Origin of the sequence: Buttiauxella agrestis (assembly GCF_900446255.1) — a bacterium.
GTDB classification, from domain to species: domain Bacteria; phylum Pseudomonadota; class Gammaproteobacteria; order Enterobacterales; family Enterobacteriaceae; genus Buttiauxella; species Buttiauxella agrestis.
Map to the genome: position 1 here is coordinate 3,906,715 of NZ_UIGI01000001.1, position 115,343 is coordinate 4,022,057.

The window sequence follows — 115,343 nt, forward strand, 5'->3', positions numbered from 1 at the left end:
CGAGTGCTCATTTGCATCAACCTGCGTTTATGTTCCGAAAGTTTGAGCGCGGTGCGGTAACTGACGAGGCCAAAGTAAACCGGATAAACAAGCAGAAACGGCAGGCAAATCCATACCTGTGATGGCATGGTTTCCAGATTCAGAGGAATGTGTGCCAACCCTAGTGTTAACAGGCAACTCAGCAGGATCACCCCAAGCCCCATCCCAAACAATTTTACCCCGCCACAGCCCACGTTATTCATGCACAGCATGGTGAAAATCAATGCCGAAGGAAGCGCATTCAGCCCCATGACGGCAATCCACACGCCACCCATCAATGAATCAACCATTAAATTGCGGATTTCTGCCCGGGCAGGGTCGCTTGAGCGATCGGCCGTTTGCCAGGCAAAATGCGGCCAGATAAAGCCATAAGCGACCAGTAACAGCCACCACCAACCGGACACTGGTTGTAAAACTAATACCGAAGAGACACAGAAAAAACCTGTCGCTAAGCCAATGATTCTTGGGATGTACAGGCGGCGGGCGAACCGTCGACCCGAGCGGTGCCTGTCTTCGTCAAGGTACGTTGAGCTTTCCATAATTCCCCCAGGAAGCCATCTACCAGAGCTGAATTCATCATTCATGATATTTAGGAATATTCTGAAACATTTGCCGTAATTATAGAAACTCAGACCTGGGGGGAAGTATGATTTTTCGGGTGAGTCAGCGAACCGACTCACCCATTTAGGCTATTTGATTTGTTTTTTCAGGCAATTACTCATGAAAGTTTTTCGCGCATCGCCGGATAATGTCTGTTTTCCCGCCTGAGCATTACAATCTTTCATTTTCTGCTGCTGCGGAGTCAGACTCTTATCTGCTGGCTCTGACTGGCTGTTCTTCAGGCAGTTGCTCATGTAAGTTTTGCGTTCATCACCTTTCAGGGTTTGTGATGTGGCTTGTTGGTTACATGTAGTCATGCGTTGCTGTTGCGGGGTCATTGCTTTATCTGCCGCGGTTGCAGCCCCAACAACACCTGCCAGTAACACCATCATTAATACTGTTTTCATAGCACCATCCTTTTTATTGTGGTGCTTTAATTTTGGGTCGAGGTTTACGAAAAGGCGAATATCCCAACGCTATAAGGGAAATTAAACGGGTTTAGTTAAGGAATAAAATCATGAACTGTCGTTTTACTTTAACTTCCCTTATTAATAAAAATTTTCAGAGATAGTGACGCAGGCAATCAATTACGCGGTTGGGTTAACAGCTTATCTAAATATTGCTTTAGAAGATCAGTATCACGCTCCGTTACCGCTTCGGTAGGTCGGACTTCATTTAGCGCACTTTGAATATGGGTAACCATGGCCTGCCGATCATTCTTATCCATTCGACAAAGCATGGCGGTAACCACTATTTCCAGGGCTTCAATTTGCGCGACAAACTCTTTTGACTCTTCTTCTTTTTCGGCGAGTTTAGACAGTAACTCAGAGATGAGATTCTTCATATTTATTGCCCAATGGGATACGAAGCATGACGTTAACATTCTGATTTCATGTTGCATAGAGGGGAGCAACACTATTTTTAAACGGCTCTGCGAATATGTGTCAGAGAGCAAAAAAAATAGTATTACCCGTTATTTAGCATCTAAAAATAACTCTGAAATTATGGTGCGCTCTCATTTCTTTTTGCATCCTGTTGCTTTTTACGCTGCAACATTACGGCTAATTGCCAAACGTTAAGCAATACCACCACTGCCGTTGCAATAAATACCCAACGAAAACCAGCCATCGCAGAAACGCCGGCCCCTATTAATGGCCCGACAACATTACCAAGATACATAAATGATTGATTGTAACCAAATATCCGGCCTGTCACCTGATCGCTTGAATATTTCACTAACAAGGTTTGCACTGCCGGTAACATCGCCCCATCAGCAAAGCCGAGTAAAAAGCGTAATACGGCTAGCTGCATCGGGGATGTTACCCATGACATAGTAAAAAATAATATCACTGCAAAAATTAGCGTCGCCATTAATACTCGGGCTGTACCGATTCTGTCACCTAACTTTCCGAGTCGAGGGGCAGAAATAAGCGCAGATATACCCGGCACGGCGGCAATAAATCCGCTAATAAATGCGATATTGTTACTTTCTGGAGACAGATGTTTGATAAAAAGTGCGAGTATCGGGCCAATAGAGCCATTACAAAGTTGTATGACCATGGTGGTGACAAACAGGCTAATCATTAATTTGGGATAGGGTAAGGAGGCGAATACAGCTTTGCCGGATAAACGGTTTGCTTTGCTGATATTAGGACGCCCCCCTTCTTTGATCATAAATAATGTCACTAAAAAGCTGACCATCAACAATGCCGCGGTGACGTAAAACACCATCCGCAAACCAAGGGTGTCGGCCATATAGCCCCCCAAAAGTGGGCCGACAATCACCCCACTGATTTGCGCCGTAGAAAGCGTGCTCAAAGCCCAGCCGCTGCGCTCACGCGGAACCTGAGAAGCCACTAATGCCATGGCATTGGGAATATAGCCGGAAGTCAGCCCCATCACGGCGCGTAAAATAAACAATTGCCAGACGTTGGTCGCAAACGCCTGTAATAAAATAGCCACCGCCATACCCAGCGAGGCTCGCAGTAACATCAGTTTTCGACCTTTACGATCCGCAAGGCTGCCCCACATTGGCGACACTATCGCCGAGACCAGAAAGGTTACGCTGAATGTAAGCCCGGACCACATGGATAACGCTTCGTGGGAAGTCACGCCGAGCTGCTCAACATAGAGCGGTAAAAAAGGAAGAATTTGGCTAATGGCGAGGCCGGTAAAAAAACAACCAAACCACACCGAGATAATATTGACCTTCCAGGATTCCATACGGGGCACGCTTAATTAGTGGGGTAAAAAAAGGCAGGCAGAATACTGTGAAGTTTATCATACAAATCTAATTTATCGACAAAGGCCATTCCCACGCATACCCAGATGGAAATGGTCAGCATGTGCCGCGTTGTATTCTGGGCCGAGTGAATTACCAAAAAATGGGCAGCCGTTTTCAAACACGGTGTGAAGATATCCCTGCTCTTTCCCACCCGCACGCCAGCCTTTCAGAATGCTGATTTGTTGCTGGTTAGCAAAGCCAAATCCGCTGATATCGAGCGCATCCGCCGTGGCATGCTCGCTCAAACGCGCGCCTTCACGATTGTAAATGTTGCGGCAGGCGAAACTCCCTAAATGATTGATACGAGTGAGTCTGCTGCCAAATTCACTCTGCGCTAACGGTGCGGCGCGTTGATGAACAAACATCGTGCTGCTCAGTGCTAGCAGGCAACTGGCCAGAAAACTACTACTGAGCGCAATACGGCCAAAATCCTGCACGCGTACGGTATCGGTCAGCGGGCAATTCCCTGTGGTATCGGACACGCTACGGAAATTGAGTTGCCCGCGTTGTTTCGCCTGTTGTAACAGGGCGAGACAAGCCTGCGGATGGTTAGCCAAAGCCCGGAGTTTGTAGCGCGTGACGAGCGTCGGCGGATCGTCAATAGAAAGTGGAGCAAAGGGATTGTATTGCGCGGGCAAACGCTCATAGAGCCAAAAGCCTGTCGCGGCCACAATGACCATGCCAATGACAATCGTCACTCCTTTCGCCATCCCATCACCTGATATTGTTTACGGAATAATCATTATAGAAGTTAAGCCGTTTTAAGCGTCAGGAAGCACATGAATCCTCGTAATGAGCGTGGTATGTTGTCCGCCTTTGTACTGTTTAAGGATGGGTTTGGGCATGGCAAAACTGCGGGTTGGGATCGTATTTGGAGGCAAGTCAGCTGAACACGAAGTATCGCTACAGTCGGCGAAGAATATTGTCGACGCCATTGATAAATCAAAGTTTGAGGTGGTGTTACTGGGCATTGATAAAAAAGGCCAGTGGCATGTCAATGATGCGTCCAACTATCTGTTAAATGCAGAAAACCCAGCATTGATTGCCCTGAATCGCTCAGGAACCAATGTTGCCGTGGTGCCAGGCCAAACAGAGAATCAGCTGATTGAGTCCTCCTCCGCACAGTTTTTAGCGCCTGTAGACGTTATTTTCCCGATAGTTCACGGCACGTTGGGCGAAGATGGCTCCCTGCAAGGGATGCTACGCATGGCGAATCTTCCGTTTGTCGGTTCTGGCGTGTTAGGTTCAGCCGTTAGCATGGATAAAGACGTGACCAAGCGTCTGCTACGCGATGCCGGGCTGAATATCGCTCCATTTATTACGCTGACTCGTGCCAACCGCAACAAGATTAGCTTCGCAGAAATTGAAGCGAAACTGGGCCTGCCACTGTTTATCAAACCTGCCAACCAGGGTTCATCCGTCGGCGTCAGCAAAGTGAATAACGCGGCGCAATATGAAATAGCTGTCGCGTTAGCTTTCGAGTTCGACCATAAAGTTGTGGTTGAAACCGGGATTAAAGGCCGTGAAATTGAATGCGCGGTATTAGGCAATGACGAACCGCAAGCAAGTACCTGCGGCGAAGTCGTGGTAAGCAGCGATTTTTATTCGTATGACACTAAATATATTGATGATAAAGGCGCACAAGTTGTTGTGCCGGCGGCGATTTCAGCCGACATCAACGATAAAATTCGTGACATTGCGGTGCGTGCTTATCAGGCGCTGGAATGCAGTGGAATGGCGCGTGTTGACGTATTCCTGACTGACGATAATGAAGTTATTATCAATGAGATCAATACGCTGCCAGGGTTTACGAATATCAGTATGTATCCAAAGCTCTGGCAGGCAAGTGGCTTAGATTATCAAACGCTGATTACACGTTTGATTGAACTGGCTCTCGAGCGAAACCTGCAAGATTGCGCGCTGAAAAGTTCAATTACCGCCTAAGACTTACTCTTTCGCCGTCGTCGGTTCTTCAGGTTCCGGGCGGCGGCGAATAATAAATCCCGCCAACCAGAAACAAATCACCCAGGTTACCAACCCGACGGCATAATTCTGCCAGCCTTCGGTTTTAAACCCCAACAAGCCAATCACACCGTTCAAAATAAAGATGAGACCAATCGCCACGGCATAGTAGTGCCAGTCACGGCGCATTTTTGAAGACAATGTTTTAGCAGACATGATGCAACCCGTCAGGATAAAGAGAGGGCTTATTGTGGCATAGGCCACGGCGAGAAACCGCACGTAAATGCGGGCTAAACAGGATTTTGTTACGTGAATTTCACATAAGTTACAGATATGTGATCTCAGACATACATTCACAAACCAGGAGCATTCCGCCCGTTAAATTACCAACAATCTGATATTGACAAACCATATGACCTGCCAAACTCAACGCAATTGAAGTATCAGGCCGCAGCCTGAATCGTTTTACTGTTACATGGGAGGTCGTGATGGCTGATATGAGTTTGTCGAAGCAGGTTGTTCCTGTAATAACCACGATTTCAACAACCAAAACAGAGAGATCTACCCGGAGTAATCTGGCATACGCTGCGTTCATTTTGCTGTGCTTTTGGGTTGGAATGCAGATTCTGAGTCTGATGGCTCACGCCCCGGGTGTGCTTGAGCACCTTGCCCAGGGTAATGATACTACCCGCCCGCGCATTGAAATGGGGTTCATCGTCAGCACTGTATTTGGTGTGGTGCCGTTTCTCGCCGGTTGTGCACTACTGGGTGTGGTGAGCCTGGTGCTGAAGTTCCACCATCGTTTTCACTTTTAAATCAATCCACTTTTAAATCAATCCATAGTTAAATCAATGAATATACGCAGGGCTATCTACCCTGCGCAGTCAAATATCAACGTTTCATGCAAGCCGCCCGCCGCTCATCGACCCGCTTTGCAAACCATGCTGTCGTCAGATTACGGGTGATTTTCGGACTTTCCAGCGTAATTCCCGGCAACATTTCTCGCGGCAATTTCTTACCCGATTTCTTCTCTGCTATCGCATAAACCTGCTGATATAAATCCGTTTTTTCAAAGTCTATGCTGTCGCCTTTTTGCAAAGCCCGGTGAATCTGGCTTTCACTCATATCAAGCTTTCCTGCCAGCTTTCTGACCGCCAGTTCCGTGCTACCCGCTTTGTCGGTGTTATACAAAATTAAATCGCCATCTAACGCCAGTTTTACACCGGTTGCCTTGCTGACGGCATTCTGGAACGCCGCGTTGCGACTGGCGTACCATCCCGCATTGAAATCTGCAAAGCGGTATAGTGGCTGAGTGTAATTCGCCGGGTAGTTCAGGAGATGGTAAGTGCCGAACCACAACCCGCCGCGACGGGTAAACACTTCCTGCCGCACGGTTCCTTCCATTTTCCACGGGTAGCCGCTGGTGTGTTGTTCTGCAAACGCGATGCTGACTTGCATAGGGCCACCGGTATGCACCGGATTGAGATTACCAAACAGTTTTTGCCCCATCGGCACCATATCGATGAAATCATCAAAAATCGCGCTCAGTTGCCCCTCGGTTTTAACGTTATCCAGTCGTTCGCTGTAGCTCTTGCCGTTGGGTGATTTGATGAGTAACGCGGTGTGAACCAGAAACGCTGGGATATGCATTTTTTCAGCACGGCGGTCAATTTCCTTCCAGGCAATTTTACTCAAGTTGGGGACTGCCGGGTCAGCCACGAGATTAGACTCCTGCTGCGCCACCGCCAGCACAGAGCAGATATTCTCTTCGCTTGGGGCGATATCCTGGCTCTTAAACGTGGTTGCTAAATCTTTCGCCCAGCTATTTCTGTCTTTTACGCTGGCAGGGATTTTTTGCTTTACCACCGTTTCGACATCAACCGGTTTAGTGGTTTCCGAAACGGAAGGCGCAGTTTTAGTGGTACAACCCGCCAGCACGAAAAGCGCGCCAAGGCTTAAAGCAAAAAAACCATGTTGCCTGTTTAACATACTCATATTGTTCCATTTTGATTGTTTTTATCGAGTCAGACGAAACAATAACAGTTATGCGGCCAGGCGTTTATCAGAGTTTGGCTTATAGTTAATGAAGCTCCTGGCACTGACAAAATGTGCGCTTTTCTTGACACAAACTTGACAATTAGTTGCCTGGTCAGTAATTTCAGATGTAATTACTGACCAGGCAACTAATTCATGAGCAACAATCTGAATTTAAGCGACGATAAAATCGACAACAAATTCCACCTCGGTTTACTCATTCATCTCGTAAATCAATTTAAAGATCAGCTTATCAGCCAGTATTTCTCCGGCATGGATATTACTGCGGCGCAATTTAAGGTGCTGATTAGTATCTATAAAGGCGTAACCAGCCCCGTTATTATCAGCAAAAACCTGGTGATGGACGCTGGCGCAATGAGCCGCATGATTGAGCGTATGGTCAAGCGTGAACTGATTGTTCGTCACCCAAATCCGCAGGATAAGCGCCAGGTGATTCTGGCTCTAACCGATAAAGGCCAGCTGATCTGTGATCGTTTTCAAAATGAAGCGCTTGCCTCAATCATCAGTGACCTCACCGCACGCCTGACGCAGGATGAATCCCAGCAACTGGTCGCATTGATTACAAAAATGCTGCCGGATGACATTACTGCGCCACATCGATAACACCGTATAAAGGCCAAAAGATGGAAACCAATCCAGAAGTGCACGTTGAGCGTTCCAGTAAGCGCAAACGTAATTTTATTATTTTTATCCTGATTCTAGTGCTGGCAGCCGCGGGTTGTCTGGCCTGGTATCTGTTATATGCGCGTTACTACGAGTCGACAGACGATGCCTATGTCAACGGCAATCAGGTCATGCTCACCCCGCAAATTAACGGCACAGTTACGCAAGTGACGGCTGACGAAGGGGATTACGTTGAGAAAGGCCAACCGCTCGTATTGCTTGATCCCAGCGATACCAAAATAGCGCTGCAACAAGCGGAAGCCAGTCTGGCAAATACCGTGCGGCAGGTTCGCGGTTTATACAGCACCGCGGATAATTACCGGGCGCAAGTTGCCGCGAAACAGGTGGCCCTGCAAACCGCTCAAAATGACTATGCGCGTCGTCAGAAAATTTTCTCAACGGGCGCTATTGCTGCAGAAGATCTTTCACATTACCGCGATGCAGTTACCAGTGCACAAAGTGATTTAGCTGCCGCGCAACAGGCATTGCGCACCAACCTTGCGATGGTCGACGATACCGTGATTGATACCCACCCAGAAATCAAAACCGCCGTTGCAACGCTTCGCCAGCGTTACCTTGATAATGCACGTACCACGATTGTGGCCCCCGTTAGCGGTTACGTCGCTAAACGCGCGGTGCAACTGGGTATGCGCGTCACTTCGGGAACCACACTTTTGGCCATCGTGCCGCTTAATGAAGTCTGGGTAGACGCCAACTTCAAAGAAAGTCAGATGAACACGATGCGTCTGGGGCAAAAAGTCACGATCAATGCCGATTTGTACGGTGATGACGTGGAATATCACGGCACCATTGAGAGCCTGGGCATTGGTACCGGCAGCGCGTTTTCCCTGCTGCCAGCTCAGAACGCCAGCGGCAACTGGATCAAGATTGTTCAGCGTTTACCGGTGCGTATCACGCTAGATCCGCATGATATGCAGAAGCATCCACTGCGTGTGGGTTTGTCGATGAATGTCCGCGTAGATATTCGCAATAATGAAGAGGGTCATTTGCTGCCACAGCAAACGGTTAGCACGCCTCGTTTCACCACTGATGTCTATCAAAATTCGCTGGAAGCGGCTGACAAACTGGTGACGAAAATCCTTCATGACAACAGTAATGCGGTAGCGTCAAGCGCCCATTAAGAGAGACGTTATGCAAGATAAGGCTGCATTTACGCCTCCCAATATGTGGCTGGCGGTGCTCGCGCTATCGCTGGCAACATTTATGCAGGTGCTGGACTCCACCATCGCAAACGTGGCGCTGCCCACTATCGCCGGTAATCTCGGCGTGAGTGCAGATCAAGGCACATGGGTCATTACCTCGTTTGCGGTATGTAACGCCATCGCTCTACCGCTCACCGGCTGGTTTACCCGTCGCTTCGGGCAACTGAAGCTGTTTATCGGCTCGGTGGTGATGTTCACCCTCACCTCGTTCCTGTGTGGCTTTGCCCACAGTATGACCGAGCTGATTTTCTTTCGCGCCCTGCAAGGTTTCTTCGCCGGGCCGATGTTCCCAATGTGCCAGACGTTATTGCTGGTGATCTTCCCTTCCAGCAAACGCAGTATGGCACTGGCGCTGCTGTCGATGGTGACGGTCGTTGCGCCTATTGTCGGCCCGATTACCGGTGGCTGGATTACCGATAACTACTCGTGGCCATGGATTTTCTATATCAACGTACCGATTGGGATATTTGCTTCGATTGTGGTCTGGACGCAGATGCGTGCTCGCGAAGAAACCACGACTCACGCGCCCATCGACTATATCGGTATCGCGCTGCTGGTTCTTGGCGTAGGGCTGTTGCAGGTGGTGCTGGATAAAGGCAACGATCTGGACTGGTTCGCCTCGACGCACATCATTATTATGTCGGTGATTTCGGCGATTTCGCTGGTTTCATTTGTTATGTGGGAGTTGGGCGAGCGCCACCCAATTGTGAATTTGCGCCTGTTCAAAGACCGAAACTTTGCTATCGGTACGCTTTCACTGACGTTGGGCTATGCGGCGTTCTTCGCCATCAACATTATTCTGCCGCAGTGGTTACAAACGCAGATGGGTTACACAGCGATTTGGGCTGGTCTAGCCGCAGCACCAATGGGCGTACTACCGCTTATCATGACGCCGATCATCGGACGTTACGCAACCAAGTTCGACCTGCGTATTCTGGCCTCGCTGTCATTCCTGACCATGGGGGCTTCGTGCCTGATTCGTGCGCAGTTTAATACCGACGTGGATTTTCGCACCATCGCTGAAGTGCAGCTGTTTATGGGGATTGGCGTAGCGTTCTTCTTTATGCCGATTACCACCATTGTGCTGTCGAATCTGAACGGTGCAGAAGTCGCGGAAGGTTCAGGTCTTGCAACGTTCTTCCGCGTGCTGGGCGGTTCTTTCGCTTCGTCATTGACCACCTGGATTTGGTCGCGCCGTGAAGTCTTCCACCATGCGAACCTTACTGAGAGCGTGTCCAACTACAACCCGGCAGCCGTGGATTATCTGGATAAAATGGGTGGTGCAACGCAGCAACACATGGCGTTTATCGATAAAACCATTGAGCAGCAGGCCTACATGATGTCGACCATCGACTACTTCTGGATTTTAGGTTGGGGGTTTATGGCGCTGATTATCGTGATTTGGTTTGCCCGGCCGCCGTTTGTTCGTTCGGGCGCACCAAGCGCACCATCTGCGGGGCATTAAATCAAACGGGCGGAATTTTTCCGCCCGTTTTCGTTTAGACTATCTCACCCGCTTCTTCGACAGGTATATCCTGCAAAGTGCGCTCGAAACTGCGCAGACGCTTGTAGATGGACATCAATTCCACCAGCGTAGTCCACGAGTTGATTAGATACTGGAATGCACTGCGCACGCGGTCGAACACATTGGTTATCTGCGTCATTAGACCCAGGGTAATCGTTCCGGCCACAATAGACGGGAACAGCAAAATGAGTCCGAAAATGTTATCGACTTGCAGATAGAGAATACGGGCAATATTAAAGTAGGTGTAATGGAAATAAAGACGGAAATAATTCTGTCTCACCGCATTAAAGAGAGCTTTAATTGTCGGAGGCGCTGCGCGTGATGGATCGTCTTCGCCATAAACCAGCTCTTTACGATAAGCAGCCTCAACACGCTGATTATTAAACTGCAATCCAGGTAATTTAATCCCCACGACCGCCAATAAGCCGGTTCCCATCACAGACCAGACAATCGCCGCAATCACCAGCCCATACGGTAAATGCCCTACAAGCGGCAGTTCTGGCACGTGCGGAGAAAGCGCGACAAGCACAGGAAGAAAGGCTATCAGGGTCATGATCGACTGCAATAGGCTGACACCCATATCTTCGAGCGTAGAAGCAAAGCGCATGGTGTCTTCCTGCACACGCTGCGCAGCACCTTCTATATGTCGAAGGCGTTGCCAATGCTCCATATAATATTCGTTCATTGCCGTACGCCAGCGGAAAATATAGTGGCTAATAAAGAAGTTATTTAACACGGCAACGGTCACTGAAATTAACGCAATGCCGAGAAAAATACCTAGCTCACTGTAAAACTGGCCGATGGTGACTTTATGAGGAGCACTGAGCGCCTGCTGAATCAGATCGTAAAATGGCGCATACCAGGCGTTAATGGCAACGCTCACTTCAACTAAAAACCAGGTGACGAACACAATGAGTGCTGAACCAAGTATCGACCAGCTCTGCCAACGGTGCGGGGAATAAACAGACCAAAATAGATAAAACAAGCCCACGCTAACAGCATAGAAACCGTAGAAAACCAGCGATTTTAATGACCAAAAACGCGCAGCACTAATAGGATCCTCATTTGAGGCTCCAGCCAAACGTTGAAGCCAATTGCCTCCGCCAACTTGCCAGAAAACAACGGCGATCATCGCCCAAATAAAAGCCGACAGAAAAAAGGCTGTCGGACGAGGGAAAAACGATTTAAACATCTACAACACTCCTGAAAACAAACTCTTATTGTTATGACCACCCGGGGGCGATAAGGCTCGCTCAATGTTGTATCAAGAGATGTCAGGCTAAGGGTGCTTTACCAGTCGGTGAGGATATCTGCGGTCGTTTTTACTCGCAGAGTGTTTCCCGGAATCGTAAAGTTGCGCCAGACATCGTTGTAATGCTCGATCAACACTTCGGCAAGAGCCGCCGGACGATTTGCTGTGGTATGGGCATCAAGGGCGACAGTCATAGCATAACCACGACTAGCTCCGTTTTTAATAGTAGCGTCAACGCAATAATCCGTTGCACAACCACACACCACAAATTCGTTTATTTGATGACGGGTGAGAACATCTTCAAGGTCTGTGCGATAAAACGCATCGCATGCAGTTTTGGTGACATAAAGCGCATCAACAGGTTGATGAAGTTCGGGCAACAAAGCAAATGCCGCAGTCTCTTGCTCCAGCCCTTGTTCAGTATGCTGGATAAAAATGACTTTATCGGCGGCGTTGATCAGCTGGTTAATACGTTTCGTACAAATTTCCCGATTAAAACGGGGGGCATCAAACACCCCATTTTGCATATCAATAACCATTAGTACACGTTGGGCTGCCATGATTTCGCTCTCTTCATCTCAGAAGGAAAGAGCGTAGCACAACCCGGTTTGAGCATTAAACGGTATAAAGTTTAGGTGCACCAGGTGGCCGGGTTTTGAAACGACGATGCAGCCACAGGTACTGTTCAGGTGCACGCATAATTTCGTGTTCAATTTTGCGGTTCATGTACTCAGCGGCAGCTTGTTCATCATCAAGCGGGTAATCACTAAATTCAGGCCCGATAACCAGTTGATACCCCGTGCCATCCTGCTTGCGGATGAGCACGATAGTCAGAATCGCAGGTTTGGCCAGACGGGCAATGGTGTAAGTTCCGTTGGTTGTTGCAGCCTGTGGCACAGCAAAGAATGAAGCAAAAGAACTGCCTTTTGGACCGTAATCCTGATCGGGCGCGAACCAGACAGCTTCGCCAGCTTTAAGCGCCTTCACCATACCTTTCAAATTACGCCGATCCAGCATGGCTTTATTGGAACGCGAACGCCCCCGAGTTTGAACAAATTCCATCGCTTTGTTGTTGTGCGGGCGGTACATCGCCATCATCGGACGGCAAAGCCCCATCACGCGGCCCCCTAGTTCCAGCGACATAAAATGCACGCCGATAGCCATCACGCCCTGCCCTTTCTCACACGCATTTGTAATATGTTCAAGCCCGCTGACTTCGAACCACTTACGCACTCGCGCATCCGACCAGAACCAGGCCATCCCGGTTTCAATTAAGCCCATCCCAAGCGACGAGAAATTTTGCACCACGATGGCGTCAATCTGCGCATCAGTGTAATGCGGGAAACACAGTTTAAGGTTCTGGCGGGCAATGGAAACGCGGCGTTTGAGAAAACGCATCGATGCGCGACCAATGAAGCCGCCCATTTTCAGTAGCACTGGGTAAGGCAATTGCACCCACAGCCACAAAATTGCCAGACCAAACCAGGTCAGCCAATAGCGAGGGTGAAGGAGTTCTTTACGAAACAACGGTTTACTAGACATTATCAACTTCTGTATGCGTGATTAGTGCGTATCGCATAAGGAACTATACCCAAAATAATTCGAGTTGCAGGTAGGCGGCCAGAGAGCAAATCCCCAGGAGCTTACTTGAGTAAGTGACTGGGTTTGTGAGTGCAGCCAACACCCCTGCAACTTGAAGTATGACGGGTATAAATCTTTAGCGATACAGTGATTGCAATGACTAAGACGCCACCCGGCAGTAATAGTTGCAGCACGGTCATTATAGTGGCTCTGATGATACGCATTTTCTAATCAAGCCATGTATAGATGTTGTCAGTTTTTTTGCGTATTTCTTCCCATTACGTCAGGAATAGGAGTTATACGCACTTTGCTGCTCATAAAAAAACCTAAAAAGCTGATTTTGTCTTTTACTTTGTTGGGAGCGCAGGCGAATTAACGCACAAAAAACTCGCTGAAATGCCGCGTTACGTTTTTTCTCATCACATTCCTCATTTTCCACGTTTGCGCAGCGCTGTAGAGTAGTATAAATACGATCAATCAATATCGCTCCACTTCGTCTAATGGGTTACCTGCGTTGAAAATTCGTCTCCCGCGCCTAGCTGCGCTCGTTATTGCTGCGCTGCCAATTTTGAGCTTTGCGCAAACTTCACCCGATCCTGTTTTTGCTTCAGATATTACAGACCGTTATGCCAATCATATTTATTACGGCACCGGTGCGACTGGCATGGCAATGGTGGTGATTGATGGTAATCAGCGCGTTTTCAGAAGCTTTGGTGAAACCAGGCCTGGTAATAACGTTCGCCCGCAACTGGACTCGGTAATCCGCATTGCTTCCCTGAGCAAGCTAATGACCAGCGAAATGTTGGTCAAGATGTTAGATCAGGGCAAAGTTCAGCTGAATGATCCTTTGAGCAAATACGCTCCCGCAGGCGCCAGAGTGCCCACATACAACGGAAAACCTATCACTCTGGTGAATCTGGCAACACATACCAGTGCTTTACCTCGCGAACAGCCCGGTGGTGCCGCTCATCGTACTGTGTTTACCTGGCCCACGCGTGACCAACGTTGGAATTGGCTTGCCACTGCGAGTTTAAAAAGTGCTCCGGGGACTATCGCCTCTTATTCAAATTTAGCTTTTGATTTGCTTGCGGATGCGTTGGCACGTGCAGCTGGAAAGCCTTATCCCGCTTTATTCGAAGAGCAAATCACCCGTCCCCTCGGCATGAAGGACACGACATTCACGCCTTCGCCCGATCAGTGCAAACGCTTGATGGTGGCGGAAAAAGGAGCCAGCCCTTGTGATAACACACTCGCAGCCATTGGTAGCGGCGGGGTTTATTCCACGCCAGACGATATGATGCGTTGGATGCAACAATTCCTGACTTCTGACTTCCACCGTCGCAATACACAAGCCGACAGAATGCAGACACTTATTTATCAACGTACGCAACTGACTAAAGTTATTGGAATGGATGTACCTGGAAAAGCAGATGCTTTAGGTCTGGGATGGGTATATATGGCCCCTAAAAAGGGTCGGCCGGGTATTGTGCAAAAAACTGGCGGCGGTGGCGGTTTCATTACCTATATGGCAATGGTTCCGGAAAGTAATGTAGGTGTTTTTGTCGTTGTAACTCGCTCACCATTAACTCGTTTTGTGAATATGAGTGACGGTGTGAATGATTTAGTTTCAGAATTAAGCGGTTTCACACCACCAGCGATCCCAGCATCTTAATAACAGAGCAGGTCGATAAGTCGACCTGCATTTTTAATAACTGGTTGGCAAACGACCCACCGACTTCAGCTTACCTTTCTCCATCTCAATATAGTTTCCTTTGCGTAGCGCAGATAATATTTCCGCAATGACTGACCGTGATATTTTTGTTCTTTTTTGTATAAAGTTAATCACGCCTGTACGGGCTCGAAGATCGGAACTCCATGAATTCATCAAGAGTAAAGTGGCTCGAATTTGTGAATAAGTAGTCGCTCCGACGAAGTTAGCGTCACGCTGCTCAAGGCTGCGTAAAAGATATGTTGTCCAGTGACATGCTTGTTGCCATAATTTATTTTTTTCTATTGCCTCAAAAGCCTGAGTTACTGGAAGGGAAAAACCCTGACAATCAGTTTGAGTTGTTATGCGATATTCAATATGAGACTTATGAAATACATTCGCTAAACCGATTAATGTTGGTGCAGAAACAAGCTCCATCAAAACATCATCTTTTTCTCTATGTAATATAATACTCCCCTCACTAAAAAACCAAATTAATGGTTCGCCTTTTTCATTGAACATACTAAATTCACTGTCCGCTGGCACGGTAAACTTCTTGCCAACCCCCACCAACCTGCTGCGAATAATTTCGCAGCTGGGTTAATGGTTTTGTATACATAATAGATATTCCTTTATTCTGGGAAGGGGTTAATAAAATGCCTGTCACTATTAGAGACAGGCATTTATTATAAACATTTAACTCAGATTAGATATAATATTAATGAGGCGCAAGAAATTATATCTTTAGAACTAAGCTATTTCTATATTATTACCAGGTATACTTCACACCCATATTTGCAGACCAGTCTTGATCAACATCACCACCACCCAGGTAGTTAGCATCTGCATAAGCGGCGAAGTTTTTGGTGAAGCTAAACTGAGTACCCAAACCTACACGAACGGCAGAACCTTCCACGCCATTGTCTATATTGTCACCATTCACATCAGCACTATTGCTGTTTGAATCGTCATAGACGTAAGCCAGTTTGAAGTACGGAGTCAGAGCCTGATCACCATAGTCGAAGGTATAACCAGCATCCATACCTACCTCGTAACGCATGCTATCGTAAGACTGGCTACCCACTTTCATATCATTGCTAAGTTGGTAGTTGTCACCATCCTGGAACAGGCCAGAGATAGAAGCATATGGCGTCAAATAGCCGTGCTGATCAAGTTGCAGATCGTATCCCAGCTTCATACCAAAGCCCCAGGCATCAGAAGAAGTATCCCCGCTAACCGCAGCACCATTGCTCATGGTAGCCGATAAATCATTGCTGTAATGACTATAGCTCAACGTTGAATCAAGGAAGATGTTGTTCTGGAAGCGAGCAGAAGAGTAGATACGGGCAGACTGGCTGTCCTGATCAACCTGGCCGCTGTTATCACTGATATCACCTTTAGCAAAGCCAGCCGCAGCACCAACCGTCCACTTAGCACTGTTACCTTCAACCACAGTATCCAGGCCCACCATGATGCCATTAACATCCTGGTCATAGTTCAAGACGTCAGTATCGCCGGAGAAACTACCACCGATGTAAGTGACCCATGCGCCGCCAGCATCAGCGGTTGGCGTATGGCGACCATTTGCCAGACGTGTTGCCAGAGCATCTTGCTCCAGGTTCCAGATATTGGTGTTCGCAGAAGGAATGCTTAACGCCATGTTGGCGTAATCAGTCAGTCGATCCTGCTTCAGAACAACGCTGTTACCGTTCTGCTCAGCTTGATAGGTATAGGCACCCAAGTCAGCTTTGTTGGCAGCAGAGAAGGTCGCAGTACTGTTCACGTCGTTAACATAGATAATCTCTTTATCTTTATAGTTAGTAACTGAACCTGCACCTGTTGAGTTATTGATACGAACTTTGTAGTTACCGGCGGCAGCTACCGTTCCATCATTAGCATCATCAATGCTGAATTCTTCATCTGTATTGTTAGTATTGCTATTGCCATTCACAGTCAGATGACCGTCAGAATTCATGGCGATTACGCCATAGCCGTAAGTGGCATCCTGAGTATTTCCGGTATTGGTGTGACCGTTAACCAAATCAGCATCTAAAACATAATCACTGCTATTGATGTTGAATACACCACCGTTGGTCAATTCCATCGTATCTGCGCTAAACAAGTTAGCATCGAAATCACCCGCGCCAATGCTGAATTCACCACCATTCGAAACGGTAATAGTGTTAGCACGCAGGTAAGTAGTTTCATCGGTCAGATCAACTTTACTATAGCTATCCACGGTCAGATGATCGGTACCCACAGCCCCATACGAGCTGAGATTCATCGTTGAACCATTGGTCAGAGTAATAGAATCTGCCAACAAAGAAGAACTTTGAGCTACGTTAACCTGAGAACCATTATTCACACTCAGAGTATCAACGTTGGAATCGTTTACTGTATCCCATTCTGAACCGTTGTTCAGCGCAACGTTGAATACCCCGCTCTGGAAGGTCCTGTCATCAACTACATTCCCCCAATGATTATAGGTAGAGTTTGGTTCCAGACTGTTAACCGCAACATCATACATCTCTGCAGGAGCAATATATTGGTATGAGAATTCAGCTGCCCCCACCCACTTACTACCGTTATCCAGAGTAATATTTAACTCGTCAACGTTCAGGCTATCGTCAGCCCAACCACCATTGGTATCAGGAAGATCATCAGAGTTGGAATTGTGACCGGTTGGATAGAAATTAGCGTTCCAGTTGCTGCCAAATACAACATCACCCATCAGCGTAGAGTGGTCTAATTTTACGTTGTTTTTCATCGCATAATCAGATGTTGAACTATCAACAAATGACATGGCGATGTCATTCATTCCAGCGTCTCCATTGTAATCTCCAGGTTCTTCAGAATTTCCATAGAAACCTTCGCCCTCCAAAGGAGTGTAGGCGCCTGAGGTTACGGTAGAATTAACAACGGAAATGTTGTTATCCCAGGTATGAGATTCTGTCGTGTAATCTGCATTGCCCGAGTTCCCTTGAGAAAGAGCAATACCAGCAACGCGAGAGTTATCACTGATGTTGATATTACTTTCAACATCTAAAGTGACTGCTGTGCCTAGATCATAAAAAGACATTTGGTTATTATCTGAAGCAGCTTTACCGTCAGCATTCAGATAGCTGTCTGTAAAGTACAAATATTCATAATCATCATCAATAGTAGAGTTTGCGATATTCAGAGTGAATACGTCACCGTCAACCCATTTATAATCAACGTCTGTACCATTCGTCCAACCATGGCCTTGATTGTCAAATACTTGTTGAGACGTCACCATTCCGTGAATAGCTGAGTTAGATATATTCAGCGTGTTAGCCGAACCATCAGCGTAATCATTATCCAGATAATAGGTGGAGATAACGCCATTGACTACATCGTTGTTGAAGCTTTGATCATAAGCACCATCGGCTGCATTATTATAGATATAACCATCATAAGTAATGTAGTTAAGCTTATCGGCAACGGTCCAGTCGCTCCAACTAAAAGCAGTGCTCGCGTCGTCATGATATCCGAAGGTGTTATAAGTAGCAGCACTTGCCTGAGAAGAAATTGCCAACGTACAGGCCAATGCTAGTTGAGATACAACGAGTTTCTTTTTCCAAGAATGCATTTGTCATCCCTCCTAAGGGATTTAATCTTATGTTGGTCCATCAATAATCAATGCAGTAAGCAGTAGTCACTAATACAAGTAGCTGTATTAGCGGGTAGGATTATTATGTGGCAAGGGCAAATCGTTCAATTAATTTATTAATTAAGTACGAAAACAGACTAATAACCCAATGCAAGTGACAAAATGAAAATAGACAACCTCATAAATAACTGCACTTATTTTCCTGAAATCTAGAAACATATAAATAATCTATTATTTATATGTGGCAATTAAATTAATTGGAATAAATGAAACGACAATTGAGATGTATATTTTTATAAAATACATTAATTTCAAGAAGGATGGGTAGCAAACGTAATTATTGAAATAAAAACAGGTAATACATCATCTTATAATTTCCAGATTTAGATGCATTACCTGTATATAAATTAAGCGCGGATAGTATCGTCGCCGAAACCGATCCATTTGTATGTCGTCAAAGCTTCAAGTCCCATCGGGCCACGAGCATGAAGTTTCTGTGTACTCACAGCCACTTCCGCACCCAGTCCAAACTGGCCGCCATCGGTGAAACGAGTTGAAGCGTTCACATACACTGCTGAAGAATCAACTTCATTCACAAAACGATTTGCATGGCTTAACGTACGCGTCAGGATCGCATCGGAATGCTGTGTGCCATGCTCGCGAATATGTTCAATCGCGCCATCTATATCTGCAACGACTTTCACATTCAGATGCAACGACAACCATTCGTCGTCATAATTTTCTGCTTTCACCGGAACCACTTCTACAGGGCCATTTTGCAAAACAGGCAAAGATTTTTCATCCGCATGTAGTGTGACACCGGATTTTGCCATTTGCTGACTTAATACCGGCAAGAACGCCCCGGCAATGCCCTGATGTACCAACAACGTTTCAACCGTATTACAGGTGCTCGGGCGCTGTGTTTTCGCATTAACGATGATATTGAGTGCTGGAGTAAATTCAGCGCTTTCATCAACAAAAATATGGCAAACACCTATACCGCCAGTGATGACTGGAATAGTGGATTGTTCGCGGCAAAGTTTATGCAGACCCGCCCCACCGCGTGGAATCAGCATATCGATGTACTTATCCATACGCAGCAATTCGTTCACCAAAGCACGATCCGGGCTTTCAATTGCCTGCACCGCAGCTGCGGGTAATCCACATTCTGTCAGCGCTTGCTGAATCACTTTTACCGTTGCGGCATTTGTGCGCCACGTTTCTTTCCCGCCACGCAGAATCGCCGCATTACCTGTTTTCAGGCACAACGAGGCAACATCAACAGTCACGTTAGGGCGAGCTTCATAAATCACGCCAACCACGCCTAAGGGCACGCGACGACGCTCGAGGCGCAGGCCGCTGTCCAGTAGACCGCCATCAATAACCTGGCCTACAGGATCGGCTAAATTGCATACCTGGCGGACATCATCAGCAATGCTTTTTAATCGCGCCGGTGTCAGTTGCAGGCGATCAAGCATCGCTTCGCTTAAGCCGTTTGCTTTTGCTTCCACCAAATCCTGCTCATTGGCAGTTAAAATGCTTTCTGCTTGTTCCTCTAAATAATCTGCGATTTTTTCCAGCGCGCGGTTTTTTTCGCGGCTAGAGAGCAGTGCCATCTGATAAGAGGCGGCTTTGGCTGCTTTGCCCATTTGTTCCAGCATTGCCAGCTCCTTAGTTAACAATCATGTCATCACGATGAACGGCGACCGGGCCATATTCATAACCCAGGATTTCATCGATTTGTTGAGAGTGGTGGCCCGCAATACGACGCAAAGCATCGCTATTATAGCGGCATACACCGTGGGCAATATCACGCCCTTCCAGGCTGCGGATACGGATAACTTCCCCACGTGAAAAGTTGCCTTTTACACTCTTAATACCTTTTGGCAGCAAAGAACTACCGCGTTCAAGAATCGCGGCCAGTGCTCCGTCATCAACGGTAATTTCACCCGCAGGAGGCGCACCAAAAATCCAACGCTTACGGTTCTCAAGCGGTGATTGCTGCGCATGGAAACGGGTTCCGACAGGAACGCCTGCCATCACATCACCAATAACACCGGGTTTACTACCTGCTGCAATCACAACATCGATACCGGCACGGCAAGCAACATCCGCAGCTTGCAGTTTCGTACCCATTCCGCCAGTTCCGAGGCCGGAAACACTGTCGCCAGCGATGGCACGCAATGCGTCATCAATACCGTGGACTTCTTTGATTAATTCAGCAGTTGGATTATTGCGCGGGTCAGCAGTAAACAGGCCTTGTTGATCCGTCAGCAACAACAGCTTATCAGCCCCCGCCAGGATCGCGGCCAGCGCGGAAAGGTTATCGTTATCACCGACTTTTATTTCTGCTGTTGCGACAGCGTCGTTTTCGTTGATTACCGGCACGATATTGTTATCAAGCAGCGCACGAAGGGTGTCACGAGCGTTCAGGAAGCGTTCGCGATCTTCCATATCAGCACGTGTCAGGAGCATTTGCCCGACATGAATGCCGTAGATAGAAAAAAGCTGTTCCCAAAGTTGAATCAGCCTGCTTTGCCCTACCGCCGCAAGCAGTTGCTTAGAGGCGATGGTTGCAGGGAGTTCGGGGTATCCCAAATGCTCGCGCCCCGCGGCAATCGCCCCGGAGGTGACAATAACAATACGATGCCCTGAGGCATGGAGTTGTGCGCACTGACGCACCAGCTCAACGATATGAGCCCGATTCAGGCGGCGTGAGCCACCGGTTAATACGCTAGTGCCTAGTTTAACCACCAGCGTCTGGCTGTCACTCATGATTCTCTGCCGTTTAAACGAAATTGGAAAAATTATACTCTAAATACTTCGAGTTACAGGTAGGCGGCAAGAGATTGAATCCCCTGGAGCTTACTTAAGTAAGTGACGGGGGTGAAAGAATGCAGCCAACGACCCTGTAGCTTGAAGCATGACGAGTAAAATGTCAGATGACGTTGTAACAGGAGTCATGCGGCTTGCCAACTGTCCCGGCAAGGAAAACAGCGAAGTTTGCGTAAAGGACTGAGTAACGTAGCGGCAAAATTTGACATATTTATGACAATTAAAATTTATTACTTTTATTTAAACTTTATCTTACTCTGTCATAAATCTTTCATCTCAAAACGATAAAACTCTCTGCGTTTTTTAACGGGATATTTCCCGATTAAATTTAGCGCGTAAACACTATTGGGATGAAAAATGAAAAAGACCACTCTGGCATTAATGGTATTGGGCATTGTTGCATCAGCATCTTCTCAGGCTGCGGAAATATATAATAAAGATGGCAACAAGCTTAATGTCTATGGAAAAGTCAAAGCGATGCATTATTTAAGCGCTGACAACACTAAGGATGGCGACCAGACCTATGTTCGCTTCGGTTTTAAAGGGGAAACTCAGATCAATGATCAATTAACTGGTTATGGTCAATGGGAAGCTGAGTTTTCAGGAAATAAAGACGAAGGCAGTTCCACCACGAAAACGCGTTATGCTTTTGCTGGTGTGAAATATGCTAATTTCGGTTCATTTGATTATGGCCGTAGTCTTGGTGCGTTGTATGACGTAGAAGCCTGGACCGATATGTTCCCGGAATTTGGCGGTGACTCTTCGGCCAGAACAGATAACTTTATGACTAAACGTGCATCAGGCCTGGCAACGTTCCGCAGCACAGATTTCTTTGGTGCGGTAGATGGCCTGAACATGACTCTGCAATATCAGGGCAAAAACGAAAACCGTGACGTCTCTAAGCAGAATGGCGATGGTTTCGGCACCGCTCTGACATACGATTTTGGCGGCAGTGATTTCCAACTGGGCGGCGCATATACCACGTCAGACCGAACTGACGCACAACAGGCTATGGCACGTGGTCAAGGCAATAAAGCTGATTCCTGGGCCACTGGCGTTAAATATGACGCGAATAATATTTACGTCGCATCAATGTATTCTGAAACACGTAACATGACGCCAATTTCAGGCGGCTTTGCAAATAAAACGCAAAGTTTTGAAGCTGTAATTCAATATCAATTTGATTTTGGTCTACGTCCATCATTGGGATACGTGCAGCAGAAAGGCAAAGAAATCGAAGGAATTGGCGATGCTGATTTAGTTAAATACATTGATGTTGGCGCAACCTATTACTTCAATAAAAATATGTCTGCTTTCGTCGATTATAAAATCAACCAACTGGATGATAATAACCCGCTGGGTATTAGCAGCGATGATATCGTCGCATTAGGCATGGTTTATCAGTTCTAGTCTGTAAATAAAAAGCCCTTCTCATTCGAGAAGGGCTTTTTTTGTTTATGCAGAAAGCTTAACCGGCTTTTCTGCAAAATTTTCCGCTGGCACCAAATTAAGACCTAGCGTGCCGAGTAACTCTCGTAAACGTTCGTGGAAACCACGCAGTGTTAGCTCAAGTCTTTCATCCACTTCTTTGTCTTTTGCTGCCGTCTGGGTCCACTTCCCCTCTTTATCGAACAGACCAAAGTGGTAGGTGTAGGTAAATTGCTTTTCCTGCGCTTCTAATTCCATCCACCAGCCCCAGAACTCACGCTTCTCTGGTGCAGGCTTCACATTGACACACACAGCCAGGCAATCGAAGAAGAAACGGTTATCTTCACATTGCTCTTCCCTGATATATGGGCCAAGCGAGGCGAATTTTTTAATCAATCTACTTTTCGGGTGTCCACTCGGTAACGTCATTGCGATCTCCTGTTGTGAAGCAACTGTTTTACCAAACCAATGAAATTTAGCAAATCATTAACGTAATCTCTGCTTGATCCAACTGGTAATTTCTTTCAACGCTTTGTCAAAGTTGCGATACACCGGATTAAACGGGATCGCCAATAACTTACCATCCGATGATGACGAAGTAATTAATCGCGAATCAATCTCTGGACTGAATGGATCGTTTTCCCAGTAACCGGATAACATCGGCGTTGGACAATGACGCCCTAATAGCCCCTGAGTTTTAAGCGAATAGCGGTTCAATTCCACGCGCAATGCGCTGTCAGACGCATCATTCATTCCCAATCGGCTTGCCAGCACATCAATATACATCTCCGGCACCTGCGCCTGGCGTGATGCATCGCTCAATAAGCTATGAACGACAGGACCTAAACACGCAACCGCCTTCAAACGAGGCGCTTCGATATACCCTAATCGCACCGCAACATTCGCGCCAAAGCGGAAACCAAACGCCGCGACACGAGTGTGATCGACCCAGGGAATGTTGGGTAATGCTTTGAGAACATGCTGGTGTAAAAGACTGGAGTCCTGAGTCAATTTCCATTTTGATGAAAACCCGACCGATGGCATATCGATGGTCAGCATTGCTATGCCCTGAGGTGCAAAATATTTCTCAAACAAGGTGTAGTAATCGCTTTGTAATGCGTCCAGGCCCCCACAAATGAGTACCGTCGGGAATGGCCCTTGCCCTTCTTTTGGAACATGGAGGAAGCCGGTAATCGCCCCACCACCAGGAATGGTAAACTCCAGCTCACGTAAACCACCAGAAAGCCGCGGAGCCGCTTCTTCGTATGCGCGATTTGCCAGAACTTGAGCCTGTTCCGCGAGCATATCGCCTTTCAGATGCGGGTACGCCGCGATGCTATAAAGATTGGCGGCCTGTAACCAGTATTTGCCGCTTTTGACTTTATCCGTTTCCTGATTGGCGCGCTGTTGCCACATCATGGCCTGCTTCGACCATTCATAGATCCAGTTGCCGCCGCGATAGCCGATCACCGTATCATACAAATCATCATTGGTTCGCTCACCCGAGTTGGCTGCAATTCTGGCCTGCACTTCAAGAATTTCACGCGCATCGACGCCACGCCAGACCCAAAGCAGGCGGTTAATCATGCGATACCAATGAGGCACTGTTGCGCCATCCAGCGCAGACTGGATAACTGGGGCAGTTTGATGATGAGCGCGACGAACTAGAGTCGACGTCTCGGGATGCTTAAATCGGGGTTTAAATAGCGTTTCGCTAAGATTGGCCTGCGACATCGTTTCTGCCTCCATACAAACGTCAGGAATGGGGCTATTGTACTCTGTCGGTGGCTAAATAACACAAACGCCCGGCAATGCCGGGCGTAAATCAGTGCAAATTCTCAGGCTATTAACGACCTGCTAAAGGCGGAATAAATGCAACGCCCATATCCCATGGCTGCTCAATCCAGGTATCCTGCGGGATATCGATAACATAATCGTCAACCAAAGGCTGGCCAGCAGGCTTGGCGAAGATAGTCACGAAATGCGCTTTTGGATACATTTCACGGATGGCCACCGCGGTACCGCCAGTGTCTACCAGGTCATCAATCACGATGAAGCCTTCGCCATCACCTTCAGCACGTTTCAGGACGGTCAGCTCGCGCTGGTTGTCGTGGTCATAGCTGGAGATACAAACGGTATCAACATGACGAATCCCCAGTTCACGTGCCAGCAATGCGCCAGGAACCAGGCCGCCACGGCTAACAGCAATAATGCCTTTCCACTGTTCAGCAGGAAGCAGACGGCTTGCAAGCTTACGTGCGTGAATCTGCAACATGTCCCAGGTGACGATGTATTTTTCGCTCATGTGAAATTATCCCAGCCAGTTATTAACGGCTTAAAAATGTTCAAAGGGGTTTTGGTTGCGCGAGATTATAGAGATCTGGCGCACTAAAAACCAGTGTTGCAGGCCTGTCCTTCTGGTTTTTACGTGCTTTAGGTCGTCACAACCTCAGTTATAGTGGTATTCTCAAGCCAGCGCACAATGCTTACTTGTGTTGTATTTCATTAAGTTCAATCCCGCTCTGCACGAATAAAAAATGTCAGCAGAGTCGATGTCAAGGAGACTTATCGTGTCTGAATTGTCTCAATTATCTCCGCAACCACTGTGGGATATTTTTGCCAAAATCTGTTCTATTCCGCACCCTTCTTATCATGAAGAGCAACTTGCGGAACATATTCTGTCCTGGGCAAAAGAAAAAGGCCTGCATGTTGAGCGCGACCAGGTTGGCAATATCCTGATCCGTAAACCTGCAACAGCGGGTATGGAAAACCGTAAAGCGGTTGTCCTGCAAGCTCACCTTGATATGGTGCCGCAGAAAAACAACGACACTGTCCATGATTTCACCAAAGACCCGATTCAGCCATATGTTGATGGTGAGTGGGTTAAAGCACGCGGTACGACACTGGGTGCTGATAACGGCATCGGTATGGCCTCTGCACTCGCGGTGCTGGCTGATGAGACTGTCGCTCATGGTCCATTAGAAGTTCTGCTGACCATGACCGAGGAAGCCGGTATGGATGGCGCATTTGGCCTGCAAGCGGGCTGGCTGCAAGCTGATATTCTGATCAACACCGATTCAGAAGAAGAAGGTGAGATCTATATGGGTTGCGCAGGCGGGATTGATTTTATCTCCACGCTGCCACTGCAACGCGAAGCGGTTCCTGCGGGTTACGAAACCTACAAGCTGACCATCAAAGGCCTGAAAGGCGGCCACTCAGGTGCAGAAATTCACCTGGGTCTGGGCAATGCCAACAAATTGCTGGCGCGTTTCTTGTTCGCACATGCGGCAGAACTGGATGCACGTCTGATTGATTTGAACGGCGGCACGCTGCGTAACGCTATTCCGCGTGAAGGCTCTGCAATTGTCGCAGTCCCTGCCGATAAAGCAGCACAATTCAAAGAGCTGGCAGCTAAGTTCCTGTCAATTCTGCAAAATGAATTGGGTGCCGTTGAGAAAAACACCACCGTCCTGGTTGAAGCAATCACCACCGACAAAGCTGCGCTAACAGCAAAAAGTCGTGATGCTTTCATTAACCTGCTCAATGCCATGCCAAACGGTGTTATCCGTAATTCAGACGCGGTGAAAGGTGTAGTGGAAACCTCCCTGAACGTGGGTGTGGTCTCAATGACTGATGAAAGCGCAGAAATTATCTGCCTGATTCGCTCCCTGATTGATAGCGGCAAAGACTATGTGGTCGGCATGCTCGAGGCATTAGGTCAGTTGGCTGGCGCACAAAGTGTTGCCAAAGGCAGCTACCCAGGCTGGCAGCCAGACGCTGACTCCCCAGTGATGGGGCTGGTACGTGAAACTTACCAGAAGCTGTTCAACAAAACGCCAAACATCATGGTCATCCATGCCGGTCTGGAATGTGGGCTGTTCAAAAAACCTTATCCTGAGATGGACATGGTTTCTATTGGGCCGACCATTACGGGTCCACACTCCCCGGATGAACAAGTTCATATCGCAAGCGTAGGCCAGTACTGGATCCTGCTGACGGAATTGCTGAAAGCTATTCCAGTCAAATAAGCGGAATAAAGATGCTTTCAAACCCTCTCAATGAGAGGGTTTTTTATAGCCCCAGAACCAGTTGGCGCTCCATCTGCGGGTCCAGCAAAGTCACATGCAGCCCCACCAACCTGACTCCCCGCCCTCCCCGCCGCTCTTCCCAAGTTTGCTTCGCGGTAGCGATTAAATCGGCTTTATTCAACTGAGGCCAGACATGTTCCTGAGTGGTTTGCTGGAAATCATTAAACTTGAGTTTGATACCCTGCCGGGCAATCAATAAATCAGGCTTCACCTTTATCAGCCGCCGCTCCAGCTCCGAATAAAGTTGTTCAATAATGGCCTCACACTCACGCCATTCATGAATATCTTCGGCCAGCGTTTTCTCAACACCTACCGATTTGCGCTGGCGATCATTGTTAATTTCACGCTCATCAATACCCTGGCTTCGCTCCCAAAGTACCCGCCCGAACTTACCAAAGCGTTTGAGCAAAGACGCTAAATCCGTTTTCTGTACATCGGCACACGTCCGCAAGCCCAGGCTTTCCAGTTTTCCCGCAGTCACTTTGCCAACACCTGGAATTTTGCCAAGCGGCAAAGTTTGCAAAAACGCAGGGATTTCTTCTGGAGTGATGACGTATTGCCCGTCGGGCTTATTAAGATCTGATGCTATTTTCGCGAGAAATTTAACCGGAGCGATCCCCGCTGAAGCGGTGAGATTAAGTTCATCTGAAATGGTCTGGCGAATTTCTTTCGCCATAAGAGTGGCCGAACCGTGACAGTTCAGGCTATCGGTCACATCCAGATAGGCTTCATCCAGAGACAGAGGTTCAATAAGCGTGGTGTAGCGGCTAAATATTTCACGGATATGGTTGGATGCTTCTTTGTAGGCGTCAAAGCGCCCAGGCAAAAGCGTCAGATGCGGGCACAATTTGAGTGCCATGGCGGTCGACATTGCGCTGTGCACGCCAAATTTACGTGCTGGATAATTTGCTGTGCTGATAACCCCGCGCCGCTGCGCACTGCCACCGATAGCCAATGGAATATCCCGCAAGCTCGGGTTATCACGCATCTCAACGGCTGCAAAAAAGCAGTCCATATCAACATGAATGATTTTACGCATACTTTTTCACACCAGTTTCGATACTGGATAAGTATACAGTTAAACTATAATTGAGGGAAGTCAGAAAGAAAACCTCCCGCAGATGCAGGAGGTTTCAGAAGGCTTAAATAATGCGGTTTTGCTGAAGTTTTGCCTGCCGCTCCGCTTTTGCGATTCGTTTCTTACGTGCATCGCAAGGTTCAGGGCAATTGCAGACTTTCTCCATGCCTAGCGCGGCAATACCACCACAGCTACCCTGAAGCGTTTTGCGCTTCACGATAACGCCCAGTGACATACCAAATATCACCAGAATAAAAATGGCAAAAGTGGCTAAAAATACAGTCAGCATAACGACTCCCGTCAGCCGCCGAAGTCATCAAGCATGATGTTCTCATCCTCGACACCCAGGTCTTTGAGCATTTTGATAACCGCAGCATTCATCATTGGCGGCCCACACATATAGAATTCGCAGTCTTCTGGAGCTGGATGGCTACGAAGATAGTTTTCCAGTAATACGTTGTGGATGAAGCCAGTGTAGCCCGTCCAGTTATCTTCTGGTTGCGGATCAGAAAGCGCCACATTGAAGGTAAAGTTCGGGTTTTCCTGCGCCAGTTTTTCAAACTCATCTTCGTAGAACATTTCTCGCAGAGAACGAGCGCCGTACCAGAAGCTGATTTTGCGGGTGCTATGAAGGCGTTTAAGCTGATCAAAGATGTGTGAACGCATTGGCGCCATACCGGCCCCACCGCCAATAAACACCATTTCCGCATCCGTTTCCTTGGCGAAGAACTCACCAAACGGCCCGGAAATTGTCACTTTATCGCCCGCTTTCAGCGACCAGATGTACGAGGACATTATGCCTGGAGGAGCATCTGGCACATTCGGTGGAGGCGTAGCAATACGCACGTTCAGCATGATGATGCCAGCTTCATCCGGGTAGTTCGCCATCGAGTAAGCGCGGACACACGGCTCTTTCACCACTGATTTGAAACGGAAAAGGTTAAACTTATCCCAGTCACCGCGATATTCCTGCGGAACATCGAAGTCCTGGTAGTTAACTTCATGAGGCGGGCTTTCAATCTGGATATACCCACCGGCACGGAACGGCACAACTTCGCCATCAGGAATACGCAGCTTGAGCTCTTTGATGAAAGTCGCTTTGTTATCGTTGGAGATAACTTCGCATTCCCATTTTTTAACGCCAAAGATTTCCTCTGGCAGCTCAATTTTCATGTCCTGTTTAACGGCAACCTGACAGGCAAGACGGCAACCCTCTTTCGCTTCACGCTTGGTGATGTGCGAAAGCTCGGTCGGCAGAATATCACCGCCCCCCTCTTTAATGGTCACACGACATTGCCCACACGAACCGCCGCCGCCACAAGCCGAAGAGATGAAAATCCCTTGGTTTGAAAGCGTATTCAGCAGCTTGTCGCCAGCCGGAGCATGGAACTGTTTGTCTGCTTCGTTGTTAATTTCGATCAGCACGTCGCCTGAGTTCACAAGCTTTGACTTGGCAAACAAAATCAACAACGCCAGAGCCAAAACAATTAGCGTGAACATCACCACGCCAAGAATAATTTCCATACGTTTATGCCCTTATAGCTGCACACCGGAGAATGACATAAAGCCCAGCGCCATCAATCCAGTGGTGATAAAGGTAATTCCTAAGCCACGCAATCCTGCGGGCACATTGGCATATTTCATCTTTTCGCGGATCCCCGCCATCGCGACAATGGCCAGCATCCAGCCCACTCCGGAACCCACGCCGTAGACAATGGATTCACCGAAGCTGTAATCACGCTGCACCATAAACGACACGCCACCGAAGATGGCGCAGTTAACGGTAATGAGCGGCAGGAAGATACCCAACGCGTTATAAAGTGCCGGGAAGAAACGATCGAGGATCATCTCAAGAATCTGAACTAACGCCGCAATCACACCGATAAAGGTGATGAAGTTCAGGAAGCTGAGATCAACGCCTTCAACCAGTGCGCCGTCACGAAGCACCAGGTTATAAACCAGGTTGTTCGCAGGCACGGCAATCCCTAACACCACGGTCACTGCGATACCCAATCCAAATGCAGTGGAAACCTTTTTGGAAACTGCAAGGAAGGTACACATACCAAGGAAGAACGCGAGCGCCATGTTTTCAATAAACACTGCGCGCACAAACAGACTAATCATATGTTCCATAGTCAGTTAGTCCTTTTCCTGCTGCGCAGGCTTAAGCGTACGCAAGGCCCAAATCAGCAGGCCGATTATAAAGAACGCACTCGGCGCTAACAGGAACATCCCGTTTGGCTGATACCAGCCACCGTTCTGAACCGTTTCCAGCACCGTGATACCAAAGAGTTTACCGCTGCCGATAAGCTCACGCAGGAAGCCAACCAGCAAAAGAATCACGCCATAGCCCAGGCCGTTACCAATACCATCCATAAAGCTCGCCAGCGGCGGTGACTTCATGGCGTAGGCTTCAGCACGTCCCATCACGATACAGTTAGTGATGATCAGGCCGACGAAGACGGAAAGCTGTTTGGAAATCTCGTAAGCATAAGCACGCAGGATCTGATCCACGACGATAACTAACGAAGCAATGATCGCCATCTGCACAATGATTCGCACACTATTAGGGATCAGGTTACGGATCATTGAGATGAACATGCTGGAAAACGCCGTCACCACTGTTACCGCGATGGTCATTACGAATGCCGTTTCCAGCTTAGTCGTGACCGCCAGCGCCGAACAGACACCGAGTATTTGCAAGGCAATCGGGTTGTTATCCACCAGCGGACTAACCAGAACCCGTTTGACCTCTTTCATGTCTGAAATATCAGCCATTATTGAGCGCTCCTTCACGTACTTGTTTCAGGAAAGGACCAAAACCAAGTTCACCCATCCAGAAATCAAAAGTATGTTGTACCCCGTTTGCTGTCAGCGTCGCGCCAGACAAACCATCCACACTATATTCATCGCCCTGACGCGCTCCGCCTTTCACCACGCGTAGTGCAGGCTTGCCGTTGTCATCCAGCAATTTCTTACCAATCCATTGCGCACGCCAGTTCGGGTTTTCAACCTCACCACCCAACCCAGGGGTTTCGCCCTGGTCGTAGTAAGTGATGCCTTTCACCGTCCGGCCATCAGTTTGCAGCGAAACAAAGGCATACATCATCGACCACAAGCCTTTGCCATAAACTGGCAACACGACTTCCTTCACTTTGTTTTGCTCATCACGCACCAGATAAATTTCGACAATATTGCTGCGATGTTTTATCCCGGCACGGTCTTCGCCTGAAGAGAGCGTGACGCTTTGTTCAGGGTCACGCAGCGCCGCAGCCTGGTCAAATTTAGACGAGTCTTTATCCAGCAGCTCACCACTTTTCAGATCGAGTAAACGCGGTGTAATACGTGATTCGTAGATTGTTTTGACATCTTCGCCGGTCATTTTTGGCGTTGCTAAGCCAGCAACATCCAGGATGTTACGCTGCTTATCGAGCGCTTTTTGCTCCTGCTGGCGAGCTTTCAGCCCCACAGCAGAGCCAGCCACCACAACGGAACACACCAGGCAAAGCACCAGCACCACCAGCAACGTTCTGCCAATGCTATCGTTACTTTTTACTTCAGCCACGCGACTTCCTCCGCTTGATATTGGCTTGCACCACCAGATAATCGAACAGCGGTGCAAAGAGGTTGGCGAACAGAATCGCCAGCATCATCCCTTCTGGATAGGCCGGGTTTACAACTCGAATCAGGACACACATCACACCGATAAGCGCCCCATACCACCATTTACCTTTATTGGTAAACGAGGCTGAAACCGGATCGGTTGCCATGAACATCATGCCGAAAGCAAAACCACCCAGCACGAGGTGCCAGTACCACGGCATGGCAAATAGAGGGTTTGTCGCAGAACCAATGAAGTTAAACAAAGTGGCAGTGGCAATCATGCCAAGCAGAACACCCGCCACGATGCGCCAGGAAGCGACGCGGCCAAACAGGATTATCGCGCCACCAATCAGGATCATCAGCGTGGAAACTTCACCAATGGAACCCGGTATGTTACCGAGGAAAGCATCCATCCAGGTGACAGGTTGGCCGGTGACAACATTGACTAATGCTTCACCGCCGCCATGGGACCACTGCGAAAGTGGTGTTGCCCCAGAGAAACCGTCAGCCGCAGTCCACACCAGGTCACCCGAGATTTGCGCCGGGTAGGCAAAGAACAGGAACGCACGACCCGCCAGTGCAGGGTTCAGGAAGTTACGGCCAGTTCCACCAAAGATCTCTTTAGCAATGACCACACCGAAACTAATCCCCAATGCCGCTTGCCAGAGAGGTAACGTCGGTGGAACCACCAGCGCAAACAGGATGGAGGTCACGAAGAAACCTTCGTTAACTTCATGTTTACGGATGATGGCAAATAGCACTTCCCAGAAACCGCCTACCAGGAATACCGTGATGTAAATTGGCAGGAAGAACACGGCCCCAAGGGTCATCATGCTTAACCAGCCAGCATCCGGCGTGAAGTTCACCCCCAGCCACTGCGCGACAACGTAATGCCAGTCAGATGAAATCACCTGCTGGAGTTGTTCCGCGCCGTACATTTTGTTCAGGGCCGGAATCGTTTGTAGCCCAACGTTGTACATACCCCAGAACATGGCCGGGAACACCGCAAACCACACCAGGATCATCATGCGTTTCAGATCGATTGCATCACGAACGTGGGAAGCGCCAGGCGTAACGATACCGGGTGTATAAAATAGTGTCGCCGTCGCTTCAAAGAGCGGGTAGTACTTTTCTAGCTTTCCGCCTTGCGTGAAGTGCGGCTCTAGTTTTTCAAATAAATGCTTCAAGCCCATGACTTATCCTTCCTGCTCGATGCGGGTTAATACCTCGCGTAGTACCGGGCCGTACTCATATTTACCCGGGCACACATAGGTACAAAGCGCCAAATCTTCTTCATCCAGCTCAAGACACCCCAGCGCCTGTGCGCTGTCTGTATCTCCTGCCAGCAAATCACGCAACAGCATCGTCGGCAGGATATCCAGCGGCATAACACGTTCATAGTTGCCAATGGGCACCATGGAACGTTCCCCGCCATTAGTATCTGTCGAGAAGCTAAACAGTTTACGCTTCAGGAAGTGGCCAACAGTGGTGCGGGTAATCGAATATTTATCGGCACCCGGCATCACCCATCCAAATAGCTCTTTTTCACGGCCTTCTTTAAGAACCGTAACTTGCAGATGGAAACGACCCAGCCAGGCGCGAGGCCCCACCCCGATAGTTCCGCTTAAAACAGAGCCTGAAATAATGCGGTTTTCACCTTCAGCAAGTTCATCCACCGTCAGCACTTCCAGTGAAGCACCAAGGCGTGTGCGAATCAGACGTGGCTTTTCCACTTGTGGCCCGGCAAGTGCAATAACACGCTCGGTCCACAAATCGCCTTCCACGAACAATTTGCCAATGGCGATGACATCCTGGTAGTTAAGATGCCAGACTATTTTTTGCAGGCTGACCGGCTCCAGGAAATGAATGTGTGTACCCACTAACCCTGCCGGATGCGGGCCTGCGAATTCATTAAAAGTCACCTGCCCAGCAGGATGACCGCCCAGCTTACCGCCGCCTGCCTGGCAGACATGGACTTTGCCATCGGTCAGTCGGGACAATACGGTTAAGCCTGCATCAAACATTTCGCGATGCGCGCGAATAATGGGCTGCGGGTCCGCTGCCAGCGGGTTGGTATCTATCGCCGTGACAAAAATGGCCGCAGGAACGCTGGCGGGTGGTGGTGTTTTGCTAAATGGACGAGTGCGCAACGCAGTCCATAAACCAGACGACAACAATTGCGTCTGGACGGTTTCACGCGGCAGTTTGGCAAGGCTTTCAGGAGCAAAACGCTCAAAAACAACCTGCTCGTCACCCTGGACATCAATAACCAGAGATTGCAGTACTCGACGCTCACCACGATTAATCGCTGATACCGTTCCACTCGCAGGAGCGGTAAAGAGAACGCCAGGGTTCTTTTTATCTTCGAAGAGAGGCTGGCCTTTCAATACCTTATCGCCTTCCTGCACCAGCATGGAGGGACGCATGCCGACATACTCTTCACCGAGCAAGGCCACGAAAGGTATCGCTGGGCCGTCATGGATTTGCTGTTCCGGCAAACCGGCAATAGGCAAATCCAGACCTTTTTTGATTTTTATCATAAGGTTATCACGTTTAAAATTGGCTTAAACATACCGACAAAAAACTGTAGCCGACAACGGATGGGTTGAATTAACGTTCAACCGATGCGACACATAAAGCGGTGAAAACAGGAAACGCATCCATTCACTATTGCGAGAGGGAGGTATAAGCCGCCCGGACAACCGGGACAACTGACTTATGGATAGTTTCCGTTCATATCCGCAGGTCAACATTCGGCGGGGATTTTAGCATCATTAGAGGCTGGAAGGGGCACAAAACAACACACAGATATGCAGCTATGGGAGCTGTTACGCAAAAAGCTAATCCTTTCCCTTTCCAAAAGTATTGTATAAAGTCCAAATTTATAACTTTGCATCCCCTGCTTTGGGCTTGCGAAAAATCATAACGATGATAATGTGAGCGCTCCTAATCCAGAGTAATCTGATTTCGGGTCCCTATTTTGCCGTCCTGGCATTCGTTATAAGTTTTATCAAGGAATAAAGCAGTATGCGTAAGATCGCACTCGTTATTGCGATGCTTCTGATCCCGTGCTTTTCGTTTGCCAGCTTGTTAAGCAGCAATTCGTCAACCACGCCTGTCAGCAAAGAATTCAAGCAACAACTCATGGGCTCTCCTGTTTATATTCAAATATTTAAGGAAGAGCGCACGCTAGAGCTATACGTCAAGATGGGCGAAAAGTTCCAACTGCTCGACAGCTATAGCATCTGTAACTATTCCGGTGGATTAGGTCCCAAACAGCGTCAGGGTGATTTTAAGAGTCCTGAAGGCTTCTACAATGTGACCCGTAGCCAGCTAAAACCCGATAGCCGTTTCTATAAAGCCATTAATATTGGCTTCCCGAACGAGTTTGATCGCCAACACGGTTATCAAGGCCAGTATTTGATGATTCACGGTGCTTGCGTGTCTGTTGGCTGCTATGCCATGACTGACACCAACATTGATGAGATTTTCCAGTTTGTAACCGGCGCGTTGGTATTTGGCCAGCCAAGTGTACAAGTCAGTATCTATCCGTTCCGGATGACAGACGCGAACATGCAACGCCACAAATACTCTTACTACATCAATTTCTGGAAACAACTGAAGCCGGGTTATGACTACTTCATGGCGAATCATCAGCCACCGGGCGTTTCGGTCATTAGCGGTAATTATGTGATTAGTAAGCCGGTTGTGCCAACGACACAACCGCAACTGGCGTCAAACTACACGCTCTCCGAGACAAAATAATTCCGACTCACCTGGCGCAATTTTGTGCCAGGTTTCATTTCCGGTCAGGGGTTGTGTCGCAATGACCGTGACCACATCGTTCAGTGTAGTCTCTTCCTGAAAATCAATTTCCACATCCTGGTCCAACAGTTTTGCCACACCAAACGGTGCCCGTCGGGTAATCCAGTATAAATTAGTGGAACAGAACGCCATCACGTAACGCCCATCTGACAGCAACATATTGAACACGCCCTTTTCACGTAATTGCACTGCAAGCTCGGTGATGTAGCGAAACACCGCCTGCATATTGCCCGGTGTGCGTGGATAACGTTGCGTCAATTTATGCAGTAGCCAGCAAAATGCTTGTTCGCTGTCGGTTTCACCAATCGGGCGAAACGGGCCGGTATCTAATGAACGATGGCCTTTAAGCTGCCCGTTGTGAGCATAAGTCCAGTTGCGCCCCCACAACTCACGGGTAAACGGATGCGTATTTTCAAGTGCGACTTTTCCGCGGTTCGCCTGGCGAATATGGGCGACCACAGAGCAAGATTTGATGGGGTAATCCTGCACTAATTTAGCGATAGGAGAGTTAAAGCTGGGTTGCGGATCTTTGAACGTACGACAGCCCTTACCTTCATAAAAGGTAATGCCCCAGCCGTCTTTATGCGGCCCCGTTCCCCCGCCACGCTGCACCAAACCGGTAAAACTAAAGCAAATATCCGTTGGTACGTTGGCGCTCATCCCGAGCAGTTCGCACATATTAACCTCCCACCACTTTTAACCACCCTCACCCTAATCCTCTCCCCGAGGGAGAGGATACAAGTTCAGGCAAAACTTAAGCTTTAACCATCTCTTTTTCGATAAGCTGGATCAGGATGTGAATCACTTTGATGTGAATTTCCTGAATGCGGTCAGCATAACCAAAGTGCGGCACACGAATTTCAACATCGGCGCTACCGTCCATTTTGCCGCCGTCTTTCCCGGTCAGAGTGATGACTTTCATACCTTTCGCGCGAGCGGCTTCAATTGCTTTGATCACGTTGCCGGAATTACCCGAAGTGGAGATGCCCAGTAACACGTCGCCTTCACGGCCAACCGCTTCAACGTAACGAGAAAAAATGTGGTCGTAACCAAAATCATTGCCGACGCAAGAGATATGGCTCACGTCAGAAATCGCAATCGCCGGGTAGCCCGGACGGTTTTCGCGATAACGACCTGTCAGTTCTTCAGCAAAGTGCATGGCATCGCAATGTGAGCCACCGTTGCCGCAAGAAAGCACTTTACCGCCTGCTTTGAAGCTATCAGCCAACAGCACCGCTGCACGCTGGATTGCGTGAATGTTAGCGTCATCTTTCAGGAAGTTAGCCAGCGTTTCTGCCGCTTCATTCAATTCGTTACGAATAAGATCCTGGTACATGAGGATGTCCTTCAGCATTTTTTGATTGATTAACCCAAGCAGTTTACCGGATAGCGCGAGAAGCGCCATATCCTCCTGCTTTTGCTGTTCTGTGCGGTAACAATGTGAGCTGAGTTGTAATTATTTTGTGAATATATTGCTAAAAAAAACCACATGAACTAAAACCAATACATCCAAGTGGTCAGACCTCCTACAAGCAAGGGAGTTTTCTATATGTTGATTTTGAGTATTGTTGCAACCGTTGTTCTCCTCGGTGTGCTTTTCTATCACCAGGTCAATTTACTGCTCAGTAGCGCGATTCTGCTGGCGTGGACGGCAGCGCTTGGTTTCGCTGGTATCTGGTCAATCTGGGTATTGGTTCCGCTGGCGATTATTCTGGTCCCGTTTGTCTTCACCCCGATTCGTAAATCTTTGATTTCCGCGCCGGTATTCCGCAGCTTCCGCAAAGTCATGCCGCCGATGTCGCGTACTGAAAAAGAAGCTATCGACGCGGGTACAACGTGGTGGGAAGGGGATTTGTTCCGCGGTAAACCAGACTGGGAAAAGCTGCACAACTATCCGCAGCCAAAACTGACTGAAGAAGAACAAGCCTTTATCGACGGCCCGGTTGAAGAAGCTTGCCGCCTGGCAAATGACTTCCAAATCACACATGAAATGGCAGATTTGCCGCCAGAGCTGTGGGCCTATTTAAAAGAGCATCGCTTCTTCGCGATGATCATCAAGAAAGAGTACGGCGGCCTGGAATTCTCTGCGTATGCTCAGGCTCGCGTGTTGCAAAAACTGTCAGGCGTTTCCGGGATTCTGGCCATTACCGTCGGTGTGCCTAACTCGTTAGGCCCAGGCGAATTGCTGCAACATTACGGTACGGAAGAACAGAAAGATCATTACCTGCCGCGCCTGGCTCGTGGGCAAGAGATCCCATGCTTTGCTCTGACAAGCCCTGAAGCAGGTTCCGATGCGGGTGCAATTCCTGATACCGGCGTCGTGTGTATGGGCGAATGGCAAGGCCAGCAAGTTCTTGGGATGCGTCTGACGTGGAACAAGCGCTACATTACGCTGGCACCAATCGCTACCGTTTTAGGTCTGGCATTCAAACTGTCTGACCCGGATAAACTGCTGGGCGATGAAGAAGATCTTGGCATTACCTGTGCGTTGATCCCAACACACACGCCAGGTGTGGAAATCGGCAAGCGCCACTTCCCACTTAACGTACCATTCCAGAATGGCCCAACTCGCGGTAAAGATATTTTCGTCCCGATTGATTACATCATCGGTGGCCCGAAAATGGCCGGTCAGGGCTGGCGTATGCTGGTGGAATGTCTGTCCGTTGGTCGTGGCATTACCCTGCCATCCAACGCAACCGGCGGTCTGAAATCAGTCGCAATGGCTACGGGCGCATATGCTCATATCCGTCGTCAGTTCAGAATCTCTATCGGTAAGATGGAAGGGATTGAAGAACCACTGGCGCGTATTGCCGGTAACGCTTACGTAATGGACGCAGCTGCATCGCTGGTGACTTACGGGATTATGCTCGGCGAAAAACCCGCTGTTCTGTCAGCCATCGTGAAGTACCACTGTACCCACCGCGGCCAGCGCGCCATTCTGGATGCGATGGATATTGTCGGCGGTAAAGGCATTATGCTGGGTAATTCTAACTTTGTGGCGCGAGCGTATCAGGGTGCACCCATTGCTATCACCGTTGAAGGCGCAAATATCCTGACCCGCAGCATGATTATCTTCGGCCAGGGCGCTATTCGTTGCCATCCGTATGTTCTCGACGAGATGACGGCGGCGCAAAACAATGACGTTAACGCCTTTGATAAGCTGCTGTTCAAGCATATCGGCCACGTCGGCAGCAACAAAATGCGCAGCCTGTGGCTCGGTCTGACCAACGGTTTGACCAGCGCCACACCGACCAAAGATTCGACCAAACGCTACTACCAGTATATGAACCGCCTGAGCGCCAACCTGGCATTGCTGTCAGACGTTTCCATGGCGGTTCTGGGTGGCAGTCTCAAGCGTCGCGAACGTATCTCTGCGCGTCTGGGTGACATTCTGAGCCAGCTGTACCTGGCGTCTTCGGTGCTGAAACGCTACGACGACGAAGGCCGTAACGAAGCTGATTTACCCCTGGTTCACTGGGGCGTTCAGGATGCGCTGTATCAGGCTGAACAAGCGATGGACGACCTGCTGCGTAACTTCCCGAATGCGTTTGTGGCTGGCATGTTGCGTGTGGTGATCTTCCCGCTGGGCCGTCGTTACGATGCCCCATCAGACAAGCTGGATCATAAACTGGCGAAGATCATGCAGATCCCATCAGCGACTCGTTCACGCATTGGTCGTGGTCAGTACCTGACGCCAAGCGAGTTCAACCCTGCGGGTCTGTTGGAGGAAGCATTGATGGATGTTATGGCCGCCGAGCCAATTCATCTGCGCATCTGCAAAGAAACCGGGCGTAACCTGTCGTTCACTCGACTTGATGAGCAAGCGAAACAGTGGCTGGCTGAAGGGAAAATCAACGCAGAAGAAGCGGCGATTTTGACCAAAGCTGAAGCAAGCCGTCTGCGCAGTATCAATGTCGATGAGTTTGAACCGGAGGAGCTGGCAACCATGCCGGTAAAGGTGCCGGAAAAGCATCGTAAGATTGAAGCTGCATAAGCAAGTTATGCTCTAAAAACCCCGCTCGCGGGGTTTTTTATTGCCCAACAAAAGCCAGCGAACTCATGCTAAAGTGAATGAAACACTGCTTATCACGAGGCTTCCGATTGTGTCTGGTTTGAAAATTACCGTTCTACAACAACCGCTGGTCTGGATGGACGGCGCGGTAAACTTGCGCCATTTCGATGTACAGTTGGACGCTATTCATGGCCGCGATCTGATTGTCTTGCCGGAAATGTTCACCACCGGTTTCGCGATGGAAGCCGCCATTCAATCGCTTGCTGAAGAAGAAGTGATTGACTGGATGCAGTTTAAAGCCCAGCAAACGCAAGCCATGATCGCCGGAAGTGCCGCACTCCAGACCGATCGCGGGCCGGTAAATCGGTTCTTGCTGGTACAGCCTGATGGCAAAGTTCATTTCTACGATAAACGTCATCTGTTCCGCATGGCGGATGAACATCATCATTATCAGGCAGGCAATGAACGAGTGATCGTTGAATGGCGGGGCTGGCGCATTTTACCGCAGGTGTGTTACGACCTGCGTTTCCCGGTGTTTTCGCGCAACCGCAACGATTACGATCTGGCGCTATACGTCGCGAACTGGCCTGCACCGCGTTCCTTGCACTGGCAAAGCCTGCTGGTCGCTCGAGCCATTGAAAACCAGGCGTATGTCGCAGGCTGCAACCGCGTCGGCACCGACGGTAACGGGCATCATTACCGTGGCGACAGCAAAATTATTAACCCACAGGGTGAAATCCTGGCAAATGGCGAAGCCCATCAGGCGATGCGCCTCGATGCCGATTTGTCATTGATTGCATTACAGGAATATCGCGAGAAATTCCCCGCCTGGCAGGATGCCGATCCCTTCAGTTTGTAATCAACTTCCCCGATAAGTCGACCACGACCACGGGGAAATCAAAAACGGCAGGTGATAGTGCCCGCCGTTTTGCGGTATCACGAAATCAATTTGCGCAGTGGGATACAGTGTTTCTCTGTGTGTTGCGGCAAAATAAAGCCCGATTTCTGCCGTCAGACGATAACGCCCCGCCGCCAATGCCGCCGGGGTGAAATCTTTTAGCCTCCCATCGGTATCCGTGACCCCCTGCGCCACCGTTTCCCAGGTATCACCAAGCTGGTGTTCAAGACAAATCGCCACACCTGTCGCCGGTTTCCCGAGCGCAGTATCAAGAACATGTGTACTCAACTGGCTCATGATGCAAACACTCCTTCCAGGCGTAACAACGTGATTTGACGTAATTGCTCCAGCGCTTCAGCTTCTTCCTCGGCTGGCGAATTATTCAGGCGACGCTTAAGCTCCCCGAGAATGTCTTCGCCACTGCGCCCTTTGGCTCGAATAAGAAATACTCGCCCAAACCGCGCTTCATAATCAGCATTCCCCTGCACCAGCGCGAGCGTTAACGCGCTGTTTTGCGTATCGACAGCAGACTGTTCGCCTTTTGACAACGCTGCCTCTTTGCTAGTGCCCTGCGCTGTTTCACCAATCCGCGGATGCGCGCTAAGCGCCTGGTTCAGCTCATTGCGCCCCCAATCCAGTGTCAGTTGCGAGGCATAATGCTGCAACACATCAACGGTCGAATAAGGCCGAGCGGCAACCAGGTTTTCAGCCCATGCTGGTATCGCAACACAGGGTGTTATCAGGCTTAGCGCTTCGCTTTCCGTTGCATGGTTAAACTCGGTGAGCGGATTCATTGAAGCCAAATTCACCACCGTTTGTGTATATGCCTGCACCGCCTGCATCACATCAGCCTCAGCGACCGACTCTGCCGGATGGTGGCTAATCCCACGATCGCAACGGACAAATATCATGCCCACCGGCCAGTGTTCAGCGATGGCAATCGCATCATGCCCTGCGCCACTTGGCAGCGATAAACTACGCCCCTGCACCGAAGTGATGGCTGATGTTAACTGGCGCTGCAAACTCGCGTCGCATGGCGTGGCGGGAATTGAATAATAGATTTCAGAGTCGAACGCCACACCTCGCTGAGCGGCGATTTGCTGCGCTTCGCTTAACAGTTTTTCAAGCAGCGCTTCGATATCTGAATCTCGCGGGCTACGGATATCCAGCGTGAGCAGGACTTCACCCGGAATCACATTGGCAGCGCCCGGCAAGCATTGCAGCGAGCCGACAGTCGCAACAATATCTGGGGCATAAGTGGCAGTCGTGCTTTCGATGTAAGTCATCCAGTTAGCGGCGGCGGCTAGCGCATCTTTACGAATGGTCATCGGCACCGTACCCGCATGCCCTGCTTCGCCAACAAAGCGGCATCTCAGACGACGAGCGCCGTTTATGGCAGTCACCACGCCGAGCGCCAGATTTTCGCGCTCCAGCACCGGCCCTTGTTCGATATGCAGTTCCAGATACGCACTAAACTCTTCCGGGCCGCGCGCCGCACTCTGAATACGCGAAGGGTCAAAACCGGCATTCACCAGCGCTTGCCCAACGCTGATTCCCGCGGCATCTTCACACGCCAGCCAGCTATCCGGCCACGTCCCGGTCACGCCACGACTGCCTAATAAGGTGATGCCAAAACGCGTACCTTCTTCATCCCCAAAGCCAACGATTTCAATCGCCTGCTCTAATTGAAGATTGTGTTCATGGAGAAAGGCGACAACTTCCAGCGCGGTTAAGACGCCCAACATGCCATCGTAACGCCCGGCATTGCGTACGGTATCAAGATGTGAGCCAAGCAAAACAGCCTGAGCGCCTTCTCTTGCGCCTTCATAGCGTCCGCAAATGTTACCCACCGCATCTTGCCAGGTGGTCATTCCCACCTGTTCCATCCAGCTTGCCACCAGATAATTGGCGCGCAGATGCTCGGGTGAAAGATAGACTCGAGTAAGTTGTTCCGGCGTTTCGCTAACCTGCGCCAGTTCATCTGCTCGCTGCATAATTCGGCGTGCGGCAACACTCGCCTGCATGGCGTTCATGACATGTTTAACCATCAGCGACTTTCCTGCGCATAAACATCCCACGCGGCCTGCATTGCAGCCCCTTGCGTCGATTTAAAACCGAGACGGTTCAGCACCGCTTCAAGCGCCGTCAGGGTTTGCAGTACGCAATCTTTACGCGCGTTATAGCCCATGGTGCCGATGCGCCAGATTTTGCCTTGTAGCGGACCAAATGAGGTGCCGATTTCGATATGGAAATCTTCCAGCAGCATTTTGCGCACCTCTTCGCCATGAACCGCTGACGGGATCACCACGCCAAGCACGTTATTCATTTTGTGTTGCAGGTTGCCGAACGTTTCCAGCCCCATGCCTTGAATTCCGGCTACCAGCGCGCGGCCATGCAATTCGTGACGCGCGATGCCCACGTCCAGCCCCTCTTCGAGAATAATGCGCGCGCACTCACGGGCGGCGAACAACATGCTGGTGGCTTCAGTGTGGTGGTTCAGGCGCTCCGGTCCCCAGTAATCCATCACCATGCCGAGATCGAAATAATTCGAGTAGATCATTTCGTCATCGCCGTCCTGATGGGCTGTGGTTCGGATCCCTTCCTCCACACATTTACGGCGGCGAATAACCTCTTCCATTTGCGCACTCAAGGTTATCGGCGAGCTGCCCGACGGGCCGCCGAGGCATTTTTGCAAACCGGCAGAAACCGCATCTAAACCCCAGGCGTCGGTTTCCAGTTTGTTGCCGCCAAATGAAGCTGTGGCATCGGTATAAAACAACACGCCGTGGCGACGGCAGATGTCACCCAATTCTTCCAGCGGTTGTAGCATGGTGGTAGACGTGTCGCCCTGAACGGTTAGCAGCAAACGCGGTTTCACCGTTTTAATGGCATCTTCGATTTGGTCGGGCGTGAAAACCTCACCCCACGGCACTTCTATGGTGTGAACTTCTGCGCGACAACGACGGGCAATTTCACACAGCAGATGACCGAAACGCCCAAACACCGGGACCAGGACTTTGTCGCCGGGGCGAATGGCCGACAGCAAAATCGCTTCGATACCGGAGCGGGAAGTCCCATCCACCAGCATCGTCCAGCGGTTTTGCGTGCGGAAAAGTTCGCGATACAGCACCATCACTTCGTTCATATACCCCGTCATGACCGGGTCATACTGCCCAATCAACTGACTCGCCATCGCACGTAATACGCGGGGATCTGCATTGATTGGCCCCGGCCCCATTAACAAGCGATGCGGTGGATTGATTTGTGAGAAGTGCTGAATATCGAACATGGTATTTCCTTTTATTCTGCGTGAAACAAAAGATTCTTAACTAAAATATTCTGCAACTAATGTGCCACCAATTTTCGCGAAAGACAAAGAAGAAAGGAGACTGATGACAATCCCTTATCCGACCTACAAACTCAGAATCTTCAGCGTCATTACCTTGAACCAGAATGGTTCCCATGATGCGTGCAAACGCACCACTAAAGTGCATTAGCGTTGTTCCAGTTCATCAAACTCAGAATACAATTCGGCAATATGATGGATACGCTGACGGCCTGTGGTTAACGCTTCGTGGAGTACAGCGTTGGATAATAGATTCACCAGACTCATCGCACTGCTGTAGCTATCAAAGGCAGAAACACTGTCGAGCGGCGCGGCAAAATGCCAGCGGCAATAAGGAGTGAGGCCTGATCCCTGCGCTTCGCTCATCACCAGCAGCGGCACCTGACGTTGATGCAAATTTGCCAGCAGCGGTTTGATAATCCGCGGGCGTCGACGAAAAGCGATGGCGATAACACAATCTTGTTCACTGATATCCACCACCTCTTCGGCCAGCGTCTGCCCTGGCTGCGGCAATAGCCAGACGTCACTACGAACCTGCAATAGCTGCTGGCGCAAATGCATCGCAACCGGCCATGAGTTTCTTAACCCAATAATAAAAATACGTTTTGCCGCTGCGAGAGTTGCCACCACGTCGGCAAATTGCTGCGTATCGAGCAGGCTAACCCACTGCGTCAGATTGGCCATTTCCTGCTTGTAATGACGCGCAAGTAAAGTGTTCCCCTGTACCGCATCGCGATTTTCGGTAAGCGGCATCCCGCTCTGGCGCAGGTTACGCAACTCTTCGCGCATATCTTTATAACGGTCATAGCCGAGACGTTTGAATAAGCGGCTCACCGTCGCTTTGGACACCCCTGAAAGGCGGGCTAACTCGGCGCTGTTGTAGCTAATCAGGTCATCAAAATGATCGACAATAAATGCAGCGACTCGCTGTTCTTGTGGTGAAAGCTGTTCATATGTCGCCCTTAAGCGCTCATCTAATTGTTTCATTATGGCCTCTGTAACTTTTGTTTCACTCGAGCCTGGCACAGTGAAACGAACAGAGTCAACCTGGAACATCTCTTGCTAGAGAGATCCCTGAGCTTCCATTCTGAGAGATAAAACGATGATGCAAAGCAATATGGCGCCTTCCGGTATGGCGGTTACTCCACATCATTTAGCCAGTGAAACGGCGTTATCCGTCCTGCGCCATGGTGGTGACGCTATCGAAGCGATGGTGGCCGCAGCGGCAACCATTGCCGTGGTTTATCCCCATATGAATGGTATTGGTGGTGACGGTTTCTGGCTGATTGTTCCGCCAGAGGGCGAACCGATTGCTATTGATGCCAGCGGTGCTGCGGGTTCTCTCGCATCTCTAGAATTTTATGCAGGCGCTTGCTCAATCCCACATCGTGGCCCCAAAGCGGCGCTGACCGTTCCTGGAACCCTTAGCGGGTGGGATGAAGCACTGAAGATTGCGGCGCAACTTGGGGGCGGGCAATTACCGCTTTCGCGTTTACTGGCCGACGCCATTCGCTATGCGGCAGATGGTATTCCGGTCACGCAATCCCAGGCGCAGGCGACGCACAGCAAATATGACGAACTGGTCAATATTGCGGGGTTTGCCGAGACGTTTTTGGACCGCGGTGAAATTCCGCGCGCAGGTAGCCGTTTCACTCAACCCCGCCTGGCTGAAACATTGACGCGCCTGACCGTTGAAGGACTCGATAGTTTTTATCGCGGCCCGTTAGCCGCCCTGATTACCGAAGAACTTGCTGATTTAGGTATGCCCATCACGTTGCAGGATCTCGCCGCCCAACGTGCGAAACGCCGCATTCCGCTGCATCTGAGCCACCAGCTTGGCGATGTTTATAATATGACGCCGCCGACTCAGGGCCTGGTGTCGTTGGCAATCCTCGGGATCACCGAGAATCTGGACATGGCGCAAGCCAATGAAACTCAAACCGTTCATCGCATCGTTGAAGCAACCAAAAAGGCCTTTGCACTGCGCGACAAATACATCACCGATCCTCGCCACATTACCACCTCAATCCAAAGTCTGTTGGAGCCAGAACCCCTTGCCGCACTGGCCGCAGAAATTGATGACACCAAAGCCGCTGACTGGGGGACCGGCAAAGGCCCTGGCGACACGGTATGGATGGGCGTGATTGATAGCAGCGGACTGGCGGTGTCATTTATTCAGAGCATTTATCACGAGTTTGGCAGCGGCGTTGTGCTGCCAAAAAGCGGCATTTTGTGGCAAAACCGCGGCGCGGCATTCAGCCTCCAGCCTGATAGCTTGCTAAGTCTGGCTCCCGGGAAACAACCGTTCCACACGCTGAACCCAGCCGCCGCACGGCTGGCTGACGGGCGCACGATGGTTTACGGCTCGATGGGCGGCGATGGGCAACCGCAGACTCAGGCCGCCATTTTTACGCGCCACGTTATTCAGGGGATGCCATTACAAGAAGCCGTGACCGCGCCACGCTGGTTATTAGGCAGAACCTGGGGGCAAGCCTCCGACAGCCTGAAATTAGAAGGCCGATTTAGCCCGGAAACGTTCAAAGCACTACGTGAATGGGGGCATGACGTGGAAGCGTTGCCTGATTTTAGTGAAGCCGTCGGCCATGCCGGAGCCATTGTGCGCCACATCAACGGCATGCTCGAAGGCGCATATGACCCGCGCAGTAATGGCAGCGCCGCAGGATTCTAAGGATAAACAGATGAAATCAGAAAGTTTTGACTGGCCCGCTTATATCCAGTTAATGGAACAACTGCTTAATGTCCCACTGGATGACATGCGCAGAAAGGAGATTGAAATCCAACTGACGCGCATGGCGGCATTAGCGGAGCCGCTGATGGAATTTCCATTACCTCAACGCCAGGAAGTCGCGGGGGTTTATAAACTATGAACGCACTTTCCATTCGCGATATTCAGCAAGGATTAGCCAGCGGTGAGTTTTCAGCCCAGGAACTGGCGCGCCTTACTCTCGCTAAAATAGAGCAATCGAACCCTGATATTAATGCTTTCACCGAAATAACCGCCCCGCGTTTGCTGCAAGAAGCAGCGAGCATTGACGAGCGTCGCGCCCGCGGGGAAACGCTGCCACCGTTAGCTGGAGTACCTTATGCGGTAAAAAACCTTTTTGATATTAAAGGTGTGACAACACTTGCCGGTGCCGAGCTTTTTAGCACACAACCTCCTGCCAGTGCGGATGCGTTCGCCATCAAACAATTAAGCGCTGCCGGAGCCATGCTTTCAGGCGCGCTGAATATGGATGCCTACGCCTACGGTTTTACCACGGAAAATAGCCATTACGGCGCGACCCGAAATCCACATGATTTTGCACGCATTGCGGGAGGTTCATCCGGAGGATCTGCCGCGGCCGTCGCGGCTGGGATGGTAAACTTTACGCTTGGAACCGACACCAACGGCTCGATTCGCGTTCCGGCTTCGCTATGTGGCGTCTTTGGCCTGAAGCCAACTTTCGGGCGTCTTTCACGCAGCGGCAGCCAGCCTTTTGTTGCCAGTCTCGATCATATCGGCCCCCTTGCACGCAGCGTGGACGATCTGGCACGGGTTTATGATGCGCTCCAGGGTATTGATCCTGCAGATCATTTCCAGTCTGCACGAAGCATTGAACCGGTCGCCAGTCAACCAGAGCCAGCCACACATTTACGTTGCGCGGTGCTCGGCGGCTTTTTCGAGGAGTGGTGCGATGAAGATGCGAAAAATGCCGTGGCGCGTGTGGCCCATACGCTGGAGGCACTTGAGCGCGTGACATTACCGCAAGCCGGGTTAGCGCGATCGGCGGCATTTTTACTGTCTGCCGCTGAAGGAGGAAATCATTATCTGCCCGCATTGCGCGAACAGGCCGAACGTTTTGAGATTAATTCTCGCGAACGTTTATTGGCAGGCGCAATGACGCCATCCGCCTGGTACACGCAGGCGCAGCGTTTCCGCACGTGGTTGCGCGATAAGACGCTGCCGCTGTTTGACGATTTTGACGTGTTGATTGCCCCGGCTACACCATGCGGCGCAACACTTATCGGCCAGCAAACCATGCGAATCAACGGCACAGACCTTCCTGTAAAAGCCAGCATGGGGATGCTGACTCAGCCAATTTCTTTCCTCGGCTTACCGGTGGTGACGGTGCCGTTAATGACCGCAAGTGGCAATCCTATTGGCGTGCAGCTCATTGCGCCGCCCTGGCGAGAAGATATCTGCCTGAGAGCCGCCCATCGGCTTGAAATACAGGGTATGCTGGCAGGGAAAATCACCAGGTAAGGTAAATACTATGATGCGAGATAATATTGATCGCCCGGCAATCGTCAATGAGGTGAGTGCCGCTTTTTACCGCTACGAACAGGCGTTGATCAGCAACGATGTTGCAGTGTTGGATGAGTTATTCTGGTCCGATCCGCGCACCGTGCGCTACGGAGCCAGTGAAAACCTGTACGGGATCGATGAGATCAGAGCGTTCAGAAATACCCGTTCATCACAGGGGTTAGAACGGCTTTTACAGAACACGACGATCACCACCTACGGCGATGATATGGCCGTTGCCAGTACCGAATTTACTCGGGAAGGTTGTGATAAAATTGGCCGCCAGATGCAGACCTGGGTCAAATTCCCTTATGGCTGGCGCATTGTAGCAGCCCATGTCAGCTTGATGAGTTAAAGAGAATGGCGGGTCAATGCACCCGCCACTCAAATCATCCCTTAAATGGATGCGTCTTGACCCAATGCTCGGCAATATCCTGGCGACGGCAAATCCACACATCGTCATGTTGCTGCACATAATCCAGAAAACGTTGTAGTGCTTTGAAGCGACCAGGGCGCCCAAGCAAGCGGCAATGCATGCCAATCGACATCATTTTCGGCGCGATTTCCCCTTCTTCATATAGCACATCAAAACTGTCTTTGAGATAGGTATAAAACTGCTCGGCGGTGTTAAAACCCTGCGCGGTGGCAAAGCGCATGTCGTTGGCATCGAGAGTATACGGCACCACCAGATGAGGTTTTACGCTGCCGTCGCTACAGGTGACTTTGCTCCAGAATGGCAAATCATCGCCGTAATAATCGCTGTCATAAAGAAAACCGCCATTCTCCGCCACCAGACGACGCGTATTAGGGCTGTCGCGCCCGGTGTACCAACCCAGCGGTTTGTTGCCGAACAAATCTTCGAGGATTTCTATCGCCTGGTGCATATGCTGACGCTCTGTGGCTTCGTCGAGGTTTTGATAGTGGATCCAGCGCCAGCCATGGCTCACCACGTCGTAATCAGCGGCTTTTATTGCTGCCACGATTTCAGGGTTTCGTGCCAGAGCCATTGCGACACCAAAAATGCTCATGGTGAGGCCGCGTTTCTGGAATTCATTGTGGATACGCCAGAACCCGGCGCGCGAGCCATATTCATAGAGTGAGTCCATCGACATATGGCGGTCGGGAAAACTCGCGGCGCCGATAATATCCGAAAGAAATTGCTCGGAACCGGCATCGCCGTGCAGTACGTGGTTTTCACCCCCCTCTTCAAAATTGAGGACAAATTGCACGGCAACTCGAGCGTTATTCGGCCACTGCGCGTGTGGTGGCATACCCGCATAACCTTTCATGTCGCGCGGGTAGTTCTCGGTAAAATGATAGTTTTTATTTTTTGGTGCTTCATTCATGGTTCGGTCCTTATGAGCCGAGCCAGAAAATCAACTCAGCATGTCAAAACAGCCGGATAATGGCTTTTTATTCGGATACGCGAGATCACCGTGTTTACTGGTTCCAAGGCCAAGTGCGATGAGGGATTCCACCATTTTCACCGCAGCCGTGACGCCATCGATAACCGGAATGCCTAATTCAGAAGTCAGTTCTCGGGCAAGATTGGCCATCCCACCGCAACCGAGCACAATGGCTCCGCTGTTATCTTCTTTCATGGCTTGTATACAACGCTCGCGTACCTTCATCTGAGCAAGACCCGTGCCATCTTCCAAAGCCAGCACCGGGAGATCAATCGCATGCAATGCCGCGCAATGGTGCTCAAAACCATATTGTTGTAATAAATGGCGCGCAATAATCACGGTGCGCGGCAAAGTAGTCACAATGGAGAAACGTGTCGCAACCATCGTTGCAGCGTGCATTGCCGCTTCGGCGATCCCGATAACCGGCCCACTGGCGAGTTCACGCGCGGCCAGCAAACCCGGATCGCCAAAACAGGCAATAACATGGCCGCTCACTCCCTGCTCCTTGCCGCGCTTGATTTGCTCAAGCACACCAATGGCGGCAATGGCTTCATCAAAATGCCCTTCAATAGATTCCACACCTTGCGTTGGGCAAACGGCAATAATTTCGCTGGTAGGTGCAGCAACGCTTCGCGCCGCCTGCGCGATGGTGTGTGTCATCGCAACATTAGTATTTGGGTTGATCACCTGGATCAAATGTTTCGTCATATTGAGTCCTCTGTATTTTTTCCCGGGGTTTAGCACCAGATTCGGGCAACAAAATGTTCAATTGCACCATGGTAAAGCGCAACGATTAACCGCACGGGTTTATTAATGCACCAAAAAGCCTGAATAATCCATTTGTTCCACAAAACATGAAACCTGGCCTGGTTAATGCAACGAAAGTTGCAGACATTCCGTCAGCATCTGTTTTTAAAGGAGCAGATTTCATGCCAAACAATGAAAATACGTCATCAGCTTTGACCGATAGCGCCAATGCCGGGTACAGCCCGCGCCTGTGTAATGATGATCTGGCGCCGACACGCAACCAGACATGGTCCTGGTACAATATTTTTTCTTTCTGGATGTCCGACGTGCACAGTATGGGTGGCTATGTGGTGGCAGCCAGTTTCTTCACGTTAGGGCTGGCGAGTTGGCAGGTTTTGCTTTGCCTGTTGGTCGGAATTTGCATCGTGCAACTGTGTGCAAACCTGGTCGCTAAACCAAGCCAGATGGCGGGAGTACCTTATGCCGTAATTTGCCGCCAGGCATTTGGCGTATTTGGAGCCAATATTCCGGCTGTGATTCGCGGACTCATCGCATTCGCCTGGTACGGTATCCAGACCTGGCTGGCAACCAACGCCCTGATGCTCGTTATGCTGAAGTTCTGGCCGTCACTTGCGCCAATGACCACCGGGCACTTTCTCGGTCTTTCGCATCTCGGGTGGGTCTGCTTTGGCATCATGTGGGTGCTACAGGCGATGGTGTTCTGGCACGGCATGAATGCGATTAAACGCTTTATTGATATCGCCGGACCTGCGGTTTATGTGGTGATGATGGCCCTGGCGGGCTGGATTTTGTATCAAACAGGATTTGATGGAATTTCGTTTACTCTTGCCAGTAAACAACTCACTTCTGGCGAACAAGCATGGCAAATGCTGACCGCAACTGCACTGGTGGTTTCATACTTCTCCGGCCCGTTACTGAACTTCGGTGACTTCTCGCGCTACGGTAAAAGCATGAAAGAGATCCGCCGTGGCAACCGCTGGGGACTTCCGTTCAACTTCCTGCTGTTCTCGATTGTGACCGTGGTTATCGTATCCGGCACCCAATCGTTGTTTGGAAAAATGATTACAGACCCAATCGAAACTGTCAGTCATGTTGGCAACAGCCTCGCGATGGCAATTGGTTTGCTGACCATGATTACCGCCACTATCGGCATTAATATCGTCGCGAACTTCGTGTCACCCGCTTTCGACTTCTCGAACTGCTCACCGCAGAAGATTAGCTTCCGCACTGGCGGGATGATTGCGGCCGTGGGCTCTGTATTACTGACACCGTGGAACCTGTTCCAGTCCCCTGAACTTATTCACTACACGCTGGACGTGCTGGGATCGTTTATTGGGCCGCTGTTCGGGATTTTGCTGACTGATTTCTACATCATCAAACGCAGCAAAATTTATGTCGACGATCTGTTTGATGCCACTCCTAAAGGACGCTACTGGTACAAAGGGGGCTTCAACCCAAAAGCGATTCTTGCTCTGGTGCCATCCGTCGCAGTTTGTCTGACCATCAGCTTTACTCCTTCACTTCATGAAGTGGCAAACTTTAGCTGGTTTATCGGCGCATTCATGAGCGCAGGTTGCTACCGCTGGCTGGCTCGTGCCGAGAAAGTGAATGAAGTTGCTGACTTTAACGGGCAGGTTGCGGTTTCAAAAGAGTAATCTTGCGCACGATAAAGGCCTGAGTTGTTGCAGACTCAGGCCTTTTCAAATTAATTAGTACGAAATCCGACACGTTATCAAAGAGCCATTTCCCCTTCTGTACCTTATTATTTTCAGTTAGCCGGAACCATTGCAAGCTGCTGATAAGGTGCATGATTAGAATGGAAACTAAAAAGATCATTGTTGGAATCACATCTGCTATTTTTTGCCTGTCACTAACTGGATGCGGTCAACAAGGAAAATTTATTGATGCTCAAAAATCGACATATAAACCGCGCCCAGTGGTATCACCTCAATTAACTGAGCAAGAACTTTTCGGTTGGGATCCTTCTGCGGAGATCACAGAAGAGGATATCCAGGACGCTATTGCCCAGGCAGAAGATGAAATAAGCATCCCACGCAATGCTTCAATTATTTTGGTGCAGTCAGGAGAGAAAACCCCTGATACTGACATGCAAAAAGAGCTGGAAAAACACTACAAAGTCGCGACATTCTCCGGGATTTCACCTTCCAAAAAAATCACTGCAAATAAAGAACCCTCCACTACCACCAATAGTTATATGTTGACTCTCCGTTATTTCGGAGCAAGGGGTAGACAAAGCACAGTGATTGTTTACTGGCCAACATTGCAGATGGGAATATTTGATAAACAAGCTAACTCTGTTGTGTGGCAGGACTTTCAACCGGTTAATAATAACAATCAAATTAGTTCGCTACGTTACTTGACGCGCTATGCCGTTATTGATGTCAAAACGGGTAACTGGGAAATGTATTCACCAGCGAGTATTGAGACAGCGATACCCATTCCTCCCGTCAATACAACTAAAGTAAAAGATTTGGAAAATGTAATTAAAAAATCAAAACAACAGACCTATCAGGTTAATGCTCAGGAGATTTATTCACGGTTTACTAGTGGGAAGAACAGAGGGTAATTGGGATTGGCCAGGGTGGACTGGCCAATCGGTGTATACTGTCGCCGAAGATTACACGTATCAGTGTATCCACAACGACCAAATTACCGGATTCTGAACCTTCGTCGATCTGCTTACCTTCGCTTTATTGAACTGACAATGTGCTCTGCAATTTTTTCTAGTTCATCTTTGTCCATCGGCAACTGGTCTTTGGCCTGACGACTGTCACGAATGACATAAAATAATAAACCCGGCTCGGTGTTTTCTGCATTACCTTTCACATATGCCATATAACCAAAATCCACTTCTTTACTGCGTCGGGTGAATTTTGCAAAAGCAGCGGCACCATCACGATGGTCAATTTTGGGAGAGCTAAATCCCTTTCCATACAATTTTATTTCCCTAAAGGAATGTCCATATCTCCTATTCCAGAAATAAGTGACATAATCTTTAGCACTCATTTTCTCATCAGGGCGTCGCTCATAAGGACGTTGCTCCCCAGGCCCTGGATTTGGTCCTAAATCTTGGAAAAATATGCTGACATCAGGATGGTCTTTCAGGCGGTATGTAACCCCCATATTACGCTTTTCGTGCCCGGAGTCTCCGGCAATAAAACCATAAGGTAAGCAGAATCCTTGTTCTGTGGGAACTTCATAGAGTTTACGGGGACGGAACCGGTTTAGTAGTGAGAGAACTTCGGGTTCACTGTCGTGTAACTGTTTTTCGGCCGTCTGCGATTTATCGCCAGTGTTTTTTTGGTAATCTCCCCAGAAATGATACAGACGACGTTCTTTATTGATATAAATGGTATACCCCCTGCTTTCATAAATTGTGAAAGCATCTGGATAATCCTTTATCAAATAACCATACCTCTGGTTGAACTCAGCCTCCGGCATGATGGATTCCTTAAACATCCTGAAATTAAGGGCTTCATACTGTTTCCTGACATTATTCCAGAAAATTATATTGTCTTTTGCTCTCTCTTTATATGCAGAAAAACCTATTAACTCTGGGCTTTCCGATGAAATCCCCAACTCATATTTACCATATTTCAATTCAGTGAATTGTGCCTGTACCACCCCTCGTTTTTGTTTGTAGTAGGTTTTATCAAACGTGATTCCGGGACTTGCATATAATCTGGTCTTAATATCACCGTCACTTTCCGGCTGTTTCTTGGGGTTAACAAAATCCTCAACCGGATATAAAGCCACTTCCAGATTGTCCGGCAACTGCAACTGATAATAGCCAATGCATTCATTTTTCCATTCCTGAGCCGTGACGCAATATGGAAAGGCCAGACAGCTAAATAATACAGATAATGGTAGTGTCTTCATGACAAACCTCCCTGCTCATCATTTCCATCGCTATTATCAGCAACCTGAACATCCTTACCATCCGGTTCAGCATTACTGGCAATCAGCCTCATATTATACGGGATCAGGTTATTTTCGCCTTCAGTCCAGTGCACTGGCAGCGCGGTAAAATATCCTTTTATCGCCTGTAAAATTCCATTATCCCGGTATTGATAATACTGCCAGAAAGTTTCTGAGAAGGTCATATTGCTGGTATCTGAAAAAGTTGCCGACATATTTGCAGCTATAACTGGCCAGATTGATGCTGTAACACTTGTTTTCCGGGCGGCATTCTCACTGTCTTTGCTGTTAGTTACATTATCGCTATCAGCCCCTATATTGTTATAATTATCTCTCGGGATAAAGCTGAATACTTTTTCATAATTTTTTGCATTTTCCCGCGCCACCTCCTGAATTTTACCCCATCCTGTTGCCGGTTTATCCAGTGCTTCTGCAAACTCTCCCGCCGTACTGCCCAGCCATTTACGCCAGGCACTTTGCCGCAACTCCCGCGCAAAATTCCGGTACGGTGACGTTTTCCCTGTACCGTCCAGGTCGGTATAACCGTGAGCGGTGTCTGATATCAGTACCGCCAGCTCAGAGTCCCTGTCGCCCAGCAGACTACGGTCATTAATATTGGCACTGCCCACCAGCACATAACGGTCACCAAAGATGTGACCTACAGTGCCGCCGATCGTGAAGAGATTCAGCGGCATATTACTGAGCAATATATCAGCGACTATACTGCGACCTGGCAGGCAGCTCTGAACAATCTCGATCTTCGGGAATATGAAGATATGCAACAGGTGATTGATGCGCTCGAGCAGATAATTAGTGGCGATCAGCCTTTTTACCGCGCTCTGCAAACGCTACGCGACAATACTCAATCACCACCTCCCTCAGCCAATCTTCCGGATAAAACTCGCGAAGCGATGATGTCTGCGCTGGACTTCCAGTTGCTTACGCGTCTTGGGCGCGAATTTGCTCCAGAAAACAGCGTGCTAGCTGAGGGGAAAGACAAAGACAGCACATTGCAGACGGTGTACCAGCAATTGACCGAGTTGCATCGCTATCTGCTTGCCATCCATAACTCGCCGGTACCGGGTAAATCAGCACTTAAAGCTGTGCAGCTTCGCCTTGATCAAAACAGCAGCGATCCTATCTTTGCAACACGCCAGTTGGCAAAAACGCTTCCTGCCCCATTGAACAGATGGGTGGGCAAACTTGCCGATCAGGCCTGGCATGTTGTGATGATAGAAGCGGTTCATTACATGGAGGTTGAGTGGAACGAAAAAGTGGTGAAAGCCTGGCAGCAGACTTTAGCTAATCGCTATCCATTTGATCCACAGGCCGAACAAGATGCATCGCTGGATGCTTTCGATCGTTTCTTCAAACCCGCCGGGATCCTCGATAACTTCTACCAGGAAAACCTCAAACTGTTTATTGAAAGCAAACTAACGTTGGGCGAAGACGGACAGGTCCTGATCCGCCAGGACGTACAGCAACAACTTGAGACTGCACAAAAAATTCGCGACACCTTCTTCACGCAACAAAGTGGTTTAGGGACGCAATATGCCGCAGAAACCGTTGAGTTGTCCGCCAATAAGCGCCGCAGCGTTCTGAATATGGATGGTCAGTTACTGGACTACAGCCACGGGCGCAATTTCACGGCTCATCTGGTATGGCCAAACACCATGCGGGAAGGGTCTGAAAGTAAGCTCACGCTCATTGGAACGGGCGGCGGCGCACCTCGTAGCATCAGCTTTAGCGGTCCATGGGCACAGTTCCGCCTGATAGATGCAGGCCAACTGACCAACGTTGAAGATGGCTCGTTTGATGTTCGGTTTAATGTCGACGGCGGCCATATGATCTATCGGATTCACGTAGACACTCAGGACAATCCATTCACCGGCGGGCTTTTCAGCGATTTCACCCTTCCGGATACTTTGTATTAATGGTTATTCCCCGGTGGCAGCGCCGGGGATATTCAGGGAATGACAGTATGAGCGACACAAAATTGATCATCAAACTGGGTGAAGATCCACGTAGCTTGCCCGAGTTTAGCGCTATTCGGGAAGAGGTGAATAAAGCCAATCATCCCACTCACCCGGAAGTAAACTGGCGGCTCGTCGAATCTCTGGCCCTGACACTTTTTAAAAGCAATGGCGTTGACCTGCACAGCGCCACCTATTACACCCTGGCACGTACGAGGATTAACGGACTGGCGGGTTTTTGCGAAGGATGCGAATTACTGGCAGGGTTAATTACTGCGGAATGGGAACACTTTTGGCCTCAGAACTATCAGGCTCGCTCAGATATGCTGGAATGGTTTAATAGCCGTGTCGGTAGTATCTTGCGCCAGAACCCTTCCCTTCTCACCGCCGATACAAACCTTTTGCTGCGTACTGAAAGAACTCTGCAACTGATCTGCGATAAGCTTCAGCAGGTAGAATTAAAACGTATTCCTCGCGTCGAAAACCTGCTTTATTTCGTGCAGAACATCCGTAAGCGTGTGGAGAGTGATCAACTTACATTATCTACGCCAGCGTACTCATCACCTACATTGGTTTATATGCCCGCGCAGTCGGACTTTACGGATGCGATGAATTACGCACCACCCATGACAGATTCAAACCCTCAGTCACCGAAAATTGAAGTACATTTTCCAGGATCAGAAAATACACCCCGCCCATGTCCACCATTAACCTGGCGCGGTTTTCTATCAGGGGCCATCTGTAGCGCAATGATTGCAACCGGGCTGTGGTGGTGGCATGTGCTTCCTATGCAGCAACAAATAACTCAGGTAAATGACACCCCTCAAGGCAGTGCAACACTTTGGCTTGCCTCACCTGGTCTGGAAGATTATTCCACCCGACTGAACCAGTTACTTGCTGCCTCACCTCTACAACCCCTCGATACCGGTGAGCACCTCATACGTACCGCGCAGGCCACCTGGCCGGAAAGTACGCAACAACAGTTAGCCAGTGCGAAATGGCAAGCAACCCTAAAATCGCGCTCTGAAAATAGCCCATCCCTAAGAAGCTATACGCAGGCACAACAGGATGTGCATACATTTGCAGCCCTGCTCGTGGAGCGTGAAAAAAATAAAGAAGGTATGACTCTTTCGTATCTCAAAACAGTGGCTTACCAGGTTGAGACTTTATTGAAGCAGGAAACACCACTGGAGATTTTAATCACCCAATTAGAGGATGCGAAGAGACAACACCTGGACACACAAACACTAGAAAAGCAGATTGATGAACGAATAAGTGCCTTGTCGAGCCGTTACCAGTTAATTCGTAATTTAAATGCAGAAAATGAACCTACATTGCCTGTCTATAATAAACACCAGTAAGGGAAAATCACCATGGCAAATTTAATCTATTTAAGTCTGACCGGACAAAAACAGGGAAACATCTCAGCAGGCTGCTGCTCTCTGGATTCAATAGGGAATAAGGCACAGATTGCGCATCTGGACCAGATAATGGTTTATGAGCTTTCACATGCTATTACGCGACAACAGAATGCAAACCATAATCCAGTAATAATCACAAAACCTATTGACAAATCATCACCTTTATTAGGGAAGGATATTTCTGAGAATGAGATATTGACTTGTGACTTTGATGTTCACCAGACTAACAGATTTTGGATAAATGAACTTTATTATAAAATAAAGCTCACCAAAGCAAGGCTGGTGGATATCCATCTTATGCTGCCTCATTCAGTTCACAATAACAAAGGCCTACCACAAGAAAAAATGTCACTGGTGTATGAAACAATAACCTGGGAGCATATTACTGCTGGAACGAGTGCTTATAGCTTGTGGACTGATCGAGTTTACTAACTAACAAGGAAATTATAGCATTAAAATGCTGGTTAATATTTATCGATTAATCAGCACTGACCACTTTAGATAGGAAATTATATCCATTTATTATCGGTTATAGTATTTTTACTGTACTATATAAAAAGGTATGGCATAAGATTATGCACATGCAAAAGGAATTAATACATATCCCATACTACCACCCCCACTAATACCGACCTTAAACAGAGGGATTATCCCCGTTCGAAAAACCACAAAGTGAAATAGCGCACATAAAACTAATATAATAACCGTAAGGAAATTAACATAAACATTTATGGAGTACAGAAGATGACTAACAATATAATAAAAAGGAAATAATGTAAGCGTTGTACATAATACATATAAAGTAATTACTGTTATTAAACTCATCTAGTATGCCCTATATTGTCCAAAAACTGTGTTTGCATCTCCTAACACTTCTAATATCAGTTCCTTTTTTGACATTATTTTCATACCCATTTGTTTCATCCCCCAAAGCAAGTCAGCATTTATATAGCGATATAGCCGTGTTGCTTCCTCTGTAAGTTTGTATGCAAGTAATCCATTCAAGGAAATACCAATATCAACAAATGTATAAATAACATCAGATGCTTGTTTATTCAGACCAATTATCTCCCCAATGCCTTCGTAGACAAACCTGATAGGACCTGTACAACTCTCGCGAAAAAGTAAAAAGCAACCACTCTCTATGACATTATTTACTCCATTAGCAAGTAATAATGTACCTGGAATTATCCCGACGCCACTACCAATCAGTGCAGCACCAGATGCTATTTGCAAGCCACCAGCAACAAAACCAATGCCAGCAACCACTAAATCAATATTTTCTTGCTTTCGCCTCTGTTTCGAATCATCTAAAATTGGCTTAACAATAATGACTTGCCTGCGATCATTTCTGCTCAGCTCATCACCTTGTTTCTTCAAAGATAATATTTCATTATTAATAGCGACTATTGCTTCAGTGACAGTCATATCACCATTATTAATTTTCGCATTTATCTCTGATGAATAAGCAATGTTTTCGCTAACAAAATGATCTTTTGCTATACTCCATTGTATAAACTTACGAGCAACGTCATTCATCACCTGAATGAGTTCATTTTGCTTTTTTAAAAATGTTTCTATATTCGTACGTTCAACATCAGAATCTATATCAAGATGGTATTTGATATCAGGGTTTCTCTCTAGGTATTCTTTCCATGCTTCCATTAGAGCCTCAATAATTTTAAAAATCAGAGTCACCGAGCACTATATATATAATTACACGAAGTTTATTTATATTTCTATTTGTTGTATTGATCCATGCCAAAGTTTGATAATGGATATTTAAGTGCAAGTAAAACACTCATACATTAAGAATTATGAATGTCTGCTATTTATTATATTTTTGTATGTTTTTAGTATATTGACGCAGAAATGATTAACAGGTTCAAGCCGAGCGAAGAGAGATGTAGGAATGGGTTTGGTTAGAGTGGTAATTTTTCATTCTGTAGAAACGACGAAAGCCTGAATCATTTCTGATTCAGGCTTTCTGATTGTGGCGGAACGGACGGGACTCGAACCCGCGACCCCCTGCGTGACAGGCAGGTATTCTAACCGACTGAACTACCGCTCCGCGTTTTGTTCCCCGTCGGGAACGAGGCAGATATTACGTATTGGGCCGGTAAGCGTCAACGTTTTTTCTAAAAAATCTAATCGGTTGCCGTTAATTTAACCCAACCGGTGATTTTTAATCCATTGATGCTGCTTTTATACCCGCCACAGGCAACTTCCGCCTTTCTTTTCCACAAGATCAAGCCGCGATTCATGCGCTTCCAGTTCCACATCACTGGCTCGAATGACACGTATACCTGAACCATGGCGCACAACGCGCTGAATACCGCTATCTCCGGTACGCTGCTGAACGTCCCCTTCCATGGCAAATTTCAAAGAGGTTTGGCCGCCCGTCATCATCAAATAGACGTCAGCCAGAATCTGGGCATCGAGCAATGCGCCGTGTAGTGTTCGTTTGCTGTTATCTATTTCATAACGATTGCAAAGTGCATCGAGGCTATTACGCTTGCCCGGGAACATTTTACGAGCAAGTGCCAGGCTATCGGTAACTTTGCAGAAGGTATTGGTTTTCGGGATATCGCGTTTAAGCTTCCCGAACTCATAGTCCATAAACCCAATATCAAACGACGCGTTATGGATAACCAGCTCTGCGCCGCGGATATAATCCATGAACGAATCAGCAACCTGATCAAAAGTGGGTTTGTCGGCCAGAAACTCATCGGCAATTCCGTGAACGCCAAAGGCTTCCGGGTCCACCAGCCTGTCAGGCTTCAGGTAAACGTGGAAGTTATTACCCGTCAGCCGGCGGTTAATCACTTCAACCGCACCGATTTCAATAATGCGATGCCCTTCGTAGTGAGCACCGATTTGGTTCATACCGGTGGTTTCAGTATCAAGGACTATCTGTCGTGTAATTGGTGTGCTCATGTCGCTCGTTTATGTCAGACTTGGTTCTTTAATCACAGGAAGTCTACCAGAGATGCGCAAACAGGTAGAAATTTTCACCGATGGCTCTTGCCTCGGTAATCCAGGCCCGGGCGGTTATGGCGCCATTTTACGATACAAACAACACGAAAAGATTTTCAGCGTTGGCTTTCGTTTAACGACAAATAATCGCATGGAAATGATGGCTGCGATCGTCGCACTTGAAGCGTTAGTCGAACCTTGCGACGTGGTGCTTAGCACTGATAGCCAATATGTTCGCCAGGGCATTACCCAATGGATTCATAACTGGAAAAAACGTGGCTGGAAAACCGCCGATAAAAAACCAGTAAAGAATGTCGATTTGTGGAAACGACTGGATGCCGCATTAAGCGAGCATAAAATCAGTTGGGAGTGGGTGAAGGGCCATGCCGGTCACCCCGAGAACGAACGTTGCGATGAACTTGCGCGTGAGGCGGCTTCTAATCCAACTCTTGAGGACGTGGGTTATCAACCAGAGACGAAGCTTTAGTTGTCTCCCGAAACTGCCTTGTCGCCCCGACCGCTGACCGAATTTGTGTTTTCGCTTTCCGACTTTTCATTGGATTGAGCGTCAGCGGTAATGTGCGCTTACGTGCCACAATGACATGCATACATCCCAACGCAGGAAGGTGGGTGCTGAGCATCTTCCCACCTTGTTTACTCCAGGGTAAAACCTGGAAACTGCGTTGGTGCATCACTTCAAAATTCAGTAACGCTAACCAGTCAAACATCCTCATTGGTGTGAACATTCGGCAATGATACGGTGTGCGTTTGCGTAAAAACGGTACAGTTTTACCCAAGCCGAGCAAACTCACCGGGTTGAAGCTACTCAAAATCAGCCAACCGTCATCAATCAATACTCGATCCGCTTCTCGGAGTAATCCGTGCGGATCCTGGCTCCAGGGTAATGTATGAGCCAACATACAGGCATCGACCGATTTAGCAGCAAAGGGTAAATACAGCGGATCGGCATTAACCTGAAGCCGCTCGCCTTGTAGTGCGACATTCACCTGGTGTGAAATAGCGCATGCTTCGGTGTTAATTTCTGTGCTTAAGTTACCAATCTTCAGAAGATGAAAACCGAACATCTTAGCAAGCCAGGGCTGAAGTTGGACTTCCAGAGCTTCGCGATAATACTCGCCCCAGGGCAGCTCTCCCCAATGATGCGGTGAAATGAAATTATCAGGTATCCTTGCCGGTTTCATCACTACCTTCTTAACGCAATTCAGAGAGGTTGAATTATGAATCTTAACAGTATTTCTGCATTCCAGGATAACTACATCTGGGTTCTGAACGACGAACAGGGTAAATGTATCATCGTCGATCCTGGTGAAGCTGAGCCTGTGCTTAAAGCGCTTGAAACCAATCAATGGAAACCAGAGGCAATTTTACTGACTCACCATCACAACGATCACGTTGGCGGCGTAAAAGAACTTCTGAAAAAGTATCCAGGCCTTGTGGTATATGGTCCCGAAGAGACACAAGATAAGGGAACGAACCGGGTAGTCAGAGAGGGTGATAAGGTCAATATTTTGGAGTATGAATTTAGCGTTATTGCTACTCCCGGTCACACTTTAGGACATATCTGTTTCTACTGTGCACCTTATCTATTTTGCGGCGACACTCTATTTTCTGGCGGCTGCGGCAGGCTTTTTGAAGGCACCGCTAACAATATGTTTGATTCTTTTCAAAAGCTTAACAAACTACCCGCAGAAACGTTAATTTGTTGTGCTCACGAGTACACACTTTCGAATATGCAGTTTTCCTTATCTATCCTTCCCAACGATGATGAGTTAAACCGTTACTGTCGAAAAGTTAAGGAGTTACGTGCAAAAAACCAATCAACGTTACCTGGTTCTTTGGAAAATGAACGCAAAATAAATTTATTCCTTAGAACTCATGATGTTGATTTAATTGATAAAATAAAAGAAGAAACAAACTTGCAACAACCACACCAGGTTTTCGCATGGTTACGGACAAAGAAAGATACATTCTGAATTTTCTGGTTGTGTTGTTTGGAAGTGGAAGGTATTCTTGCTCGTCTTTTAAGCAACTATTGACACACACATGAAGGCAAAAGCGATATTACTCGCCTCTGTCCTGCTAGTGGGGTGCCAGGCGTCGAAGCATGACGGCAACATCCAACAGCACGCACAGAGTCTGTCTGCAGCTGGTCAAGGTGAAGCAGGAAAGTACACAGGTAAGCGATGGATGGACGATGGGACATACCTCGCAGATAATCAAAACTTGTGGAACTTCATTGGCGACGAGCTAAAGATGGGGATACCGGAGAATACCCGGATCCGCGAACAGAAACAGAAGTACCTGAAGAATAAGAGCTATCTCCACGATGTAACATTACGGGCAGAGCCGTATATGTACTGGATTGCCGGGCAAGTTAAGAAACGCAACATGCCAATGGAACTAGTACTACTACCCATAGTGGAGAGCGCTTTTGACCCCCACGCTACCTCTTCTGCGAATGCCGCTGGCATCTGGCAGATTGTACCGAGTACGGGTCGAAATTATGGTTTAAAACAGACCAAAGCATACGATGCACGTCGTGATGTAGTGGCTTCGACCACTGCTGCTCTCGATATGATGCAGCGTCTGAACAAGATGTTTGACGGCGACTGGTTGTTAACCGTGGCGGCGTACAACAGCGGCGAAGGTCGTGTACTGAAGGCAATGAAAGCGAATAAAGCTCGTGGCTTACCTACGGATTTTTGGTCGCTTTCACTGCCACGGGAAACCAAGATTTACGTGCCAAAAATGCTGGCGTTGAGTGACATTCTCAAAAACAGCCAAAAATACGGTGTACGCCTGCCGACGACTGACGAAAGTCGTGCTTTAGCGCGAGTTGAAGTGAGTGATCCGGTGGAATTGACACAAGTGGCTGAAATGGCGGGAATACCATTAAGTACGCTTAAAACGTTCAACGCTGGGGTTAAAACCTCGACGGTTGGCAAAAATCAGCGTTATGTGATGGTGCCTAAAAAGCATGCCGATCAGCTGAAAGCCTCTTTGGCTTCCGGTGAAATTGCAGCAGTGCAGCCAACGCTTGTCGCGGATAACCGTATCAGCGCAGGTGGCAGCAAATCTTATCGTGTTCGCTCAGGTGATACCCTGTCGGGCATCGCTTCACGCTTAGGCGTTAGCTCAAAAGATTTGCAAAGCTGGAACGGCATACGTGGCGCGCATATCAAAGTTGGCCAAACACTCAGTGTCAAAAATGGCGCTCAGAGCTTAGCTAAGAACGATAGCATCACGTATAAGGTGCGCAAGGGTGACTCTTTGTCGAGTATCGCGAAACGTCACGGTGTAAATATCAAAGATGTTCTACGCTGGAACGATGATACGGACAATCTGAAACCTGGCGATCAGTTGACGCTGTTCGTGAGCAACAACTCTACACCTGATACATGATTGTTTATTCGAAGAAAAGGCACCTATTTAGGTGCCTTTTTTATTCCTGCTTCGCAATGTCAGACTTTCCTGGCTTCGACCATCACAATGTCGCTGGTAAACGTCCCGTCAGCCTGCAGATCAAAATAGCGTTGTACTTCGTCTGATGCGCTTTGTTGATAAGCGCGAATAGCATCAGCCATTACCGCAGGTGTTCGCATACGTGCAATCCAACTTGAAAATTCCAGAACCAATCGGTCGCACAATAAGTTCTGTGTCACTAAACCTGCGTCGTTAAACATGCTCAGCAACTCCCCACTGGAATAGTTATGAACATGCGAAGTATCCCTCAAAGCTTCAACGGTCTGTAACCAGATATCCAGAACAGGATGACCTGGTGACATAACATCCATAAACACCACCACGCCGCCAGGTTTCAATACGCGTCTTACTTCCCGTAACGCTTTGCCAACGTCATGCCAGTGATGAGCCGAATAACGGCTGATCACAACATCAAATGATTCATCCGCAAATGGTAAGGCTTCCGCATAACCCTGCTGCGTCTTTATATTGGAGATATTACGAGTTTTAGCGGCCTCACTGACCACCGACAGCATTTGTTCAGAGAGATCGTAAGCAACAACATCTTTCACCTGTGACGCGGCAATAAAACTCGCATGCCCTGCCCCACATCCCATATCAAGCAGTTGGGCCTCAGGGAAATCGGCCAGACGCGCGTTCAAGCGCTCCAGGTCTCTTCCTGAAGCGTGTACAGCGCTACTCAGATATGCCCCTGCCTGAGAGCTAAATTGTTGGCTGACTTTGTCATGGTGAGTTTGTGTTGTCATTGTATTGTCCTTGCAGTTGATTATAAGTAAGGGCAGCACACAGGTCTGCCCAGTGGCAGACCTGACTAACCTTACTTCAATCAGGTTTGCCGGGACGGAATTCGACTAGTAGAGGGTTGTGGTCAGACGCGCGAGTCACCAGAACAGAGGCTTCCGTAACATTTAAGCCACGATAAAACACGAAATCGAGAGGGCGACCAAAAGCCCGACGGCGATGATCGTCAGTAAAGCGCACCTCACGCAGAGTCATCTCGCGAGCAAAGCGGTAGAGTGCATTCATGCGAGGGCGACTCCAGGCATTAAAATCGCCTGCCATAATAATCGGCCCATTATGATGGCCAATTTGATCACCAATTGGCCCAAGTTGCTTACTGTAAACATCCACACCCAGGCTGAAATTCACGGCATGAATATTCACGACCATTAATAAACGGCCATCAGGCAGCGGGTAAACTGTTACTAACGCGGATTTAGACAAACGTAGAATCGGTTCACGTTCGCGCAGTGGGCAACAGTAGACAGGATGTGCGGCAGACAACGTCATCACGCCAGAGGGGTGTTGAGGCAATACAAACGCCGGAACCTGATCTGCGGCCAGATAATTACTGGTCGCAAATTTTACCAGTTCAGGAGTGGCTTGCGCTTCCTGCAACAAGACGAGGTGAGCATCTTTACCAAAATTTTGCAGCACCGAAAGCCACTCAGCCCGTTGCTGCTTGAAAATATTCCATACCAATACTTTTAAGGAAGCCTCGCTCGGCAAAGGTTCCCCGGGTGGCAATGCCTGACCAATAGTTGCAAAGGAGCCAGGAGGCAGAATGCGTTCTGCTGGCTGACCGGCAACATATCTCATGGCATAAGTATTTTTGCGCACTTTTTTACTAATGACCTCTGTAACCAAAGAAGCCTCCATATCGAAGGCTGTCTTTCAGTTATAGGGACTTTAGTGCAGAGTTTCAACGACCAATTCAAACCATTGATGAACAAGACCGTAAGCAATTGCTAACGATCTTGTTTAAATGTGTTACCCGACAGCAATTTCTCGGCGGGAATCAAGTCTGCCACTGAACGTAATTAAAAGTAATGCACCAACAACAATCACCGCGCCAATCCAGGGTGTTTGTGCCAAACCAAAGCTTTGAACTGTTTGACCGCCAATAACAGAACCTAATGCGATCCCAACGTTAAAAGCCGCGATATTCAAACCAGAAGCAACATCTACCGCATTTGGCGTGTAAAGCTCGGCCTTCTGCACAACATACACCTGCAAACCAGGTACATTACCGAAGGCGAAAATCCCCATGATTAACACCGTCACTAAGGCACCAATATGCGAACTAGCCGTAAACTGGAATACCAGGAGTAATGCGGCAAGTGCTGCAAAAATGAATTTCAAGGCTGGCACTGCGCCATGACGGTCAGCAAGTTTTCCACCCCAGATATTCCCTATCGCTACGGAGACGCCATAACCTAATAAAATCCAGCTCACTGCTGCTGGCGAATAACCTGCAAGATCCTGCATCATCGGAGCCAGGAAGGTAAATGCCGTAAACACGCCACCGTAACCTAACGCCGTGATCGCATAAATGATCACCAGACGCGGGTGAATCATCACTTTCAGTTGATCTTTGATGCTGGCAACCGCTCGAGTTGGAATATCTTTAGGTACCAAAATTGTGCTGCTAATTAATGCAATTACACCGATAGCCGACACTGCGAGGAACGTTTCGCGCCAACCAAAATGCTGGCCAATGAACGTCCCGAGAGGTACGCCAGTAACCAATGCAACGGTTAAACCACCAAACATAATAGCAATGGCAGATGCCGCTTTTTCTTTGGGAACCAGACTGGTTGCGATAGTTGAGCCAATTGAGAAAAACACGCCATGCGCAAGTCCTGTCAGAAGACGAGCAATAACGAGGGTTTCATAGTTTGGCGAAAGCCAGGCTAACAGATTACCCGCGGTAAATAATGCCATCAGGCCAATCAGCAATTGCTTACGAGGCAATCTCCCGGTTAATGCCGTTAAAACAGGCGCGCCCACAGCGACGCCCAACGCGTAAATAGAGACTAACAATCCAGCAGAAGGTAATGAAATTGAAAGTTGGTCAGCGATTGTTGGTACCAGTCCAACAATGACAAACTCTGTAGTACCGATTGCAAATGCACTGATAGTCAGCGCCCATAGTGCCAGAGGCATAATTTACTCCATAGCAGGTGTCTTTTGATGACACGTAGTATGGCGTGATGGTTAAATAACAAAAATATACAAAATCTCAATACAATTTTGTCTCAGGAGCAATAATGAAGGCCACCTCTGAAGAACTGACGATCTTTGTCGCCGTTGTGGAAAGCGGAAGTTTTAGTCGTGCAGCCATACAGCTCGAACTGGCTAATTCAGCTGTGAGCCGCTCGGTGAAAAAATTAGAGATGAAGCTAGGGGTAACACTTCTAAATCGCACAACGCGCCAGCTAAGCCTTACAGAGGAAGGTGAGCGTTATTTCCGCCGCGTACAACAGATCTTGCAAGAGATGGCAGCGGCTGAAAATGAGCTAATGGAAACGCGACAAAAACCTCGAGGTTTACTGCGCATTGACGCCGCGACCCCTGTGATGCTCCACCTCTTGATGCCGCTGATTAAGCCCTTTCGTGAACGCTATCCCGAGATAACGCTTTCGCTTATTTCCTCAGAGACATTTATTAACCTGATTGAACGTAAAGTCGATGTAGCCATTCGCGCAGGAACGTTGACGGATTCAACACTTCGGGCCAGACCCCTTTTCACCAGCCAGCGTAAAATTATTGCTTCCCCTGAATATTTGGCACAAAACGGAATACCGCAAAGCGCAGAGGATCTTGAGGATCATATCTGCCTGGGTTTCTCTGAAACAGAAAGTTTGAACAAATGGCCGGTCGCCCAAGCTGATGGATTACAGTATGACATTACACCGGGACTAACATCCAATAGCGGTGAAACACTCAAGCAGCTATGCCTGACCGGGAATGGGATTGCGTGCCTGTCTGACTACATGATTAATAAAGAAATAGCTGAAGGGAAGTTTGTGGAATTACTTGCAGACAGACTGCTGCCCGTAGAAATGCCATTCAGTGCGGTGTATTACAGCGATCGCGCTGTCAGTAGCCGGATTAGAGCATTTATTGATTTTCTAAGTGAGCATGTGCAACAGCCCCCACAGGGGCTGTAATGAAAGATTAATCCCAGAGTGGAGCCAGACCTTCCGGGCTAACCAGTCGATCGTTACAGTCCAGTTCATTAATAGCCATCATATCTTCCTCATCGAGTATGAGAGTCTGCGATCGTAGATTACTTTGCAGATTCTCACGTTTTGTTGAAGAAGGAATAACCGCATAACCCAACTTCATTGCCCATGCCAAAATAACCTGAGCCGGAGTTGCATTATATTGCTGTGCAATTCGTCCAATGACTTCATCATTCAGTGCCTTACCATAGGCAAGAGTCATATATGAGGTGATATGGATATTATGTTCATGTGCCCAATCAACGACTTTGTGGTTGTGTAAATACGGTGAAAGCTCAATTTGGTTGGTCGCTATATTTTCAATCCCCACAGCATCAATTGCCTGCTGCATCAGGTCGATAGTGAAGTTAGAAACACCAATATTGCGCGTTAGTCCTTCTTTTTTCGCTTCAAGTAACGCCTGCATAAACTCTGCAACTGGCACAGCATCATTTGGCGATGGCCAGTGAATTAAAGTCAAATCAACATAACCTGTGCGTAATTTGCGTAAGCTTTCTTTCAGGCTTGGAATCAATTTATCTTTGCTTAGATTCTCAATCCAGATTTTAGTGGTGATAAACAGATCATCACGCGCGATTCCACTCTCTTCAATGGCTTGCCCTACAGCCTCTTCATTGTCATAAATCTGTGCGGTGTCTACTGCGCGATAACCCAATTCAAGCGCTGTTTTTACTGATGCGATCACTACATCGTCTTTTAAACGAAATGTACCTAAACCAAATGCAGGAATTGTCATTTTTTACCTCGTTGGGGATATATGTTTGTTATACGAGGATTATGCAGCGGATAACTGTGCTAAAAAAGTCAGATAAATGCAGAAGATATTTGCGTTAAAAGCAATAATAGAGAGATATGCTGAATTTTATACATGAAAAAAGCCCTGAGTCTATTAGACTCAGGGCTTAATAAGTGGCGGAACGGACGGGACTCGAACCCGCGACCCCCTGCGTGACAGGCAGGTATTCTAACCGACTGAACTACCGCTCCACCGAATTTCTTTCTTACTACCACCAGATGTCACATTCTGGCTTTTACTGCTTTGAATTTGGAGCCTGGCAGTTCCCTACTCTCGCATGGGGAGACCCCACACTACCATCGGCGCTACGGCGTTTCACTTCTGAGTTCGGCATGGGGTCAGGTGGGACCACCGCGCTGTTGCCGCCAGGCATATTCTGTTTCATCAACCGTTGTATTATTCACACAACCATCGACTTAAAATCTCGGTTCAAGCTGAAAATCAAATGCTTAGTCTCTCAACCAAAACACCTTCGGTGTTGTAAGGTTAAGCCTCACGGATCATTAGTACTGGTTAGCTCAACGTATCGCTACGCTTACACACCCAGCCTATCAACGTCGTAGTCTTCAACGTTCCTTCAGGGGAATCAAGTTCCCAGGGAGAATTCATCTCGGGGCAAGTTTCGCGCTTAGATGCTTTCAGCGCTTATCTTTTCCGCATTTAGCTACCGGGCAATGCCATTGGCATGACAACCCGAACACCAGTGATGCGTCCACTCCGGTCCTCTCGTACTAGGAGCAGCCCCCCTCAATTCTCCAGCGCCCACGGCAGATAGGGACCGAACTGTCTCACGACGTTCTAAACCCAGCTCGCGTACCACTTTAAATGGCGAACAGCCATACCCTTGGGACCTACTTCAGCCCCAGGATGTGATGAGCCGACATCGAGGTGCCAAACACCGCCGTCGATATGAACTCTTGGGCGGTATCAGCCTGTTATCCCCGGAGTACCTTTTATCCGTTGAGCGATGGCCCTTCCATTCAGAACCACCGGATCACTAAGACCTGCTTTCGCACCTGCTCGAGCCGTCACTCTCGCAGTCAAGCTAGCTTATGCCTTTGCACTAACCTCACGATGTCCGACCGTGATTAGCTAACCTTCGTGCTCCTCCGTTACGCTTTAGGAGGAGACCGCCCCAGTCAAACTACCCACCAGACACTGTCCGCAACCCGGATTACGGGTCTACGTTAGAACATCAAACATTAAAGGGTGGTATTTCAAGGTTGGCTCCATGCAGACTGGCGTCCACACTTCAAAGCCTCCCACCTATCCTACACATCAAGGCTCAATGTTCAGTGTCAAGCTATAGTAAAGGTTCACGGGGTCTTTCCGTCTTGCCGCGGGTACACTGCATCTTCACAGCGATTTCAATTTCACTGAGTCTCGGGTGGAGACAGCCTGGCCATCATTACGCCATTCGTGCAGGTCGGAACTTACCCGACAAGGAATTTCGCTACCTTAGGACCGTTATAGTTACGGCCGCCGTTTACCGGGGCTTCGATCAAGAGCTTCAGCTTGCGCTTAACCCCATCAATTAACCTTCCGGCACCGGGCAGGCGTCACACCGTATACGTCCACTTTCGTGTTTGCACAGTGCTGTGTTTTTAATAAACAGTTGCAGCCAGCTGGTATCTTCGACTGCCTTCAGCTCCATCCGCGAGGGACTTCACCTACCGACAGCGTGCCTTCTCCCGAAGTTACGGCACCATTTTGCCTAGTTCCTTCACCCGAGTTCTCTCAAGCGCCTTGGTATTCTCTACCTGACCACCTGTGTCGGTTTGGGGTACGATTCGTTGTTACCTGATGCTTAGAGGCTTTTCCTGGAAGTGCGGCATTTGTTACTTCAGCACCGTAGTGCCTCGTCATCACACCTCAGCGTTAGATAAGAGTCCGGATTTACCTAAACTCTCCGCCTACATGCTTAAACCGGGACAACCGTCGCCCGGCTAACATAGCCCTCTCCGTCCCCCCTTCGCAGTAACACCGAGTACAGGAATATTAACCTGTTTCCCATCGACTACGCCTTTCGGCCTCGCCTTAGGGGTCGACTCACCCTGCCCCGATTAACGTTGGACAGGAACCCTTGGTCTTCCGGCGAGCGGGTTTTTCACCCGCTTTATCGTTACTTATGTCAGCATTCGCACTTCTGATACCTCCACCAGACCTCACAGTCCAGCTTCAACGGCTTACAGAACGCTCCCCTACCCAACAACACCTAAGTGTCGCTGCCGCAGCTTCGGTGCATGGTTTAGCCCCGTTACATCTTCCGCGCAGGCCGACTCGACCAGTGAGCTATTACGCTTTCTTTAAATGATGGCTGCTTCTAAGCCAACATCCTGGCTGTCTGTGCCTTCCCACATCGTTTCCCACTTAACCATGACTTTGGGACCTTAGCTGGCGGTCTGGGTTGTTTCCCTCTTCACGACGGACGTTAGCACCCGCCGTGTGTCTCCCGTGATAACATTCTTCGGTATTCGTAGTTTGCATCGGGTTGGTAAGCCGGGATGGCCCCCTAGCCGAAACAGTGCTCTACCCCCGAAGATGAGTTCACGAGGCGCTACCTAAATAGCTTTCGGGGAGAACCAGCTATCTCCCGGTTTGATTGGCCTTTCACCCCCAGCCACAAGTCATCCGCTAATTTTTCAACATTAGTCGGTTCGGTCCTCCAGTTAGTGTTACCCAACCTTCAACCTGCCCATGGCTAGATCACCGGGTTTCGGGTCTATACCCTGCAACTTAACGCCCAGTTAAGACTCGGTTTCCCTGCGGCTCCCCTATACGGTTAACCTTGCTACAGAATATAAGTCGCTGACCCATTATACAAAAGGTACGCAGTCACCCCATAAAAGAGGCTCCCACTGCTTGTACGTACACGGTTTCAGGTTCTGTTTCACTCCCCTCGCCGGGGTTCTTTTCGCCTTTCCCTCACGGTACTGGTTCACTATCGGTCAGTCAGGAGTATTTAGCCTTGGAGGATGGTCCCCCCATATTCAGACAGGATACCACGTGTCCCGCCCTACTCTTCGAGTTCACAGTATGTGCATTTTTGTGTACGGGAGTATCACCCTGTACCCTGCGACTTTCCAGACGCTTCCACTAATACACAAACTGATTCAGACTCTGGGCTGCTCCCCGTTCGCTCGCCGCTACTGGGGGAATCTCGGTTGATTTCTTTTCCTCGGGGTACTTAGATGTTTCAGTTCCCCCGGTTCGCTTCGTTAAGCTATGTATTCACTTAACGATAGTGCAACGAATTGCACTGGGTTTCCCCATTCGGAAATCGTCGGTTATAACGGTTCATATCACCTTACCGACGCTTATCGCAGATTAGCACGTCCTTCATCGCCTCTGACTGCCAGGGCATCCACCGTGTACGCTTAGTCGCTTAACCTCACAACCCGAAGATGTCTCGTAAGACACAATCGTATGTTGTGAAAATTTGAGAGACTCGAACACACCGCATTTTCCTTTCTTATTACGGAGAAAGAAAACAGTGTGTCGTTTCAATTTTCAGCTTGTTCCGGATTTTTAAAGAGCAATATCTCAAACGTGACTCGAAAGTCAGTTTTGAGATATGTGTGATAATGTCTTTCACATCATTATCTTAAGATGGCGTCCCCAAGGGGATTCGAACCCCTGTTACAGCCGTGAAAGGGCAGTGTCCTGGGCCTCTAGACGATGGGGACACGATATCCCGTTTAAGGGATCGCTTGCTCATTTACTTCTATCAGACAATCTGTGTGAGCACTACGCGGGTTTGTATCTATTAGGTAAGGAGGTGATCCAACCGCAGGTTCCCCTACGGTTACCTTGTTACGACTTCACCCCAGTCATGAATCACAAAGTGGTAAGCGCCCTCCCGAAGGTTAAGCTACCTACTTCTTTTGCAACCCACTCCCATGGTGTGACGGGCGGTGTGTACAAGGCCCGGGAACGTATTCACCGTAGCATTCTGATCTACGATTACTAGCGATTCCGACTTCACGGAGTCGAGTTGCAGACTCCGATCCGGACTACGACGCACTTTATGAGGTCCGCTTGCTCTCGCGAGGTCGCTTCTCTTTGTATGCGCCATTGTAGCACGTGTGTAGCCCTACTCGTAAGGGCCATGATGACTTGACGTCATCCCCACCTTCCTCCAGTTTATCACTGGCAGTCTCCTTTGAGTTCCCGGCCGAACCGCTGGCAACAAAGGATAAGGGTTGCGCTCGTTGCGGGACTTAACCCAACATTTCACAACACGAGCTGACGACAGCCATGCAGCACCTGTCTCAGAGTTCCCGAAGGCACTAAGCTATCTCTAGCGAATTCTCTGGATGTCAAGAGTAGGTAAGGTTCTTCGCGTTGCATCGAATTAAACCACATGCTCCACCGCTTGTGCGGGCCCCCGTCAATTCATTTGAGTTTTAACCTTGCGGCCGTACTCCCCAGGCGGTCGACTTAACGCGTTAGCTCCGGAAGCCACTCCTCAAGGGAACAACCTCCAAGTCGACATCGTTTACGGCGTGGACTACCAGGGTATCTAATCCTGTTTGCTCCCCACGCTTTCGCACCTGAGCGTCAGTCTTTGTCCAGGGGGCCGCCTTCGCCACCGGTATTCCTCCAGATCTCTACGCATTTCACCGCTACACCTGGAATTCTACCCCCCTCTACAAGACTCTAGCCTGCCAGTTTCGAATGCAGTTCCCAGGTTGAGCCCGGGGATTTCACATCCGACTTGACAGACCGCCTGCGTGCGCTTTACGCCCAGTAATTCCGATTAACGCTTGCACCCTCCGTATTACCGCGGCTGCTGGCACGGAGTTAGCCGGTGCTTCTTCTGCGAGTAACGTCAATCACTGCGGTTATTAACCACAATGCCTTCCTCCTCGCTGAAAGTACTTTACAACCCGAAGGCCTTCTTCATACACGCGGCATGGCTGCATCAGGCTTGCGCCCATTGTGCAATATTCCCCACTGCTGCCTCCCGTAGGAGTCTGGACCGTGTCTCAGTTCCAGTGTGGCTGGTCATCCTCTCAGACCAGCTAGGGATCGTCGCCTAGGTGAGCCATTACCTCACCTACTAGCTAATCCCATCTGGGCACATCTGATGGCAAGAGGCCCGAAGGTCCCCCTCTTTGGTCCGAAGACGTTATGCGGTATTAGCTACCGTTTCCAGTAGTTATCCCCCTCCATCAGGCAGTTTCCCAGACATTACTCACCCGTCCGCCGCTCGTCACCCAGAGAGCAAGCTCTCTTGTGCTACCGCTCGACTTGCATGTGTTAGGCCTGCCGCCAGCGTTCAATCTGAGCCATGATCAAACTCTTCAATTAAAAGCTTGATTTGCTTCAACTCGTGAAGCGGTGCTCAAAAATTAACTTTCGTAATAATTCAACTAAATGAATTACTGCTTGGTCACTCTTCAAGACTTGATATTTTTTTGATACCCGAAGGTATCTGAGATATCAATCCTGCGAGTGCCCACACAGATTGTCTGATAAATTGTTAAAGAGCAGTGAGTCAGGCGCTTTCTCTTGCTAACTCGAGGTGGCGTATATTACGCTTTCCTCTTTCAGAGTCAAGCGTTTATTTTCGCTTTTCATCTGGCTGACGGGCCGGTTTGTAAGCCGTTGTGCCGTGTCAGTGGAGGCGCAGTATAGGGATTTTCCGGAGGCTGACAACCCCTAATTTCAAAATTATGACCAAGCGATGTTTTTTTGAGCGCAACGTCTATTTTTGACGCGCTTTAATCGCTTTTGGCAGGTCGCTGAGGCTATTAATCACCAAATCTGCCGCCGCTTCGCTTTCTTCAGTCACTGGCTTACCGCTGCGAACCAGCACTTTTGTCCCTACTTGTGCCGCTGACGCCGCCTGCATGTCTTCTAGTTTGTCGCCAACCATATAAGAAGAGGCCATATCTATATGTAGAAACTCTTGAGCGGAAAGCAACATACCCGGTTGAGGTTTGCGGCAATCACAGGTTTGACGAAACTCTTCTACTATTGCCTCGGGATGATGCGGACAATAATAGATGCCATCGAGATCAACGCCACGGTCTGCTAAAGACCAGTCCATCCATTCTGTGAGATTTTCAAAATCCGCTTCAGTAAACATGCCACGGGCGATACCTGACTGATTGGTGACAAGCACTAACGCATAGCCCATTGCTTTTAACTCACGCATTGCATCAATTACACCATCAATGAACTCAAACTGATCAACTTCATGGACATAGCCATGATCAACATTAATGGTGCCATCACGATCGAGAAAAATAGCGGGAACAGACTGTGCCACTTGGAAACTCCTGAAACTGGGATTATTAGCGGTAGTATCGCATGATTTCTTATCCTGGCGGGAATAGACAATCATTCGCAGATTGATTTAGACGTCTGGATGCCTTAACATCCATATCGATAACGGTCATCGCCCGTTGTCGGCAGCAGAAAATGCCACGGCTTACACTCATACGATAATAAATAACCTAATGATTAAACTTTCAAACATCACCAAAGTGTTCCAGCAAGGGAATCGCAGCATCCAGGCATTGAATAATGTCAGTTTGCATGTTCCTGCCGGGCAAATTTATGGCGTGATCGGCGCATCAGGTGCTGGGAAAAGCACACTTATCCGTTGCGTAAACCTACTTGAGCGTCCAACGCAAGGTTCAGTCCAGGTCGATGGCCAGGAACTGACCACGCTTTCTGAAAGCCAGCTGACCAAAGCACGCCGTCAGATTGGCATGATTTTTCAGCATTTTAACTTACTATCTTCCCGCACAGTTTACGGCAACGTTGCATTACCGTTGGAGCTGGATAATACGCCGCGCGAAGAAATCAAACGCCGGGTATCAGAGTTGCTCGACCTGGTTGGGCTGAGCGAAAAGCACGATGCTTATCCAGCAAACCTGTCCGGCGGGCAAAAACAGCGCGTAGCGATTGCGCGTGCGCTGGCAAGCAACCCTAAAGTGCTTTTGTGTGATGAAGCCACCAGCGCACTGGATCCAGCAACAACACGTTCAATTCTGGAATTGCTGAAAGATATCAACCGCCGCCTTGGCCTGACGATTCTCTTAATCACTCATGAAATGGATGTTGTGAAGCGCATCTGTGATTGCGTCGCAGTCATTAGTGACGGTGAATTAATAGAACAAGACACCGTAAGCGAAGTGTTCTCTCATCCGAAAACACCTCTTGCGCAGCAATTTATTCAATCAACGTTGCATCTGGATATTCCGGAAGATTACGCCCAGCGTTTAAGTACAGAGAAAAGCGAGACTACCGTTCCGCTGCTTCGCCTGGAATTTACCGGCCAGTCTGTTGATGCGCCGCTTCTTTCCGAAACCGCCCGCCGCTTTAATGTGAACAGCAATATCATCAGCGCGCAGATGGATTACGCCGGTGGTGTGAAGTTCGGCATTATGCTGTGCGAGTTGCATGGTGAACATCAGGATATGGACGCTGCTATCGCATACCTGCAGCAGCAACATGTAAAAGTAGAGGTGCTGGGTTATGTCTGAGCCAATGATGTGGTTACTCCTTAAAGGAGTGTATGAAACGCTGGCGATGACGTTCGTGTCCGGCTTCTTTGGTTTTGTTCTGGGACTTCCTGTGGGCGTGCTTCTTTATATTACCCGCCCAAGCCAAATCAGCGCGAACGCGAAGCTTTATAACAGCCTGTCAGCGCTGGTAAATATCTTCCGTTCCATTCCGTTCATTATATTACTGGTATGGATGATTCCATTTACCCGGATGATTGTCGGAACCTCGATTGGTCTACAAGCTGCAATCGTGCCGTTAACAGTAGGTGCAGCACCGTTTATCGCTCGTATGGTAGAAAACGCCCTGTTGGAAATCCCATCAGGCCTGATTGAAGCCTCACGTGCGATGGGCGCAACGCCAATGCAAATTATCCACAAAGTATTGCTGCCAGAAGCGCTGCCAGGGCTGGTGAATGCCGCCACTATTACGCTGATTACGCTGGTTGGCTATTCCGCAATGGGTGGTGCCGTGGGTGCTGGCGGTTTAGGTCAGATTGGTTATCAGTATGGTTATATCGGTTATAACGCTACCGTGATGAATACGGTATTAGTGTTATTGGTGGTATTAGTGTATTTAATTCAATTCTCAGGCGATCGTATCGTCCGTGCTGTAACTCACAAATAATACGTTCAACACAACATCGTTTTTTACACATAGTAAGGAAGGGATATGTCTTTTAAATTTAAAACCTTTGCGGCAGTTGGTGCTCTGATTGGTTCTCTGGCACTCGTGGGTTGTGGTCAAGACGAGAAAGATCCAAACCACATTAAAGTTGGCGTCATCGTTGGTGCTGAACAACAGGTTGCAGAAGTTGCGGTGAAAGTCGCAAAAGAAAAATATGGCCTGGATGTTGAGCTGGTGACTTTCAACGATTACGTTCTGCCTAACGAAGCGCTGAGCAAAGGCGACATCGACGCTAACGCCTTCCAGCATAAACCATACCTGGACCAGCAGATCAAAGATCGTGGCTATAAATTGGTTGGTGTGGGTAATACCTTTGTTTACCCAATCGCTGGCTACTCTAAAAAGATCAAATCTATCGATGAGCTGCAAACTGGCGCGCAGATTGCTCTGCCAAACGACCCAACTAACCTTGGCCGTTCCCTGCTGCTGCTGCAAAAACAAGGTCTGATCAAACTGAAAGATGGTGTCGGTCTGCTGCCAACTGTTCTGGATGTGACTGAGAACCCTAAAAATCTGAAACTGGTTGAGCTGGAAGCACCACAGTTGCCACGTTCTTTGGACGATGCTCAGATTGCACTCGCTATCATCAACACTACTTACGCAAGCCAGATTGGCCTGACTCCAGCGAAAGACGGTATCTTCGTTGAAGATAAAGACTCTCCATACGTAAACCTGATCGTTTCCCGCGAAGACAACAAAGACGCTGAAAACGTGAAGAAATTCGTTCAGGCTTATCAGTCTGATGAAGTTTACGAAGCAGCAAACAAAGTCTTCAACGGCGGCGCAGTAAAAGGCTGGTAAGTTTCCATTCTTCTATTTTTGCGTAAATAATCTAAGACGGGCTTATGCCCGTCTTGTTATTTGTACGAGAGCTTGGTTCAATAATCGCGTTTTATCATTCATTGAGGAAAAATTATGCGTGCTTTACCGATCTGTTTATTAGCAGTCATGCTCAGCGGCTGTACAATGCTAAGCAGATCCCCCGTTGAACCTATCAAAAGCACTGCTACGCCGCCGAAAGCCGAGCCTGCGAAACCAAAGGTCGTTAAACCAGCACCCGTAAAAATCTATACCAATGCTGAAGAGTTGATAGGCAAACCATTCCGCGATCTCGGTGAAGTCAGTGGCGATTCATGCCAGGTTAGCAATCAGGATTCTCCTCCTAATATCCCGACAGCTCGTAAACGCTTGCAAATTAACGCATCAAAAATGAAAGCAAACGCGGTGCTGTTGCATAGTTGTGATGTGACTAGCGGCACGCCAGGTTGCTACCGTCAGGCCGTTTGTGTTGGGTCTGCGTTAAACGTATCAGCAAAATGACAGCCTTTAGTTTTGAGCAAATTGGCGTTATTCACTCTCCTTATAAAGAGAAGTTTGCCGTTCCCCGCCAACCCGGTTTAGTCACTGATGGCGGTGGCGAATTGCATTTACTGCCCCCGTATAATGTGGCAGATGCCGTTCGCGGCCTCGAAGGCTTTAGCCATCTATGGCTGCTTTTTGTCTTCCACCAAACGATGGAAGGTGGCTGGCGGCCCACGGTACGTCCGCCGCGGCTCGGTGGGAACGCGAGGATGGGCGTATTTGCTACGCGTTCAACCTTTCGCCCGAATCCTATCGGCATGTCTTTGGTCGAGCTGAAAGGGATTCGTTGCCAAAAAGATCAGGTCATTTTGCAGTTGGGCAGTCTGGATTTAGTCGATGGTACGCCGGTCGTTGATATCAAACCTTATTTACCATTTGCCGAAGCGATACCAGAAGCCGTTGCGGGTTACGCGCAAAATGCTCCCGCTGCCGATATGCCGGTTTATTTCACGCCAGAAGTACAACAGCAATTATCGTTACTCGATAAACCCTATCCGTACATTGAGCGTTTTATCCGCCAGGTGCTGGCACAAGACCCACGCCCGGCCTATCGTAAAGATGAAGACCCAGGGAAAAGCTACGCCGTTTCATTGCTAGATTTTAATGTTCGCTGGCGTGTAACCGAGCACGGCTCAGAAGTGTTTGCCGTTGAGAACCGTTAATTTATCGCCCTTCTCTTTTGACATTCCTGCCACACTGGTAAACTAAAACACTTATTTTGCATCAGGCTACTCAGGTAGCCAGTTATCTGCCGTTCAAATGGAACCGTAACAACATGCGTACTAGCCAATATCTGCTCTCCACATTGAAGGAGACACCAGCCGACGCCGAGGTCATCAGTCATCAACTGATGCTTCGCGCCGGGATGATCCGCAAACTCGCTTCCGGTTTATATACCTGGTTGCCGACCGGTTTGCGTGTTCTGAAAAAAGTCGAAAACATCGTGCGTGAAGAAATGAACAACGCCGGTGCAATCGAGGTGTGTATGCCTGTGGTTCAGCCCGCTGACTTATGGCAAGAAAGTGGTCGTTGGGAACAATATGGCCCAGAGCTGCTGCGTTTTGTTGACCGTGGCGATCGTCCATTTGTCCTCGGCCCAACTCACGAAGAAGTCATCACTGACTTGATTCGTAATGAACTCAGTTCGTACAAACAACTGCCACTGAACTTCTTCCAGATTCAGACTAAGTTCCGTGACGAAGTTCGCCCACGTTTCGGTGTGATGCGTTCCCGTGAATTCCTGATGAAAGACGCTTACTCTTTCCATACCTCTCAGGAATCCTTGCAGGAAACTTACGATGCGATGTATCAGGCCTACAGCAAAATCTTCACCCGTATGGGTCTGGATTTCCGCGCAGTAGAAGCTGATACCGGTTCTATTGGTGGCAGCGCTTCTCATGAATTCCAGGTGCTGGCACAAAGCGGCGAAGATGATGTCATCTTCTCGACCGAATCTGATTACGCAGCGAATATCGAGTTTGCAGAAGCAGTTGCTCCGGCTGGCGGCCGTGCAGCACCAGCCGTTGAAATGACACAGATTGATACTCCGAATGCGAAAACCATCGCTGAGTTGGTTGAGCAGTTCAACCTGCCAGTTGAAAAAACAGTCAAAACGCTGATGGTTAAAGCGGCTGAAGGTAGCGCTTACCCACTGGTTGCTTTGCTGGTTCGCGGCGATCATGAGCTGAACGAAGTTAAAGCCGAAAAACTGCCGCAAGTTGCTGCCCCGCTGACTTTCGCAACCGAAGAAGAAATTCGTGCGGTAGTTAAAGCAGGTCCAGGTTCCCTTGGTCCAGTTAATCTGCCAATCCCTGTGGTTGTTGACCGTACCGTTGCTGCAATGAGCGATTTCGCGGCTGGCGCAAACATCGATGGCAAACACTTCGTTGGTATTAACTGGGAACGTGACGTTGCGCTGCCAGAAGTTGCTGATATCCGTAATGTTGTCGAAGGCGATCCAAGCCCGGACGGTAAAGGCACTCTGCTGATTAAGCGCGGTATCGAAGTCGGCCACATCTTCCAGCTCGGCACGAAATATTCAGAAGCGATGAAAGCCTCTGTTCAGGGTGAAGATGGTCGTAACCAGACACTGACCATGGGTTGCTACGGTATCGGTGTGACTCGCGTAGTGGCAGCAGCCATTGAGCAGAACAACGACGAGCGCGGCATCCTGTGGCCAGATGCTATTGCACCTTTCCAGGTTGCTATTCTGCCGATGAATATGCACAAGTCTTTCCGCGTGAAAGAACTGGCTGAAGAGCTGTACTCCACTCTGCGTGCTAAAGGCATTGAAGTGCTGATGGACGACCGTAAAGAGCGTCCAGGCGTGATGTTTGCTGACATGGAACTGATTGGTATTCCACACACTGTTGTTATCGGCGATCGCAATCTCGATAGCGAAGAAGTTGAATACAAAAATCGCCGTGAAGGTGAGAAGCAGATGATCAAAACCAGCGAAATCATTGATTTCCTGTTGGCCCAGATCCAGCGCTAAAATTTAAGCAGTACAAAATAAAAAGCCCCGCTCATCACCTGGCGGGGCTTTTTTTATGAAGATTTTATCAGTCGTGGCAGGTTTTCTTCGGCTCGAACTTTGCAGCCCGGTCAGCAATAACTGTTTTTCTCAGTTCGCCACTATCTGGCGAGGCCTGCAAAGTAAAGTGCGCTTCTACCACCAGCAACACCGGCTGGTAATCTTCACCGCGAGCGGCTGCGTAACCACGCTCAAGTTCCGCATTGCTGGCCACATCAAACGTTTTACCCGTGGCACAATCCTGGAAAATCGCCGCATCAGCCATGTATTTATACATGCCTTTCATGGCCATTGGGGTTGTAGGCAACGCCGCTTTCATTGGCTTCAAGGTGTAATTGAGTTGGGACTCAATAGAATTGCCGGTACGATCCAACATTTCCAGATCATCACCTTTCGGACGGAAGTAGAGCTTTTCACCGTTGCTTTCGGTCAACACTAATTTATCCGCCGTACGCGCCCAACTGCCATATGAGGCAAATACCGCTGGCTCTTTCGCGCCCTCGTAGCGCTGATTCATGACCCACGAGCCATCTTTTTCTAAAAACAGCGACGTTTCAATTCCTGAACAGTCCGCACAAGGGAGTACACCTCGATAGCTTTGCTGCATCGGTTGTAGTTCTGCGGCTTGTGTTGGCTGCAAAGTTTGAACTTCAGCCCGGTTATTACAGCCAAAAAGCGCGAACAAGCTGCACACGGCTATAGCTGACAATAGAATCTTTTTCACCATCTCTTCCTTCTGCTGGTCAATTTCTTTGTCGATAATTATTCGGGACGACGAACTTTTCCACGAAGCGATTTCGTCGTGGATTTTTGGGATTTAGAGGCCAGGCGGCGCTCTTTTGACGCTCGTGTAGGGCGCGTCGCTCGTCGGCTTTTCTGCTCAACGGTTAATTCCTGAACCAACGAAACTAATCTCGCGACAGCAGCTTCACGATTCATTTCCTGGCTGCGATATTCCTGAGCCTTAATCACCACCACGCCATCAGGCGTAATCAGGTGATGACTCGCTGCCAGCAAGCGCTCTTTATAATACTCTGGCAGGCTGGAGGCACGAATGTCAAAACGTAAATGGATAGCCGTTGAGGTTTTATTCACATGCTGGCCGCCCGCTCCTTGCGCGCGGATTGCCGTAATAGTGACTTCATTGTCCGGTATTGCTACCGCCCGGGAGACTTCTATCATCAATGATGCTGCCAGGCCGTAAAGTGAATTTCGAGATTATTCTCAGCATCAGACAACCAGATAGCGCCATCCTGGATGGTGGCCTGCAAGTTCATCGAACGCGTACCGAACTCACACAATTTCGCCAGTTGTTCATCATCGAGATACCAGATTGAAAGGTTCTGATATTGTTTGAGTTTATTTTGATGCTGCTGCCACCAGATTTCAGCCGCACGGCTGTTATAGGTAAACAACGCGACTTCACCTGACTGGCTACAGGCTTTTTTCAGGCGTTTTTCATCTGGCAGACCAAGCTCAATCCACAGGTCGATACCCATGTGATCGTTACGCTGCCAGATTTCAGGCTCGTCTTCTGCACTTAAACCCCGGCTGAATTGCAGACGCTCGTTGGCATATTTAATCCACGCCAGTAAACGCAGCATCATACGTTCCTGAGTTTCCGAAGGATGGCGCGCAAGCGTCAGGTTGCTATCCAGGAATTGATTGCGATCGAGATCGGCAATATTCACCATCGCTTTATAAATTGTCGCTTTTAACGCCATCACACTTCTCCGAACTCAATTAGGCGATCATTGTAACGAAAACCTCGCTAAAACGCTGTTATCTATTCACTCAACCAGAGAGTTGCACTGCTGATATCGGTTTCATCCCTGTGGTATAGTCACCTTGCTAAACAGAGTTTATCTTCGTAGGCTTAACTGCATCCCACAGTTAAGTCTGAGGTCGGGACTCTGAAAGGAGGGCGTGTGGAAAAGTATTGTGAATTAGTACGGCGGCGCTATGCGGAAATAGCCAGCGGAGATTTGGGTTACATTCCCGATGCACTGGGTTGCGTCCTGAAGGTGCTGAACGAAGTGGCTTCCAACGAAGCACAACCAGAATCTATTAGGGAACAGGCGGCGTATGCTGCCGCGAACTTACTGGTGAGCGATTATGTCAATGAATGATGCCTATCAACCCATCAATTGTGATGATTATGACAATCTCGAGCTCGCCTGCCAGCATCACTTATTATTGACGCTGGAGTTAAAGAGCGGAGAAGTTTTCAAGGCGAAAGCCAGTGACCTGGTGTCTCGTAAAAACATCGAATATTTGATTCTCGATGATGCCGGAGCCACACGCGAAGTTCGCCTCGATAAAATAGCCAGCTTCAGCCATCCTGAAATTGGCACTGTCGTCGTTAGCGAGTCTTGATACGCAAAGTATCCGCATAAGTGGGCAGCCCTGGGCTGCCCTTTTTTATGGCTTCATTGAAGCGTAATAAGCGGCAAGATTGCTGATGTCTTCATCTGACAAACCGCTAACGTAGGCTTTCATGATTTCCGCCTGGCCCCCACTGCGCTCACCCTTTTTATAGGCGTGCAAAGAGTGCTCCAGATACGCCTCGTTTTGTCCCGCAAGATTCGGGTACATTGGCACTGAAACTTTTCCCGCTACACCGTGACATGCCACACACATCATGGCCTTTTGCTCACCCGCGGTGGCATCACCCTTAGCCAGTACAGGTTGGGCACACAATAAAACGCCCGCTAAAATAATAATCCTCTTCATTGCTTATTCTCCTTTTGCCAGTCGATACGCCAGCATGATTTTTCCGTTGCTTTTCCATCCTGAGTGACAAAAACACCCAAGGCGGTAATCAATTTATCGCCATAAAATAACAGCGGTGTTCTTTCTCGCGCCCAGGGTGGAATGCCTGATTCTTGCCAGATTTTTTTCAGACTTCGGCCACGATCACGTCCCACAATATGAAACTGACCGGATGCTTTAAAGCGCACACTTACCGGTTCGTTTTCAAGGGGTGCTCGCACTGCAATCCCATCAGCACCTAATTGCAGAATGCCTAAACCTTCTGGCAACGTTAATGGATTAAAAGGCACAGGCCACGGGAGAATTTCATCCCCTAAGCCCTGCATGACAGGTAGCCAGTATAATGCGCCCTGGTAACGACGAACTTCATACTTACCAAATTTCAGGCGCGGATTTGCATCTTCTCGGCTCGTTGCCACTTCATCCCACAAACGAAGCAATGCGCCCCGAGAGGGCATAAGCGCATTTTGCCGGGCAAACCAGCGGCGCAGTAGAGCTGCACGCCGAATGTCACTGAGCGCCTGCATAGGTTCAATGAGTAATGCTCCGTCAGCCCGAACCAGGTCATTGAGTTGCTCCGCCAATAGCTCATCGAGAAGTTGCTCTTGCTCACCACACAACTGCGCGCTGCGGGCAACGCTTTGCGGGAAATGAGGCCAGCGCTGTTGGATTTCAGGGAGGATTTGCAGGCGCAAGAAATTGCGATCGTAGCTGTCGTCCTGGTTACTTTCGTCTTCAATCCACGTTAACTGATGTTCTTGTGCCCACACTTCCAGCTCTTTGCGAGTTTGTCCCAACAAAGGCCGAATCAATTCCGTCTCACCAAAAGGCAAGCGCTCTGGCATGGCCGCTAAACCGGCTGGCCCACTGCCCCGTTTCAGGGCAAGCAAAAATGTTTCGCACTGATCGTCCAGATGCTGTGCAGTGAGCAATACTTCATGCGGGCTTATGGTGTCGGCCAGTGCCAGGTAACGCGCAGCCCGTGCATGAGCTTCAATACCTAATCCGTCATCAGCCAGCTTTACGCGTTTTACCTCAAGCGGCACGTTCCATTGCGTGCAAACGTTCTGACAATGCACTGCCCATTCATCGGCATTTTGGCTTAAACCGTGATGAATATGCATGGCGCGAATATGAAAATTCGCACCATGAGTATCGCGAAGCGTGACCAGTTGATGAAGCAAAACCGTGGAGTCCAGGCCACCACTAAACGCCACCAGCAAATGTGTGTGCGGTTGCAGTAATTTGATGAGAATAGGAAGTGGCATAGTCAGTAATTAAAATAAGGATTTGCCCGGAACGTTACCGGGCAACATGAAGTGAGGCAAGCGTTACTGTTGGTAAAGTTCCAACGGCAGCCCATCGGGGTCATTAAAGAAAGTAAAACGCTTATCCGTGAAAGGATCGATACGCACTGGCTCACATTTCACACCATGCTTTTCCAGATGCGCGATGGCACTGTCGATATCATCAACACTAAACGCCAGGTGGCGCAGCCCGCAAGCTTCCGGGCGACTTGGCCGCGCAGGCGGGAAAGGAAATGAGAACAGCTCAATGACGTATTGACCATTTAACGCCAAATCCCCTTTCCACGAGTCTCGTTCCTCACGGTAAGCTTCCGCTTGCAGCGTAAAACCGAGAACATCACAGTAAAAATGCTTACTGGTTGGGTAGTCCGACGCGATGATTGCGATATGGTGAACTTGCTTTAAACCCAGCATAAATGCTCCTTAATCTTTTCTGCACGGTAACTATCAGAATTCGCTAAATCAAGACGTTAAACCGTTTTTAAGACTCGTACACGGTAAACCCCATCCTCACCCAGCTTGGCTCCGTGAATGTCAGTTTCAAAGCCAGGGTAATGCTCACCCACCGAACACAGCATTAACAAGAAATCGAGTACTGCGCGGCTTTCATTGGTGATCATCTCACCCGGCATGACCACCGGCACGCCTGGTGGATACGGCAGAATCATGTTGGCTGACACTCGATTCAACAACTGTTCAATTTCAACGGTTTCAACATTACCTTTCACTTGCTGCTGATAGGCTTGATGCGGCGTCATTTTCATTTCCGGCAGCACATCAAAAGCACGCAACATTAGATCAGAAAGATTGTGCTGCTTGATCAGCTTGTGAATACCCTGAGCTAAATCCTGAATACGCATATTACGATAAAAATCAGGGTCTTCAGCGTATAAATCCGGCAGCATATTTTTCACTCGCAGGTTGAGATCGTAGGAGCGTTTAAACTCTGTCAAACCACGAAGTAAGCTCAATGCTTTGGTTTTATCGATACCAATACTAAACAGGAACAGCAGGTTATATGGTCCCGTTTTTTCGACAACGACACCACGCTCATCGAGGAATTTTGCTACCAGCGCCGCCGGTATCCCCTCTTCTGCCATGCTACCCAGCTCATCCATCCCTGGAGTCAGAATGGTGACTTTAATCGGGTCGAGATACATATGATCGGCGTCAGCATCTTTGAATCCATGCCAGTCTTCTTCGCCAGGAGAAATCGGCCAGCAGGCCGCTTCGTCGATATATTCCGGCTGCCAGATATCAAAAAACCAATCCTCAGATTCTTCACGCAAGCGTTGAACTTCCCGGCGGAAATGCAGCGCTCGCTCCACAGAGCGGTTTATCAAACGCTTTCCCGGATTTCCCCGAAGCATGGCGGCAGCTGTTTCGATAGATGCCACTAGCGGATAGCTAGGCGAAGTGGTGGTATGCATCATGTAGGCTTCGTTGAACGTCTCCTCGTCGTAATCCCCTTTGATATGGATTAGAGAGGCTTGCGACAGCGCCGCCAGAAGTTTGTGTGTGGACTGAGTTTCATAGATGACTTTACCCGGCACGCGATCGCCGCTCATGCCACTTTTCCCCTGATAAATAGGATGGAAGTTGGTATAGGGCACCCAGGCAGAATCGAAGTGAATCGAAGGCACATCGAGGGTTTGTTTGATGAACTCGGTGTTATAGAGCAAACCATCATAAGTCGAGTTAGTGATCACCGCATGCACCGGCCACTGCGCATTTTCAGTCGCGGCGACTTTAGCCTCGATACTCGCGCGCATAAATTCACGCTTCGGAATGCCGCCTAAAATCCCCAATGCGTTGCGCGTTGGCTTGAGCCAGATTGGAACCAGATCCGTCATCATTAACAAATGGGTCAGCGATTTATGGCAGTTACGATCGATAATGACTGTGCTACCGGAGGGAGCCGCGTACATGCCAACAATCTTGTTCGACGTGGATGTCCCGTTAGTCACCATGTAACTCTGTTCTGCACCGAACGTGCGGGCGATATATTCCTCAGCTTCCAGATGTGGGCCGGTATGATCAAGCAACGATCCTAGCTCAGTGACCGAAATAGAAACATCCGCTTTAAGCGTGTTCGCGCCAAAGAAGTCATAGAACAGGCAGCCTACCGGGCTTTTCAGGTAAGCAGTGCCCGCCATATGACCCGGCGTGCAGAAGGTATATTTCCCTTCGTTGACATAATTGAACAACGCTTTAGTCAGCGGCGGCGTGATGTTATCCAGATATTCATTGGTGTATTGACGGATGCGCAGGGCGATATCGTCGGCGGCACTCAGTGCGTATTCAAAGAACCACAGCGCCATGCGCATTTCGTTGACACTGACATCCAGGGAGGAATGCGCATTGATAAACGCATACAGCGGCAAATATTCATTCAGGGCGTTAATTTCGCTGCATAAATCCAGGCTGTACTCATCCCAGTCAAAAATGACGCCACAAATACGCGGATTATGTTCGATGAGTTTGAGCAGGTCGGTGCTGTTGGTAGGATAAATGAGCCGGAAACCTTGTACTTCCAACGCCTGATGAAGCTCTTTGATTGGCTCATCTTTATAGAAAACGCCATGCGCTCCCATGATTGCAATAATATTCAACACTCACCTCCTGGCAAAAAACCTTCAGGTAAGCATAGTTTATTGAAATGGGGTGGAGAACAAGCACGGAGGTGTAAGGTTTCTTAAAGTGCGCTATTCAGGCAATAAAAAAGGCCAGAATCTCTTCTGACCTTTCTTCGTAATGCATCACGCTATCACGCGTAGCCGTAACTCATCAGACGATGATAACGACGAGCCAGCAACTCTTCGGTATTCAACACGTCCAGATCAGCCAAATCAGCCAGCAGTTGCGCTTTCAGAGAAGCAGCCATTGCTTCCACGTTACGGTGTGCACCGCCCAGTGGTTCAGGGATCACGGAATCAATCAGCTTCAGCTCTTTCAGGCGTGGTGCAATGATACCCATCGCTTCTGCAGCGATTGGTGCCTTATCAGCACTTTTCCACAGAATCGAAGCACAGCCTTCCGGAGAGATAACGGAATAAGTGCTGTATTGCAGCATATTCACTTTATCGCCCACACCAATTGCCAGTGCGCCGCCAGAGCCACCTTCGCCAATGACGGTACAGATGACTGGCACTTTCAGACCAGACATTTCACGCAAGTTGCGCGCGATGGCTTCTGACTGACCGCGTTCTTCCGCGCCCACACCAGGATAAGCACCTGGGGTATCGATGAAGGTAATGATTGGCATATTGAAACGCTCAGCCATTTCCATCAGACGCAGTGCTTTACGATAGCCTTCTGGTGCTGGCATACCGAAGTTACGGCGAATCTTCTCTTTGGTTTCACGACCTTTCTGATGGCCAATAACCATCACCGGACGACCATCGAGACGCGCAATCCCACCAACAATAGCTTTATCGTCAGCATACGCACGGTCACCCGCAAGTTCATCGAACTCATCAAAAGCGAGACGCAGGTAATCAAGCGTATACGGGCGCTGCGGGTGACGCGCCAGTTGAGCAATTTGCCATGCTCCTAAATCGGAGAAGATCTTACGTGTGAGTTCTACGCTTTTTTCACGCAGACGCTGCACTTCTTCGTCCAGATTAATATCTAACTTTTCGTCCTGACGGCTAACTGCAGTCAGGGAATCAATTTTCGCTTCCAGCTCTGCAATCGGCTGTTCAAAATCGAGGAAATTCAGACTCATAATATTCCTGTATTAGTCAAACTCCAGTTCCACCTGCTCCGGGCCTATCAGCGAGCGAAGCTCATTGAGCAAACGATCGCTAGGAGATACACGCCACGCTGCGCCAAAACGCAAACGTGCTCGTGCATCCGCTCTCTGATAGTAGAGATGTACTGGAATGGTCCCCGAACGATGGGGTTCCAGAGACTGACGGAGACGGTTCAAAAGCTGGTCATCAATTTGCCTGTCCGTCAGCGAGATAGCAAGCCCACGCGCATACTTTTCGCGGGCCTCGTCTATGTCCATAACTTCGCGAGCGGTCATTTTAAGGCCACCGCTGAAGTCATCAAAGCTGACCTGTCCGCTGACGATCAGGATACGGTCTTTTTCCAACAGATGCTGGTACTTTTCTAACGCATCTGTGAATAGCATCACTTCCAGGCGACCAGAACGGTCATCCAGAGTGCAGATGCCAATGCGATTGCCACGTTTGGTAACCATCACCCGCGAAGCAATCACCAGACCCGCAGCCGTGGTCATTTTACCACGTTCTGTCGGGTGCATCTCTTTCAGGCGCATGCCACCGACATAGCGCTCGATTTCTTTTAGATACTGAGTGATTGGGTGGCCGGTCAGGTATAAACCTAACGTTTCACGCTCACCATCCAGCACCACTTGTTCAGGCCACGGAGTCACGCTGGCGTAGGATTGTTCAACCTGTTCCGGCTCATCAGCCAGCACACCGAACATATCCACCTGGCCGATAGCTTCGGCTTTCGCGTGCTGATCGGCAGCTTTCAGCGCATCGGGCAGCGCATTCATCAATGCTGCCCGATGCGGCCCAAGGCGGTCAAACGCCCCGGACATCACTAATTTTTCAAGGATGCGTTTATTGAGTTTTTTAACGTCAGCACGCGCACAGAGGTCGAACAATTCGCGGAAATAACCGCCTTCGTTACGCGCCTCAATTATCGCTTCAATCGGGCCTTCACCAACACCTTTAATCGCACCAATGCCGTAAACAATTTCCCCATCGTCATTGACGTGGAAATGATAAAGCCCGGAGTTAATATCCGGTGGCAAGATTTTCAGGCCCATGCGCCAGCATTCATCCACCAGGCCGACGATTTTCTCAGTGTTATCCATATCCGCAGTCATCACCGCGGCCATGAATTCTGCCGGGTAGTGCGCTTTTAACCATAGTGTCTGGTAAGAAACCAGCGCATACGCAGCGGAGTGAGATTTGTTAAATCCGTAACCGGCAAATTTTTCTACCAGGTCGAAGATTTTAATCGCCAGCTCACCGTCAATGCCACGAGACTTCGCGCCATCTTCAAAACCGCCACGCTGCTTCGCCATCTCGACCGGGTTCTTTTTACCCATCGCACGACGCAACATGTCCGCACCGCCCAGCGAGTATCCCGCCAGCACCTGCGCAATCTGCATAACCTGTTCTTGATACAGGATAATGCCGTAGGTCGGTTCCAGCACCGGTTTCAGGCTTTCATGCTGCCATTGAATATCCGGATAGGAGATAGCTTCGCGCCCGTGCTTACGGTCGATAAAGTTATCAACCATGCCGGATTGCAGCGGTCCAGGGCGGAACAGCGCCACCAATGCAATCATATCTTCGAAGCAGTCGGGTTGCAGGCGCTTGATCAAATCTTTCATGCCGCGGGATTCGAGCTGGAACACCGCAGTGGTTTCCGAGCGTTGCAGCATGTCGAAGCTTTTCTTGTCCTCGAGCGGGATAGCGGCGATATCTATCGGCTCTAAACCCTGCTTCGCCCGACGCGGGTTGATCATCTTCAGCGCCCAGTCGATGATGGTGAGCGTACGCAGGCCAAGGAAGTCAAACTTCACCAGCCCCGCATATTCCACATCGTTTTTATCAAACTGGGTGACCGGGTTTTGCCCCTGATCATCACAATAAAGCGGCGCAAAATCGGTAATTTTTGTTGGGGCGATAACCACACCACCGGCATGCTTACCGGCGTTGCGCGTGACACCTTCGAGCTTACGCGCCATATCAATAAGCGCTTTTACTTCTTCGTCAGCTTCGTAAATTTCAGGAAGCTGCGGCTCGGCTTCAAACGCTTTTGCCAGGGTCATGCCCGGATCGGGCGGGATAAGCTTAGAAATACGATCGACGAAGCCGTACGGGTGCCCCAGTACGCGGCCTACATCGCGGATAACCGCTTTTGCCGCCATCGTACCAAAGGTAATAATCTGAGATACCGCTTCGCGCCCGTACATTTCTGCCACGTGATCGATAACCCGATCTCGTTTTTCCATACAGAAATCGATATCGAAGTCCGGCATCGAAACACGTTCCGGGTTAAGGAAACGTTCGAAAAGTAGATCAAACTCCAGAGGATCAAGGTCGGTGATCTTCAGGGCGTAAGCCACCAAAGAACCAGCACCAGAACCACGGCCAGGGCCAACAGGCACGCCGTTGTCTTTCGACCACTGGATAAATTCCATCACGATCAGGAAGTAGCCAGGGAAGCCCATCTGGTTGATAACTTTAAGCTCAATATCCAGACGCTCATCGTAAGGCACTCTTTTTTCCGCACGCTCTGCAGGATCTTTGAACAAGAACTCCAGACGATCTTCCAGTCCTTCCTTAGATTTCATGACCAGGAAGTCTTCAGTAGACATTTCACCCGTCGGGAATTGCGGCAGGAAGTACTCGCCCAGACGCACCGTGACGTTACAACGCTTGGCGATTTCTACACTGTTTTCCAGCGCTTCCGGAATATCGGAGAAAAGCTCGCACATCTCCTCTTCGGTACGCAGATACTGCTGCGAAGAGTAATTGCGGGGGCGTTTAGGGTCATCCAGCGTAAACCCATCGTGGATAGCCACGCGGATTTCATGGGCGTCAAAGTCTGTGGACTCAATGAATCTTACGTCGTTGGTTGCAACAACCGGTAAGCCGCGTTCATCCGCGAGAGCAACGGCCGCGTGCAAATAAGTTTCTTCATCAGGACGACCGGTACGAATCAGTTCCAGATAGAAGCGATCGGCAAAATACTGCTGATAGAATTCCAGACACAAATCAAGCTGTGCCGTATTCCCACGCAACAAGTTTTTGCCAATATCCCCCATGCGCCCGCCAGAAAGCAGGATCAGCCCTTCGTTTAACTCGGCAAGCCAGGTGCGATCGATAACCGGCCCCGCGGCACCATAACCGCGTTGATAGGCTTTCGAGATGAGCAAAGTCAGATTTTGATAACCGACATTATTAACAGCGAGCACGGTTAAATGGCTGAGTTCATCACCCAGCAATTCGTTTGCCACGTTAAAGTCAGCACCAATAATGGGCTTGAGGCCTACGCCATGCGCAGCACCATAGAACTTCACCAGCCCGCAAAGGTTGGTGAAATCGGTGATAGCAATAGCTGGCATCCCCATTTCCGCGGCTTTCTTTACCAGCGGAGCGGTTTTCGCCAGGCCATCAACCATGGAATAGTCACTGTGCACCCTAAGGTGTACGAAACGTGGTTCAGCCATTTCTCATTCCGTTTAGATGTATATCGTACGTCCGCAAATCAGGACGCCAGTCCGAGAGCGCGTTTGACCGGAGCAAAACTACGGCGATGGTGCTCAGTCGCACCATGCTCTGCCAGCTTTTCCAGATGGAAAGCGGTAGGGTAGCCCTTATGTTGGGCAAAACCATATTGCGGGAAGGAGAGATCAAGCTCTGCCATTTCACGATCGCGCGTCACTTTGGCAATTATTGATGCCGCGCTAATTTCTGCAACCCGGCTATCGCCTTTTACCACAGCCAGCGAAGGCATAGGTAATGCAGGACAGCGGTTGCCATCAATCAATACATACTCAGGAACCACATGAAGGCCCGCAACGGCACGCTGCATCGCTAACATAGTGGCATGAAGAATGTTTAATTGGTCAATCTCTTCCGGCTCCGCACGGCCAAGACTCCAGGACAGTGCTTTTTCGATGATTTCTTCGTAAAGCGCGTTGCGGCGTTTTTCAGAGAGCTTCTTTGAGTCCGCAAGACCGATAATAGGTTTTGTAGGATCAAGAATCACAGCAGCAGTGACCACCGCGCCAACCAGAGGGCCGCGCCCAACTTCATCAACACCAGCCACCAGGTGCGTGTGAGGATAAATAAATTCAATCATTGGGCAAGCTCCAACACAGCATCCGCCGCTTGTTCATCAGCATTACAACGAATCTGCTGATGCAGGTCGCGGAATGTATTGTGCATTTGATGGCTCTGCGCACCGTCTTCAAGCAGCGGCTCCAGAGCCTTCGCCAACGCGTTTGGCTCACACTCTTCTTGCAACAATTCTTTGACCAACTCACGGCCTGCCAACAAGTTAGGCAGTGACACGTAATCAGTTTTTACCAGGCGCTTCGCCAGCCAGAAGGTAAACGGCTTCATGCGATAGCCCACGACCATTGGGCATTTTGCCAACATGCACTCAAGTGCGGCAGTGCCAGAAGCCAGCAATGCAGCATCACTCGCAACCATCGCTTCGCGCCCTTGCCCATTGAGCAGGTGCATCGTCAGATCGGGAGCCACTTCTGCTTTAATACGCTCAAACTGTTCACGCCGTTTGGCATTGACCAGCGGCACCACAATCTCAAGCCCCGGAAAACGCTCGCGTAGCAATAGCGCTGTTTTAAGGAAATCGCCACTCAGCATTTCAACTTCTGCGCCACGGCTACCAGGCAACAATGCCAGGCATTTAGCATCAGGCGAAATACCGAGTGTCATGCGTGCAGCATTTTTATCGGGATCAAGCGGCATGGCATCAGCCATGGTATGACCGATAAAGCGGCACGGGACATTAAATCTATCGTAAAACGCTTTTTCGAAAGGCAGAAATGCGAGCACCAGATCCGTTGCTCTGCCAATTTTGAAAACGCGTTTTTGGCGCCATGCCCAGACTGAAGGGCTGACGTAATGAATAGTGCGAATACCCTGTTTTTTGAGATTACCTTCCAGGGTGATATTGAAATCAGGGGCATCAATACCGACAAAAACGTCTGGCTGCAATGCAGTGAAGCGGCGGGTGAGATCCGCACGAATGTGGAGTAAACGACGCAGACGACCGAGCACTTCAACAATGCCCATCACTGCCAGTTCTTCCATTTCGTACCAGGCTTCGCAACCTTCAGCCTGCATCAAAGGCCCAGCCACACCCACGAAGCGAGCATCAGGAATGCGGGCTTTGAGAGCACGAATCAGACCTGCACCAAGAATATCGCCGGAGGTTTCTCCGGCGACCAGGGCAATCGTAAGCGGGCGACCTGATTTCATCTAGCGAATCAAACCACGCGTTGAACGAGCGAAGAATTCAACAAATGCTTTCACTTCCGGATGTTGCTCGGCAATTTGAGCAATCTCAGGTTTGGCTTCTTCGAAGGTTTTACCGCTGCGGTAGAGAATCTTATACGCATTACGCACTGCGTGGATGGCTTCTCTACTGAAACCACGGCGCTTCAGACCTTCGATGTTCACGCCAAACGGCGTTGCGTGGTTGCCCTGCGCAATAACATATGGCGGGACATCTTGCGCCACACCGGAACAACCGCCCACCATAACGTGTGCACCAATAATGCAGAACTGGTGTACCGCAGTCATGCCCCCGATGATGGCAAAATCATCAACAGAAACGTGACCAGCAAGCGTAGCGTTATTTGCGAGGATACAGCGATTACCTACTGTGCAGTCGTGCGCCACATGCGCATTAACCATCAGCAAGTTGTCACTACCCACCTTCGTCAAACCACCGCCCTGCTCTGTTCCGCGATGGATGGTAACGCTTTCGCGAATGCGGTTGCGATCGCCAATTTCCACACGGGTCGGTTCACCAGCATATTTAAGATCCTGGTTAACTTCACCAATGGACGCGAACTGGTAAATCTCGTTGTCACGGCCAATAGTCGTGTGACCATTTACCACAACATGAGACTTCAGAACGGTACCTTCACCGATCTCAACATGCGGACCAACAATACAAAACGGGCCAATATGGACGTTAGCACCAATGACGGCACCGTCTTCCACAATGGCAGATGGATGAATAAAGGCGGATTTATCAATCACGTATTAGCTCTCCCGGCTGCGGGCACACATCATAGTTGCTTCGCAGACAATTTTACCGTCAACGGTCGCCACGCCTTTGAAGCGCGTCAGACCACGGCGGGTTTTCTCGAAAGTCACTTCCATAATCATCTGGTCGCCTGGCACGACTGGACGTTTGAAACGAGCTTCATCAATACCAGCAAAGTAGTAAAGCTCACCAGGTTCCAGTTTGCCCACGCTTTTAAACGCAAGAATACCAGTGGCTTGCGCCATCGCTTCAAGAATCAGCACACCTGGGAAAATCGGTTTACCAGGGAAGTGGCCCTGGAAAAACGGCTCATTTACTGTGACATTTTTTACTGCACGTAAAAAACGCCCTTCTTCAAAATCCAGCACGCGATCAACCAGTAAGAACGGGTAACGGTGCGGCAGAAGTTCTAAAATCTCTTCGATGTGCAGAGTATGAGTGTCGGTAGTCAAGATACTCTTCCTGTCTAAATGTACCAAATGACAATAATAACACGGCCTGCGACTATCTCGGGATAGCTAGCAGGCCGCAAATCAGTAAGCACTAACGCGTCTTGGGCGGGTGACTTTTAGTCTTGTTGATTGATTTTTTTCTCGACGGATTTCAAGCGTTTGCTGATCTCGTCGATATTCATCACCAACGCGGCTGTTTTACGCCACACTTTGTTCGGCTGTAACGGAATACCTGAAGAGTAAACCCCCGGCTCTGTGATTGGGCGCATGACCATGCCCATTCCCGTCACGGTGACTTTATCGCAGATTTCCATGTGACCATTGATAACACTGGCACCACCAATCATACAGTAGCGACCAATTTTCAGGCTACCAGCCATAATCACACCACCAGCAACGGCAGTATTGTCGCCAATCACAACGTTATGTGCAATCTGGCATTGATTATCAATGATAACACCATTACCGATAATCGTGTCGTCTAGCGCACCACGGTCGATAGTGGTACAGGCACCGATTTCAACACGATCGCCAATGATCACGCGGCCAAGCTGGGGGATCTTCACCCAATTACCGCGATCGTTGGCATAACCAAATCCGTCAGAACCAATGACGGTGCCGGATTGAACCAGGCACTGTTCACCCATCTGGATTTCGTGGTAAATCGACACATTCGCCCACAAGCGAGTGCCAGAACCAATTTTGGTGTTTTTACCAACGAAGCAGCCTGCACCAATGACGACGTTATCACCCAGCACGACACCAGATTCAATAACCGCATTGGCACCAATAGCCACGTTAGTACCCAACGTCGCAGTCGCATCAACTACCGCACTTGGTGCGATGTTTTGAGCGGGTTGCGGCGTGGAATCAAGAATTTGCGCCATGCGAGCGTAAGTCAGGTAGGGATTCTTCACTACCAATGCTGCGCTATGTGCGAAAGGGAGATCGGCTTCAGTCATTACGACGGCAGAAGCCTGGCAAACAGCCAATTGCTCACGGTAACGAGGGTTAACCATAAACGTAATTTGGCCAGCCTGGGCCGTTTGCATAGATGCAACGCCGGTGATGACGAGTTCGCCATCACCGTGCAATTCTGCATCCAACTGCTGGGCTAAATCAGCCAGTCGAATTGAAGACATTACTTATTTAACCTGTTTCAGAACATCTGAAGTGATGTCTTTAACACTGCTGCCAGCATAAGCAACGGTGTTAGCATCCAGAACTACATCGTAGCCTTTGTCGTCAGCAACTTTCTTCACAGCACTCTGAATACGAGTAACCAGTTTGGCACGTTCTTCGTTAGAACGACGACCACGGTCTTGTTCGAATGCCTGAGCTTTGGTCTGGAACTGTTGACGCTGAGCCATCAGGTCTTTTTCCATTTTGCTACGGTCAGCAGCTTTCATGGTAGAACCATCACGTTGCAGCTTTTGCATTTTGGACTGCAGATCGCCTTCCATATTCTGCAATTCGCTCGCGCGGCCTTTAAACTCATTTTCCAGAGTTTTGGACACACCGGTGCTCTGCGCAACCTGTTGGAACAGATTACCCATGTTTACTACAGCAATGCTGTCAGCTGCTTGAACGCTGGCTGATGCAGCCATAGCGAGGCCAAGACCTGCGGCAAATAACCACTTTTTCACAATAAACTCCTTACCATCCCGTATGTGTCCTGAGACACTCTTTTTTACGTGCGCCAGTTCTGCATATTGCGAACTGGCGTCAACGTTTACTGCTTTATGCAGTCCTTTGCACAGAACAATTACCAGGTTTTACCAATGTTAAACTGGAACTGTTCCGCTTTGTCGCCTTCGTATTTCTTGAACGGTTGAGCATAAGAGAACACCAACGGCCCCAGAGGCGACATCCATTGCAATGCGATACCTGCGGACATACGAATGTTGCTTGGGTCACTGTAATCAGGTACCCCTGCATTTTGCATAGCCGTATTGTTATCCCAATTTGTATCCCAGACGGTACCCATGTCCATGAACACGGAAGTACGAACAGAGTTCGCGTATTTCTCGCTCAGGAACGGCGTTGGCGTGATAAGTTCGAAACTTGCCACTGCCATTGCGTTACCACCGACTGCATCATCAGATGAGCAATAGCCGCCAGACTGGTCACAGTTGTCATTTCCTGGCCCACCAATATAGACCGCTTTCGGGCCGATGTTGTTGGACTGGAAGCCACGCACGGTACTCGAACCACCGGCGTAGAAGTTTTCATAGAACGGCATCTCTTTGCCGCCCAGGCCATCACCGTAGCCGACGCGAGTACGACCTAACATTACCCAGGTATGATCTTCATCAATTGGGAAGTAGCTCGCCGTATCCAGCGTAACCTTATAGAACTCGTTATCAGAGCCAGGAACGGTCACTTTACCGTTCAGGTTGACGCGGGAGCCTTCAGTTGGGAAGTAACCACGGTCAAGCTTGTTGTACGTCCAGCCATAGTTCAGCGTGAAGTCATCTGCGGCAAAACCGTTATCATCAGAGCTTGTACTGGCCGTTTGACCAACAGAATCCAGATAACGCCACATCGCAACCTGCGGCTGCATATTGGACAGGTCGTTATGAACGTAACCTAAGCCCAGACGCAGTGTGTTGTTTTCGTTAACCGGGAAGCCAAGCGTTCCATCCACACCGTAACTTGTGTTGGTGTAGTCAGAAAGGTCCGCATCGTCTGCTTTAAAGTCGTTGTAGAAGATACGGCCGCCGAGGCTCACCCCATCAACTGTAAAGTACGGGTCGGTTAACGACAATTCAGCATATGTCTGATAATCGTTTTTCGTCCCGTTGATGCCAACAGAGTAACCCGTACCTAACCAGTTATCCTGCTGAACACCGACCTGGAAGCTGATACCACTTTCTGTACCGTAACCGATACCAAAGTTGAAGCTACCGGTGTTTCGTTCTTTCACTTTGTAGACAACATCAACCTGGTCAGGGCTACCTGGCACACGCTGTGTATCAACATCTACCGTTTCGAAGTAGCCAAGACGGTTCAGACGATCTTTGCCTGAATCGACAAGGTCGCTACCCAGCCAGGTGCCTTCCATCTGACGCATTTCGCGACGCAGAACGGCATCTTTACTGGTATCGTTACCTTCAAAGCGAATTTTACGCACGTAGTAACGGTTACCGGAATCAACGTTAACATGCAGTTTTACAGTCTTATCTGCATCATTGATTTCAGGCTGCGTTTGTACACGCGGATAGGCGTAACCATAACGACCCAACAATTTCTTGATGTCGTCTTCCATTTTGGTCACTTTGGTGCCGTTATAAAGCTCGCCGGGTTTTAGTTTAGTCAGCGTTTCAATTTCCGCTGAATGCCCAGCCAAATTACCATTCACCGTTACACCAGCAATCTTGTACTGATCGCCTTCTGTGAGGTTGATAGTAACGTAAATATTTTTCTTATCAGGCGTCAGACTGACCTGAGTAGAATCAATATTAAAGCGAGCATAACCGCGATCCAGATAGTAACTGCGCAGGGTTTCTAAATCGCCCGCCAGTTTTTGCTTCTGGTATTTACGATCGCCCACCACGTTCCACCAAGGTACTTCATCGCGCAACTGGAAGTGCGAGATCAGTTCATCGGTCGTAAACGCATGGTTGCCCACGATGTTGATTTGCTGAATTTTGGCTGAAACGCCTTCCTGGAATACCAGTTTCAGGTCAACACGGTTACGCGGCAATGGCGTAACAACGGCTTTAACGCTGGCACTGTACTTACCAACGCTGTAGTAGAAATCTTCCAGGCCTTTTTCAATATCGGCAAGGGTTGTGCGGTCCAGAGATTCACCGACACGCACACCAGAAGCCTCAAGGTTCTGTTTCAGCATGTCGTCCTTCACGGACTTGTTACCAGAGAAGGTAATACTCGCGATTGTCGGGCGTTCTTTCACCTGAACAACTAACGTTTCGCCATCACGAAGTACCCGGACATCTTCGAAGTTCCCGGTAGCAAACAGTGAACGAATAGTATTACTGATATCCTCGTCAGAGACGGTATCGCCTACGCGAACCGGCATGCTGAGGAGGGCCGCACCGACGGCGACTCGCTGCAGGCCTTCGAAATGAATATCCTTCACTACGAACCCGTCTGCACCGTATACGGTGGCGCTGCTAAACAGCAGCGACGCTATGAGCAACTTTTTCATCGCCATCGTTGTTATGCGTTCTTCCTAACCTATTCTCTCTAAAACCGAGAGAAATCATTGAAAAGTGCAAGCCCCATCAACAGCACCAGCAATATAGAGCCAATGCGGTAACTAAAGTCTTGAACTCGCTCGGAAACCGGCCCACCTTTCAGTTTTTCAATCGCCAAAAAGAGCAGATGCCCCCCGTCGAGGACGGGTAACGGAAACAGGTTGATAATCCCCAGATTGACGCTAATCAGCGCCAGGAACATCAGATAGTAAATCAACCCAGATTCCGCCGACATACCTGCACCTTGAGCTATGGAGATTGGCCCACTGAGGTTATTTAGCTTGATGTCACCGGTTATTAATTTCCCCAACATGTTGACCGTAAGCTTCATGAGTTGCCAGGTTTTATCCGTGGCTTCTGCAACTGCGGCAAACGGCCCATACTGGCGTACTGTTTTATACTCATCAGGCAGCGGGATAACTTTTGGAACCACACCCGCAAACCCTTCAGGCTTCGCATTACCCGGTTTTGTATCCGGTATCAGCGTTAAAGACAAGAGCGCCCCTTGTCTTTCTATTTCTAGCTCCAGTGCGTGACCTGGATTGTCACGCACCTGACTAACAAATTCTGTCCACTGCGTAAGAGCCGCACCGTTGACTTTAACGATCCTGTCCCCGGCTTGCAAACCTGCTTTATTCGCAGCGGAATTTGGCTGCACTTCTTGTAAAACCGTTTCAATTTGCGGACGGCGTGGCCCGATGCCAAGTGAAGTAACCGGATCCTGCTTTTCTGGCTCAAACTGCCAGTGGCGCAAATCCAGAGTTTTTTCACTGCGCAAATTCGAACCCAGCGGGGCCATTGACACCTTGACATTGTCATCGCCAATCTTCGCCATCAACGCGAGCTGAACTGATTCCCAATCAGGCGTTTCGATACCATCTATCGCTTTAAGTTCCATGCCTGGTGCAATTTGTGCTTCTGCCGCTATCGAGTTGGGCGTAATTTCACCAACAACCGGACGGACACCAGGGACACCAATGATAAACACAAGCCAATAGGCAAACACAGCGAAGATAAAGTTAGCAATCGGACCAGCAGCAATAATTGCGGCTCGTTGAGAAACGGTTTTGTTATTGAAGGCCTGGTGACGCAATTCCGGGGCAACTGCCTCGACGCGTTCATCAAGCATTTTGACATAACCGCCCAGAGGGATTAGAGCGATGACAAATTCTGTACCATGGCGGTCAGAACGACGCCAGAGCGCTTTACCAAAACCAATGGAAAAGCGCTCTACTTTAACGCCACAGCGGCGAGCAACCCAAAAATGGCCGAACTCATGCACGGTAATTAGTACACCCAGTGCAACGATAAATGCAGCCAAATTCCAGAGTAAGCTCAGCATATAACCTTCCGTTAAATCGTCCTGAATACCAGCAATAACAGACAGGCAAATACCGGTACTGCTGCTGTAAGGCTATCTATGCGGTCAAGGATACCACCATGACCGGGGATCAAGTGACCGCTATCTTTAATCCCTGCTTCACGCTTAAACATGCTTTCGGTTAAATCACCCAGCACTGATGCCAGAGCGGCAATGACCGAACAAGTCAACAGGATAACTGGCGCCACATCCAGATTTGCCCACATGCCAAACAGCAGTGAGATTATCGCAGAAGTGAACAAACCGCCAAAGAAGCCCTGCCAGGTTTTACCCGGTGAGACTTTTGGGGCGAGTTTATGTTTGCCAAACATTTTGCCAAACATATATGCACCGGAGTCAGCACCCCAGACCAAAACCATCACATACAACAGCCAGATTGAGCCTGTGTAATGGTTAATATCATAGTGCCAGTTACGCAGTACAATCATGCCCCAGAAAAACGGCACAATCGTTAAAACGCCGAATATCAGACGTAGCGTTTTAGAGTTACGCCAGATTGATGCTGAGCCAGGATAGAAAAGCACCAACAGCAATGCAGCAAACCACCAGGCTAAAGACGCCCAGAGTGATGCTTCAATGAGCGGGATATGGACCGTGCGCTGATATTCGGGTAATGCAAATAGCATCAGAGCCAATAACAACCCACACAAAACAGCAAGCCACACGCGCTGAGAGCGAGCTTTAAAACCTGCTAGTTGTCCCCATTCCCAGGCTGCGAGCATACAAACCACGAGGGTTGTAATGGCAAATCCTACAGGTGGAAGCCAGAATAACGCGGCTATGACCACCGGGATTAAAATAAACGCAGAAAGCAGGCGATACTTCAGCAAAAGTGACCCCCAACAGGCTTACTCACCACCAGGTGCCGTGCCACCAAAACGACGCTCTCGATTTGCAAAAGCATTTAGCGCACCTTCAAAGTCTTGTTCATCGAAATCAGGCCAAAGAACATCAGTGAAATAAAGTTCTGCGTAGGCAATCTGCCAAATCAGAAAGTTACTGATACGATGCTCTCCCCCTGTCCTAATTACCAAATCTACGGGAGCCAGTTCATTCATGCAGATTTGCTTGCTCAGCAACTCTTCATCAATCTGATCAGGACGCAATAAACCGTCCTGAACCTGTTCGGCGAGATGCCGCACTCCCTGAATAATATCCCAACGTCCGCCATAGTTCGCGGCGATATTGAGAGTCAAACCTGTATTGGTACTGGTTAAGGCTTCGGCTTTATTAATACGTTCTTGCAGGCGAGCATTGAACCGGCTGGTGTCGCCGATAATGCGCAGACGAACATTGTGACGATGCAAACTTTTGACTTCGCTATCTAAAGCCCACACAAACAATTCCATCAGCGCGCTCACTTCCTGAGCCGGGCGATTCCAGTTTTCACTACTGAAAGCATAAAGTGTCAGTGCATCAATACCATTATTTGCGGCAAAACTCACAGCCCGGCGAACAGACTTAGCTCCCGCTTTGTGACCGGAAACTCGCATCTTCCCTTGACGCTTTGCCCAACGACCGTTGCCATCCATGATAATGGCAACATGACGCGCGCCATGCTCGGATTGTGTTTCGCTTATTTGTTGGTTTGCAGACAACATAACGCGTAATTATTCCCAGATATGGATTAAGCGGTACTCAAAATGATTTCAGCTTTTACATAAAAAAGCCGTGCTATAACACGGCTTACCAATCATTCAGCCAGTTTTTCCTGACTGAAAGATGGCGCAGACTATATCACTGAAGCACAGAGCTAACAAATACAGGTACATCAGCCGGATGAATAATCATCGGGTTGCGATACGTGTCACCAGATTTCGGGCAACCTCGCGCGCTTTTGCATCCACCGCCAGCACTTCTTCTACGCTCTTTGGCTCAGTCAGTTCCACACTATCAAGAACAGCACGGTTTAAGGAAGCAATGTCGGTAAATCGCAGTTGCTCTTGCAAGAACGCCTCAACAACAACTTCATTGGCTGCATTAAGCACAGTTGTCGCGGCCTGTCCTTGCTCAAACGCTTCCATCGCCAGCTTCAAGCAAGGATAGCGGTGATAGTCTGGTTCCATAAAGGTGAAAGTCCCAATCTTACAAAAATCGAGCGGTTCCACACCTGACTGCACGCGCTCTGGAAAAGCCATGGCGTGTGCAATTGGAGTACGCATATCTGGTGCGCCTAACTGCGCCAGAACGCTTCCATCACGATAGCGAACCATCGAATGGATGACTGACTGCGGATGGATCAGTACTTCCATTTGTTTAGCTGATGCATTGAATAGCCAGCGGGCTTCAATATATTCGAGACCTTTGTTCATCATGGTGGCCGAGTCAACGGAGATTTTACGCCCCATCGACCAGTTCGGATGGCTACAAGCCTGGTCCGGCGTCATTACCGCAAGCTCACTCAAAAGCGTCTCACGGAATGGGCCACCTGATCCGGTAAGAATAATCGACGAAACGCCATTACTCTCAAGTTCAGCGTACCCGAGGTTTTGCTGGATTGTTTCCGGTAAACTCTGAAAAATCGCGTTGTGTTCACTGTCGATAGGCAGCAACTGAGCTTTACTGCGTTGCACCGCGTCCATAAACAAACGCCCACACGTCACCAGTGACTCTTTATTTGCCAGCAAGACTTGTTTACCGGCGGCAATCGCAGCAAGCGTAGGTAACAGCCCAGCAGCCCCAACAATCGCGGCCATCACTTGATTCACTTCATCCAGTGCGGCCATTTCGCATGCTGCATGCTGCCCGGACAGAACTTCAGTAGCACTCCCCTGCTCTTTTAGCAGACGACGCAATTGGCTCGCAGAAACCTCATCATCCATCACCGCCCAACGTGGCTTGAACTCCAGGCATTGTTCAGCCATTCGCGTGACATTCTTCCCGGCAACTAATGCCACGACGGAGAATTTTTCAGGGTTATGACGCACAACGCTAAGGGTACTGGTACCGATAGATCCGGTAGAGCCAAGAATGGTCAGTTGCTTCATGGGGCGCTCTGGAGTTTTAGTATGAATAATCAAATAAAAAACGCCGTAGACAATAATCGTGGCGTGAGCCACGGCTTGCATACGGCGTTTGACCCGTCATATCAACGGATTAGAACTGCATCAACTCAGCTTCTTTCTCAGCCAGAGCCGAGTCTACTTTTTTGATAGCAGCATCAGTCAGTTTCTGAACGTCATCCTGGGAGCGACGATCGTCATCTTCGCTGATTTCTTTATCTTTCAGCAGCGCTTTAACTTTGTCGTTAGCATCACGGCGAACGTTACGAACCGCAACACGCGCGCCTTCAGCTTCGCCACGTACAATCTTGATCAGATCTTTACGACGTTCTTCAGTCAGTGCTGGCAGTGGAACACGAATATCGGTACCGGCAGAGCTTGGGTTCAGACCGAGGTCGGAAGTCATAATCGCTTTCTCAACGGCCTGGCTCAGGGAGCGGTCAAACACGTTGATCTTCAGTGTGCGAGAATCTTCAACCGTTACGCTCGCCAGCTGGCGCAGTGGAGTTGGTGTTCCGTAATACTCCACAATGATACCGTCCAGCAGAGATGGAGAGGCGCGGCCGGTGCGGATTTTACTGATTTGAGTTTTGAATGCTTCTACGCATTTTTCCATACGCACTTCGGCATCTTTTCTGATATCACTTATCACGTTACGAATCCTTGAAAACTGGTTTAGGGCAGACCACACTTCACGCTGCGATGCAGACGCTGCGAGCTAAGTATAGCCCTGTTTATTCATGGCGCCCGTTGGGGTTGCCTGCTACTCAATTAATCAGAGTAAGTAAAATCGAATCTTACCCTGATTTAGCATCGACTGAAATTATTCAGTGATTAAAGTGCCTTCTTTTTCGCCCATCACAACACGGCGAAGCGCACCTGGTTTGTTCATGTTGAAAACACGAATCGGTATTTTGTGATCGCGAGCCAGGGTAAACGCCGCCAAATCCATCACTTTCAATTCTTTTTCCAGCACTTCGGTATAGGTCAATCGCTCGCAAAGCGTGGCGGTAGGATCTTGAACCGGATCCGCAGTAAACACGCCATCAACTTTTGTCGCTTTCAATACGACATCGGCTTCAATCTCAATACCACGCAAACACGCAGCAGAGTCAGTGGTAAAGAACGGGTTACCGGTACCAGCCGCCAGGATAACGACGCGGTTATTGCGCAGCAGACTGATAGCTTCTGCCCAGCTGTAGTTATCACACACGCCATTCAATGGAATAGCGGACATCAAGCGGGCGTTCACATAGGCGCGATGAAGCGCATCACGCATTGCCAGGCCGTTCATGACGGTGGCCAACATGCCCATGTGGTCGCCCACAACACGGTTCATACCGGCTTTTGCCAGGCCCGCACCGCGGAATAAGTTGCCACCACCAATCACCACCCCGACCTGAATGCCCAATTCAACCAGCTCTTTTATTTCCTGAGCCATACGATCAAGGATGCTTGCATCAATACCGAAGCCTTCGGTACCTTGCAGCGCTTCGCCGCTTAGCTTGAGCAGAATGCGTTTGTAGACAGGTTTTGCATTGGTAGCCATGATTCTTTCCTGGGAACAGTCAACGAATGGGGATGGTTAATTCAGGCGACATCATGTCGCATATCAGCAAGTTCTGTATCAGAGCAGACTGATTTTTAAAGCCCGGCTTTTTAAATCCAGATAAAAAGGAACCGCCAATTGGCGGCTCCCTTAACAATTAAGACTGCTTGGACATTGCAGCAACTTCTGCTGCGAAGTCAGTCTCAACTTTCTGGATGCCTTCGCCCACTTCAAAGCGGATGAAGCCATTCACGTCGGCATTGTGCTCTTTCAGAATCTGACCAACAGTTTTGCTTGGATCGATTACGAAAGGCTGACCAGTCAGAGAAACTTCACCGGTGAATTTCTTCATACGGCCTTCAACCATTTTCTCTGCAATTTCTTTTGGCTTGCCAGACTGCATAGCGATGTCCAGCTGAACCTGGTATTCTTTCTCTACCACTTCAGCAGACACGTCTTCTGGTTTAACGAATTCTGGCTTGCTTGCAGCGATGTGCATTGCAATTTGCTTAACCAGATCTTCGTCAGCGCCTTTAGCGGCCACCAGAACGCCGATGCGAGCACCGTGCAGGTAACTACCCAAAACGTCGCCTTCAAGTACGGAAACGCGACGGATGTTGATGTTCTCACCGATTTTAGCAACCAGAGCAACACGTTCTTCTTCGAACTGTGCTTTCAGAACTTCAACGTCAGTCACTTTACCAGCAGCAGCTGCGTCCAGTACTTTGTCAGCGAATGCCTGGAAACCAGCATCTTTAGCAACGAAGTCAGTCTGGCAGTTAACTTCCAGAATCACAGCGTAGCCGTCAGCAATCTTAGTTTTGATCACACCGTCAGCAGCAACGTTACCTGCTTTCTTAGCCGCTTTGATCGCACCAGATTTACGCATGTTTTCGATTGCCAGCTCGATGTCGCCATTAGCTTCAGTCAGGGCTTTTTTGCAATCCATCATGCCTGCGCCAGTACGTTCACGCAGTTCTTTTACCAGAGCAGCAGTAATATCAGCCATTCTAAAATCCTCGGTTATCTCGTAGAGAGAGATAAGCCCTGGTTCACCGTACAGACGAACCCTGGCTCAAAATAAAAAGGGGACCTGAGACAGGCCCCCTAACCAAACTATTCAATACCTGGTTAATAAGGGCTCAAATAAGAGCGAACCTTATTATTCAGCTTCTACGAAGCTTTCTTCTGCCTGAGAAGCCAGATCCTGAGAACGGCCTTCACGAACGGTAGCAGCTACAGCACCCAGGTACAGGGTTACAGCACGGATTGCATCGTCGTTACCAGGGATAACGAAATCAACGCCATCTGGATCGGAGTTAGTATCAACGATAGAGAATACTGGGATACCCAGGTTGTTCGCTTCTTTGATTGCAATGTGTTCGTGATCGGCGTCGATTACAAACAGAGCATCCGGCAGACCGCCCATATCCTTGATACCACCTAGGCTGTTTTCCAACTTCGCCAGCTCACGGGTACGCATCAGTGCTTCTTTCTTGGTCAGTTTGTCGAAGGTACCGTCTTGAGACTGGATTTCCAGATCTTTCAAACGTTTGATGGACTGACGAACGGTTTTCCAGTTAGTCAGCATGCCGCCCAACCAGCGATGGTTCACGAAGAACTGATCGCAGCTCAGAGCAGCGTCTTTTACTGGTTCGCTTGCTGCGCGCTTAGTACCAACGAAAAGGATTTTGCCTTTACGAGAAGAAATCTTGCTCAGTTCAGCCAAAGCTTCGTTGAACATAGGTACAGTTTTTTCAAGGTTGATGATGTGAACTTTGTTACGAGCGCCGAAGATGAAAGGCTTCATTTTCGGGTTCCAGTAACGGGTTTGGTGACCAAAGTGAACACCAGCCTTGAGCATGTCGCGCATGGAAACAGTTGCCATGATTAAAACCTCTATATAAAAGTATGGGGTTAAGCCTCCACGTATCCCATATTACCGACCCCAAAGGGCACCCCGGAATATGTGTCGATACGTGTGTGTTATTTACACAAAGTGAGAGTGTTGCCTGTATCCGAAAAATCGGAATACAAGTCCGGCGCGCTTTATACCATAAAACACACCAGGACTCCAATAGTTGTTGGTAGATTGTGCGGACATTGATTCTCGATTTGGCACCGATCGTACGCCCTGATAACATTGCCCGACTCACTGCTCAATTATTGTCGATTATCACGACACCTGCGGACAGAATTAATGGCTATTTCAATTAAAACACCTGAAGAAATCGAAAAAATGCGCGTTGCGGGCAGACTTGCCGCTGAAGTGCTGGAAATGATCGAATCCCACGTAAAACCGGGCGTCACCACTGGCGAACTCGACCGTATTTGTAATGATTACATCGTTAACCAACAGCAGGCTGTTTCTGCCTGTCTGGGCTACCACGGCTTCCCAAAATCCGTGTGCATCTCAATTAACGAAGTCGTCTGTCACGGTATTCCTGATGACGCTAAAGTGCTGAAAGATGGTGATATCGTCAACATCGACGTCACCGTGATTAAAGACGAATACCATGGTGACACCTCAAAAATGTTCATCGTGGGCAAGCCGACAATCCTCGGTGAGCGTCTGTGCCGTGTGACCCAGGAAAGCCTGTATTTGTCACTGCGCATGGTTAAACCAGGCATCCGTCTGCGTACCCTTGGCGCGGCTATTCAGAAGTTCGTTGAAGCAGAAGGTTTTTCCGTGGTTCGCGAGTATTGCGGACACGGTATCGGCCGTGTATTCCACGAAGAACCACAAGTTCTGCATTATGACGCTGATGACGGCGGCGTGGTGCTGCAACCGGGTATGACGTTCACCATTGAACCAATGGTGAACGCCGGTGATTACCGCATTCGCACCATGAAAGACGGTTGGACGGTGAAAACCAAAGATCGCAGCTTGTCTGCACAATACGAGCATACTATTGTGGTGACAGATAACGGCTGCGAAATTCTCACATTGCGTAAAGATGACACCATCCCGAATGTGATTTCGCATAACGAGTGATTCGCCTGGCGCAAGTCAGCAATCGAAGCCGGCATATTGCCGGCTTTTTTTATGGATGGCGACATGACACAGAGTTTACCCGAGCAGTACGCGACCACGGTGCTTCCTGAGATTTCCGGGCAACCTGACTATCCCGTCAACTGGTCTGATTCGGATCTTAACTGTGCCCAGATAAAAGCCCGTATCGACCTGTTCCAGCAATGGCTTGGAACAGCATTTGATGACGGTATTTCCGCCGAAAAGCTGATAGACGCACGCACTGAATTTATCGACCAGCTCCTGCAACGTTTATGGCTCAGCTATGGCTTTGGTGATGTCGCCGAAACCGCACTGGTTGCTGTCGGGGGCTACGGGCGCGGCGAATTGCATCCCTTGTCTGATATTGATTTGCTGATTCTGAGCCGTAAGCGCTTAACCGAAATCCAGGCACAGAAAATTGGCGAGCTACTCACATTACTGTGGGACGTAAAGCTGGAAGTAGGCCATAGCGTACGAACGCTGGAAGAGTGTTTACTCGAAGGCCTGTCAGATTTAACGGTCGCGACCAACCTGATTGAATCGCGCTTATTAATTGGCGATGTCGCCCTCTTCCTCGAACTGCAAAAACACATTTTTAGCGACGGTTTCTGGCCATCAGCCAAATTCTTTGCCGCCAAAATTGATGAGCAAAACGAGCGCCATCAGCGCTATCACGGCACCAGCTACAACCTCGAGCCGGACATAAAAAGCAGCCCTGGCGGTTTACGCGACATCCACACGCTGCAATGGGTTGCACGCCGCCACTTTGGCGCCACGTCGATGAGCGAAATGGTCGGCTTTGGTTTTTTAACCGAGGCTGAACGCAACGAACTGGACGAATGCCAGCATCTGTTATGGCGCATCCGTTTTGCTCTGCACCTTGAAGTAAACCGTTACGATAATCGTCTGTTGTTTGACCGACAACTCAGCGTCGCGCAGCGCCTGAATTACAGCGGAGAAGGCAATCAGCCAGTGGAACACATGATGAAAGATTTTTATCGTGTGACCCGCCGCGTCGGCGAACTTAACCAGATGCTGCTACAGCTATTTGACGAAGCGATTCTTGCGCTCGACGCCAGCGAAAAACCCCGCCCACTCGACGATGATTTCCAGCTGCGCGGCACCTTGATTGACCTGCGCGACGAAACGCTGTTTATGCGCGAACCCCAGGCCATTCTGCGCATGTTTTACATGATGGTGCGTAACCGCGACATCAGCGGAATTTACTCGACCACATTGCGCCATCTGCGTCATGCGCGTCGCCATCTTGTACAGCCGCTCTGTTACATCCCAGAAGCGCGCGATCTGTTCCTCACAATATTGCGCCACCCCGGTGCCGTGAGCCGCGCTTTACTGCCAATGCACCGCCACAGCGTGTTGTGGGCGTATATGCCGCAGTGGTCGCATATTGTCGGCCAGATGCAGTTCGATCTCTTCCACGCGTATACCGTTGATGAACACACCATTCGCGTGCTGCAAAAACTGGAAAGCTTCGCGAAAGAAGAAACTCGTCCGAAGCACCCATTATGTGTCGATCTCTGGCCTCGCCTGTCGCATCCGGAACTGATCCTGATTGCCGCTCTGTTCCACGACATCGCCAAAGGGCGCGGTGGCGATCACTCAGTGCTCGGTGCGCAGGACGTTTTAAAATTTGCCGAACTGCACGGTCTGAACTCACGCGAAACACAGCTCGTCGCCTGGCTGGTACGCCAGCACTTACTGATGTCCGTAACGGCACAGCGGCGTGACATTCAGGATCCGGAAGTCATTAAACAGTTTGCCGAAGAAGTACAAACGGAAAACCGCCTGCGTTATCTGGTTTGCCTGACGGTTGCGGATATCTGCGCCACCAACGAAACCCTGTGGAATAGCTGGAAACAGAGCCTGTTGCGTGAGCTGTACTTCGCCACTGAAAAACAGCTGCGACGCGGAATGCAAAACAGCCCGGATATGCGCGAACGTGTGCGCCACCACCAGCTACAAGCGCTGGCGTTGCTGCGTATGGATAACATCAATGAAGAAGCGCTGCATAATATCTGGCGCCGTTGCCGGGCAAACTATTTTGTCCGCCACACGCCAAATCAAATCGCCTGGCATGCACGTCATTTACTCAAGCACGATCTCAGCAAGCCGATGATTTTGCTTAGTCCGCAGGCCACGCGCGGCGGTACTGAAATCTTTATCTGGAGCCCGGACAGGCCACACCTGTTCGCGGCAGTTTGTGCCGAACTCGACAGGCGCAACCTCAGCGTTCACGACGCGCAAATTTTTACCACGCGTGACGGCATGGCAATGGATACCTTTATCGTACTCGAGCCGGACGGTAGCCCGCTTTCCGCCGATCGGCACGATCTCATCCGCCATAGTATCGAACAAGCCATAACGCAGGTGAGCTGGCAGACGCCTCAACCGCGCCGCCAGTCAGCCAAACTTCGCCATTTTACTGTCGATACCGAAGTGAATTTCCTGCCCACTCACACTGACAGGCGCACATTCCTTGAGCTGATTGCACTTGATCAACCAGGCTTATTGGCCCGTGTCGGGGAAGTGTTCGCTGACCTTGGGATCTCGCTTTATGGCGCAAGAATTACGACAATTGGTGAGCGAGTAGAAGATTTATTTATAATAGCCACCGCCGACCGGCGTGCTCTTAATGATGAGTTGCAACAGGAAGTACAGCAACGGTTGACAGCGGCCCTTAATCCAAACGATAAATAACAGTCTGTTAATTTCGTCACAATCAGGAAAACTTTAACAATGCAGCAGCTACAAAATATCATTGAAACCGCTTTCGAGCGCCGCGCCGAAATCACTCCGGCAAATGCTGATACCGTTACTCGTGAAGCGGTAAACCAGGTCATCTCCCTGCTCGACAGCGGTGCGCTGCGCGTTGCCGAAAAAATTGATGGCCAGTGGGTGACTCACCAGTGGCTGAAGAAAGCTGTTTTGCTCTCTTTCCGTATCAATGACAACCAGGTTATTGATGGCGCTGAAAGCCGCTACTTCGACAAAGTACCGATGAAATTCGCTAACTACGACGAAGCACGTTTCCAGAAAGAAGGCTTCCGCGTGGTACCACCAGCGGCAGTACGCCAGGGTGCATACATTGCACGTAACACCGTGCTGATGCCTTCTTACGTCAACATCGGTGCATACGTTGATGAAGGCTCTATGGTTGATACCTGGGCAACAGTCGGCTCTTGCGCGCAGATTGGTAAAAACGTTCACCTGTCTGGCGGCGTCGGTATTGGTGGTGTTCTGGAGCCATTACAGGCAAACCCAACTATCATCGAAGATAACTGCTTCATCGGCGCACGTTCAGAAGTGGTTGAAGGCGTTATCGTTGAAGAAGGTTCCGTGATTTCCATGGGCGTTTATATCGGCCAAAGCACGCGTATTTATGACCGTGAAACCGGTGAAGTCCATTACGGCCGTGTACCTGCAGGCTCGGTTGTCGTTTCCGGTAACCTGCCGTCTAAAGATGGTAAATACAGCCTGTACTGCGCTGTTATCGTGAAAAAAGTCGACGCGAAAACACGCGGCAAAGTTGGAATCAACGAGCTGCTTCGCACTATCGATTAATAAAATGTGTAAAAGGCGGTTCACCCCGCCTTTTTAGCATTTTGGGCTAGCGGGAAAGGATTTTTCCGTTAATTATCTATAGGTTAATGGTATCGAAAAAGGTAACACTATGTACGATAACTTGAAAAGTCTGGGTATTACCAATCCTGATGAAATCGATCGTTATAGCCTCCGGCAGGAAGCCAACAACGATATCCTGAAAATCTATTTCCAGAAGGATAAAGGCGAGTTTTTCGCTAAAAGCGTGAAGTTTAAATACCCACGCCAGCGCAAAACTGTCGTTGCCGATGGCGTCGGCCAGGGTTACAAAGAAGTGCAGGAAATCAGCCCAAATCTGCGCTATGTAATTGATGAACTGGATCAACTGTGTCAGCGCGATCGCACTGAAGTCGATCTGAAACGCAAAATCCTCGACGATCTTCGCCATCTGGAATCTGTGGTTGCTCATAAGATCAGTGAAATTGAATCCGATCTTGATAAGCTAACCCGCGGTAAATAATGCCAAAGGGCCGGAATCTCTGGCCCTTTTCTTATCTCTGCTCATCTAACTGCAACGCGACATACAATAGCAATCTGTCGTCAAAATTCCCTAAATCTAACCCTGTTAATTCTGAAATTCGATTCAGGCGGTATTCCAGTGTGTTGCGATGAATAAACAACGCCTTAGACGTTGCCAACGGTTGCACATTATGGCGAAACCATGCGCTAAGAGTTCGGCGCAATAAGCCGTTATTATCCATTGATTTTAAACGAGCGAGCGGACGAGCCAGCTCATTGGCCTGCCAACCGCCGCGTAAACTATCCAGCAACACCGGCAACATCAAATCCTGGTAAAAATAACCCCGGCTTTCCGGCATACGCTGTTTGCCGACCATCATGGTGGTACGAGCGGTGCGATACGAGCGTGCAATACTGCCAGGCCCGGTGAAATAGTTGCCGAGTGCGACACGAAAACGTAATTGACCATTCTCTTTCATGCGCAGAATAAGCTGCTCTACGCGTTTACGATGATCTTCTGCATCCCAACGACCAAACTGGTTGAGCGCCGGTTTCAGGACCACCATTTCCGTTAACGAAATAATCGCTATCAGATTATTGCGCTCCGGAGTTGTCAGCGCGGTTTGCAGCTGTTGCAGCTCTTCCATGGCGCTGTCTACGCCAAGCTGGCCGCTATCGACTTCCACCACCGCCACGACTCGCGGCTGGTTGAGATCAATCCCCAAACGCTGCGCCCACTCACTCAATGCAGGCGTTTGTTCTTCCGCCTGAATCAAATTCATTACCAATTCTTCGCGCAGGCGCGTGTCCTGTGCGAGTAAATGCATCAGGCGTGATTGCTCAAGCATCATCTCAGCCGTCATACACACCAGCTCGCCGTATTTACGTAGCGATCCCGGCTCGCCGGTCAAACCAATAACGCCGACAATTTCCCCTTCAATGCGCAACGGCAGGTTAATCCCCTGGCGCACGCCATGAAGATGTCGCGCTACCGCATCATCAATATCTACAACACGTCCCTGAGAGAGCACCAGCAGCGCACCTTCGTGCAATTCACCAATACGTTCTTTATCGCCGCTACCAATAATCCGCCCACGCGCATCCATCACGTTGATGTTGGTATCAATGATGGTCATGGTACGCGCCACAATGTCCTGCGCCATTTTGGTATCAAGATGCCAGCCAGCCATGCTTCCTCCTGAATCGTGCTAATGGCCTAGCATAGGCGAGATGAATCCCCTCAGCATTGTGCGAATGCACAAAGCGCGGATGAAGTGTATGGAGTTGTGGAAAGGCTCACAAAAAAGGGCCGCAATAGCGGCCCTGATAGTGTTGAGATGAACTCGGTAACGATTACTGCATCAGCAGGTAGATGGTGGTATCACCACGCTGAATGTTCAGCGCCATTACTGACGGTTTAGTATCGAGAATTTTACGCAGTTCAGCGATGTTATTCACCTGCTGTTGGTTCACACCGATGATGATGTCACCTTTTTTCAGGCCAATTCGCGCCGCTGGCGTATTCCCTTTCACGTTATTGACGATAACGCCCTTCTCACCTTTACCGCTGCGGTTGCTCATTTCAGCCCCTTCGATACCGGTAAAGATAGTCGAGGAGTCAACCTGAGTCTGGCTGCTTTGTTGCAGTTCCAGATTAACCGATACCGGTTTGCCATCGCGCAGCAGGCCCAGGGTCAATTTGCTACCCACAGGCATAGAACCGACTTCCGCACGCAATGCTGCGAAGCTGCTGATCGCTTTACCGTTCATCGAAACCACCACATCACCGGCTTTGATGCCCGCTTTTGCAGCAGAAGAGTTCGGCATAACCTGGCTTACGAATGCGCCGCGTTGTGCATCGACTTTCATCGCTTTCGCCAGCTCAGAGTTCAGCTCAGTACCCATGATGCCCAGCTCGCCACGTTTAACCTGGCCGAACTCCACCATTTGCGCGGTGAGGTTTTTCACCATGTTGCTCGGGATGGCAAAGCCGATACCAATGTTGCCGCCATCTGGTGCCAGAATCGCGGTGTTAATCCCGATCAGTTCACCGTTGAGGTTAACCAATGCGCCACCGGAGTTACCCCGGTTGATTGCCGCATCGGTCTGGATAAAGTTTTCATAGTTTTCGATGTTCAGGCCGCTACGACCCAACGCCGAAACAATACCGGAAGTCACGGTTTCACCCAGACCATACGGGTTGCCGATTGCCACGGTGTAATCACCGACGCGCAGCGCGTCAGAGTCCGCCATTTTAATCGCGGTCAGATTTTTAGGATCCTGGAGTTGCAACAAAGCGATATCAGAGCGTGGATCTTTACCCACGACTTTCGCATCAAATTTACGGCCATCGCTCAGGGAAACCTGAATTTTGGTTGCGTTATCAACAACGTGGTTGTTTGTCACCACGTAGCCTTTCGCTGCGTCAATAATTACGCCAGAACCAAGAGCGGCAAACTTCTGTTGTTGACCGCCGCCCTGAGAGCCATCATCAGCCCCGCCGCCGCCCTGGCAGAATGGAGAACTCTGGAACGGAGAGCCTTCCTGACAGAATGGCGAATTATCACCAAAGAATTGCTGGAAGTTACGCCCCATCCGCGGTGTATTCACGGTGGTGCTACCTTCAACGTTAATGCTCACCACGGAAGGCATCACTTTTTCCAGCATCGGTGCAAGGCTTGGAAGCGGCTGTGCCGCGGTTGCAGAAGACGCTGTTTCAGCCGCAATTGCAGATACAGGACCCAGCGCCAAACCCAGGCTAAGAGCCAGCGCGCTCATTGCTAAAGTTGTTTTTTTCATCGATTTAAGTCTCAAGTTAATAAGTCACGCAAAATTGCTGTGTAGGCCAATATAGAGTGACAATTGAGGCGCTAAGTTCCGCCGATAAGTCACTGGAAAAAGTAAAAATTTATTGTCCGT

The 115,343-nt window shown here is 49.2% G+C and carries 104 protein-coding genes, 3 tRNA genes, 3 rRNA genes and 2 pseudogenes (1 of these 112 running past the window's edge); 36 read left to right on the plus strand and 76 right to left on the minus strand.

The genetic code is table 11. The features are described 5' to 3' along the window. The 5 genes from adrA to DY231_RS18450 form a co-directional block, all read right to left on the minus strand. Nucleotides 1-638: the 5' portion of a diguanylate cyclase AdrA gene (gene adrA / locus DY231_RS18430; RefSeq protein WP_370511353.1), read on the minus strand. It extends 490 nt beyond the left edge of the window; only the first 638 of its 1,128 coding nucleotides appear in the window; the start codon lies at nt 636-638; the stop codon falls past the left edge of the window. A gap of 90 nt (nt 639-728) precedes the next feature. After that, a complete protein-coding gene (locus DY231_RS18435) occupies nt 729-1,046 on the minus strand; it encodes a PsiF family protein (protein WP_115630599.1) in 318 nt (105 codons plus the stop codon). Nucleotides 1,047-1,222: 176 nt separating this feature from the next. After that, the gene (iraP, locus tag DY231_RS18440) at nt 1,223-1,483 is read right to left on the minus strand and encodes an anti-adapter protein IraP (protein ID WP_034493823.1); all 261 of its coding nucleotides are present in this window, start codon (nt 1,481-1,483) and stop codon (nt 1,223-1,225) included. A gap of 158 nt (nt 1,484-1,641) precedes the next feature. Next, on the minus strand, nt 1,642-2,862 hold the full coding sequence (locus DY231_RS18445) for a multidrug efflux MFS transporter (protein WP_115630601.1): 1,221 nt from the start codon (nt 2,860-2,862) through the stop codon (nt 1,642-1,644). Nucleotides 2,863-2,934: 72 nt separating this feature from the next. Then, nucleotides 2,935-3,633 carry an extensin-like domain-containing protein gene (locus DY231_RS18450; protein WP_115630603.1) on the minus strand — a complete coding sequence of 233 codons (699 nt, stop codon included), beginning with the start codon at nt 3,631-3,633 and terminating at the stop codon, nt 2,935-2,937. 133 nt (nt 3,634-3,766) lie between these two features. Between DY231_RS18450 and ddlA the strand changes: the two genes are divergently transcribed. Further along, entirely contained in the window at nt 3,767-4,867 is a 1,101-nt protein-coding gene (gene ddlA / locus DY231_RS18455; RefSeq protein ID WP_115630605.1) for a D-alanine--D-alanine ligase, read from the plus strand. 3 nt (nt 4,868-4,870) lie between these two features. On the opposite strand, the gene DY231_RS18460 is transcribed toward ddlA, so the two are convergent. Beyond that, nucleotides 4,871-5,101 carry a DUF2754 family protein gene (locus DY231_RS18460; protein ID WP_115630607.1) on the minus strand — a complete coding sequence of 77 codons (231 nt, stop codon included), beginning with the start codon at nt 5,099-5,101 and terminating at the stop codon, nt 4,871-4,873. A gap of 281 nt (nt 5,102-5,382) precedes the next feature. Here DY231_RS18460 and DY231_RS18465 point away from each other — a divergent pair, with 281 nt between their 5' ends. Next, nucleotides 5,383-5,700, plus strand: a complete 318-nt coding sequence (locus tag DY231_RS18465) for a DUF2755 family protein (protein ID WP_115631890.1) — start codon at nt 5,383-5,385, stop codon at nt 5,698-5,700. Nucleotides 5,701-5,776: 76 nt separating this feature from the next. Here the strand turns inward: DY231_RS18465 and DY231_RS18470 are convergent, their stop codons facing one another. After that, entirely contained in the window at nt 5,777-6,880 is a 1,104-nt protein-coding gene (locus tag DY231_RS18470) for a DUF1615 domain-containing protein (protein ID WP_115630609.1), read from the minus strand. A gap of 195 nt (nt 6,881-7,075) precedes the next feature. Between DY231_RS18470 and DY231_RS18475 the strand changes: the two genes are divergently transcribed. Genes DY231_RS18475 through DY231_RS18485 form a run of 3 tightly spaced genes read left to right on the plus strand, consistent with a single transcriptional unit; the run spans nt 7,076 to nt 10,291 of the window. Next, on the plus strand, nt 7,076-7,543 hold the full coding sequence (locus tag DY231_RS18475; protein ID WP_115630611.1) for a MarR family transcriptional regulator: 468 nt from the start codon (nt 7,076-7,078) through the stop codon (nt 7,541-7,543). Between the two features lie 20 nt (nt 7,544-7,563). Further along, nucleotides 7,564-8,745 (plus strand): HlyD family secretion protein, encoded by a 1,182-nt coding sequence (locus DY231_RS18480; protein WP_115630613.1) that lies wholly within the window; start codon nt 7,564-7,566, stop codon nt 8,743-8,745. A gap of 10 nt (nt 8,746-8,755) precedes the next feature. After that, nucleotides 8,756-10,291 (plus strand): DHA2 family efflux MFS transporter permease subunit, encoded by a 1,536-nt coding sequence (locus DY231_RS18485; RefSeq protein ID WP_115630615.1) that lies wholly within the window; start codon nt 8,756-8,758, stop codon nt 10,289-10,291. Nucleotides 10,292-10,325: 34 nt separating this feature from the next. Here the strand turns inward: DY231_RS18485 and sbmA are convergent, their stop codons facing one another. From sbmA to lpxP, 3 genes are all read right to left on the minus strand, one after another. After that, nucleotides 10,326-11,543, minus strand: a complete 1,218-nt coding sequence (gene sbmA / locus DY231_RS18490; protein WP_115630617.1) for a peptide antibiotic transporter SbmA — start codon at nt 11,541-11,543, stop codon at nt 10,326-10,328. Nucleotides 11,544-11,641: 98 nt separating this feature from the next. Further along, nucleotides 11,642-12,163, minus strand: coding sequence for an isochorismatase family protein (locus DY231_RS18495; protein WP_115630619.1), 522 nt, complete (start codon nt 12,161-12,163; stop codon nt 11,642-11,644). Nucleotides 12,164-12,218: 55 nt separating this feature from the next. Then, nucleotides 12,219-13,145 (minus strand): kdo(2)-lipid IV(A) palmitoleoyltransferase, encoded by a 927-nt coding sequence (gene lpxP / locus DY231_RS18500; RefSeq protein WP_115630621.1) that lies wholly within the window; start codon nt 13,143-13,145, stop codon nt 12,219-12,221. A gap of 553 nt (nt 13,146-13,698) precedes the next feature. Between lpxP and ampH the strand changes: the two genes are divergently transcribed. Continuing rightward, nucleotides 13,699-14,856 carry a D-alanyl-D-alanine-carboxypeptidase/endopeptidase AmpH gene (gene ampH / locus DY231_RS18505; protein WP_115630623.1) on the plus strand — a complete coding sequence of 386 codons (1,158 nt, stop codon included), beginning with the start codon at nt 13,699-13,701 and terminating at the stop codon, nt 14,854-14,856. A gap of 33 nt (nt 14,857-14,889) precedes the next feature. Here ampH and DY231_RS18510 read toward each other — a convergent pair whose 3' ends face one another. The 4 genes from DY231_RS18510 to proB form a co-directional block, all read right to left on the minus strand. Then, entirely contained in the window at nt 14,890-15,438 is a 549-nt protein-coding gene (locus DY231_RS18510) for a helix-turn-helix domain-containing protein (protein ID WP_147295657.1), read from the minus strand. 223 nt (nt 15,439-15,661) lie between these two features. Further along, entirely contained in the window at nt 15,662-18,502 is a 2,841-nt protein-coding gene (locus DY231_RS18515; protein ID WP_115630627.1) for an autotransporter outer membrane beta-barrel domain-containing protein, read from the minus strand. A gap of 428 nt (nt 18,503-18,930) precedes the next feature. Beyond that, nucleotides 18,931-20,184 carry a glutamate-5-semialdehyde dehydrogenase gene (proA, locus tag DY231_RS18520; protein ID WP_115630629.1) on the minus strand — a complete coding sequence of 418 codons (1,254 nt, stop codon included), beginning with the start codon at nt 20,182-20,184 and terminating at the stop codon, nt 18,931-18,933. 10 nt (nt 20,185-20,194) lie between these two features. After that, complete coding sequence (proB, locus tag DY231_RS18525) at nt 20,195-21,298, minus strand: glutamate 5-kinase (RefSeq protein WP_115630631.1); 1,104 nt, start codon at nt 21,296-21,298, stop codon at nt 20,195-20,197. Between the two features lie 417 nt (nt 21,299-21,715). Between proB and phoE the strand changes: the two genes are divergently transcribed. Continuing rightward, nucleotides 21,716-22,768, plus strand: a complete 1,053-nt coding sequence (gene phoE, locus DY231_RS18530; protein WP_115630633.1) for a phosphoporin PhoE — start codon at nt 21,716-21,718, stop codon at nt 22,766-22,768. Between the two features lie 45 nt (nt 22,769-22,813). Here phoE and crl read toward each other — a convergent pair whose 3' ends face one another. From crl to gpt, 3 genes are all read right to left on the minus strand, one after another. Next, on the minus strand, nt 22,814-23,215 hold the full coding sequence (gene crl / locus DY231_RS18535; protein ID WP_115630635.1) for a sigma factor-binding protein Crl: 402 nt from the start codon (nt 23,213-23,215) through the stop codon (nt 22,814-22,816). Between the two features lie 57 nt (nt 23,216-23,272). Further along, nucleotides 23,273-24,520: an esterase FrsA gene (gene frsA / locus DY231_RS18540; protein WP_034493604.1), complete on the minus strand. Its 1,248-nt coding sequence runs from the start codon at nt 24,518-24,520 to the stop codon at nt 23,273-23,275. 112 nt (nt 24,521-24,632) lie between these two features. Next, the gene (gene gpt / locus DY231_RS18545; protein ID WP_034493602.1) at nt 24,633-25,091 is read right to left on the minus strand and encodes a xanthine phosphoribosyltransferase; all 459 of its coding nucleotides are present in this window, start codon (nt 25,089-25,091) and stop codon (nt 24,633-24,635) included. A 265-nt stretch (nt 25,092-25,356) separates the two neighbouring features. Here gpt and pepD point away from each other — a divergent pair, with 265 nt between their 5' ends. Then, nucleotides 25,357-26,814, plus strand: a complete 1,458-nt coding sequence (gene pepD, locus DY231_RS18550) for a beta-Ala-His dipeptidase (protein ID WP_115630637.1) — start codon at nt 25,357-25,359, stop codon at nt 26,812-26,814. 43 nt (nt 26,815-26,857) lie between these two features. On the opposite strand, the gene dinB is transcribed toward pepD, so the two are convergent. The 8 genes from dinB to DY231_RS18590 form a co-directional block, all read right to left on the minus strand. Continuing rightward, entirely contained in the window at nt 26,858-27,913 is a 1,056-nt protein-coding gene (gene dinB, locus DY231_RS18555) for a DNA polymerase IV (RefSeq protein WP_115630639.1), read from the minus strand. Nucleotides 27,914-28,016: 103 nt separating this feature from the next. Beyond that, nucleotides 28,017-28,241, minus strand: a complete 225-nt coding sequence (gene nqrM, locus DY231_RS18560; RefSeq protein WP_115630641.1) for a (Na+)-NQR maturation NqrM — start codon at nt 28,239-28,241, stop codon at nt 28,017-28,019. Nucleotides 28,242-28,252: 11 nt separating this feature from the next. Next, nucleotides 28,253-29,476 (minus strand): NADH:ubiquinone reductase (Na(+)-transporting) subunit F, encoded by a 1,224-nt coding sequence (gene nqrF, locus DY231_RS18565; protein ID WP_115630643.1) that lies wholly within the window; start codon nt 29,474-29,476, stop codon nt 28,253-28,255. A 12-nt stretch (nt 29,477-29,488) separates the two neighbouring features. After that, nucleotides 29,489-30,085, minus strand: a complete 597-nt coding sequence (gene nqrE, locus DY231_RS18570) for an NADH:ubiquinone reductase (Na(+)-transporting) subunit E (RefSeq protein ID WP_034493595.1) — start codon at nt 30,083-30,085, stop codon at nt 29,489-29,491. 6 nt (nt 30,086-30,091) lie between these two features. Beyond that, nucleotides 30,092-30,730: an NADH:ubiquinone reductase (Na(+)-transporting) subunit D gene (locus tag DY231_RS18575; protein ID WP_081908371.1), complete on the minus strand. Its 639-nt coding sequence runs from the start codon at nt 30,728-30,730 to the stop codon at nt 30,092-30,094. Further along, the gene (locus DY231_RS18580; RefSeq protein WP_115630645.1) at nt 30,723-31,517 is read right to left on the minus strand and encodes a Na(+)-translocating NADH-quinone reductase subunit C; all 795 of its coding nucleotides are present in this window, start codon (nt 31,515-31,517) and stop codon (nt 30,723-30,725) included. Before DY231_RS18580 ends, DY231_RS18575 begins: the two co-directional genes overlap by 8 nt. Beyond that, nucleotides 31,510-32,748 (minus strand): NADH:ubiquinone reductase (Na(+)-transporting) subunit B, encoded by a 1,239-nt coding sequence (locus DY231_RS18585; protein ID WP_115630647.1) that lies wholly within the window; start codon nt 32,746-32,748, stop codon nt 31,510-31,512. The genes DY231_RS18580 and DY231_RS18585 overlap by 8 nt, the downstream gene beginning before the upstream one ends. A gap of 3 nt (nt 32,749-32,751) precedes the next feature. After that, nucleotides 32,752-34,095 (minus strand): Na(+)-translocating NADH-quinone reductase subunit A, encoded by a 1,344-nt coding sequence (locus DY231_RS18590; protein WP_115630649.1) that lies wholly within the window; start codon nt 34,093-34,095, stop codon nt 32,752-32,754. Between the two features lie 487 nt (nt 34,096-34,582). Between DY231_RS18590 and dpaA the strand changes: the two genes are divergently transcribed. After that, the gene (gene dpaA, locus DY231_RS18595; protein WP_115630651.1) at nt 34,583-35,320 is read left to right on the plus strand and encodes a peptidoglycan meso-diaminopimelic acid protein amidase; all 738 of its coding nucleotides are present in this window, start codon (nt 34,583-34,585) and stop codon (nt 35,318-35,320) included. Here dpaA and DY231_RS18600 read toward each other — a convergent pair. Both DY231_RS18600 and lpcA read right to left on the minus strand, forming a co-directional pair. Next, a complete protein-coding gene (locus DY231_RS18600) occupies nt 35,291-36,058 on the minus strand; it encodes a class II glutamine amidotransferase (RefSeq protein ID WP_034493585.1) in 768 nt (255 codons plus the stop codon). The two genes, dpaA and DY231_RS18600, sit on opposite strands and share 30 nt — an antisense overlap. 76 nt (nt 36,059-36,134) lie before the next feature. Next, entirely contained in the window at nt 36,135-36,716 is a 582-nt protein-coding gene (lpcA, locus tag DY231_RS18605) for a D-sedoheptulose 7-phosphate isomerase (protein WP_115631891.1), read from the minus strand. 213 nt (nt 36,717-36,929) lie between these two features. Here lpcA and fadE point away from each other — a divergent pair, with 213 nt between their 5' ends. Beyond that, nucleotides 36,930-39,374, plus strand: coding sequence for an acyl-CoA dehydrogenase FadE (gene fadE, locus DY231_RS18610; protein WP_115630653.1), 2,445 nt, complete (start codon nt 36,930-36,932; stop codon nt 39,372-39,374). A gap of 109 nt (nt 39,375-39,483) precedes the next feature. Further along, nucleotides 39,484-40,251 (plus strand): amidohydrolase, encoded by a 768-nt coding sequence (locus DY231_RS18615; protein ID WP_115630655.1) that lies wholly within the window; start codon nt 39,484-39,486, stop codon nt 40,249-40,251. Here DY231_RS18615 and uraH read toward each other — a convergent pair whose 3' ends face one another. The 5 genes and pseudogenes from uraH to DY231_RS18635 all read right to left on the minus strand — a co-directional run bounded on the left by uraH (nt 40,252) and on the right by DY231_RS18635 (nt 44,623). Continuing rightward, nucleotides 40,252-40,587, minus strand: coding sequence for a hydroxyisourate hydrolase (uraH, locus tag DY231_RS18620; protein ID WP_115630657.1), 336 nt, complete (start codon nt 40,585-40,587; stop codon nt 40,252-40,254). Next, nucleotides 40,584-41,084, minus strand: coding sequence for a 2-oxo-4-hydroxy-4-carboxy-5-ureidoimidazoline decarboxylase (gene uraD / locus DY231_RS25435; protein ID WP_256682719.1), 501 nt, complete (start codon nt 41,082-41,084; stop codon nt 40,584-40,586). Before uraD ends, uraH begins: the two co-directional genes overlap by 4 nt. Before the next feature lie 3 nt (nt 41,085-41,087). Next, a pseudogene (hpxK, locus tag DY231_RS18625) lies at nt 41,088-42,338 on the minus strand (allantoate amidohydrolase); the annotation flags it as partial. Next, the gene (locus DY231_RS18630) at nt 42,338-43,579 is read right to left on the minus strand and encodes a pyridoxal-phosphate-dependent aminotransferase family protein (RefSeq protein ID WP_115630661.1); all 1,242 of its coding nucleotides are present in this window, start codon (nt 43,577-43,579) and stop codon (nt 42,338-42,340) included. The gene DY231_RS18630 and the pseudogene hpxK, both read right to left, overlap by 1 nt. A 204-nt stretch (nt 43,580-43,783) precedes the next feature. Further along, complete coding sequence (locus DY231_RS18635) at nt 43,784-44,623, minus strand: MurR/RpiR family transcriptional regulator (RefSeq protein ID WP_115631892.1); 840 nt, start codon at nt 44,621-44,623, stop codon at nt 43,784-43,786. Between the two features lie 115 nt (nt 44,624-44,738). Here DY231_RS18635 and DY231_RS18640 point away from each other — a divergent pair, with 115 nt between their 5' ends. Genes DY231_RS18640 through hpxZ form a run of 4 tightly spaced genes read left to right on the plus strand, consistent with a single transcriptional unit; the run spans nt 44,739 to nt 48,294 of the window. Further along, on the plus strand, nt 44,739-46,325 hold the full coding sequence (locus DY231_RS18640) for a gamma-glutamyltransferase family protein (protein WP_115630663.1): 1,587 nt from the start codon (nt 44,739-44,741) through the stop codon (nt 46,323-46,325). 10 nt (nt 46,326-46,335) lie between these two features. Then, on the plus strand, nt 46,336-46,524 hold the full coding sequence (gene hpxX / locus DY231_RS18645) for an oxalurate catabolism protein HpxX (protein ID WP_115630665.1): 189 nt from the start codon (nt 46,336-46,338) through the stop codon (nt 46,522-46,524). After that, nucleotides 46,521-47,900: an AtzE family amidohydrolase gene (locus tag DY231_RS18650; RefSeq protein ID WP_115630667.1), complete on the plus strand. Its 1,380-nt coding sequence runs from the start codon at nt 46,521-46,523 to the stop codon at nt 47,898-47,900. Before hpxX ends, DY231_RS18650 begins: the two co-directional genes overlap by 4 nt. 10 nt (nt 47,901-47,910) lie before the next feature. Continuing rightward, nucleotides 47,911-48,294: an oxalurate catabolism protein HpxZ gene (gene hpxZ / locus DY231_RS18655; RefSeq protein ID WP_034493573.1), complete on the plus strand. Its 384-nt coding sequence runs from the start codon at nt 47,911-47,913 to the stop codon at nt 48,292-48,294. A gap of 34 nt (nt 48,295-48,328) precedes the next feature. Here hpxZ and puuE read toward each other — a convergent pair whose 3' ends face one another. Together puuE and hpxA are read right to left on the minus strand one after the other, a co-directional pair. Then, the gene (gene puuE, locus DY231_RS18660) at nt 48,329-49,285 is read right to left on the minus strand and encodes an allantoinase PuuE (protein ID WP_115630669.1); all 957 of its coding nucleotides are present in this window, start codon (nt 49,283-49,285) and stop codon (nt 48,329-48,331) included. Between the two features lie 30 nt (nt 49,286-49,315). Further along, nucleotides 49,316-50,053, minus strand: a complete 738-nt coding sequence (gene hpxA / locus DY231_RS18665) for an allantoin racemase (protein ID WP_115630671.1) — start codon at nt 50,051-50,053, stop codon at nt 49,316-49,318. A gap of 221 nt (nt 50,054-50,274) precedes the next feature. Between hpxA and DY231_RS18670 the strand changes: the two genes are divergently transcribed. Together DY231_RS18670 and DY231_RS18675 are read left to right on the plus strand one after the other, a co-directional pair. Further along, the gene (locus tag DY231_RS18670; RefSeq protein ID WP_115630673.1) at nt 50,275-51,768 is read left to right on the plus strand and encodes an NCS1 family nucleobase:cation symporter-1; all 1,494 of its coding nucleotides are present in this window, start codon (nt 50,275-50,277) and stop codon (nt 51,766-51,768) included. A gap of 161 nt (nt 51,769-51,929) precedes the next feature. Further along, nucleotides 51,930-52,700, plus strand: a complete 771-nt coding sequence (locus tag DY231_RS18675) for a lipoprotein YafT (RefSeq protein ID WP_115630675.1) — start codon at nt 51,930-51,932, stop codon at nt 52,698-52,700. A 113-nt stretch (nt 52,701-52,813) separates the two neighbouring features. Here DY231_RS18675 and DY231_RS18680 read toward each other — a convergent pair whose 3' ends face one another. Together DY231_RS18680 and DY231_RS25310 are read right to left on the minus strand one after the other, a co-directional pair. Then, on the minus strand, nt 52,814-54,013 hold the full coding sequence (locus DY231_RS18680) for a T6SS immunity protein Tli4 family protein (protein WP_172588707.1): 1,200 nt from the start codon (nt 54,011-54,013) through the stop codon (nt 52,814-52,816). Further along, nucleotides 54,010-54,747 (minus strand): hypothetical protein, encoded by a 738-nt coding sequence (locus DY231_RS25310; protein ID WP_174977367.1) that lies wholly within the window; start codon nt 54,745-54,747, stop codon nt 54,010-54,012. Before DY231_RS25310 ends, DY231_RS18680 begins: the two co-directional genes overlap by 4 nt. Between DY231_RS25310 and DY231_RS18690 the strand changes: the two are divergent. The 3 genes and pseudogenes from DY231_RS18690 to DY231_RS18700 form a co-directional block, all read left to right on the plus strand. After that, a pseudogene (locus DY231_RS18690) lies at nt 54,703-55,986 on the plus strand (type VI secretion IcmF C-terminal domain-containing protein); the annotation flags it as partial. The gene DY231_RS25310 and the pseudogene DY231_RS18690 sit on opposite strands and share 45 nt — an antisense overlap. Nucleotides 55,987-56,033: 47 nt before the next feature. After that, nucleotides 56,034-57,386 carry a VasL domain-containing protein gene (locus DY231_RS25700; RefSeq protein ID WP_256682677.1) on the plus strand — a complete coding sequence of 451 codons (1,353 nt, stop codon included), beginning with the start codon at nt 56,034-56,036 and terminating at the stop codon, nt 57,384-57,386. 12 nt (nt 57,387-57,398) lie between these two features. Further along, a complete protein-coding gene (locus tag DY231_RS18700) occupies nt 57,399-57,878 on the plus strand; it encodes an Hcp family type VI secretion system effector (RefSeq protein ID WP_115630681.1) in 480 nt (159 codons plus the stop codon). Nucleotides 57,879-58,271: 393 nt separating this feature from the next. Here DY231_RS18700 and DY231_RS18705 read toward each other — a convergent pair whose 3' ends face one another. From DY231_RS18705 to dnaQ, 3 genes are all read right to left on the minus strand, one after another. Further along, nucleotides 58,272-59,111 (minus strand): DUF4225 domain-containing protein, encoded by an 840-nt coding sequence (locus DY231_RS18705; protein WP_115630683.1) that lies wholly within the window; start codon nt 59,109-59,111, stop codon nt 58,272-58,274. A 329-nt stretch (nt 59,112-59,440) separates the two neighbouring features. Next, a tRNA-Asp gene (locus tag DY231_RS18710) sits at nt 59,441-59,517 on the minus strand. 134 nt (nt 59,518-59,651) lie between these two features. Then, complete coding sequence (dnaQ, locus tag DY231_RS18715; RefSeq protein WP_115630685.1) at nt 59,652-60,383, minus strand: DNA polymerase III subunit epsilon; 732 nt, start codon at nt 60,381-60,383, stop codon at nt 59,652-59,654. Nucleotides 60,384-60,435: 52 nt separating this feature from the next. Here dnaQ and rnhA point away from each other — a divergent pair, with 52 nt between their 5' ends. Beyond that, nucleotides 60,436-60,909: a ribonuclease HI gene (gene rnhA / locus DY231_RS18720; RefSeq protein WP_034493559.1), complete on the plus strand. Its 474-nt coding sequence runs from the start codon at nt 60,436-60,438 to the stop codon at nt 60,907-60,909. Here rnhA and DY231_RS18725 read toward each other — a convergent pair. Further along, nucleotides 60,860-61,624, minus strand: a complete 765-nt coding sequence (locus tag DY231_RS18725; RefSeq protein WP_115630689.1) for a methyltransferase domain-containing protein — start codon at nt 61,622-61,624, stop codon at nt 60,860-60,862. The genes rnhA and DY231_RS18725 overlap by 50 nt on opposite strands. Before the next feature lie 36 nt (nt 61,625-61,660). Here DY231_RS18725 and gloB point away from each other — a divergent pair, with 36 nt between their 5' ends. Continuing rightward, on the plus strand, nt 61,661-62,416 hold the full coding sequence (gene gloB, locus DY231_RS18730) for a hydroxyacylglutathione hydrolase (protein WP_115630691.1): 756 nt from the start codon (nt 61,661-61,663) through the stop codon (nt 62,414-62,416). A gap of 70 nt (nt 62,417-62,486) precedes the next feature. Continuing rightward, nucleotides 62,487-63,845 carry a murein transglycosylase D gene (gene mltD / locus DY231_RS18735; RefSeq protein ID WP_115630693.1) on the plus strand — a complete coding sequence of 453 codons (1,359 nt, stop codon included), beginning with the start codon at nt 62,487-62,489 and terminating at the stop codon, nt 63,843-63,845. 59 nt (nt 63,846-63,904) lie between these two features. Here the strand turns inward: mltD and DY231_RS18740 are convergent, their stop codons facing one another. The 3 genes from DY231_RS18740 to DY231_RS18750 all read right to left on the minus strand — a co-directional run bounded on the left by DY231_RS18740 (nt 63,905) and on the right by DY231_RS18750 (nt 66,872). Beyond that, complete coding sequence (locus DY231_RS18740; RefSeq protein ID WP_115630695.1) at nt 63,905-64,672, minus strand: class I SAM-dependent methyltransferase; 768 nt, start codon at nt 64,670-64,672, stop codon at nt 63,905-63,907. A 76-nt stretch (nt 64,673-64,748) separates the two neighbouring features. Next, the gene (locus tag DY231_RS18745) at nt 64,749-65,546 is read right to left on the minus strand and encodes an endonuclease/exonuclease/phosphatase family protein (protein WP_034493561.1); all 798 of its coding nucleotides are present in this window, start codon (nt 65,544-65,546) and stop codon (nt 64,749-64,751) included. A 150-nt stretch (nt 65,547-65,696) separates the two neighbouring features. Next, on the minus strand, nt 65,697-66,872 hold the full coding sequence (locus DY231_RS18750; protein WP_115630697.1) for an MFS transporter: 1,176 nt from the start codon (nt 66,870-66,872) through the stop codon (nt 65,697-65,699). A 104-nt stretch (nt 66,873-66,976) separates the two neighbouring features. Between DY231_RS18750 and yafC the strand changes: the two genes are divergently transcribed. Next, nucleotides 66,977-67,879: a DNA-binding transcriptional regulator YafC gene (gene yafC / locus DY231_RS18755; protein ID WP_115630699.1), complete on the plus strand. Its 903-nt coding sequence runs from the start codon at nt 66,977-66,979 to the stop codon at nt 67,877-67,879. A 7-nt stretch (nt 67,880-67,886) separates the two neighbouring features. Here the strand turns inward: yafC and dkgB are convergent, their stop codons facing one another. The 7 genes from dkgB to gmhB form a co-directional block, all read right to left on the minus strand. Next, on the minus strand, nt 67,887-68,690 hold the full coding sequence (gene dkgB / locus DY231_RS18760) for a 2,5-didehydrogluconate reductase DkgB (protein WP_115630701.1): 804 nt from the start codon (nt 68,688-68,690) through the stop codon (nt 67,887-67,889). A 174-nt stretch (nt 68,691-68,864) separates the two neighbouring features. After that, a tRNA-Asp gene (locus DY231_RS18765) sits at nt 68,865-68,941 on the minus strand. Between the two features lie 63 nt (nt 68,942-69,004). Continuing rightward, nucleotides 69,005-69,120 (minus strand): 5S ribosomal RNA (gene rrf / locus DY231_RS18770). A 112-nt stretch (nt 69,121-69,232) separates the two neighbouring features. Next, nucleotides 69,233-72,141: ribosomal RNA gene (locus DY231_RS18775) — 23S ribosomal RNA — on the minus strand. 219 nt (nt 72,142-72,360) lie between these two features. Continuing rightward, nucleotides 72,361-72,436: transfer RNA gene (locus tag DY231_RS18780), tRNA-Glu, on the minus strand. 85 nt (nt 72,437-72,521) lie between these two features. Beyond that, a 16S ribosomal RNA gene (locus DY231_RS18785) occupies nt 72,522-74,063 on the minus strand. Together the 16S, 23S and 5S rRNA genes with 2 tRNA genes alongside form the textbook arrangement of a ribosomal RNA operon. A gap of 397 nt (nt 74,064-74,460) precedes the next feature. Further along, entirely contained in the window at nt 74,461-75,027 is a 567-nt protein-coding gene (gene gmhB, locus DY231_RS18790; RefSeq protein WP_115630703.1) for a D-glycero-beta-D-manno-heptose 1,7-bisphosphate 7-phosphatase, read from the minus strand. A gap of 190 nt (nt 75,028-75,217) precedes the next feature. Between gmhB and metN the strand changes: the two genes are divergently transcribed. The 6 genes from metN to proS all read left to right on the plus strand — a co-directional run bounded on the left by metN (nt 75,218) and on the right by proS (nt 80,811). Next, nucleotides 75,218-76,249 (plus strand): methionine ABC transporter ATP-binding protein MetN, encoded by a 1,032-nt coding sequence (gene metN, locus DY231_RS18795; RefSeq protein ID WP_115630705.1) that lies wholly within the window; start codon nt 75,218-75,220, stop codon nt 76,247-76,249. Next, entirely contained in the window at nt 76,242-76,895 is a 654-nt protein-coding gene (locus DY231_RS18800; RefSeq protein WP_115630707.1) for a methionine ABC transporter permease MetI, read from the plus strand. Before metN ends, DY231_RS18800 begins: the two co-directional genes overlap by 8 nt. 45 nt (nt 76,896-76,940) lie before the next feature. Continuing rightward, nucleotides 76,941-77,756: a methionine ABC transporter substrate-binding lipoprotein MetQ gene (metQ, locus tag DY231_RS18805; protein ID WP_115630709.1), complete on the plus strand. Its 816-nt coding sequence runs from the start codon at nt 76,941-76,943 to the stop codon at nt 77,754-77,756. A gap of 114 nt (nt 77,757-77,870) precedes the next feature. Continuing rightward, nucleotides 77,871-78,275: an envelope stress sensor lipoprotein RcsF gene (gene rcsF, locus DY231_RS18810; RefSeq protein WP_115630711.1), complete on the plus strand. Its 405-nt coding sequence runs from the start codon at nt 77,871-77,873 to the stop codon at nt 78,273-78,275. Beyond that, the gene (gene tsaA / locus DY231_RS18815) at nt 78,272-78,979 is read left to right on the plus strand and encodes a tRNA (N6-threonylcarbamoyladenosine(37)-N6)-methyltransferase TrmO (protein WP_115630713.1); all 708 of its coding nucleotides are present in this window, start codon (nt 78,272-78,274) and stop codon (nt 78,977-78,979) included. Before rcsF ends, tsaA begins: the two co-directional genes overlap by 4 nt. Nucleotides 78,980-79,092: 113 nt before the next feature. Further along, nucleotides 79,093-80,811, plus strand: a complete 1,719-nt coding sequence (gene proS, locus DY231_RS18820; RefSeq protein WP_115630715.1) for a proline--tRNA ligase — start codon at nt 79,093-79,095, stop codon at nt 80,809-80,811. Between the two features lie 67 nt (nt 80,812-80,878). Here proS and nlpE read toward each other — a convergent pair whose 3' ends face one another. Genes nlpE through DY231_RS18835 form a run of 3 tightly spaced genes read right to left on the minus strand, consistent with a single transcriptional unit; the run spans nt 80,879 to nt 82,574 of the window. Continuing rightward, nucleotides 80,879-81,574, minus strand: coding sequence for an envelope stress response activation lipoprotein NlpE (gene nlpE, locus DY231_RS18825; RefSeq protein WP_115631894.1), 696 nt, complete (start codon nt 81,572-81,574; stop codon nt 80,879-80,881). 38 nt (nt 81,575-81,612) lie between these two features. After that, the gene (arfB, locus tag DY231_RS18830) at nt 81,613-82,032 is read right to left on the minus strand and encodes an alternative ribosome rescue aminoacyl-tRNA hydrolase ArfB (protein ID WP_115630717.1); all 420 of its coding nucleotides are present in this window, start codon (nt 82,030-82,032) and stop codon (nt 81,613-81,615) included. After that, complete coding sequence (locus tag DY231_RS18835) at nt 82,032-82,574, minus strand: YaeQ family protein (RefSeq protein ID WP_115630719.1); 543 nt, start codon at nt 82,572-82,574, stop codon at nt 82,032-82,034. Before DY231_RS18835 ends, arfB begins: the two co-directional genes overlap by 1 nt. A 204-nt stretch (nt 82,575-82,778) precedes the next feature. On the opposite strand from DY231_RS18835, the gene DY231_RS18840 reads away from it, so the two are divergent. Both DY231_RS18840 and rof read left to right on the plus strand, forming a co-directional pair. Then, the gene (locus tag DY231_RS18840) at nt 82,779-82,979 is read left to right on the plus strand and encodes a YaeP family protein (protein ID WP_034460828.1); all 201 of its coding nucleotides are present in this window, start codon (nt 82,779-82,781) and stop codon (nt 82,977-82,979) included. Beyond that, on the plus strand, nt 82,966-83,226 hold the full coding sequence (rof, locus tag DY231_RS18845; RefSeq protein ID WP_115630721.1) for a Rho-binding antiterminator: 261 nt from the start codon (nt 82,966-82,968) through the stop codon (nt 83,224-83,226). The genes DY231_RS18840 and rof overlap by 14 nt, the downstream gene beginning before the upstream one ends. Nucleotides 83,227-83,271: 45 nt before the next feature. On the opposite strand, the gene DY231_RS18850 is transcribed toward rof, so the two are convergent. From DY231_RS18850 to rpsB, 21 genes are all read right to left on the minus strand, one after another. Continuing rightward, on the minus strand, nt 83,272-83,583 hold the full coding sequence (locus DY231_RS18850) for a c-type cytochrome (RefSeq protein ID WP_115630723.1): 312 nt from the start codon (nt 83,581-83,583) through the stop codon (nt 83,272-83,274). Next, complete coding sequence (tilS, locus tag DY231_RS18855) at nt 83,580-84,890, minus strand: tRNA lysidine(34) synthetase TilS (RefSeq protein ID WP_115630725.1); 1,311 nt, start codon at nt 84,888-84,890, stop codon at nt 83,580-83,582. Before tilS ends, DY231_RS18850 begins: the two co-directional genes overlap by 4 nt. 63 nt (nt 84,891-84,953) lie before the next feature. Further along, a complete protein-coding gene (locus tag DY231_RS18860) occupies nt 84,954-85,343 on the minus strand; it encodes a VOC family protein (protein WP_115630727.1) in 390 nt (129 codons plus the stop codon). Nucleotides 85,344-85,399: 56 nt separating this feature from the next. Then, the gene (locus DY231_RS18865; protein WP_115631895.1) at nt 85,400-87,541 is read right to left on the minus strand and encodes a lysine decarboxylase LdcC; all 2,142 of its coding nucleotides are present in this window, start codon (nt 87,539-87,541) and stop codon (nt 85,400-85,402) included. Between the two features lie 155 nt (nt 87,542-87,696). Then, the gene (accA, locus tag DY231_RS18870) at nt 87,697-88,656 is read right to left on the minus strand and encodes an acetyl-CoA carboxylase carboxyl transferase subunit alpha (RefSeq protein ID WP_034493510.1); all 960 of its coding nucleotides are present in this window, start codon (nt 88,654-88,656) and stop codon (nt 87,697-87,699) included. Between the two features lie 12 nt (nt 88,657-88,668). After that, nucleotides 88,669-92,151, minus strand: coding sequence for a DNA polymerase III subunit alpha (gene dnaE, locus DY231_RS18875; protein WP_115630729.1), 3,483 nt, complete (start codon nt 92,149-92,151; stop codon nt 88,669-88,671). 38 nt (nt 92,152-92,189) lie between these two features. After that, on the minus strand, nt 92,190-92,786 hold the full coding sequence (gene rnhB / locus DY231_RS18880; RefSeq protein ID WP_115630731.1) for a ribonuclease HII: 597 nt from the start codon (nt 92,784-92,786) through the stop codon (nt 92,190-92,192). Next, entirely contained in the window at nt 92,783-93,931 is a 1,149-nt protein-coding gene (lpxB, locus tag DY231_RS18885; protein WP_115630733.1) for a lipid-A-disaccharide synthase, read from the minus strand. Before lpxB ends, rnhB begins: the two co-directional genes overlap by 4 nt. Continuing rightward, nucleotides 93,932-94,720, minus strand: a complete 789-nt coding sequence (gene lpxA, locus DY231_RS18890) for an acyl-ACP--UDP-N-acetylglucosamine O-acyltransferase (protein WP_115630735.1) — start codon at nt 94,718-94,720, stop codon at nt 93,932-93,934. It lies immediately after the preceding gene. A 3-nt stretch (nt 94,721-94,723) separates the two neighbouring features. Next, on the minus strand, nt 94,724-95,179 hold the full coding sequence (gene fabZ / locus DY231_RS18895) for a 3-hydroxyacyl-ACP dehydratase FabZ (protein WP_034460847.1): 456 nt from the start codon (nt 95,177-95,179) through the stop codon (nt 94,724-94,726). A 116-nt stretch (nt 95,180-95,295) separates the two neighbouring features. Then, nucleotides 95,296-96,321 carry a UDP-3-O-(3-hydroxymyristoyl)glucosamine N-acyltransferase gene (gene lpxD / locus DY231_RS18900; RefSeq protein ID WP_115630737.1) on the minus strand — a complete coding sequence of 342 codons (1,026 nt, stop codon included), beginning with the start codon at nt 96,319-96,321 and terminating at the stop codon, nt 95,296-95,298. Nucleotides 96,322-96,324: 3 nt separating this feature from the next. Beyond that, nucleotides 96,325-96,825, minus strand: a complete 501-nt coding sequence (gene skp, locus DY231_RS18905) for a molecular chaperone Skp (RefSeq protein ID WP_034493498.1) — start codon at nt 96,823-96,825, stop codon at nt 96,325-96,327. 119 nt (nt 96,826-96,944) lie between these two features. Continuing rightward, nucleotides 96,945-99,356 (minus strand): outer membrane protein assembly factor BamA, encoded by a 2,412-nt coding sequence (bamA, locus tag DY231_RS18910; RefSeq protein WP_115630739.1) that lies wholly within the window; start codon nt 99,354-99,356, stop codon nt 96,945-96,947. A 32-nt stretch (nt 99,357-99,388) separates the two neighbouring features. Continuing rightward, nucleotides 99,389-100,741 (minus strand): sigma E protease regulator RseP, encoded by a 1,353-nt coding sequence (rseP, locus tag DY231_RS18915; protein WP_115630741.1) that lies wholly within the window; start codon nt 100,739-100,741, stop codon nt 99,389-99,391. A gap of 11 nt (nt 100,742-100,752) precedes the next feature. Continuing rightward, on the minus strand, nt 100,753-101,610 hold the full coding sequence (gene cdsA, locus DY231_RS18920) for a phosphatidate cytidylyltransferase (RefSeq protein ID WP_034493492.1): 858 nt from the start codon (nt 101,608-101,610) through the stop codon (nt 100,753-100,755). Nucleotides 101,611-101,628: 18 nt separating this feature from the next. Continuing rightward, nucleotides 101,629-102,381, minus strand: coding sequence for a (2E,6E)-farnesyl-diphosphate-specific ditrans,polycis-undecaprenyl-diphosphate synthase (ispU, locus tag DY231_RS18925; protein ID WP_115630743.1), 753 nt, complete (start codon nt 102,379-102,381; stop codon nt 101,629-101,631). 186 nt (nt 102,382-102,567) lie between these two features. Further along, nucleotides 102,568-103,767 carry a 1-deoxy-D-xylulose-5-phosphate reductoisomerase gene (gene ispC / locus DY231_RS18930; protein WP_115631896.1) on the minus strand — a complete coding sequence of 400 codons (1,200 nt, stop codon included), beginning with the start codon at nt 103,765-103,767 and terminating at the stop codon, nt 102,568-102,570. A gap of 109 nt (nt 103,768-103,876) precedes the next feature. Then, nucleotides 103,877-104,434: a ribosome recycling factor gene (gene frr / locus DY231_RS18935; RefSeq protein ID WP_115630745.1), complete on the minus strand. Its 558-nt coding sequence runs from the start codon at nt 104,432-104,434 to the stop codon at nt 103,877-103,879. Nucleotides 104,435-104,605: 171 nt separating this feature from the next. Further along, nucleotides 104,606-105,331 (minus strand): UMP kinase, encoded by a 726-nt coding sequence (gene pyrH / locus DY231_RS18940; RefSeq protein ID WP_115630747.1) that lies wholly within the window; start codon nt 105,329-105,331, stop codon nt 104,606-104,608. Nucleotides 105,332-105,488: 157 nt separating this feature from the next. Further along, nucleotides 105,489-106,340 carry a translation elongation factor Ts gene (tsf, locus tag DY231_RS18945; RefSeq protein ID WP_115630749.1) on the minus strand — a complete coding sequence of 284 codons (852 nt, stop codon included), beginning with the start codon at nt 106,338-106,340 and terminating at the stop codon, nt 105,489-105,491. A gap of 153 nt (nt 106,341-106,493) precedes the next feature. Then, a complete protein-coding gene (rpsB, locus tag DY231_RS18950) occupies nt 106,494-107,219 on the minus strand; it encodes a 30S ribosomal protein S2 (RefSeq protein WP_034493483.1) in 726 nt (241 codons plus the stop codon). 312 nt (nt 107,220-107,531) lie between these two features. On the opposite strand from rpsB, the gene map reads away from it, so the two are divergent. The 4 genes from map (at nt 107,532) to DY231_RS18970 (ending at nt 112,425) form a co-directional block, all read left to right on the plus strand. After that, the gene (map, locus tag DY231_RS18955) at nt 107,532-108,326 is read left to right on the plus strand and encodes a type I methionyl aminopeptidase (protein WP_034493481.1); all 795 of its coding nucleotides are present in this window, start codon (nt 107,532-107,534) and stop codon (nt 108,324-108,326) included. Nucleotides 108,327-108,389: 63 nt separating this feature from the next. After that, on the plus strand, nt 108,390-111,062 hold the full coding sequence (glnD, locus tag DY231_RS18960) for a bifunctional uridylyltransferase/uridylyl-removing protein GlnD (RefSeq protein ID WP_034493539.1): 2,673 nt from the start codon (nt 108,390-108,392) through the stop codon (nt 111,060-111,062). Between the two features lie 39 nt (nt 111,063-111,101). After that, nucleotides 111,102-111,926, plus strand: a complete 825-nt coding sequence (gene dapD / locus DY231_RS18965; protein WP_115630751.1) for a 2,3,4,5-tetrahydropyridine-2,6-dicarboxylate N-succinyltransferase — start codon at nt 111,102-111,104, stop codon at nt 111,924-111,926. Between the two features lie 109 nt (nt 111,927-112,035). Next, entirely contained in the window at nt 112,036-112,425 is a 390-nt protein-coding gene (locus DY231_RS18970) for a DUF3461 family protein (protein WP_034493480.1), read from the plus strand. 31 nt (nt 112,426-112,456) lie between these two features. Here the strand turns inward: DY231_RS18970 and DY231_RS18975 are convergent, their stop codons facing one another. After that, the gene (locus DY231_RS18975; RefSeq protein WP_034493478.1) at nt 112,457-113,614 is read right to left on the minus strand and encodes a CdaR family transcriptional regulator; all 1,158 of its coding nucleotides are present in this window, start codon (nt 113,612-113,614) and stop codon (nt 112,457-112,459) included. A gap of 163 nt (nt 113,615-113,777) precedes the next feature. Continuing rightward, nucleotides 113,778-115,223 carry a serine endoprotease DegP gene (degP, locus tag DY231_RS18980; RefSeq protein WP_115630753.1) on the minus strand — a complete coding sequence of 482 codons (1,446 nt, stop codon included), beginning with the start codon at nt 115,221-115,223 and terminating at the stop codon, nt 113,778-113,780. Between the last annotated feature and the right edge of the window lie 120 nt (nt 115,224-115,343).

Bases quoted from the DNA above. Each gene is read 5' to 3' on its own strand.
- DY231_RS25700 (WP_256682677.1), top strand. From the start codon at position 56,034: ATGAGCGACACAAAATTGATCATCAAACTGGGTGAAGATCCACGTAGC.
- proA (WP_115630629.1), bottom strand. From the start codon at position 20,184: ATGCTGGAACAAATGGGCAAAGCAGCCAAAGCCGCCTCTTATCAGATG.
- ispC (WP_115631896.1), bottom strand. From the start codon at position 103,767: ATGAAGCAACTGACCATTCTTGGCTCTACCGGATCTATCGGTACCAGT.
- dkgB (WP_115630701.1), bottom strand. From the start codon at position 68,690: ATGACAATTCCTGCATTTGGTTTAGGTACATTTCGTTTAAAAGACGAT.
- DY231_RS18435 (WP_115630599.1), bottom strand. From the start codon at position 1,046: ATGAAAACAGTATTAATGATGGTGTTACTGGCAGGTGTTGTTGGGGCT.
- proB (WP_115630631.1), bottom strand. From the start codon at position 21,298: ATGAGTGACAGCCAGACGCTGGTGGTTAAACTAGGCACTAGCGTATTA.
- dnaQ (WP_115630685.1), bottom strand. From the start codon at position 60,383: ATGAGCACACCAATTACACGACAGATAGTCCTTGATACTGAAACCACC.
- DY231_RS18725 (WP_115630689.1), bottom strand. From the start codon at position 61,624: ATGAAACCGGCAAGGATACCTGATAATTTCATTTCACCGCATCATTGG.
- ddlA (WP_115630605.1), top strand. From the start codon at position 3,767: ATGGCAAAACTGCGGGTTGGGATCGTATTTGGAGGCAAGTCAGCTGAA.
- DY231_RS18460 (WP_115630607.1), bottom strand. From the start codon at position 5,101: ATGTCTGCTAAAACATTGTCTTCAAAAATGCGCCGTGACTGGCACTAC.
- DY231_RS18495 (WP_115630619.1), bottom strand. From the start codon at position 12,163: ATGGCAGCCCAACGTGTACTAATGGTTATTGATATGCAAAATGGGGTG.
- dpaA (WP_115630651.1), top strand. From the start codon at position 34,583: ATGCGTAAGATCGCACTCGTTATTGCGATGCTTCTGATCCCGTGCTTT.
- DY231_RS18640 (WP_115630663.1), top strand. From the start codon at position 44,739: ATGATGCAAAGCAATATGGCGCCTTCCGGTATGGCGGTTACTCCACAT.
- DY231_RS18630 (WP_115630661.1), bottom strand. From the start codon at position 43,579: ATGTTCGATATTCAGCACTTCTCACAAATCAATCCACCGCATCGCTTG.
- puuE (WP_115630669.1), bottom strand. From the start codon at position 49,285: ATGAATGAAGCACCAAAAAATAAAAACTATCATTTTACCGAGAACTAC.
- rcsF (WP_115630711.1), top strand. From the start codon at position 77,871: ATGCGTGCTTTACCGATCTGTTTATTAGCAGTCATGCTCAGCGGCTGT.
- mltD (WP_115630693.1), top strand. From the start codon at position 62,487: ATGAAGGCAAAAGCGATATTACTCGCCTCTGTCCTGCTAGTGGGGTGC.
- nqrM (WP_115630641.1), bottom strand. From the start codon at position 28,241: ATGCTGACTGTATTTTTAGCCACTTTTGCCATTTTTATTCTGGTGATA.
- DY231_RS18470 (WP_115630609.1), bottom strand. From the start codon at position 6,880: ATGAGTATGTTAAACAGGCAACATGGTTTTTTTGCTTTAAGCCTTGGC.
- DY231_RS18800 (WP_115630707.1), top strand. From the start codon at position 76,242: ATGTCTGAGCCAATGATGTGGTTACTCCTTAAAGGAGTGTATGAAACG.
- DY231_RS18465 (WP_115631890.1), top strand. From the start codon at position 5,383: ATGAGTTTGTCGAAGCAGGTTGTTCCTGTAATAACCACGATTTCAACA.
- rseP (WP_115630741.1), bottom strand. From the start codon at position 100,741: ATGCTGAGCTTACTCTGGAATTTGGCTGCATTTATCGTTGCACTGGGT.
- DY231_RS18590 (WP_115630649.1), bottom strand. From the start codon at position 34,095: ATGATAAAAATCAAAAAAGGTCTGGATTTGCCTATTGCCGGTTTGCCG.
- DY231_RS18600 (WP_034493585.1), bottom strand. From the start codon at position 36,058: ATGTGCGAACTGCTCGGGATGAGCGCCAACGTACCAACGGATATTTGC.
- DY231_RS18860 (WP_115630727.1), bottom strand. From the start codon at position 85,343: ATGCTGGGTTTAAAGCAAGTTCACCATATCGCAATCATCGCGTCGGAC.
- DY231_RS18585 (WP_115630647.1), bottom strand. From the start codon at position 32,748: ATGGGCTTGAAGCATTTATTTGAAAAACTAGAGCCGCACTTCACGCAA.
- lpxB (WP_115630733.1), bottom strand. From the start codon at position 93,931: ATGAAATCAGGTCGCCCGCTTACGATTGCCCTGGTCGCCGGAGAAACC.
- rnhA (WP_034493559.1), top strand. From the start codon at position 60,436: ATGCGCAAACAGGTAGAAATTTTCACCGATGGCTCTTGCCTCGGTAAT.
- proS (WP_115630715.1), top strand. From the start codon at position 79,093: ATGCGTACTAGCCAATATCTGCTCTCCACATTGAAGGAGACACCAGCC.
- nqrF (WP_115630643.1), bottom strand. From the start codon at position 29,476: ATGGAAATTATTCTTGGCGTGGTGATGTTCACGCTAATTGTTTTGGCT.
- DY231_RS18480 (WP_115630613.1), top strand. From the start codon at position 7,564: ATGGAAACCAATCCAGAAGTGCACGTTGAGCGTTCCAGTAAGCGCAAA.
- DY231_RS18700 (WP_115630681.1), top strand. From the start codon at position 57,399: ATGGCAAATTTAATCTATTTAAGTCTGACCGGACAAAAACAGGGAAAC.
- dnaE (WP_115630729.1), bottom strand. From the start codon at position 92,151: ATGGCTGAACCACGTTTCGTACACCTTAGGGTGCACAGTGACTATTCC.
- lpxP (WP_115630621.1), bottom strand. From the start codon at position 13,145: ATGTCTAGTAAACCGTTGTTTCGTAAAGAACTCCTTCACCCTCGCTAT.
- gpt (WP_034493602.1), bottom strand. From the start codon at position 25,091: ATGAGCGAAAAATACATCGTCACCTGGGACATGTTGCAGATTCACGCA.
- nqrE (WP_034493595.1), bottom strand. From the start codon at position 30,085: ATGGAACATATGATTAGTCTGTTTGTGCGCGCAGTGTTTATTGAAAAC.
- dinB (WP_115630639.1), bottom strand. From the start codon at position 27,913: ATGCGTAAAATCATTCATGTTGATATGGACTGCTTTTTTGCAGCCGTT.
- DY231_RS18750 (WP_115630697.1), bottom strand. From the start codon at position 66,872: ATGCCTCTGGCACTATGGGCGCTGACTATCAGTGCATTTGCAATCGGT.
- uraH (WP_115630657.1), bottom strand. From the start codon at position 40,587: ATGAGCCAGTTGAGTACACATGTTCTTGATACTGCGCTCGGGAAACCG.
- DY231_RS18450 (WP_115630603.1), bottom strand. From the start codon at position 3,633: ATGGCGAAAGGAGTGACGATTGTCATTGGCATGGTCATTGTGGCCGCG.
- hpxX (WP_115630665.1), top strand. From the start codon at position 46,336: ATGAAATCAGAAAGTTTTGACTGGCCCGCTTATATCCAGTTAATGGAA.
- gloB (WP_115630691.1), top strand. From the start codon at position 61,661: ATGAATCTTAACAGTATTTCTGCATTCCAGGATAACTACATCTGGGTT.
- metQ (WP_115630709.1), top strand. From the start codon at position 76,941: ATGTCTTTTAAATTTAAAACCTTTGCGGCAGTTGGTGCTCTGATTGGT.
- rof (WP_115630721.1), top strand. From the start codon at position 82,966: ATGTCAATGAATGATGCCTATCAACCCATCAATTGTGATGATTATGAC.
- DY231_RS18740 (WP_115630695.1), bottom strand. From the start codon at position 64,672: ATGACAACACAAACTCACCATGACAAAGTCAGCCAACAATTTAGCTCT.
- accA (WP_034493510.1), bottom strand. From the start codon at position 88,656: ATGAGTCTGAATTTCCTCGATTTTGAACAGCCGATTGCAGAGCTGGAA.
- tilS (WP_115630725.1), bottom strand. From the start codon at position 84,890: ATGCCACTTCCTATTCTCATCAAATTACTGCAACCGCACACACATTTG.
- DY231_RS18850 (WP_115630723.1), bottom strand. From the start codon at position 83,583: ATGAAGAGGATTATTATTTTAGCGGGCGTTTTATTGTGTGCCCAACCT.
- iraP (WP_034493823.1), bottom strand. From the start codon at position 1,483: ATGAAGAATCTCATCTCTGAGTTACTGTCTAAACTCGCCGAAAAAGAA.
- DY231_RS18575 (WP_081908371.1), bottom strand. From the start codon at position 30,730: ATGGCTGATATTTCAGACATGAAAGAGGTCAAACGGGTTCTGGTTAGT.
- lpcA (WP_115631891.1), bottom strand. From the start codon at position 36,716: ATGTACCAGGATCTTATTCGTAACGAATTGAATGAAGCGGCAGAAACG.
- crl (WP_115630635.1), bottom strand. From the start codon at position 23,215: ATGACGTTACCGAGTGGACACCCGAAAAGTAGATTGATTAAAAAATTC.
- dapD (WP_115630751.1), top strand. From the start codon at position 111,102: ATGCAGCAGCTACAAAATATCATTGAAACCGCTTTCGAGCGCCGCGCC.
- frsA (WP_034493604.1), bottom strand. From the start codon at position 24,520: ATGTCGCAGGCCAATCTTAGCGAAACGCTATTTAAACCCCGATTTAAG.
- hpxA (WP_115630671.1), bottom strand. From the start codon at position 50,053: ATGACGAAACATTTGATCCAGGTGATCAACCCAAATACTAATGTTGCG.
- fadE (WP_115630653.1), top strand. From the start codon at position 36,930: ATGTTGATTTTGAGTATTGTTGCAACCGTTGTTCTCCTCGGTGTGCTT.
- DY231_RS25310 (WP_174977367.1), bottom strand. From the start codon at position 54,747: ATGCCGCTGAATCTCTTCACGATCGGCGGCACTGTAGGTCACATCTTT.
- DY231_RS18675 (WP_115630675.1), top strand. From the start codon at position 51,930: ATGGAAACTAAAAAGATCATTGTTGGAATCACATCTGCTATTTTTTGC.
- DY231_RS18970 (WP_034493480.1), top strand. From the start codon at position 112,036: ATGTACGATAACTTGAAAAGTCTGGGTATTACCAATCCTGATGAAATC.
- DY231_RS18515 (WP_115630627.1), bottom strand. From the start codon at position 18,502: ATGCATTCTTGGAAAAAGAAACTCGTTGTATCTCAACTAGCATTGGCC.
- bamA (WP_115630739.1), bottom strand. From the start codon at position 99,356: ATGGCGATGAAAAAGTTGCTCATAGCGTCGCTGCTGTTTAGCAGCGCC.
- pyrH (WP_115630747.1), bottom strand. From the start codon at position 105,331: ATGGCTACCAATGCAAAACCTGTCTACAAACGCATTCTGCTCAAGCTA.
- rpsB (WP_034493483.1), bottom strand. From the start codon at position 107,219: ATGGCAACTGTTTCCATGCGCGACATGCTCAAGGCTGGTGTTCACTTT.
- DY231_RS18650 (WP_115630667.1), top strand. From the start codon at position 46,521: ATGAACGCACTTTCCATTCGCGATATTCAGCAAGGATTAGCCAGCGGT.
- lpxD (WP_115630737.1), bottom strand. From the start codon at position 96,321: ATGTCTTCAATTCGACTGGCTGATTTAGCCCAGCAGTTGGATGCAGAA.
- degP (WP_115630753.1), bottom strand. From the start codon at position 115,223: ATGAAAAAAACAACTTTAGCAATGAGCGCGCTGGCTCTTAGCCTGGGT.
- arfB (WP_115630717.1), bottom strand. From the start codon at position 82,032: ATGATAGAAGTCTCCCGGGCGGTAGCAATACCGGACAATGAAGTCACT.
- ispU (WP_115630743.1), bottom strand. From the start codon at position 102,381: ATGTTGTCTGCAAACCAACAAATAAGCGAAACACAATCCGAGCATGGC.
- metN (WP_115630705.1), top strand. From the start codon at position 75,218: ATGATTAAACTTTCAAACATCACCAAAGTGTTCCAGCAAGGGAATCGC.
- yafC (WP_115630699.1), top strand. From the start codon at position 66,977: ATGAAGGCCACCTCTGAAGAACTGACGATCTTTGTCGCCGTTGTGGAA.
- uraD (WP_256682719.1), bottom strand. From the start codon at position 41,084: ATGAATCCGCTCACCGAGTTTAACCATGCAACGGAAAGCGAAGCGCTA.
- DY231_RS18485 (WP_115630615.1), top strand. From the start codon at position 8,756: ATGCAAGATAAGGCTGCATTTACGCCTCCCAATATGTGGCTGGCGGTG.
- DY231_RS18445 (WP_115630601.1), bottom strand. From the start codon at position 2,862: ATGGAATCCTGGAAGGTCAATATTATCTCGGTGTGGTTTGGTTGTTTT.
- DY231_RS18705 (WP_115630683.1), bottom strand. From the start codon at position 59,111: ATGGAAGCATGGAAAGAATACCTAGAGAGAAACCCTGATATCAAATAC.
- DY231_RS18835 (WP_115630719.1), bottom strand. From the start codon at position 82,574: ATGGCGTTAAAAGCGACAATTTATAAAGCGATGGTGAATATTGCCGAT.
- sbmA (WP_115630617.1), bottom strand. From the start codon at position 11,543: ATGTTTAAATCGTTTTTCCCTCGTCCGACAGCCTTTTTTCTGTCGGCT.
- DY231_RS18680 (WP_172588707.1), bottom strand. From the start codon at position 54,013: ATGAAGACACTACCATTATCTGTATTATTTAGCTGTCTGGCCTTTCCA.
- tsf (WP_115630749.1), bottom strand. From the start codon at position 106,340: ATGGCTGATATTACTGCTGCTCTGGTAAAAGAACTGCGTGAACGTACT.
- rnhB (WP_115630731.1), bottom strand. From the start codon at position 92,786: ATGATTGAATTTATTTATCCTCACACGCACCTGGTGGCTGGTGTTGAT.
- hpxZ (WP_034493573.1), top strand. From the start codon at position 47,911: ATGATGCGAGATAATATTGATCGCCCGGCAATCGTCAATGAGGTGAGT.
- DY231_RS18475 (WP_115630611.1), top strand. From the start codon at position 7,076: ATGAGCAACAATCTGAATTTAAGCGACGATAAAATCGACAACAAATTC.
- DY231_RS18670 (WP_115630673.1), top strand. From the start codon at position 50,275: ATGCCAAACAATGAAAATACGTCATCAGCTTTGACCGATAGCGCCAAT.
- map (WP_034493481.1), top strand. From the start codon at position 107,532: ATGGCTATTTCAATTAAAACACCTGAAGAAATCGAAAAAATGCGCGTT.
- tsaA (WP_115630713.1), top strand. From the start codon at position 78,272: ATGACAGCCTTTAGTTTTGAGCAAATTGGCGTTATTCACTCTCCTTAT.
- phoE (WP_115630633.1), top strand. From the start codon at position 21,716: ATGAAAAAGACCACTCTGGCATTAATGGTATTGGGCATTGTTGCATCA.
- DY231_RS18635 (WP_115631892.1), bottom strand. From the start codon at position 44,623: ATGAAACAATTAGATGAGCGCTTAAGGGCGACATATGAACAGCTTTCA.
- glnD (WP_034493539.1), top strand. From the start codon at position 108,390: ATGACACAGAGTTTACCCGAGCAGTACGCGACCACGGTGCTTCCTGAG.
- DY231_RS18975 (WP_034493478.1), bottom strand. From the start codon at position 113,614: ATGGCTGGCTGGCATCTTGATACCAAAATGGCGCAGGACATTGTGGCG.